General features: G+C 69.0%; 115 protein-coding genes, 1 tRNA gene, 1 pseudogene and 1 riboswitch (2 of these 118 only partly in view). Of the genes and pseudogenes, 74 read left to right on the top strand and 43 right to left on the bottom strand.

Features of this window, described 5'->3' with window-relative positions; all coding sequences use genetic code 11:
* Positions 1–1268 carry the beginning of a cyanophycin synthetase gene (gene cphA, locus ncot_RS09230; protein WP_168617348.1) on the bottom strand. The gene continues 1516 nt to the left of window position 1, outside the view, so only the first 1268 of its 2784 coding nucleotides appear in the window; the start codon lies at positions 1266–1268; the stop codon falls past the left edge of the window.
* Entirely contained in the window at positions 1265–2278 is a 1014-nt protein-coding gene (locus tag ncot_RS09225; protein WP_168617347.1) for a cyanophycinase, read from the bottom strand. Before ncot_RS09225 ends, cphA begins: the two co-directional genes overlap by 4 nt.
* 33 nt (positions 2279–2311) lie before the next feature.
* Between ncot_RS09225 and ncot_RS09220 the strand changes: the two genes are divergently transcribed.
* Positions 2312–2830 carry a histidine phosphatase family protein gene (locus tag ncot_RS09220; protein WP_240938147.1) on the top strand — a complete coding sequence of 173 codons (519 nt, stop codon included), beginning with the start codon at positions 2312–2314 and terminating at the stop codon, positions 2828–2830.
* Between the two features lie 76 nt (positions 2831–2906).
* On the opposite strand, the gene serB is transcribed toward ncot_RS09220, so the two are convergent.
* Positions 2907–4130: a phosphoserine phosphatase SerB gene (gene serB, locus ncot_RS09215; protein WP_168617346.1), complete on the bottom strand. Its 1224-nt coding sequence runs from the start codon at positions 4128–4130 to the stop codon at positions 2907–2909.
* A 61-nt stretch (positions 4131–4191) separates the two neighbouring features.
* Between serB and ncot_RS09210 the strand changes: the two genes are divergently transcribed.
* Complete coding sequence (locus ncot_RS09210; RefSeq protein ID WP_168617345.1) at positions 4192–4545, top strand: VOC family protein; 354 nt, start codon at positions 4192–4194, stop codon at positions 4543–4545.
* Positions 4546–4551: 6 nt separating this feature from the next.
* Here ncot_RS09210 and ncot_RS09205 read toward each other — a convergent pair whose 3' ends face one another.
* Positions 4552–5289, bottom strand: a complete 738-nt coding sequence (locus tag ncot_RS09205) for a hypothetical protein (protein ID WP_168617344.1) — start codon at positions 5287–5289, stop codon at positions 4552–4554.
* Positions 5290–5327: 38 nt separating this feature from the next.
* On the opposite strand from ncot_RS09205, the gene ncot_RS09200 reads away from it, so the two are divergent.
* From ncot_RS09200 to ncot_RS09185, 4 genes are read left to right on the top strand one after another with little or no spacing between them, the layout of a single operon-like run.
* Positions 5328–6125 carry an ABC transporter ATP-binding protein gene (locus tag ncot_RS09200; protein ID WP_168617343.1) on the top strand — a complete coding sequence of 266 codons (798 nt, stop codon included), beginning with the start codon at positions 5328–5330 and terminating at the stop codon, positions 6123–6125.
* A 9-nt stretch (positions 6126–6134) separates the two neighbouring features.
* A complete protein-coding gene (locus ncot_RS09195; RefSeq protein WP_168617342.1) occupies positions 6135–6596 on the top strand; it encodes an NfeD family protein in 462 nt (153 codons plus the stop codon).
* A 48-nt stretch (positions 6597–6644) separates the two neighbouring features.
* Complete coding sequence (locus ncot_RS09190; RefSeq protein ID WP_168617341.1) at positions 6645–7835, top strand: SPFH domain-containing protein; 1191 nt, start codon at positions 6645–6647, stop codon at positions 7833–7835.
* Positions 7832–8593 (top strand): sulfite exporter TauE/SafE family protein, encoded by a 762-nt coding sequence (locus ncot_RS09185; protein WP_168617340.1) that lies wholly within the window; start codon positions 7832–7834, stop codon positions 8591–8593. Before ncot_RS09190 ends, ncot_RS09185 begins: the two co-directional genes overlap by 4 nt.
* 30 nt (positions 8594–8623) lie before the next feature.
* On the opposite strand, the gene ncot_RS09180 is transcribed toward ncot_RS09185, so the two are convergent.
* Both ncot_RS09180 and ncot_RS09175 read right to left on the bottom strand, forming a co-directional pair.
* Complete coding sequence (locus ncot_RS09180; RefSeq protein ID WP_168617339.1) at positions 8624–8980, bottom strand: DUF4267 domain-containing protein; 357 nt, start codon at positions 8978–8980, stop codon at positions 8624–8626.
* Between the two features lie 53 nt (positions 8981–9033).
* A complete protein-coding gene (locus ncot_RS09175; protein ID WP_168617338.1) occupies positions 9034–9996 on the bottom strand; it encodes an alpha/beta hydrolase in 963 nt (320 codons plus the stop codon).
* Positions 9997–10085: 89 nt separating this feature from the next.
* Between ncot_RS09175 and ncot_RS09170 the strand changes: the two genes are divergently transcribed.
* Positions 10086–10505 carry a Fur family transcriptional regulator gene (locus tag ncot_RS09170; protein ID WP_168617337.1) on the top strand — a complete coding sequence of 140 codons (420 nt, stop codon included), beginning with the start codon at positions 10086–10088 and terminating at the stop codon, positions 10503–10505.
* A 26-nt stretch (positions 10506–10531) separates the two neighbouring features.
* Entirely contained in the window at positions 10532–12043 is a 1512-nt protein-coding gene (locus tag ncot_RS09165) for a catalase (protein WP_277345800.1), read from the top strand.
* Between the two features lie 93 nt (positions 12044–12136).
* Here ncot_RS09165 and ncot_RS09160 read toward each other — a convergent pair whose 3' ends face one another.
* Positions 12137–12520, bottom strand: a complete 384-nt coding sequence (locus ncot_RS09160; RefSeq protein ID WP_168617335.1) for an ankyrin repeat domain-containing protein — start codon at positions 12518–12520, stop codon at positions 12137–12139.
* Positions 12521–12616: 96 nt separating this feature from the next.
* Here ncot_RS09160 and ncot_RS09155 point away from each other — a divergent pair, with 96 nt between their 5' ends.
* Together ncot_RS09155 and ncot_RS09150 are read left to right on the top strand one after the other, a co-directional pair.
* On the top strand, positions 12617–13765 hold the full coding sequence (locus tag ncot_RS09155; RefSeq protein ID WP_168617334.1) for an LLM class flavin-dependent oxidoreductase: 1149 nt from the start codon (positions 12617–12619) through the stop codon (positions 13763–13765).
* Complete coding sequence (locus ncot_RS09150) at positions 13762–14394, top strand: FMN reductase (RefSeq protein WP_168617333.1); 633 nt, start codon at positions 13762–13764, stop codon at positions 14392–14394. The genes ncot_RS09155 and ncot_RS09150 overlap by 4 nt, the downstream gene beginning before the upstream one ends.
* On the opposite strand, the gene ncot_RS09145 is transcribed toward ncot_RS09150, so the two are convergent.
* Positions 14395–15318: an alpha/beta hydrolase fold domain-containing protein gene (locus ncot_RS09145; RefSeq protein WP_168617332.1), complete on the bottom strand. Its 924-nt coding sequence runs from the start codon at positions 15316–15318 to the stop codon at positions 14395–14397.
* Between the two features lie 31 nt (positions 15319–15349).
* The gene (locus ncot_RS09140) at positions 15350–15871 is read right to left on the bottom strand and encodes a YbhB/YbcL family Raf kinase inhibitor-like protein (RefSeq protein WP_168617331.1); all 522 of its coding nucleotides are present in this window, start codon (positions 15869–15871) and stop codon (positions 15350–15352) included.
* Positions 15872–15964: 93 nt separating this feature from the next.
* Here ncot_RS09140 and cobT point away from each other — a divergent pair, with 93 nt between their 5' ends.
* The 4 genes from cobT (at position 15965) to ncot_RS09120 (ending at position 19828) form a co-directional block, all read left to right on the top strand.
* Entirely contained in the window at positions 15965–17035 is a 1071-nt protein-coding gene (gene cobT / locus ncot_RS09135) for a nicotinate-nucleotide--dimethylbenzimidazole phosphoribosyltransferase (RefSeq protein ID WP_240938146.1), read from the top strand.
* Positions 17035–18252: a uroporphyrinogen-III C-methyltransferase gene (gene cobA, locus ncot_RS09130; protein WP_168617330.1), complete on the top strand. Its 1218-nt coding sequence runs from the start codon at positions 17035–17037 to the stop codon at positions 18250–18252. The genes cobT and cobA overlap by 1 nt, the downstream gene beginning before the upstream one ends.
* Positions 18245–19048, top strand: coding sequence for an RNA methyltransferase (locus ncot_RS09125; protein ID WP_168617329.1), 804 nt, complete (start codon positions 18245–18247; stop codon positions 19046–19048). Before cobA ends, ncot_RS09125 begins: the two co-directional genes overlap by 8 nt.
* A 69-nt stretch (positions 19049–19117) precedes the next feature.
* On the top strand, positions 19118–19828 hold the full coding sequence (locus tag ncot_RS09120; protein WP_168617328.1) for a GNAT family protein: 711 nt from the start codon (positions 19118–19120) through the stop codon (positions 19826–19828).
* A 34-nt stretch (positions 19829–19862) separates the two neighbouring features.
* Here ncot_RS09120 and def read toward each other — a convergent pair whose 3' ends face one another.
* Positions 19863–20459 carry a peptide deformylase gene (gene def / locus ncot_RS09115; protein ID WP_168617327.1) on the bottom strand — a complete coding sequence of 199 codons (597 nt, stop codon included), beginning with the start codon at positions 20457–20459 and terminating at the stop codon, positions 19863–19865.
* 8 nt (positions 20460–20467) lie between these two features.
* Entirely contained in the window at positions 20468–21292 is an 825-nt protein-coding gene (locus ncot_RS09110; protein WP_168617326.1) for a hypothetical protein, read from the bottom strand.
* Positions 21293–21439: 147 nt separating this feature from the next.
* Here ncot_RS09110 and ncot_RS09105 point away from each other — a divergent pair, with 147 nt between their 5' ends.
* Positions 21440–22816: an acyl-CoA dehydrogenase family protein gene (locus ncot_RS09105; protein ID WP_206065258.1), complete on the top strand. Its 1377-nt coding sequence runs from the start codon at positions 21440–21442 to the stop codon at positions 22814–22816.
* 68 nt (positions 22817–22884) lie between these two features.
* Complete coding sequence (locus ncot_RS09100) at positions 22885–24096, top strand: acyl-CoA dehydrogenase family protein (RefSeq protein ID WP_168617325.1); 1212 nt, start codon at positions 22885–22887, stop codon at positions 24094–24096.
* A 157-nt stretch (positions 24097–24253) separates the two neighbouring features.
* On the opposite strand, the gene ncot_RS09095 is transcribed toward ncot_RS09100, so the two are convergent.
* Positions 24254–24541 carry a YiaA/YiaB family inner membrane protein gene (locus tag ncot_RS09095; RefSeq protein ID WP_168617324.1) on the bottom strand — a complete coding sequence of 96 codons (288 nt, stop codon included), beginning with the start codon at positions 24539–24541 and terminating at the stop codon, positions 24254–24256.
* 92 nt (positions 24542–24633) lie between these two features.
* Here ncot_RS09095 and ncot_RS09090 point away from each other — a divergent pair, with 92 nt between their 5' ends.
* On the top strand, positions 24634–25245 hold the full coding sequence (locus tag ncot_RS09090) for a hypothetical protein (RefSeq protein ID WP_168617323.1): 612 nt from the start codon (positions 24634–24636) through the stop codon (positions 25243–25245).
* A gap of 105 nt (positions 25246–25350) precedes the next feature.
* Here the strand turns inward: ncot_RS09090 and galK are convergent, their stop codons facing one another.
* Positions 25351–26550 carry a galactokinase gene (galK, locus tag ncot_RS09085; RefSeq protein WP_240938145.1) on the bottom strand — a complete coding sequence of 400 codons (1200 nt, stop codon included), beginning with the start codon at positions 26548–26550 and terminating at the stop codon, positions 25351–25353.
* A gap of 38 nt (positions 26551–26588) precedes the next feature.
* Between galK and ncot_RS09080 the strand changes: the two genes are divergently transcribed.
* The 3 genes from ncot_RS09080 to ncot_RS09070 all read left to right on the top strand — a co-directional run bounded on the left by ncot_RS09080 (position 26589) and on the right by ncot_RS09070 (position 30241).
* Positions 26589–28025, top strand: coding sequence for a GuaB1 family IMP dehydrogenase-related protein (locus tag ncot_RS09080; RefSeq protein WP_168617322.1), 1437 nt, complete (start codon positions 26589–26591; stop codon positions 28023–28025).
* A gap of 197 nt (positions 28026–28222) precedes the next feature.
* On the top strand, positions 28223–29623 hold the full coding sequence (locus ncot_RS09075) for a lytic transglycosylase domain-containing protein (RefSeq protein WP_168617321.1): 1401 nt from the start codon (positions 28223–28225) through the stop codon (positions 29621–29623).
* A gap of 69 nt (positions 29624–29692) precedes the next feature.
* Positions 29693–30241, top strand: coding sequence for a nucleosidase (locus ncot_RS09070; RefSeq protein ID WP_168617320.1), 549 nt, complete (start codon positions 29693–29695; stop codon positions 30239–30241).
* Positions 30242–30306: 65 nt separating this feature from the next.
* Here ncot_RS09070 and ncot_RS09065 read toward each other — a convergent pair whose 3' ends face one another.
* Positions 30307–31092 (bottom strand): LysR family substrate-binding domain-containing protein, encoded by a 786-nt coding sequence (locus ncot_RS09065; RefSeq protein ID WP_168617319.1) that lies wholly within the window; start codon positions 31090–31092, stop codon positions 30307–30309.
* A gap of 310 nt (positions 31093–31402) precedes the next feature.
* On the opposite strand from ncot_RS09065, the gene ncot_RS09060 reads away from it, so the two are divergent.
* A complete protein-coding gene (locus tag ncot_RS09060; RefSeq protein WP_168617318.1) occupies positions 31403–31969 on the top strand; it encodes a M23 family metallopeptidase in 567 nt (188 codons plus the stop codon).
* 290 nt (positions 31970–32259) lie between these two features.
* Positions 32260–32661 carry a TIGR03618 family F420-dependent PPOX class oxidoreductase gene (locus tag ncot_RS09055; protein WP_168617317.1) on the top strand — a complete coding sequence of 134 codons (402 nt, stop codon included), beginning with the start codon at positions 32260–32262 and terminating at the stop codon, positions 32659–32661.
* Between the two features lie 48 nt (positions 32662–32709).
* On the opposite strand, the gene ncot_RS09050 is transcribed toward ncot_RS09055, so the two are convergent.
* Genes ncot_RS09050 through ncot_RS09040 form a run of 3 tightly spaced genes read right to left on the bottom strand, consistent with a single transcriptional unit; the run spans position 32710 to position 34971 of the window.
* Entirely contained in the window at positions 32710–33222 is a 513-nt protein-coding gene (locus ncot_RS09050) for a ferritin (RefSeq protein ID WP_168617316.1), read from the bottom strand.
* A 55-nt stretch (positions 33223–33277) separates the two neighbouring features.
* Positions 33278–33898, bottom strand: a complete 621-nt coding sequence (locus ncot_RS09045) for a response regulator transcription factor (RefSeq protein ID WP_168617315.1) — start codon at positions 33896–33898, stop codon at positions 33278–33280.
* Entirely contained in the window at positions 33895–34971 is a 1077-nt protein-coding gene (locus tag ncot_RS09040) for a sensor histidine kinase (protein ID WP_206065256.1), read from the bottom strand. Before ncot_RS09040 ends, ncot_RS09045 begins: the two co-directional genes overlap by 4 nt.
* 199 nt (positions 34972–35170) lie before the next feature.
* On the opposite strand from ncot_RS09040, the gene ncot_RS09035 reads away from it, so the two are divergent.
* The 4 genes from ncot_RS09035 to ncot_RS09020 all read left to right on the top strand — a co-directional run bounded on the left by ncot_RS09035 (position 35171) and on the right by ncot_RS09020 (position 39123).
* On the top strand, positions 35171–36127 hold the full coding sequence (locus tag ncot_RS09035; RefSeq protein WP_240938144.1) for an FtsX-like permease family protein: 957 nt from the start codon (positions 35171–35173) through the stop codon (positions 36125–36127).
* Positions 36124–36822 (top strand): ABC transporter ATP-binding protein, encoded by a 699-nt coding sequence (locus tag ncot_RS09030; protein WP_168617313.1) that lies wholly within the window; start codon positions 36124–36126, stop codon positions 36820–36822. Before ncot_RS09035 ends, ncot_RS09030 begins: the two co-directional genes overlap by 4 nt.
* A gap of 245 nt (positions 36823–37067) precedes the next feature.
* On the top strand, positions 37068–38564 hold the full coding sequence (locus ncot_RS09025; RefSeq protein WP_168617312.1) for a hypothetical protein: 1497 nt from the start codon (positions 37068–37070) through the stop codon (positions 38562–38564).
* A 145-nt stretch (positions 38565–38709) separates the two neighbouring features.
* A complete protein-coding gene (locus ncot_RS09020; protein ID WP_168617311.1) occupies positions 38710–39123 on the top strand; it encodes a pyridoxamine 5'-phosphate oxidase family protein in 414 nt (137 codons plus the stop codon).
* Between the two features lie 104 nt (positions 39124–39227).
* Here the strand turns inward: ncot_RS09020 and ncot_RS09015 are convergent, their stop codons facing one another.
* The 3 genes from ncot_RS09015 to ncot_RS09005 all read right to left on the bottom strand — a co-directional run bounded on the left by ncot_RS09015 (position 39228) and on the right by ncot_RS09005 (position 41635).
* On the bottom strand, positions 39228–39644 hold the full coding sequence (locus tag ncot_RS09015) for a pyridoxamine 5'-phosphate oxidase family protein (protein ID WP_168617310.1): 417 nt from the start codon (positions 39642–39644) through the stop codon (positions 39228–39230).
* Positions 39641–40528, bottom strand: a complete 888-nt coding sequence (locus ncot_RS09010; RefSeq protein WP_168617309.1) for a universal stress protein — start codon at positions 40526–40528, stop codon at positions 39641–39643. Before ncot_RS09010 ends, ncot_RS09015 begins: the two co-directional genes overlap by 4 nt.
* 105 nt (positions 40529–40633) lie before the next feature.
* A complete protein-coding gene (locus tag ncot_RS09005; protein WP_168617308.1) occupies positions 40634–41635 on the bottom strand; it encodes a magnesium transporter in 1002 nt (333 codons plus the stop codon).
* Positions 41636–41821: 186 nt separating this feature from the next.
* Between ncot_RS09005 and ncot_RS09000 the strand changes: the two genes are divergently transcribed.
* Both ncot_RS09000 and ncot_RS08995 read left to right on the top strand, forming a co-directional pair.
* Entirely contained in the window at positions 41822–42259 is a 438-nt protein-coding gene (locus ncot_RS09000; RefSeq protein ID WP_168617307.1) for a pyridoxamine 5'-phosphate oxidase family protein, read from the top strand.
* On the top strand, positions 42256–43134 hold the full coding sequence (locus ncot_RS08995; protein ID WP_168617306.1) for a hypothetical protein: 879 nt from the start codon (positions 42256–42258) through the stop codon (positions 43132–43134). The genes ncot_RS09000 and ncot_RS08995 overlap by 4 nt, the downstream gene beginning before the upstream one ends.
* A gap of 66 nt (positions 43135–43200) precedes the next feature.
* Here ncot_RS08995 and ncot_RS08990 read toward each other — a convergent pair whose 3' ends face one another.
* Positions 43201–44190 (bottom strand): NAD(P)H nitroreductase, encoded by a 990-nt coding sequence (locus tag ncot_RS08990; protein ID WP_168617305.1) that lies wholly within the window; start codon positions 44188–44190, stop codon positions 43201–43203.
* 206 nt (positions 44191–44396) lie between these two features.
* On the bottom strand, positions 44397–44975 hold the full coding sequence (locus ncot_RS08985) for a hypothetical protein (RefSeq protein ID WP_240938143.1): 579 nt from the start codon (positions 44973–44975) through the stop codon (positions 44397–44399).
* 222 nt (positions 44976–45197) lie between these two features.
* On the opposite strand from ncot_RS08985, the gene ncot_RS08980 reads away from it, so the two are divergent.
* From ncot_RS08980 to ncot_RS08960, 5 genes are all read left to right on the top strand, one after another.
* Positions 45198–47921, top strand: coding sequence for an acetate--CoA ligase (locus ncot_RS08980; RefSeq protein WP_168617304.1), 2724 nt, complete (start codon positions 45198–45200; stop codon positions 47919–47921).
* Between the two features lie 78 nt (positions 47922–47999).
* Entirely contained in the window at positions 48000–48665 is a 666-nt protein-coding gene (locus ncot_RS08975) for a response regulator transcription factor (protein ID WP_277345799.1), read from the top strand.
* A 59-nt stretch (positions 48666–48724) separates the two neighbouring features.
* Entirely contained in the window at positions 48725–50461 is a 1737-nt protein-coding gene (locus ncot_RS08970; RefSeq protein WP_168617303.1) for a GAF domain-containing protein, read from the top strand.
* Positions 50462–50708: 247 nt separating this feature from the next.
* On the top strand, positions 50709–51887 hold the full coding sequence (locus ncot_RS08965; protein WP_168617302.1) for an MFS transporter: 1179 nt from the start codon (positions 50709–50711) through the stop codon (positions 51885–51887).
* Positions 51794–52375 carry a hemerythrin domain-containing protein gene (locus tag ncot_RS08960; protein ID WP_346766638.1) on the top strand — a complete coding sequence of 194 codons (582 nt, stop codon included), beginning with the start codon at positions 51794–51796 and terminating at the stop codon, positions 52373–52375. The genes ncot_RS08965 and ncot_RS08960 overlap by 94 nt, the downstream gene beginning before the upstream one ends.
* Positions 52376–52485: 110 nt before the next feature.
* Here ncot_RS08960 and ncot_RS08955 read toward each other — a convergent pair.
* Positions 52486–52571, bottom strand: a tRNA-Leu gene (locus tag ncot_RS08955).
* 78 nt (positions 52572–52649) lie between these two features.
* On the opposite strand from ncot_RS08955, the gene ncot_RS08950 reads away from it, so the two are divergent.
* Positions 52650–53978, top strand: coding sequence for a M20/M25/M40 family metallo-hydrolase (locus tag ncot_RS08950; protein WP_168617300.1), 1329 nt, complete (start codon positions 52650–52652; stop codon positions 53976–53978).
* 98 nt (positions 53979–54076) lie between these two features.
* Here the strand turns inward: ncot_RS08950 and ncot_RS08945 are convergent, their stop codons facing one another.
* Together ncot_RS08945 and ncot_RS08940 are read right to left on the bottom strand one after the other, a co-directional pair.
* A complete protein-coding gene (locus ncot_RS08945; RefSeq protein WP_168617299.1) occupies positions 54077–54304 on the bottom strand; it encodes a DUF5703 family protein in 228 nt (75 codons plus the stop codon).
* Between the two features lie 2 nt (positions 54305–54306).
* The gene (locus tag ncot_RS08940) at positions 54307–55257 is read right to left on the bottom strand and encodes an aldo/keto reductase (RefSeq protein ID WP_168617298.1); all 951 of its coding nucleotides are present in this window, start codon (positions 55255–55257) and stop codon (positions 54307–54309) included.
* Between the two features lie 100 nt (positions 55258–55357).
* Between ncot_RS08940 and ncot_RS08935 the strand changes: the two genes are divergently transcribed.
* Entirely contained in the window at positions 55358–56182 is an 825-nt protein-coding gene (locus ncot_RS08935) for an undecaprenyl-diphosphate phosphatase (protein WP_240938142.1), read from the top strand.
* Between the two features lie 178 nt (positions 56183–56360).
* Here the strand turns inward: ncot_RS08935 and corA are convergent, their stop codons facing one another.
* Entirely contained in the window at positions 56361–57341 is a 981-nt protein-coding gene (gene corA, locus ncot_RS08930) for a magnesium/cobalt transporter CorA (protein WP_168617297.1), read from the bottom strand.
* Positions 57342–57374: 33 nt separating this feature from the next.
* Between corA and ncot_RS08925 the strand changes: the two genes are divergently transcribed.
* From ncot_RS08925 to mshC, 4 genes are read left to right on the top strand one after another with little or no spacing between them, the layout of a single operon-like run.
* Positions 57375–58076, top strand: a complete 702-nt coding sequence (locus tag ncot_RS08925) for a histidine phosphatase family protein (RefSeq protein WP_168617296.1) — start codon at positions 57375–57377, stop codon at positions 58074–58076.
* 10 nt (positions 58077–58086) lie between these two features.
* A complete protein-coding gene (locus ncot_RS08920; RefSeq protein ID WP_168617295.1) occupies positions 58087–58665 on the top strand; it encodes a DUF3090 domain-containing protein in 579 nt (192 codons plus the stop codon).
* Positions 58662–59462 carry an SCO1664 family protein gene (locus tag ncot_RS08915; RefSeq protein WP_240938141.1) on the top strand — a complete coding sequence of 267 codons (801 nt, stop codon included), beginning with the start codon at positions 58662–58664 and terminating at the stop codon, positions 59460–59462. Before ncot_RS08920 ends, ncot_RS08915 begins: the two co-directional genes overlap by 4 nt.
* A 24-nt stretch (positions 59463–59486) precedes the next feature.
* Entirely contained in the window at positions 59487–60713 is a 1227-nt protein-coding gene (gene mshC / locus ncot_RS08910; RefSeq protein ID WP_168617294.1) for a cysteine--1-D-myo-inosityl 2-amino-2-deoxy-alpha-D-glucopyranoside ligase, read from the top strand.
* A gap of 173 nt (positions 60714–60886) precedes the next feature.
* Here mshC and ncot_RS08905 read toward each other — a convergent pair whose 3' ends face one another.
* Positions 60887–61732, bottom strand: a complete 846-nt coding sequence (locus ncot_RS08905) for a PAC2 family protein (protein WP_168617293.1) — start codon at positions 61730–61732, stop codon at positions 60887–60889.
* Positions 61733–61885: 153 nt separating this feature from the next.
* Here ncot_RS08905 and metH point away from each other — a divergent pair, with 153 nt between their 5' ends.
* Both metH and ncot_RS08895 read left to right on the top strand, forming a co-directional pair.
* Positions 61886–65617 carry a methionine synthase gene (metH, locus tag ncot_RS08900; RefSeq protein ID WP_277345797.1) on the top strand — a complete coding sequence of 1244 codons (3732 nt, stop codon included), beginning with the start codon at positions 61886–61888 and terminating at the stop codon, positions 65615–65617.
* Between the two features lie 154 nt (positions 65618–65771).
* Positions 65772–66488 carry an HAD family phosphatase gene (locus ncot_RS08895; RefSeq protein WP_240938140.1) on the top strand — a complete coding sequence of 239 codons (717 nt, stop codon included), beginning with the start codon at positions 65772–65774 and terminating at the stop codon, positions 66486–66488.
* A 51-nt stretch (positions 66489–66539) separates the two neighbouring features.
* On the opposite strand, the gene ncot_RS08890 is transcribed toward ncot_RS08895, so the two are convergent.
* Positions 66540–67457 (bottom strand): RecB family exonuclease, encoded by a 918-nt coding sequence (locus tag ncot_RS08890; protein WP_168617291.1) that lies wholly within the window; start codon positions 67455–67457, stop codon positions 66540–66542.
* Between the two features lie 124 nt (positions 67458–67581).
* Here ncot_RS08890 and ncot_RS08885 point away from each other — a divergent pair, with 124 nt between their 5' ends.
* The 3 genes from ncot_RS08885 (at position 67582) to arc (ending at position 71754) form a co-directional block, all read left to right on the top strand.
* Complete coding sequence (locus tag ncot_RS08885; RefSeq protein ID WP_240938139.1) at positions 67582–68742, top strand: site-2 protease family protein; 1161 nt, start codon at positions 67582–67584, stop codon at positions 68740–68742.
* A gap of 10 nt (positions 68743–68752) precedes the next feature.
* Positions 68753–69739, top strand: coding sequence for a tRNA (adenine-N1)-methyltransferase (locus tag ncot_RS08880; RefSeq protein ID WP_168617290.1), 987 nt, complete (start codon positions 68753–68755; stop codon positions 69737–69739).
* 275 nt (positions 69740–70014) lie between these two features.
* Positions 70015–71754 (top strand): proteasome ATPase, encoded by a 1740-nt coding sequence (arc, locus tag ncot_RS08875; RefSeq protein ID WP_168617289.1) that lies wholly within the window; start codon positions 70015–70017, stop codon positions 71752–71754.
* A gap of 126 nt (positions 71755–71880) precedes the next feature.
* Here the strand turns inward: arc and ncot_RS08870 are convergent, their stop codons facing one another.
* Entirely contained in the window at positions 71881–72510 is a 630-nt protein-coding gene (locus ncot_RS08870) for a methyltransferase domain-containing protein (protein ID WP_168617288.1), read from the bottom strand.
* 63 nt (positions 72511–72573) lie between these two features.
* Between ncot_RS08870 and dop the strand changes: the two genes are divergently transcribed.
* From dop to ncot_RS08805, 13 genes and pseudogenes are all read left to right on the top strand, one after another.
* A complete protein-coding gene (gene dop / locus ncot_RS08865; protein ID WP_168617287.1) occupies positions 72574–74082 on the top strand; it encodes a depupylase/deamidase Dop in 1509 nt (502 codons plus the stop codon).
* An 89-nt stretch (positions 74083–74171) separates the two neighbouring features.
* The gene (locus tag ncot_RS08860; protein ID WP_168617286.1) at positions 74172–74375 is read left to right on the top strand and encodes a ubiquitin-like protein Pup; all 204 of its coding nucleotides are present in this window, start codon (positions 74172–74174) and stop codon (positions 74373–74375) included.
* A 4-nt stretch (positions 74376–74379) separates the two neighbouring features.
* On the top strand, positions 74380–75222 hold the full coding sequence (gene prcB / locus ncot_RS08855; protein ID WP_168617285.1) for a proteasome subunit beta: 843 nt from the start codon (positions 74380–74382) through the stop codon (positions 75220–75222).
* Positions 75223–75271: 49 nt separating this feature from the next.
* Positions 75272–75961 (top strand): annotated as a pseudogene (prcA, locus tag ncot_RS08850) (proteasome subunit alpha); the annotation flags it as partial.
* A 389-nt stretch (positions 75962–76350) separates the two neighbouring features.
* Positions 76351–77712 (top strand): Pup--protein ligase, encoded by a 1362-nt coding sequence (gene pafA, locus ncot_RS08845; RefSeq protein WP_168617283.1) that lies wholly within the window; start codon positions 76351–76353, stop codon positions 77710–77712.
* A gap of 65 nt (positions 77713–77777) precedes the next feature.
* The gene (locus ncot_RS08840) at positions 77778–78719 is read left to right on the top strand and encodes an FKBP-type peptidyl-prolyl cis-trans isomerase (protein WP_168617282.1); all 942 of its coding nucleotides are present in this window, start codon (positions 77778–77780) and stop codon (positions 78717–78719) included.
* A 45-nt stretch (positions 78720–78764) separates the two neighbouring features.
* Positions 78765–79736, top strand: a complete 972-nt coding sequence (locus tag ncot_RS08835; protein ID WP_168617281.1) for a WYL domain-containing protein — start codon at positions 78765–78767, stop codon at positions 79734–79736.
* The gene (locus ncot_RS08830; protein WP_168617280.1) at positions 79733–80716 is read left to right on the top strand and encodes a WYL domain-containing protein; all 984 of its coding nucleotides are present in this window, start codon (positions 79733–79735) and stop codon (positions 80714–80716) included. The genes ncot_RS08835 and ncot_RS08830 overlap by 4 nt, the downstream gene beginning before the upstream one ends.
* Before the next feature lie 36 nt (positions 80717–80752).
* Positions 80753–81019, top strand: coding sequence for a Sec-independent protein translocase subunit TatA (tatA, locus tag ncot_RS08825; protein ID WP_168617279.1), 267 nt, complete (start codon positions 80753–80755; stop codon positions 81017–81019).
* 49 nt (positions 81020–81068) lie between these two features.
* Complete coding sequence (gene tatC / locus ncot_RS08820; protein ID WP_168617278.1) at positions 81069–81908, top strand: twin-arginine translocase subunit TatC; 840 nt, start codon at positions 81069–81071, stop codon at positions 81906–81908.
* A complete protein-coding gene (locus ncot_RS08815) occupies positions 81905–82315 on the top strand; it encodes a hypothetical protein (protein WP_168617277.1) in 411 nt (136 codons plus the stop codon). Before tatC ends, ncot_RS08815 begins: the two co-directional genes overlap by 4 nt.
* A 9-nt stretch (positions 82316–82324) precedes the next feature.
* Entirely contained in the window at positions 82325–83206 is an 882-nt protein-coding gene (locus tag ncot_RS08810; RefSeq protein ID WP_168617276.1) for a YegS/Rv2252/BmrU family lipid kinase, read from the top strand.
* Positions 83203–85944 carry a DEAD/DEAH box helicase gene (locus ncot_RS08805; protein WP_240938138.1) on the top strand — a complete coding sequence of 914 codons (2742 nt, stop codon included), beginning with the start codon at positions 83203–83205 and terminating at the stop codon, positions 85942–85944. The genes ncot_RS08810 and ncot_RS08805 overlap by 4 nt, the downstream gene beginning before the upstream one ends.
* On the opposite strand, the gene ncot_RS08800 is transcribed toward ncot_RS08805, so the two are convergent.
* A complete protein-coding gene (locus ncot_RS08800) occupies positions 85917–86339 on the bottom strand; it encodes a DUF3054 domain-containing protein (protein ID WP_168617274.1) in 423 nt (140 codons plus the stop codon). The two genes, ncot_RS08805 and ncot_RS08800, sit on opposite strands and share 28 nt — an antisense overlap.
* 9 nt (positions 86340–86348) lie before the next feature.
* Positions 86349–87275, bottom strand: a complete 927-nt coding sequence (locus ncot_RS08795; protein WP_346766637.1) for a 5'-3' exonuclease — start codon at positions 87273–87275, stop codon at positions 86349–86351.
* 48 nt (positions 87276–87323) lie between these two features.
* Between ncot_RS08795 and ncot_RS08790 the strand changes: the two genes are divergently transcribed.
* Positions 87324–87764 (top strand): Lrp/AsnC family transcriptional regulator, encoded by a 441-nt coding sequence (locus tag ncot_RS08790; protein ID WP_168617273.1) that lies wholly within the window; start codon positions 87324–87326, stop codon positions 87762–87764.
* An 18-nt stretch (positions 87765–87782) separates the two neighbouring features.
* On the opposite strand, the gene ncot_RS08785 is transcribed toward ncot_RS08790, so the two are convergent.
* Both ncot_RS08785 and ncot_RS08780 read right to left on the bottom strand, forming a co-directional pair.
* Positions 87783–88265, bottom strand: a complete 483-nt coding sequence (locus ncot_RS08785) for a VOC family protein (protein ID WP_168617272.1) — start codon at positions 88263–88265, stop codon at positions 87783–87785.
* 130 nt (positions 88266–88395) lie between these two features.
* Positions 88396–89862 (bottom strand): lysine 2,3-aminomutase, encoded by a 1467-nt coding sequence (locus ncot_RS08780; protein ID WP_168617271.1) that lies wholly within the window; start codon positions 89860–89862, stop codon positions 88396–88398.
* Positions 89863–90019: 157 nt separating this feature from the next.
* On the opposite strand from ncot_RS08780, the gene ncot_RS08775 reads away from it, so the two are divergent.
* The 7 genes from ncot_RS08775 (at position 90020) to ncot_RS08745 (ending at position 97051) form a co-directional block, all read left to right on the top strand.
* Positions 90020–91066: an L-erythro-3,5-diaminohexanoate dehydrogenase gene (locus ncot_RS08775; protein WP_168617270.1), complete on the top strand. Its 1047-nt coding sequence runs from the start codon at positions 90020–90022 to the stop codon at positions 91064–91066.
* Positions 91066–92643 (top strand): lysine 5,6-aminomutase subunit alpha, encoded by a 1578-nt coding sequence (locus ncot_RS08770; protein WP_168617269.1) that lies wholly within the window; start codon positions 91066–91068, stop codon positions 92641–92643. Before ncot_RS08775 ends, ncot_RS08770 begins: the two co-directional genes overlap by 1 nt.
* The gene (locus ncot_RS08765) at positions 92640–93434 is read left to right on the top strand and encodes an OAM dimerization domain-containing protein (protein WP_168617268.1); all 795 of its coding nucleotides are present in this window, start codon (positions 92640–92642) and stop codon (positions 93432–93434) included. Before ncot_RS08770 ends, ncot_RS08765 begins: the two co-directional genes overlap by 4 nt.
* Entirely contained in the window at positions 93431–93829 is a 399-nt protein-coding gene (locus ncot_RS08760) for a hotdog fold domain-containing protein (RefSeq protein ID WP_168617267.1), read from the top strand. The genes ncot_RS08765 and ncot_RS08760 overlap by 4 nt, the downstream gene beginning before the upstream one ends.
* 417 nt (positions 93830–94246) lie before the next feature.
* On the top strand, positions 94247–95794 hold the full coding sequence (gene lnt, locus ncot_RS08755) for an apolipoprotein N-acyltransferase (RefSeq protein ID WP_168617266.1): 1548 nt from the start codon (positions 94247–94249) through the stop codon (positions 95792–95794).
* 26 nt (positions 95795–95820) lie between these two features.
* Entirely contained in the window at positions 95821–96543 is a 723-nt protein-coding gene (locus ncot_RS08750; protein WP_168619252.1) for a polyprenol monophosphomannose synthase, read from the top strand.
* 7 nt (positions 96544–96550) lie between these two features.
* Complete coding sequence (locus tag ncot_RS08745; protein WP_168617265.1) at positions 96551–97051, top strand: FxsA family protein; 501 nt, start codon at positions 96551–96553, stop codon at positions 97049–97051.
* 8 nt (positions 97052–97059) lie between these two features.
* Here ncot_RS08745 and ncot_RS08740 read toward each other — a convergent pair whose 3' ends face one another.
* The 3 genes from ncot_RS08740 to ncot_RS08730 all read right to left on the bottom strand — a co-directional run bounded on the left by ncot_RS08740 (position 97060) and on the right by ncot_RS08730 (position 99812).
* A complete protein-coding gene (locus ncot_RS08740; RefSeq protein ID WP_168617264.1) occupies positions 97060–97449 on the bottom strand; it encodes an RNA polymerase-binding protein RbpA in 390 nt (129 codons plus the stop codon).
* 184 nt (positions 97450–97633) lie between these two features.
* Entirely contained in the window at positions 97634–98992 is a 1359-nt protein-coding gene (locus ncot_RS08735; RefSeq protein WP_168617263.1) for an MFS transporter, read from the bottom strand.
* A 4-nt stretch (positions 98993–98996) separates the two neighbouring features.
* The gene (locus ncot_RS08730; RefSeq protein WP_168617262.1) at positions 98997–99812 is read right to left on the bottom strand and encodes a glycerophosphodiester phosphodiesterase; all 816 of its coding nucleotides are present in this window, start codon (positions 99810–99812) and stop codon (positions 98997–98999) included.
* 84 nt (positions 99813–99896) lie between these two features.
* Here ncot_RS08730 and ncot_RS08725 point away from each other — a divergent pair, with 84 nt between their 5' ends.
* Complete coding sequence (locus ncot_RS08725; protein ID WP_168617261.1) at positions 99897–100160, top strand: zf-TFIIB domain-containing protein; 264 nt, start codon at positions 99897–99899, stop codon at positions 100158–100160.
* 71 nt (positions 100161–100231) lie between these two features.
* On the opposite strand, the gene ncot_RS08720 is transcribed toward ncot_RS08725, so the two are convergent.
* Both ncot_RS08720 and ncot_RS08715 read right to left on the bottom strand, forming a co-directional pair.
* Entirely contained in the window at positions 100232–101158 is a 927-nt protein-coding gene (locus ncot_RS08720; RefSeq protein WP_168617260.1) for a 2-hydroxyacid dehydrogenase, read from the bottom strand.
* A gap of 11 nt (positions 101159–101169) precedes the next feature.
* Positions 101170–102699: a UDP-N-acetylglucosamine 1-carboxyvinyltransferase gene (locus tag ncot_RS08715; RefSeq protein WP_168617259.1), complete on the bottom strand. Its 1530-nt coding sequence runs from the start codon at positions 102697–102699 to the stop codon at positions 101170–101172.
* A gap of 66 nt (positions 102700–102765) precedes the next feature.
* On the opposite strand from ncot_RS08715, the gene ncot_RS08710 reads away from it, so the two are divergent.
* Both ncot_RS08710 and ncot_RS08705 read left to right on the top strand, forming a co-directional pair.
* Positions 102766–102975, top strand: coding sequence for a hypothetical protein (locus ncot_RS08710; RefSeq protein WP_168617258.1), 210 nt, complete (start codon positions 102766–102768; stop codon positions 102973–102975).
* Positions 102972–103139, top strand: a complete 168-nt coding sequence (locus tag ncot_RS08705; protein WP_168617257.1) for a hypothetical protein — start codon at positions 102972–102974, stop codon at positions 103137–103139. Before ncot_RS08710 ends, ncot_RS08705 begins: the two co-directional genes overlap by 4 nt.
* A 64-nt stretch (positions 103140–103203) precedes the next feature.
* On the opposite strand, the gene ncot_RS08700 is transcribed toward ncot_RS08705, so the two are convergent.
* Both ncot_RS08700 and ncot_RS08695 read right to left on the bottom strand, forming a co-directional pair.
* Positions 103204–103521, bottom strand: coding sequence for a hypothetical protein (locus tag ncot_RS08700; protein WP_168617256.1), 318 nt, complete (start codon positions 103519–103521; stop codon positions 103204–103206).
* Positions 103522–103624: 103 nt separating this feature from the next.
* Positions 103625–103951, bottom strand: a complete 327-nt coding sequence (locus tag ncot_RS08695; RefSeq protein WP_206065254.1) for an HU family DNA-binding protein — start codon at positions 103949–103951, stop codon at positions 103625–103627.
* A gap of 286 nt (positions 103952–104237) precedes the next feature.
* On the opposite strand from ncot_RS08695, the gene ncot_RS08690 reads away from it, so the two are divergent.
* Entirely contained in the window at positions 104238–104816 is a 579-nt protein-coding gene (locus ncot_RS08690) for a TMEM165/GDT1 family protein (protein ID WP_168617255.1), read from the top strand.
* A 29-nt stretch (positions 104817–104845) separates the two neighbouring features.
* Positions 104846–105181 carry a YnfA family protein gene (locus tag ncot_RS08685; protein WP_168617254.1) on the top strand — a complete coding sequence of 112 codons (336 nt, stop codon included), beginning with the start codon at positions 104846–104848 and terminating at the stop codon, positions 105179–105181.
* A 25-nt stretch (positions 105182–105206) separates the two neighbouring features.
* Here the strand turns inward: ncot_RS08685 and ncot_RS08680 are convergent, their stop codons facing one another.
* Positions 105207–105521, bottom strand: coding sequence for an SMR family transporter (locus ncot_RS08680; protein ID WP_168617253.1), 315 nt, complete (start codon positions 105519–105521; stop codon positions 105207–105209).
* A 12-nt stretch (positions 105522–105533) separates the two neighbouring features.
* Positions 105534–105602: riboswitch (guanidine-III (ykkC-III) riboswitch) on the bottom strand.
* Positions 105603–105652: 50 nt separating this feature from the next.
* Here ncot_RS08680 and ncot_RS08675 point away from each other — a divergent pair.
* From ncot_RS08675 to ncot_RS08660, 4 genes are all read left to right on the top strand, one after another.
* Positions 105653–106192 carry an MOSC domain-containing protein gene (locus ncot_RS08675; protein ID WP_168617252.1) on the top strand — a complete coding sequence of 180 codons (540 nt, stop codon included), beginning with the start codon at positions 105653–105655 and terminating at the stop codon, positions 106190–106192.
* A gap of 442 nt (positions 106193–106634) precedes the next feature.
* Complete coding sequence (locus ncot_RS08670) at positions 106635–107111, top strand: GNAT family N-acetyltransferase (RefSeq protein ID WP_168617251.1); 477 nt, start codon at positions 106635–106637, stop codon at positions 107109–107111.
* A gap of 58 nt (positions 107112–107169) precedes the next feature.
* Positions 107170–107526 carry a VOC family protein gene (locus tag ncot_RS08665; RefSeq protein ID WP_168617250.1) on the top strand — a complete coding sequence of 119 codons (357 nt, stop codon included), beginning with the start codon at positions 107170–107172 and terminating at the stop codon, positions 107524–107526.
* Positions 107527–107643: 117 nt separating this feature from the next.
* Positions 107644–110001 carry an excinuclease ABC subunit UvrA gene (locus ncot_RS08660; protein ID WP_206065252.1) on the top strand — a complete coding sequence of 786 codons (2358 nt, stop codon included), beginning with the start codon at positions 107644–107646 and terminating at the stop codon, positions 109999–110001.
* 139 nt (positions 110002–110140) lie between these two features.
* Here the strand turns inward: ncot_RS08660 and helR are convergent, their stop codons facing one another.
* Together helR and ncot_RS08650 are read right to left on the bottom strand one after the other, a co-directional pair.
* Entirely contained in the window at positions 110141–112291 is a 2151-nt protein-coding gene (helR, locus tag ncot_RS08655; RefSeq protein ID WP_277345796.1) for an RNA polymerase recycling motor ATPase HelR, read from the bottom strand.
* Positions 112292–112490: 199 nt separating this feature from the next.
* Positions 112491–113061 carry the 3' portion of an SDR family NAD(P)-dependent oxidoreductase gene (locus ncot_RS08650; RefSeq protein ID WP_168617248.1) on the bottom strand. 386 nt of this gene lie beyond the right edge of the window, so the window shows 571 of its 957 coding nt (coding positions 387–957); its start codon lies beyond the right edge, outside the window; its stop codon occupies positions 112491–112493.

The raw sequence follows: 113061 nt of genomic DNA, 5'->3' as shown, positions 1-113061 counted from the left end.
ACGTTCTCGGGGTGAGCCTCGAAGGTGCGGTCGATCGAGATGCCACCTGTGGACATGTTGCCGGTGAGGGCGAGCTTCACCTGCGTGCCCGCCTCGAGCACGTCCGTCATCTCGTGGCCCTGGTCGCGGACCCGCTCGATGGCGGCCGCATCGATCTTGATGCGGGTGAGCACCTTCTCGTGGCCCACACCTCGGCGGGGATCGGCGTTCGCCATCTCCACCAGGTCTTCGATGGTGCTGGTGCCATCGCCGGTGACGCTGGCCGGAACCCTCTCCGCCACGGCGGCCAGCCGGCCGTCGATGATCAGGCAGCGATAGTCCTTGCCGGTCACGAACGACTCGACGATCACCCAGCCGCGTCGCGACTGCTCGGCCGCGATGGGGAAGGCCTCGCGCACGTCGTCCTCGTCCTGGAGGTCGAGGCACACACCGCGTCCGTGGTTGCCGTCCAGCGGCTTCACCACGACCGGGAACCCGATGCGCTTGGCGACCGTCACGGCCTGGTCGGCCGTGCGGACCGACTCCTGCTTCGGCACCGGCAGCCCGGCTGCACCCAGGAGCCGGGTGGTCAGGTCCTTGTCGCTGGCGATGTCGACCGCGATCGAGCTGGTCTCTGACGTCATCGTGGCGCGGATCCGCTTGGCGTGCACGCCTTGACCGAGCTGCACCAGCGAGTGCTGGTTCAATCGGATCCAAGGGATGTCACGGGAGACCGCCTCGTCGACGATGGCCTGGGTGGACGGGCCGAACGCGGTCCGTGACGCACGCTTGATGAAGGCCTCGAGCTCGTCCTCCCACTCGAACTCGGGATCGGCCTCGACCAGGTGGTTGACCAGTCGTACGGCGAGCCGCGCGGCCGCGAGGCCCACCTGCTCGTCGACATACCCGAAGATCACGTTGTAGCGACCCGGCTCGCCCTTCACCTGCCGGGTCTTGCCCCGGCGGATGTCGTGACCGACGACCTGTTGCAGGGCCAGGGCGGCATGCTCGGCGACGTGGCCCAACCAGGTCCCCTCGTTCAGGCGCTCGACGAAGCCCCCGCGTCGTCCGCGCGAGCACGAGTGCTCGCGCAGGCCGGGCAACATCTGGAGGATGTTGTCGGTGAAGCTGGGAATCATGTTGGTCGGGAACTGCTCGAGCGATCCCAGGTCGACGACGAGATGGATCGATCGGTCGTAGGACCAGACGTTTGCGCCTCGGTACACCCGGGTCTCGATGATGGCCAGGTCGGCGGTCGCACGACCACCCGTCAGGGGAGTTTCAGTCATGAGCTCGCTTCCGTGTCGTCATGGGCGGGGGAACTGTTCCTGCGACGTCCTCGGCTCTTGCGCCGTCGCAACGCTGTCGGCGAGACGTCGCCGGCAGCGATGTCGCGAGCCAGCTTGCGCAGGTCGCGGCCGGCCGAGCTGATCTCGGCAGCCTCCGCGGCGTCGGCCACGGCCGGAGCCGGGACCAGGGTCCGCGTGGTCAGGTCGAACGTGGCACCTTCGGGCAGGGCGTGCAGGATCACACCGGAGGTGAGCAGGGGGGAGGACCGCGGTGCCTCGTGCGCGTTGGTGACGATGTTGGTGGGATCGAACAGTGTCACCGCGCCCTTTCCGATCACCCGCAGGATCTCGTGGTCGTCCTCGATCGTGACCACGGCAGCGGTGTCCTCGTCGACGCCCATCCCGATCAGCTGCGGTGACTGGGCGACGATCATCAGCAGGCGTCCATAGCGGTTGCGCTGCTCGAAGTGCTGGTCGATGACGCAGTTCTCGACCAGGCCCAGACCCGCGGCGACCTGGGTCATCCGCTGCTTGGAGGTGGCCCCTCCGACGCCGAACGCGACCATGTGGGACGACTGGATGCTGGCCCCCGCAGACGTCCCGGCGATCACTGCGCCGCGGGCACGAGCAGCGTGGATGGCCTCGCCGAAGGGCGTGCCGCAGATGGCACCGGAGAGCTTGAGCTGGTTGCCACCGGTCATGAAGATGCCCGTCACGTCGTCGAGCGCCGCGACGAAGTCCTCCTCGCGGGACTGCTCCCGGGTCACCGGCCGGACCGACACGACGTCGGCGGCACCGAGCTTTCGGAAGAGGGCGTCGTAGACCTCGACGATCTCGGGGCCGAGTGACGACGCCGTGGCAATGACCGCGATCCTGGCGTTCTCCCCACCACTGCGACGGACGAACTCGGTGAGCACCGAACGCTTGCGCAGCTTGTCCTCGGCGCCCCCGATGATCATCAGCGGCCCCGGGGGACTGGGCTCGGTGTCTGGCTGCAGGTCACTCGGCATGACAGGCAGGCTAGCCGGTGTCACCATTGCTCCGTGAACACGACTAATCGGACGCTCGTCCTGATGCGCCACGCCAAGGCCGTGGGCTTCGCCCCATCCGATCGGGAACGTGATCTCGAGCCCTCCGGGCGCCGCGACGCAGCAGCGGCCGGCGCCTGGCTCCACGCGAACGACATCCATCCCGGGATGGCGCTGGTCTCCACCGCGCTGCGTACGACGACCACGTGGCAGGAGGTGAGCCGTTCGCTGGACGACGACGTGCACCTGGAGCCGAGCTCCGCGTTGTACGCCGCCGAGCCGGACTCGGCGCTCGACCTGGTGCGGGCCACACCTGCCGACGTGGACACCCTCCTCGTCATCGGCCACAACCCGACCATGGGCGTGCTGGCACAGCTGCTCGACGACGGTGAGGGAGATCCGGAGGCGATGGTCGGGATGCTCACCGGCTTCCCGACCTGTTCGCTGGCCGTCTTCGACGTCTCGGGCGACTGGACCGGGGTCGGCGAGGGCACCCTCCGGCTCACGCACTTCCACGTGTCCCGCGCCGACTGACCTGCGCCGCGAGGACGCGCGGGACGTCTGCAGGGCGGGTCGGGCGGATCCACCGCCGCAACGATCCCGCTGACGCTCAGACGGGTGGGGCGGGAGTGATGATGCCGGCCTCGGCATCGGCGGCTTCGATCTCCTCGCGCGAGATGCCGAGGAGATACATGATCGCGTCGAGATAGGGGACGTTCACCGCCGTGTCAGCGGCTTCCTGGACCATCGGCTTGGCGTTGTAGGCGATGCCCAGACCGGCCGCGTTGAGCATGTCGAGGTCGTTGGCCCCGTCACCGATGGCGATCACCGAGGCCTCGGTGACACCCACCGAGGTGGCGAACCTTCGCAGGGCCTCGGCCTTCCCGGCCCGGTCCACCACGTCACCCACGATGCGACCGGTCAGGCGCCCGTCGACGATCTCGAGCTCGTTGGCGTGGGCGAAGTCGAAACCGAGGTCCTGGGCGATCCGGTCGGTGATCTGGCTGAAGCCGCCCGAGACCATGGCGAACCGGTAGCCCAGCCGCTTGAGGGTGCGGATCATGGTGCGGGCTCCAGGGGCGAACACGATGCCTTCGTAGACCCGGTCGAGCGCTTCGGCGGGAATCCCCTCGAGGAGGGCCACCCGGCTGCGCAGGGACGCCTCGAAGTCGAGCTCCCCGCGCATGGCCTGCTCAGTGACCCGGGCGACCTCGGGCTCGCACCCGGCGTGGGCGGCCAGCATCTCGATCACCTCGCCCTGCACCAAGGTGGAGTCGACGTCCATCACGATCAGGCGCATGCCGCGACGCAGGAGGTTGGCGGGCTGCACCGCGACATCGACACCCTGTCGAGTCGCCTCCTTGACCAGTCGGGTCCGCAGCTTGTCCGTCTCCACGCCCGAGACGTGCAGCTCGATGGCGGTCACCGGATAACGAGCCATCCGCTCCATGCGGTCGATGTTGGCTCCGGCATCCGCGATGCGCCCAGTCATGGCTGCCATCGCCCGGGCCCGCAGAGGGGCACCGATGATCGTCACGTGACTGCGGCCGTCGCGGCGCGACTTGTTGTCGCCGACGCCCCGATCCACCTCGACCTGCATGCCAAGCTCGGCCCCGACGACCTGGACTGACTGCCGAAGCTTCTTCCAGTCGCGCGGGGCGGTGACCAGCACGCCAAGCACGAGACGGCGGCGCAACAGGATCTGCTCGATGTCGATGACCTCGACACCGGCGGTGGCCAGGGTGGCGAAGACGGCGGAGGTGACGCCGGGGCGGTCCTTGCCGGTCAGCGTGATCAGCAGGGTCTTCGGCGGGGCTTCTTCGAAGTCAGTCATGTCGTGGACGAGGCTACTGCGACCACAGCGGGTTGTCGGCGCCCATTCGTAGGGTGGGCCCATGTCGGACACACATCACACCATCACCTACATCGAGCTCGGCTCCACTGACCTGGCTGGCTCCAAGGCGTTCTATGCCGAAGCCTTCGGGTGGGAGTTCAACGACTACGGCCCCGAATACGCCGGCATCAGGCTGCCGGGGCGCGACACGGAGTTCGGCGGCCTGAACCCGGCGACGACGCCCACGACCGGTGGCCCACTGGTCCTGATCCAGTCCGATGACCTCGACGCCACCCTGTCCGCCGTACGTGCTGCCGGCGGTGCCATCACGGCAGAGCCCTACGACTACCCGGGCGGTCGGCGGTTCCACTTCACCGATCCGTCGGGAAACGGGCTCGGCGTCTTCGCACAGTGACCCGGGTCAGCCCGGCGGCCAGACCTCGGGTGAGCAGGCGGCCACGAGCGCCCGTCTGGCGGCGTACTCGAGCGGGCGCAGGGCGTCCGCCCGGCTCGCGATCTCCCAGGAGGACAACGCGCCGCCGTCGTCCTGGGTGGCCAGCTCCACGATGCCTTCTGCCTGCAGGGCACGCGCAGCCAGGGAGACCGCCTGGCTCGGCGTGCCCGGCGGAGAGTCGTACGTCGGGAGGTGACGCAGGTTCATCAGCTCGTCGGCGACCTCCGGACGCCACTTGGCCACCTCGAGGTCGACCAACGTCGTGGCGGTCGTGGTGATGGCGTGGCGCAGCCCACGGTCGGCCTCCTGGAGGTCGACCAGGGGACGCCGTTCGGCCGGCATCACCCGCCACACGACGCCGGCGCCGGCCCGGTGCGGCACCAACCCCTGGCCGGCTCCCTCGAGCACCACGGCCTCACCGGCCTCGAGCGCCGCGGCATTGAAGTCAGCGGGGCCACCCAGGCCGACCGGGTCCCCCGGGGCCGGCAGCGCCAGGCCCGCGGATCCGGGCCCGAGCCGGCGCACCGATCCCAGGGCGAGCAGGAGGGGTTGGGGCTCCGGGTCGCCCGGCAGGCCCACGACGTGGTGGGCCGCATCGCCGGCCAGCACACCGTCGAGGACGTCGTCAGGACTGGCGGCGCCGCGCAACCACGCGGTGAGCCACCACGCCATGCGCGCGGAGTCGTGGGGGAGTGACCGAGCCATGGCGCGGCAGCCTACGCCGGGTGGATAGGGTGACCCGCATGACCGCCGTACTCGAGTTCGCCGGGGTGACTGTGCGCCGTGGCGCCTCCATCCTTCTGGACTCCGTCGACTGGACGGTCGAAGAGGACGAACGCTGGGTCATCCTCGGACCGAACGGCGCCGGCAAGACCACCCTGATGCAGGTCGCCGGGGCCCAGATCCACCCGACCTCGGGCGTCGCCGGCATCCTCGACGAGGTGCTCGGCACCGTCGACGTGTTCGAGCTGCGCCCCCGCATCGGCCTGACCAGCGCCGCGATCGCCGAGCGGATCCCGCGCGAGGAGAAGGTCCGCGACGTCGTGGTCACCGCGTCGTACGGCGTGGTGGGTCGTTGGCGCGAGCACTACGACTCCCTCGACCACGGTCGGGCTGAGCAGCTCCTCGTCGAGCTCGGCGCCCAGTCCCTGCTCGACCGCACCTTCGGCACGCTGAGCGAGGGAGAGCGCAAGCGGGTCCAGATCGCCCGCGCGCTGATGACCGACCCTGAGCTGCTGCTCCTCGACGAGCCGGCAGCCGGTCTCGACCTCGGTGGCCGTGAAGACCTCGTGTCGACGCTCTCCGTCTTGGCCCAGGACGAGTTCGCCCCCGCCACGGTGCTGGTCTCGCACCACGTCGAGGAGATCCCGCCCGGGTTCACCCACGCCCTGCTGCTCCGCGAGGGCAAGGTCGTCGCGGCCGGCCCGATGGAACGAGTGATCACCGAGGACACGCTGAGCACGACCTTCGGCATGCGTCTGGTGCTGAACCACGAGGACGGCCGCTACTCCGCCCGGCGGCGTTCTCGCCACGCGGGCTAGGGTTCCGTCATGGACTGGTTGCGCGATCACGCATGGGAGACGTGGCTCGGCCTGACGATCGTGCTGGGCGTCGCCGAGCTCTTCAGCATGGACCTGATCCTGCTGATGCTTGCGGCCGGTGCCGGGGTCGGCATGATCTCCGCGCTCCTCGGCGCGCCGCTGGTGCTCCAGGTGATCCTGGCCGCGATCGCGGCCGTCGCCTCGCTCGCGGTCGTGCGCCCCACGGCTCTCAAGCGCCTGCACTCCGGGCCGGAGCTGTCACTGGGCCACGCAAAGCTGGTCGGCGAACGCGCCGTCGCCCTGACCGAGATCAGTGACCAGCAGGCCGGTCGGATCCGGCTGGACGGCCAGGAGTGGACGGCGAAGCCCTACGACGAGACGTTGGTGATCGCCCCGGGAGACCCGGTCGAGGTGCTCCAGATCAAGGGAGCCACGGCCATGGTCCACCCCGTCCCGCGCCTCGAGTCCTGAACGTTCAAGATTGTGGACGGATCTTCCGTCCGGGGAAAGGAAGAGCACATGCCCGCAGTCCTCATCCTGCTGCTGCTGTTGCTGGTCTTCGTCGTCGTCGTGCTCGCCAAGACCGTGCGGATCGTTCCGCAGGCGCGCGCCGGCATCGTTGAACGGTTCGGCAAGTACAAGGGCTCACTGCCCGCAGGCCTCAACATCGTCGTGCCGTTCATCGACAAGGTGCGCTACATGATCGACCTGCGTGAGCAGGTCGTGTCGTTCCCGCCCCAGCCGGTGATCACCGAGGACAACCTCGTGGTCTCGATCGACACGGTGATCTACTTCCAGGTCACCGACCCGGTGTCGGCGACCTATGAGATCGCCAACTACATCCAGGCAGTCGAGCAGCTCACCATGACCACCCTGCGCAACATCGTGGGTGGGATGGACCTCGAGGAGACCCTGACCAGCCGCGACGCCATCAACAGCCGCCTGCGCGGCGTGCTCGACGAGGCGACCGGCCGCTGGGGGATCCGGGTCAACCGGGTCGAGCTCAAGGGCATCGACCCGCCGCCCTCCATCAAGGACTCGATGGAGAAGCAGATGCGTGCCGACCGCGACAAGCGTGCGGCCATCCTCACCGCCGAGGGCCAACGGCAGTCCGCGATCCTCACCGCCGAGGGTGCCAAGCAGTCGGCCATCCTCAACGCCGAAGGTGACCGCGAGTCGCAGATCCTGCGGGCCCAGGCCGACCGGGAGTCGAAGATCCTCGTCGCCCAGGGTGAGGGACAGGCCATCCAGACCGTCTTCCAGGCGATCCACGACGGCCAGCCCGACCAGTCGCTGCTGGCCTACCAGTACCTCCAGATGATGCCGAAGATCGCCGAGGGTGACGCCAACAAGGTCTGGATCGTGCCGTCCGAGATCGGCAAGGCGCTGGAGGGCCTCGGCTCGACGATGACCGAGCTCAGCGGCATCCCCAAGGACGCCGAGCCCCGGGTCCGCGTCGACATGGGTTCCAGTGAGCCGAACGTCCCGGACCCGGCCGACCCGACTCTGTCGAGCACCCACGCAGCCGTGCAGGAGGCCATCGCCGAGGCGAAGGGCGCCGCCGTCGGGCGGGACGAGCCGAAGGCACCACCGGAGGCTCCGGCGGGGCACCAGCCGCCGCCACCTCCGGCACCGGGCGATCACGCACCTCCGGCACCCGGTGCAGGGGCGCCTCCGGCACCCGGTGAAGGGGCACCTCCGGCACCGTGAGCCTGTTCGAAGCCGCAGCCATCCTCCTGGCGGGACTGGCGGCCGGCACCATCAACACCGTGGTGGGGTCGGGAACGTTGATCACGTTCCCGACCCTCCTCGCGTTCGGTGTCCCACCGGTCACCGCCAACGTTTCCAACACTGTCGGCCTGGTCCCGGGATCGATCTCCGGGGCCATCGGCTACCGGCGTGAGCTGACCGGGCAGCGACGCCGCATCCTGAAGCTCTCGTTGGCCTCGCTCATCGGTGGTGTGGTCGGCGCCGTGCTGCTGCTGGTGCTGCCGGCGGGCGCGTTCGAGGCGGTCGTACCCGCCCTGATCCTGATCGGCTGCGTGCTGGTCCTGTTCCAGCCGCGGATCTCGGCGTGGGTCGCACGCCGCCACGAGGCGGCGGGGGGTCTGCCGGAGGACGGCGCCTGGTGGGTCTGGCCGCTGGTGCTCCTGGCCGGCGTGTACGGCGGCTACTTCGGCGCAGCGCAGGGCGTCCTGCTGATGGCCGTCATGGGCATCGGGATCGACGAGACGCTGCAACGCCTCAATGGCACGAAGAACGTGCTGGCCGCCCTGGTCAACGGGGTCTCCGCCCTGATCTTCATCGTGGTGGCCGACGTCGACTGGGCGGTGGCTGGGCTGATCGCGGCCGGCGCCATCATCGGCGGCCAGGTCGGCGCGACCTGGGGCCGCAAGCTCCCTGCGGTGGGCCTTCGGGCGTTCATCGTGCTCGTCGGCGTGGTGGCCCTGGTGTTCTTCCTGTTCTGACAGCCCGGCGGGCGGTCCGGGCCATCAGGATCAGCCCTGCGAGATCGCCCTCACACCCACCACGACGGCGACGGCTGCGGGCAGCACAAGCAGGGCGGCCCTGGTCCTCCCGACCGAACCGTTCGCTCCAGCGGCCACACCGGCCACGACGTCAGCCGCGTCGACTGCGATGCCCGTCAGCACGAGGTCGCGTCGGCGCTGCCCCGAGGCAGCCAGGGTGAGCCCGCCGAGGGCAACCTCGCGGGAACCGAACATCCGGTTCATGTAGCCGAGCTGCGGGTTCTCCTGGGCATCGAGGCCGAAGACCTTCGAAGCGAGGCGCGGAGCAAGCAGTGCGAGGGCGCCGAGAACCAGGCGCCCGATGTTGAGTCCGGTGACGGGGTTCATGACCGGGAGACTAGTCAGGACCTTGCCGGGACGTCGCGAAACGCGCCGAAGGCTCAGTCGACGTACGCCGTGAGCCAGCGATCCATCTCGGCGTACACCTGCTCACGGACCTCCGGCAGCGAGAGGACCACGTCATGGCGGGCGTCCTCGATCGCGATGCTGGTGACGTGGCGGCCGAGGTTGGGCGCCCATCGTCGGATCTGGTTGACGTCGAGCACGATGTCGGAGCGGTGCACGTCGTCACTCATCTCCAGTGGCATCGCGCTGCGACTGGAGCTGAGCACCAGCGAGGGGCAGCCCACCTCCAGCCCGCCGTGGAGCCGGGCGTGGCCGTTGCGCACGGCGCGTAACCACCCGGCGTACACGGGTTGCGACTCCATGGGCTTCCACGCGAGGTCGAAGTCGAACTCACCGTCGTGGTCGCGGTGCAGGCTGCGGGCATAGAGGCCGTTCACCGTGCGCGGAATGACGCGCTTCGGGTTGCGAGCCCCGACCTGCTTGAGCACGCTGGTGCCGATCGTGCGCATCCACCATGCGCCCTGCATGTCGAACCACGGTGAGTTCAGCACGATGCCCACGAGGGTTCCCGATCGGTGCTGATCACGCCGTTGGTCGGCCCACAACGGCACCGTCAACCCGCCGGTCGAGTGCGCCGTGATCACCACCCGGTCGTGTTCGTCGCGCTCGGTGATCCGTAGCCAGGCCGCGTCGATCTCTGGGAAGTAGTCGCGGAGGTCCTCCACGTAGTTGGCCGTCTGGTGGGGGAGCAACGAGCGCCCGTACTTGCGCAGGTCGAGGGCGTAGAAGTCGTAGCCGCGCGCGGCCCACCACTCGGCGTACTCGGTCTGGAAGAAGTAGTCGGCGAACCCGTGCACGTGGAGGACCGCCCGGCGGCTCTGCCCGACGGATGGGAGGTGCACCAGGGTCGCGACGACAGGTCCCTCGTCGTCATCGGGCAGGATGATCGTCTCCGCGGTGTACGGCGCCCCCAGGACGTCGGCCTCGACCTCGCTCATGCGGGAATTCTTGCAGTGTGCACGACACGCCGCCGAAGTTGCCCCACCCTCTCTTGAATCATTCCAGAAAAGGTGATTGAGTCGGGGTCATGCAGAAGCCCGATCCCTCCACGTTGCTGCGGGAGAAGTCGCTCCGGGTGACCAGGCCGCGAGTCGCGGTCCTGAACGCCCTGGCCGACCACCCGCACGCCGATGCCGACTCGGTTGCCCGAGCGGCTCGCGCGGAGCTCGGGTCGGTGTCCACCCAAGCCGTCTACGACGTGTTGCGGGCGCTCACCGAGGCCGGACTCGTCAGGCGGATCGAGCCAGCCGGTTCGCCCGCACGCTTCGAGGTCCGAGTCGGCGACAACCACCACCACATCGTGTGTCGCACCTGCGGCAACATCTCGGACGTGGCGTGTGCCGTCGGCTCGGCGCCCTGCTTGGACGCTTCCGAGAACCTCGGCTTCGTCATCGACGAAGCCGAAGTGACCTACTGGGGCACCTGCCCCCGTTGCCAGTCAGCCTGATCCCACCCATGAAGAGGAGCAAGACAGTGCCCATTGACGTTCCCGACAACACCAATCCGGCCACCACCGCGGCCGGGGCGCCGGTCGTCGACAACCAGAACAGCGTCACCGCCGGACCACGGGGTCCGATGCTGCTGCAGGACGTGTGGTTCCTGGAGAAGCTTGCCCACTTCGACCGCGAGGTCATTCCCGAGCGCCGCATGCACGCGAAGGGCTCGGGTGCCTTCGGCACGCTCACGATCACCAGCACCGAGATCACCAAGTACTCCAACGCCAAGGTGTTCTCCGAGGTCGGCAAGCAGACCGAGATGTTCGCGCGGTTCTCGACCGTCGCGGGAGAGCGCGGCGCGGCCGACGCCGAGCGCGACATCCGCGGCTTCGCCGTGAAGTTCTACACGGAGGACGGGAACTGGGACATCGTCGGCAACAACACGCCGGTGTTCTTCTTCCGCGACCCGCTCCTGTTCCCCGACCTGAACCACGCGGTCAAGCGTGACCCGCGCACCAACCTGCGCAACGCCGAGAACAACTGGGACTTCTGGACCAACCTGCCCGAGGCACTGCACCAGGTGACCTACGTGATGGGTGACCGGGGGATCCCCAAGACCTACCGGCACATGCACGGCTTCGGGTCCCACACCTACTCCGTCTACAACGACGCCGGCGAGCGATTCTGGGTCAAGTTCCACCACGTCAACCAGCAGGGCCTCGAGCACCTCACCGACGCCGAGGCCGCGAAGATCGTCGGCGACGACCGCGAGTCGCACCAGCGCGACCTCTACGAGGCCATCGAGAACGGTGACTTCCCCAAGTGGAAGCTCTGCGTCCAGGTGATGCCCGAGGCAGACGCCGCGACCTACAAGTTCCACCCGTTCGACCTCACCAAGGTCTGGTCGCACAAGGACTACCCGCTGATCGAGGTCGGCGAGTGGGAACTGAACCGCAACCCCGAGAACTACTTCGCCGACGTCGAGCAGGCCGCGTTCTCCCCGGCCAACGTGGTCCCCGGCATCTCGTTCTCGCCGGACCGGATGCTGCAGGGTCGCCTGTTCTCCTACGGCGACGCGCAGCGCTACCGCCTGGGCGTGAACCACCACCAGATCCCGGTCAACGCGCCCAAGGGAGCTCCCCACGCGAACAACCCCCACCGGGACGGCCAGATGCGCGTCGACGGCAACCAGGGGGCAGTGCCCTCGATCGTGCCGAACTCCTACGGCCACTTCGGCGACCAGATCGGCTACAAGGAGCCGGCCCTGGGCATCGACGGCGCCGCAGACCGGTGGAACTACCGCGAGGACGACGACAACTACTTCGAGCAGCCCGGCAACCTGTTCCGGCTGATGGACGCCGAAGCCCAGCAGCGACTGTTCGAGAACACGGCCCGCGGCATCGACGGCGCCTCCGACGCGACGGTCGAGCGCCACATCGCCAACTGCACCAAGGCAGACCCGGCGTACGGCGAGGGAGTCCGCAAGGCGATCGACGCCCTCAAGGCGGGGCAGATCAACCCGACGGACGTGAACTCCGACACCGTCTGAGCCGGGGAGCACCCCACTCGCGAAGCCGCCGAGTCGGCACGCGTTGACGCACGACCTGGTCAACACGTGCCGACTCGGCGCATTTCCAGCGAATCAGGGACCCGGGAGGAGATGGGACCTGCCGAACATCTCGGCCGCGGCCCGCGCCGTCGGCGTCCCGGCATCGAGGTCGGCACCCGACTCGACCAGGACCGTGACCACGTCGTCGGCCCCCTTGAAGAGGGCACCGGCCACTGGGGACTGGTCGCGCACGTTGCGCAGGTCGACGTTCGCGCCACGGTCGACCAGGGCCCGCACCGTCTCCGCGTGCGCGTGGTAGGCGGCCAGCATCAGCAGCGAGTTCTGGTCCTTGTCGACGGAATCGACCGGGAGGCCGTGGTCGAGGAACTCCAGCAGCTCGACCGTGCGACCCTCACGGGCGAGGTCCATGGCGAGGGCGATGACGCGTTCGGTCTGCTCGGGGCTCAATTCACTCATGGGCCCATTGTGACCGGTGGGCGGGCCGCGGGAATAGTTGGAGGGACGTCTCGGTTCCACATGTAGTTCACGATTCAACTACTTCAGGAGTGCGCGATGCAGTTCGGAATCTTCACCGTCGGCGACGTCACCACCGACCCGGCCACCGGCCGGACGCCCAGCGAGCACGAGCGGATCAAGGCCACCGTCGAGATCGCCAAGAAGGCTGAAGAGGTCGGCCTCGACGTCTTCGCCACGGGGGAGCACCACAACCCGCCGTTCGCCGCACCGGCCAACCCGACCGTGCTGCTGGCCAACATCGCCGCGCAGACCGAGCGGATCATCCTCTCGACCTCCACCACCCTGATCACCACCAACGACCCGGTGCGACTGGCCGAGGACTACGCCTACGCACAGCACCTCGCCGACGGCCGGATCGACCTGATGATGGGCCGGGGCAACACCGGCCCGGTCTATCCGTGGTTCGGCAAGGACATCCGCGACGGCATCTCGCTCGCCGTCGAGAACTACGCGCTGCTGCACAAGCTGTGGCGTGAGGAGAACGTCGACTGGGAGGGCAAGTCCCGCACCCCGTTGCAGGGCTTCACCTCGACCCCACGCCCGCTCGACGGGGTGGCGCCGTTCGTGTGGCACGGGTCGATCCGCTCTCCCGAGATCGCCGAGCAGGCGGCCTACTACGGCGACGGCTACTTCCACAACCACATCTTCTGGCCGTCGTCGCACGCCGCGAAGATGGTCCGCTACTACCGCCAGCGCTTCGAGCACTACGGCCACGGCACCGCCGACCAGGCCATCGTCGGGCTCGGCGGCCAGGTCTTCATGCACAAGAACTCGCAGGAGGCCATCAAGCAGTTCCGGCCCTACTTCGACAACGCCCCCGTCTACGGCCACGGCCCGTCCCTCGAGGACTTCATGGAGATGACGCCGCTCCTGGTCGGTTCCCCGCAACAGGTGATCGAGCAGACGCTCGGCTTCCGCGAGTACGTCGGCGACTACCAGCGCCAGCTGTGGCTGATGGACCACGCCGGACTCCCGCTCAAGACAGTCCTCGAGCAGCTCGACATCCTCGGCGAGGAGGTCGTCCCGGTGTTGCGCAAGGAGTTCGCAGCACTCAAGCCCTCCCACGTCCCTGACGGCCCGACGCACGCTGCGCTGGTGCAGGCCGCCGGAGGACCCCAGCAGTCCCAGACCGTCCACGCCGGCGACGACGTCACCGGCACGTCCCCCGAAGAGGTGTTGTCATGACCATTCGCATCGCCGTCGTGACCGCGGGTCTCAGCGACCCGTCGTCCACCCGACTGCTCGCCGACCAGCTCTCCGCCGCGAGCGTGCGTGCCCTGGAGTCTCGGGGCCACGAGGTCCACGTCGACGTGATCGAGCTGCGTCCGCTCGCCCACAACCTGGCCGACTTCATGCTCACCGGATTCGCGTCGGGTGACCTCGAGGGCGCACTCGCATCGGTCACGCGTGCCGACGCGGTCATTGCGGTCACACCCGTGTTCACCGCGTCCTACAGCGGACTGTTCAAGATGTTCTTCGACGCTGTCGACAAGGACTCTCTTGACGGCACGCCGGTGCTGATCGGCGCCACCGCCGGAACCGCTCGGCACTCCCTCGTCCTGGAGCACGCACTTCGCCCGTTGTTCGGCTACCTGAAGGCAGTCGTCATCCCCACCGGAGTGTTCGCGGCCAGTGAGGACTTCGGCAGCACGGCCTCGGGCAGCCTGAAGTCGCGGGTCGAGCGGGCGGCCGGCCAACTGGCCGCCCTGGTCGCTGACGACCACTCGCGCTCCGCCCGACCGGTGAAGGTGACCATCGACAACCCGGAGGACACTCCGGACTTCGAGGACATGCTCGCGTCGTTGTCCCGCTGATCACTTCGGCCGGCGGGGCGACAGCTCGATCAGCCGGGCAATCAGGGCGCGCCTGGTGCGTTGCGCCTCCGGGAACCAGTGCGTCATCCACACGTGGAACATCGCCGGAACCTCATGGATGGCCAGGCGCAGGTCTGCACCGGAGGCACGTCTTTCCAGCTCGTCGACAGCTGGCCGCAGGATGTCGCGGTCCCCGATCCAGACATCGAGCGGAGCAAGTCCGTTGAGAACCCCGAAGAGGGGGCTCACCAAGGGGTCGTCGGGCTGCCGTTGCCCGGCCCACCACCGGCCGGCCGCTCGGAGACCGGACTCGGCCAGCATGGGGTCTGATGACTCCAGGCTGCTGACCTCGTCCTCGTCCAGGGTCGCGTCGAGCCAGGGGCACAGCGCGATCAGACCCGCCGGCTGCTCATCACCGGCATCACGCAGCTGCTGGGCCAGGACGATCACCAGGGCACCGCCTGCCGAGTCGCCCATCACCACGGTGGGCAGGTCACTCGGGGTGCGCACCAGCTCCAGCAGACGAGGCACCACGTCGTCAGCGGTGGCCGCCGGTGCCAGCGGGTAGGCCGGCATCACGACCTCGGCCGGCGTGGTGGCAAGGGCACGGACCAGGCGCCAGTAGTCGGGCGTCAGCGGATGGATGTAGCCCCCTCCGTGGAGATAGACCACCCGGACCCGTGGTGCGTCGCGACGGGGTCGCACGATCCACGTGGTCAGGCCATGCTCGCGAGTCGTCTCCACTGCTCGCACCAGCCGGGTCAGCCGAGTGGGTGGACGATCTCCCTCGGCCTGGCTCCTCAAGGCACGGAGACGGGTGTTCCGGGCTCCCTCGAAGGCGCGCTTGTCCCGGGCCACGCGCATGGCCCGGGAATGGATCCGGGAGCGCACGGTCGCCGGGCGATCGTCCACCTCATGGGTCACGCCATCATCAGCGGGCCGCGAACCCACGGGCTCAGTGCTGGTAGGTGCCGTGGATGATGGCGCGGCCCAGGGTCTTGAAGGCCAGGTTGAACGACACCACCGCGGGAGACGCGGAGGAGTCGACCCCGAGCGACTCCTCACCGACAGCGTGCACCACGAAGAAGTAGCGGTGCACCTGGTCGTTGGGCGGGGGAGCAGCCCCCATGAAGCCAGCCTCGCCACCGTCGTTGCGCACATGGAAGGCACGGCCGGGCAGGTCTGCTGCCGCGGCACCCGCATCCAGTGACGTGACGTCGGCCGGCACGTCGACCAGCACCCAGTGCCAGAATCCACTGGGCGTCGGGGCATCCGGATCGAAGCAGGTGACCACGAAGGACTTGGTGCCCTCGGGCGCATCGCTCCACGACAGCTGGGGAGAGGTGTTCCCGAGCTCTGCCACCTGGTCGTCCTTCAGCGGCTGGCCGTCGGTGACGTCGGTGCTGGTCACCGTGAAGGAGGCCGTGGCGGGAAGCAGGTCGTAGGGGTTCGGGCTGACAGGTCGTTCGATGCTCATGCATGCGAACCTAGCCCGTGGGCGAAGCGTCCGCCACGTGGAAGCCATGAGGGCGTGTTTCCGCAGCGTCCTCGGATCCGGAACAATGTCGGGGTGACTTCACCTCGGAACCTCATCGATGCCACCCTCGCCCGCGTCCGCCCGCTCTCGGACGACGCCATGCGCCGGGCCCGGGAGCGCCAGGCGCTCCTGACCAAGCCGGCCGGCGCACTCGGGGTCCTCGAGGAAGTCTCGATCCAGCTGGCCGGCATCATGGACGTGTGTCCGCCGCCGGCCCCCGCCTCACCGGCGGTGGCCGTGTTCGCCGGTGACCACGGCGTCCTGGCCCAAGGTGTCTCGCCGTGGCCCCAGGAAGTCACCTTCGCGATGGTCGAGAACATTCGCGCGGGAGGCGCCGCGGTCAACGTGCTGGCCCGCTCCTGTGGCGCCGTCGTTCGGGTCGTCGACGTCGGTGTCGCGGCCGAGGTCGTCGGCGACGAGACCGTGCTGGCCCGCAACGTGCGCCGTGGCACCGCCGACCTGTCCGTAGGACCCGCGATGACCCGTGACGAGGCCGAGCAGGCCATCGCCGTCGGCATCGAGGTCGCCGACCAGCTCGTCGACGCCGGGCACGACGTGCTCCTCACCGGTGACATGGGCATCGGCAACACCACGCCGTCCGCCTGCCTGCTGGCCGCCCTGACCGGTACGCCGGCCGAGGTGGTCACCGGCCGCGGTACCGGTATCGACGACGAGACACTGGCCCTGAAGACCCGGATCGTTGCCGATGCGGTCGCCCGCCTCGAGGCCGACGCCGACCCGATCGACGTGCTTGCCGAAGTGGGCGGCCTCGAGCACGCCGGGGTCGTCGGGTTGGTCCTCGGAGCTGCAGCGCGTCGGGTGCCGGTGATCCTCGACGGAGTGATCGCCGGGTCGTCGGCGCTGGTCGCGCAGGCCCTCAGCCGCGACGCCATCGCCTACTGCCTGGCCGGGCACCGCAGCGTCGAGCCCGGCCACCGCACTGCCCTCGCCCAGCTGGAGCTGCGTCCGCTGGTCGACCTCGACCTGCGCCTCGGAGAGGGGAGCGGCGCCGCCCTCGCCTTCCCGCTGGTGCGGGCCGCGGCCCTGGTCCTCGACGAGATGGCCACCTTCGACTCCGCCGGTGTGACGAAGAAGGATGACTGATGAGTGACTTCGTCCCCTATCCCTCCGGCCTGCGACTGGCCGGGCGCAAGGTGGTGGTGGTCGGTGGCGGCCACGTCGCCCAGCGCCGGGTGCCGCCGCTGATCGCGAGCGGCGCCGACGTGCACGTCATCGCTCCCGAGGTGACCCCCGCCCTCGAGGGACTCGGCCACGAGATCACCATCGAGCTGCGCGGCTTCGTGGAGAGCGATCTGGACGAGGCGTGGTATGCGATCGCGGCCACCGATGACACCGAGACCAACGCGGCCGTGGCGGAGGCCGCCGAGCAGCGTCGCATCTTCTGCGTCCGCAGCGACGATGCCCGTGAGGCCACGGCCTGGACACCGGCCACCGGGCACCACGGCACCGTCACGGTCGCGGTGCTCGGCAACCGTGAACCGCGCCAGTCCGCACAGGTGCGGGACGAGATCATGCATGCCCTGCGCGAGGGGCTCCTCACCGCCAACCACGACCGCACTCCCGGCGTCGTCCTGGTCGGCGGTGGGCCCGGCGACCCGGAGCTGGTCACCCTGGCCGCTCGCAATGCCCTGGCCTCGGCTGACGTGGTGGTCGCCGACCGGCTCGCTCCGCGCGAGCTGCTCGACGAGCTCTCGTCCGAGACCGAGCTGATCGACGTGGCCAAGCTCCCGCGCGGGCGCTCGGCCAGCCAGGACTTCATCAACGAGGTCATCGTCGAGCGGGCCAAGGCCGGCAAGCGCGTCGTCCGGTTCAAGGGCGGGGACAACTTCGTCTTCGGCCGCGGCTTCGAGGAAGTCATCGCCTGCAGGGCGGCCGGGGTTCCCGTCGAGGTGGTTCCCGGCCTGTCCTCGTCGATCGCGGTCCCGGCACGTGCTGGCATCCCGGTGACCCACCGGGGGGTCACCCATGAGTTCACCGTGATCTCAGGTCACCTCCCACCGGGCCACTCCGAGTCGCTGGTGAACTGGTCGGCCGTGGCGCAGATGCAGGGCACAGTCGTCCTGTTGATGGCCGTGCTGAACGCGCCGGCGATTGCCGAGGCACTCATGGCCGAGGGGCGCTCGCCCGACACACCGGTGGGGGTGGTGATGGACGGCACCATGCCGGCCGAGCGCACCGTGCTCTCCACACTGGGCACGCTCGGTGCAGACATCGCCGAGCAGGGCGTCAAGCCACCGGCGATCATCGTGATCGGTGAGGTGGTCGCGGTGGCCCGTCCGGAGCACTTCGGGCGTGGCTGACCTCCTGCCCGTCGACGACCCGGGCGACGCTCGCCTGGCGGACTACCGCGACCTACGCGACGTCCAGCTGCGCAAGAGCCTCGAGGTCGAGAACGGTCTGTTCCTCGCCGAGGGCGCCAAGGTCGTTCGCCGGGCAGTCGAGGCCGGCTTCACACCTCGGTCATTCCTGATGGCTCCACGGTGGGTCGAGGACCTGTCCGACGTCCTCGACACCACCGACGCCCCGTGCTTCGTGATGGACGAGAAGCAGGTCGAGCGGGTCACCGGCTTCCACGTCCACCGCGGCGCACTCGCATCGCTCCGTCGAACCCCACTGCCGAGCGTCCCCGACGTGCTCAAGGGCGCTCGGTCCGTCCTGGTGCTCGAGGACCTCGTCGACCACACCAACGTCGGTGCCGTCTTCCGCTCGGGGGCTGCGCTCGGCTTCGACGCGGTGCTGCTGGCCCCACGGTGTGCGGATCCGCTCTACCGACGAGCGATCAAGGTCGGCATGGGCGCAGTCTTCAGCACGCCCTGGACACGACTCGACGACTGGCACGGCGCGCTGCCGATGCTCTCCGGACTCGGCTTCACGACCATCGCGTTGACCCTCGCCGACGATGCCACTCCGCTCGAGCAGGCCGTCGCGGGCCAGGACAAGGTGGTGCTGGTGCTCGGCTCCGAGGGCCACGGGCTGTCCCCGCGCTGGGAGAAGTCCGCCGACCGACGCGCCATCATCCCCATGCGCGAGGGCATCGACTCCCTCAACGTCGCCGCCGCGTCGGCGGTCGCCAGCTACATCACCATGCGACGCTGAGCCGGCCATCGGGCTGAGCACATGGTTGCCGTGTCGGAGGGCACCTTCGGGCGTGACACGATGGTGGTGATGAAGCCCCCCTTGACTGATGCCACCCTCAGCAGGATTCGCGACGGCTGGGCCGACGAGCTGGAAGTCCCGAGTCACGCGTTCGAGCAGCCCGGAGCCCACGTGTTCGTCCACGACGACTCGCGATCCCTGGTGATGATCGAGCTGGGTGACTCCCAAGTCATCGTCGGGCCGTCCAACGCAGTCGACCGCATCGAGGGTCTCACCCCCGATCGGCGCCACGACCTCGCCGCCGTCGTGCACAGGCTCGAGGGCATGGACCCGGACCCGATCGGAGTCGCCAGTCTCGCGTACGTCGACCGCGTGATCACACCGAAGGGCGTCCAGGTGGCTGTGGGGCCGGTGCAGAACATCGACCTGCTGCGTGACCGCTGCACGCCCGAGGAATGGGAGGAGAGCGGCCTGATCCACATGCCCGCACGGATCGCTGCCCGCCGCCCCGACGGCAAGGTGGCCGCAGTGGCCGGCTACGAGCGGTGGGGCCGTCACCTGGCCCAGCTCGGCGTGCTCACCGATCCGGAGCTCCGGGGACAGGGGTATGCCGCGTCCGCTGCGGCGCGCGCCGCCCAGGTGGCCCAGAACGAGAACCTGATCCCGCAGTGGCGGTGCCGAGTCGGCAACGTCGCCTCACTGGAAGTGGCCGACCGCCTCGGCTTCCACGAGGTGGGCCGCCAATTGATCGTGCTGCTGCCCGACCCGGCGCAGTCCTGACGGATCTGCTGCCCGGTCGACCAGCTGTCAGCGCTCAGGCGTCGACGGGCCAACCCTCGGGGTAGTCCTCGGCAAGCTTGTCGTGCTGCTTCTTCAGCTTCTTGCGGTTCTTGTCGCTGACCCTGTCACCGAAGACCGTGCCCAGGGTGTGGTCGGTCTCGTGCTGCAGGCACCGCGCCAGCAGGCCGTCGCCGGAGAACTCGACGGGTTCCCCGTCGAGGCCGAGTCCCGTCGCGGTCGCGAAGTCGGGCCGCCCGCACTCGACGAACGCCCCCGGGAACGACAGGCAGCCCTCGTCGGCGACGTCGAGGATCCGGTCCTTGCCGTCGGGCAGGGTGACCTCGGGATTGCAGATCACGCCGACGGTGCGCTGACCCGTCGCGTCAGGACAGTCGAAGACCACCACGGCCAGGTCCACGCCGATCTGGCAGGCAGCCAGCCCGACACCCTCGGCGGCGTACATCGTGGCGACCATGTCAGCCACCAGGTCGAGCAGCTCCCGGTCGAAGGACGTCACCTTCTGCTGCGGCGCGTGCATGACCGGCGTGCCCCACCTGGTGATGGGACGGACCCGGCCACCCTCGGGCAGCGGGCCGTGGGGGGAGAGCACTTCAGGTTCGGTCGCCGACATGGCCCAGATCATAGGTCGTCGAGCGGGTCGTCCAGCAGCCGGCGGTACGCCGTACGCCGCGACTGCCGTTCGTGCTCGTCGACGCGGAGCACGAGGTGCTGGAGCTCGAGGAGCGACTGGACCAGCTCGGCACGCTGCAGCAGCACCTCGTCGACCAGTGCACGGTGTGCGGGCGGCACCTGCGACGGACCGGACAGGTTGCGCTGCTCGTCAAGGAGGCCGACAGCCATGGCCGCGTCCTCGGCGGCTCGGACGTCCTCGGCCCCACCGGCCACCAGGGCGTGCAGGCGGAGCGTGGCCCGCTGCGTCTCCGGATCGGTGGAGGGCTGCTGCCCCACCAAGGCCTGGCCACGGGCCGCAATCGCCTGTGCACCTGAGACCGTGAAGCGTCGGTCCTTGCGCGAGACCCGCGGGCGCCAGCCCCAGCCCGCCGCCACGGCAGTGACCACCGCGACGGCGCCGACCCCGATCACCTCCACTGCTGCAGGCGCCGCTCCGGCCACGACCGCACCGCTGCCTGCCGCCGCGACTCCAGCAGTGAGCCACGGTGCGGCCGGATGCACCCGCACCCGGCTGCGGTGCTCGACCACCGCCGGCAAGGTGTCCGGCTGCGCCAGCACGCTGACCGTCGACTGCCAACCGGCACCGAGGTGCGCCATCGCATCACGATGGCCCTCGGCCGTTCCGAGGACCTGAGCCGCATCTGTCGTGTCGAGCGCCACCAGGAACGCGGCCAGGTCGGCCGGCCGTCGCCGAACCCATCGACTGCCTCCGTCGATGAGGGCGCTGACAAGGTCCAGTGCGCGCTGTTGCTGCTGCCGCCACACCGGCATGGAACCCTCCCGGAGACCTCGAACCCGAAGCACGTGCTCCCAGCCTATCCGCTGCGCAGGAGTGGAAAGAGGATGGCGGAGGCGCTGTGACCCGCGACATACCGAAGAGGTGTGGCGCAGTGTGTAACTCAGAGTTACATTTCAGGTATGTCCCTGATCAGAGCAACCAAGAACGCGGTGACGCCGGGCGGCAAGCACGGCCTCTCCAACCGCGAGACCCGCGATCCGATCGGCTACGCCGTCCTCGCTTTGAACAAGCTGGCCCAGAGCGAGCTGATCGACCGGATGGGCCTGCGCAAGCAGACCGAGCAGACGGTCTTCACCGTGACCCGCAGTGGTTTCAAGGTCGCCGGTCAGGCTGGTCGCGCCTTCGCGAAGAAGGGCAAGAAGGGCGCCCCCGGCGTCCGTGTGCCCGCCGCCAACCCGAAGGGCGTCTTCGACCTCACTCCGACCGAGGACGAGCAGATGCTCGTCGACGTGGTGTCGGAGTTCGCCGAGGAGATGCTGCGTCCGGCGGCCGCCGAGGCCAACGAGTCCTGCACCGCGCCTGACGAGCTGCTCAAGGCGTCCCTCGAGATCGGTCTCCCGATCCTCGGCGTCCCCGAGAAGCTCGGCGGCATCTCCGAGGAGCGCTCGGCGATGGCCGGCACGCTCGTGGCCGAGGCCCTGGCCAAGGGCGACATGGGTCTCGCTGTCGCTGCCCTGGCCCCCGGAGCGGTGGCCACCGCGATCTCGCTGTGGGGCACCGACGAGCAGCAGGCCACCTACCTTCCTGAGTTCACCGGCGAGGACGTGCCGGCTGCCGCACTGGCGCTCAACGAGTCCCGGGTGCTCTTCGACGTGCTGAAGCCGGCCACGAAGGCCACCAAGACCGACGGCGGCTACGTGCTCAACGGCGTGAAGACGCTGGTGCCCCGGGGCGCCGACGCCGAGCTCTTCGTGGTCGGTGCCGAGCTCGACGGCAAGAACGTGCTCTTCCTCGTCGAGTCCGGGTCCGAGGGCCTGCTGGTCGAGGGCGACCCCGCCATGGGGGTCCGGGCGGCAGGTCTGGCCAAGATCACCCTCGAGGACGTCAAGGTCGAGTCGGGTGCCGTGCTCGGCGAGACCGACGGAACGACGTACGTCGAGGCTGTGCGGCTCTCGCGGCTCGCTTGGTGTGCACTGGCGATCGGCACCGGTCAGGCCGTTCTCGACTATGTCAGCGCCTACGTCAACGAGCGCCAGGCCTTCGGTGAACCGATCAGCCACCGCCAGAGCGTCGCCTTCATGGTCGCCAACATCGCCATCGAGCTCCAGTCGATGCGACTGGTGACCTACAAGGCCGCCTCACGTGCTGCCCAGGGCAAGGACTTCAGCCGTGAGGTCGCCCTGGCACGCAAGATCTGTGCCGACAAGGGCATGCAGATCGGCCTCGACGGAGTGCAGCTCCTCGGTGGCCACGGCTTCGTCAAGGAACACCCCGTTGAGCGCTGGTACCGCGACCTGCGGGCCATCGGCCTCGTGGAAGGAGGCGTCCTGGTCTGACTTCCCGGTGGTTGAGGAAGTCGCGCAGCGACCGTCTCGACACCAGGAAGCCGACAGGCGAGAACACCATGATCAATCTCGAAACCCCCAAGAAGCACCGCGCACTCATCGAGCAGGCCCACCAGGTCGCGATGAACATGCTGCGCCCCATCTCCCGCAAGTACGACCTGGCCGAGCACGAGTACCCCAAGGAACTCGACATGCTGGCCGCGATGATCGACGGGCTCTCCGAGTCCGGGGCCTCGGAAGGTGCCGGCGCGACCGGTGTACGCCGCGACGAGGCCGAGACCGACAACACCATCAAGAACGGGGCGAACCTCGCATCGGTGATGTCCGTCGCCGAGATGTGCTGGGGCGACACCGGACTGTTGCTCTCCATGCCCCGCCAGGGTCTGGGCAACTCCGCCATCGCCTCCGTCGCCAACGACGAGCAGCTCAAGCGCTTCGAGGGCACCTGGGCCGCGATGGCCATCACCGAGCCCTCGTTCGGTTCCGACTCCGCACAGGTCTCCACCACCGCTCGCAAGGACGGCGACGAATACGTCCTCAACGGCGAGAAGATCTTCGTCACCTCGGGCGAGCGCGCCGACAGCGTGGTCGTCTGGGCGACGCTCGACAAGTCGCTCGGCCGTGCCGCGATCAAGTCGTTCGTGGTCACCAAGGGCACGCCCGGCATGAACGTCGAGCGGCTCGAGCACAAGCTCGGCATCCGAGCCTCCGACACTGCGGTGATCACGTTCACCGACTGCCGGGTGCCGGCGGAGAACCTGCTCGGCTCTCCGGAGATCGACGTGAAGCAGGGCTTCGCCGGCGCGATGGCGACCTTCGACAACACCCGCCCCCTGGTCGCCGCGATGGCCATCGGGTGCGCTCGGGCCTCGCTCGACCTGACCCGGTCGCTGCTCGAGGACGCCGGAGTCGAGATCGACTACGACCGTCCGGCCCAGACCCAGTCCGCGGCCGCCGCGAAGTTCCTCCAGATGGAGGCCGACCTCGAGGCAGCCACCCTGCTCACCATGCAGGCCGCCTGGATGGCCGACAACCGCAAGCCGAACTCGCTGGAGGCCTCCATGGCCAAGGCGAAGGCCGGTCGTGTTGGTTCCGACATCACCCTGAGCTGTGTCGAGCTCGCGGCCGGTGTCGGCTACAGCGAGACCGAGCTGCTCGAGAAGTGGTCGCGCGACTCGAAGATCCTCGACATCTTCGAAGGCACCCAGCAGATCCAGCAGCTGATCGTGGCCCGTCGCATCCTGGGTCTCTCGAGCGCCGAGCTCAAGTGATGCACAGGTCCCGGCCCTGCCCCTGACAGGACTGGACCGACAACAGGGACAGCGAGGCGCCCCGTCCACCACATGGCGGACGGGGCGCCTTCCTGCGTCCCGAACCCCCGCACCGGGACAGCTCAGGTGGGCGCACCCCGAGGAGCCCAAGGCCGCCTCAGAGGGCGGGACGGAAGGGATCGTGCTCGGCGAGGATCTTGTCGACCCGCGCCTGGTCGAGCCGGGCGTGCACCGCTTGGTTCTCCTGCGCGTCACGCACGCACTTGGCGAGGGTGAAGGACGAGGTGGTCAGGAAGAGGGTGCCCAGGGCCAGGAAGGCCCTGATCCACGGATCGACCGGCAGGTAGCACACCGCCAGGATCATGGTGATCAGCGCGACACCGAAGGAGATGCCGGCCTGCAGGAAGAACGCGTTCGTGGTCTTCGACGGGAGTTCGTTGCTCATGTCCCCAAGACTCCCGGAGGCACGCCGTCGACGTACCCGCCGAACTACCTGTCTTCCCCTGAGTACGCGCACCCATGTGGTCGGATGTGCCCATGAAGCTGTACGCCGATCAACGGCCGCGCCGGACCCGCCAGATCGCCGCCGACATCTTCTTCGTGGCCTGGATGGGGTTCTGGATCTGGCAGGGCATCGGGACCTTCCAGTCGACGATGGACCTCACCACGCCGACCGACCGCACCCGAGTCGCGGCCACGTCGCTGGCTGAGAACATGGGAGAAGCAGCCGACTCCCTCGGTGCGATCCCACTGATCGGCGAGACAGCCGCTTCGCCCTTCCTCCGGGCGCAGGAGTCCGCCCAGGAACTGGCGGACGCCGGCGAGCGCACCGAGCACTCCCTCCGAGTGCTGGCGTGGAAGCTCGGACTCTCCCTCGCTCTTGGCCCCACGGCGCTCTACGGCGCGTTCCACCTGCCACTTCGACTGCGCTTCGTTCGTCGCGCCACGGACGCCGAAGCATGGGTCAGGTCACGGCACGACATCGACCTGCTCGCCCTCCGAGCGCTGTCCCACCGCCCGCTCCACGAGCTGGCCACCGTGAGCACGGATCCCGCAGGCGCCTGGCGGAACGGCGATCCCGCGGTGATCCGTGCCCTCGCCCTGATGGAGCTCGAACACTGCGGCGTCACACCCAGGTCCGACGCCTGACGCACCGACCGCCGCCGGGGAACCACGACGCCCGTGATCCTGCCCGGGGTGGTCGAGCAGGCAGGGGCCAAGCCAGCGGGCGACGCGGTCACGGTCAGGGCACGGTCAGGGCACGGTGTCGGCGGCAGGGCTCGGCCCCACCCTGAGGAATGTTGGAGCCGACCAGCCACGTGAGGCGTACTCCGCCAGCACGGAGGCGGCCACCACTCCCACGTCGTCGGTCTCGACGAGGGCAATCGCCGAGCCGCCGAAGCCACCCCCGGTCATCCGCGCACCCAACGCCCCCGCTGCCCGAGAGCTCTCGACCGCGGCGTCCAGCTCCTCGCAGCTGACTTCGAAGTCGTGGGCCAAGGAGGCGTGCGACGCATCCAGCACCGCCCCGAGCTCCGCCCACTCACCCTCGACGATGGCCTGGTCGGCCGTGTCGACGCGCTCGCCCTCACTGAGCACGTGTCGTGCCCGTCGCATCAGCACGTCATCCTCGAGGCGCGACCAGCTGTCCTGCGCGGCCCGGGCCAGCAACGGCACACCCAGCAGGTGAGCAGCAGCCGCACACTCACGCCGCCTGGCGGCGTACGCGCCGTCTGCGAGGGCATGGCGCACGCCGGTGTCGATCACGAGGAGCTCCAGCCCCACCTCGGCCAAGGGGACGGGGACAGCCCGGACCGAGTCGTCGTGGAAGTCGATGAGGAGTGCATCGCCCTCGGGTGCCAGCATCGCGACCAGCTGGTCCATGCCACCGGTCGGTGCACCGGCCACCTCGGTCTCGGCGCGCCTGCACGCCGTCGCGAGCTCGCGTCGACGGGCCTCGTCGAGGTGCCGGCCGCTCAGCCCGTCCGTGGCCACCGCGACGGCACACTCCAGCGCCGCTGAGCTCGACAGGCCACTACCCACCGGGACGCTGCTGTCGATCAGCAGGTCGACACCGTGGTCGACCTCCATCGCCCACAGCGTGCCCGCGGCGTACGCCGCCCAACCACCCGCCGCGGCGAGGTCCGCGAGGCTCCCGGACCAGGTCTCGTCGACGGTGCGCGAGTGGATGGTGACCACGTCATCATCGCGACGCCGCACCGCGGCGTAGGTCGCGTGGGGGAGTGCCAGCGGCAGGCAACGTCCCCCGTTGTAGTCGGTGTGCTCACCGATCAGGTTGATCCGGCCCGGGGCCCGGCCCACCACCTCGGGCGCCGTGCCGAAGCGAGCGGCAAACGCGTCCGACACCATGCGTCGCCTGCCGGCCGGTTGACCGGGATCCAGGAACTGGCCCGCAGTCGAGGCGGCAGCGGGACCACCAGCGCGATCGGTCATGTCGAACAGGTTAGTCCTGAGCGGTAGATTCATCCGTTGTGCGCTTCCTTCACGACACCACCCCGCCGAACGACCTGACCTACGACGACGTCTTCATGGTGCCGCGCCACTCCGCCGTTGCCAGCCGCTACGACGTGGACCTGTCCACGTCTGACGGCACCGGAGCCACGCTGCCCCTCGTGGTGGCGAACATGACGGCCATCGCCGGCAAGCGGATGGCCGAGACGATCGCCCGTCGCGGTGGGCTCACCGTGATCCCGCAGGACATCCCGATCCCCGTGGTCGCCGAGGTGATCCGGTTCGTGAAGTCACGACACCTGGTCTTCGACACCCCCATCGAGCTGCGCCCGGACCAGACCGTCTCGGAGGCGTTGGCCCTGATGCCCAAGCGCAGCCACCGAGCAGCCGTCGTGGTGGATGGTGGCCGTCCTGTCGGCGTGGTCGGCGAGGCCGACTGCACCGAGGTCGACCGGTTCGCCCAGGTGCGCGACGTGATGAACGCGGGCTTCGTCAAGCTGAGCGCTGATGCCGATCCGCGCATGGCGTTCGACGCCATCGACGCGGCGAGGACTCCGATCGCCGTGGCCGTCGACGACGACGGCGCGCTGGTCGGCGTGCTCACCCGCACCGGTGCGCTGCGCGCCACCCTCTACACCCCGGCGGTCGACGCCAACGGTGGCCTGCGCATCGCCGCGGCGATCGGGGTCAACGGCGACGTGGCCGCCAAGGCCACCGAGCTGGTCGAGGCAGGGGTGGACTGCCTCGTCGTCGACACCGCGCACGGCCACCAGGATCGGATGATCGAGGCCCTCAGGGCAGTCCGGGCGATCAACCCGCGGGTCCCGGTCGCGGCAGGCAACGTCGTCGACGCGGACGGCACCCGCGCCCTGATCGACGCCGGTGCCGACATCGTCAAGGTCGGGGTCGGCCCCGGCGCGATGTGCACCACCCGGATGATGACCGGCGTCGGACGTCCGCAGTTCTCCGCTGTCCTCGAGTGCGCGACCACGGCCCGCGAGCTCGGCAAGCACGTCTGGGCCGACGGGGGAGTGCGTCACCCCCGTGACGTCGCCCTGGCCCTGGCTGCCGGCGCGTCCTCCGTGATGATCGGCTCCTGGTTCGCCGGCACCCACGAGTCGCCGGGCGACCTGCTCACCGACTCCGACGGTCGTGCCTTCAAGGTGTCCTTCGGGATGGCCTCGGCTCGCGCCGTCGCGAACCGTACGTCGACGGAGTCGGCCTACGACCGTGCCCGCAAGGGCCTCTACGAGGAGGGCATCAGCTCGTCGCGGATGTACCTCGACCCACAGCGTCCCGGCGTCGAGGACCTGGTCGACCAGATCTGCTCGGGCGTGCGCTCGTCGTGCACCTATGCCGGTGCGACGTCGCTCGCCGAGTTCCACGACCGAGCAGTCGTCGGCATCCAGTCAGCCGCCGGGTTCCACGAAGGTCGCCCCCTGGCGACCAGCTGGTGAACCATTCCCGGGCCGTTGTCTTGACCAGAACAGGGGATAACACGGTGCCCCCGTGACACTTCTTGTTGCCACTGGATGACTGGGCGGGAAATTTGTGGCATTCCGGTACCCAAGGCCGACGGTCGGTGCAAAGATCGATCAACGGCAGCCTCGTTCGAGGTGTACGGGGGCCACAGACACAGACGAGACGAACAGCCATGAAAGCTTCGGAATCCGGCATCACCCGGCTCCTGCCGGCCACCATCCTCGCAGTCGCCGCAGTGGCGGGTCTGGCAGGTTCCCTGCACTCGCTCGATGCATCCGGCCCGACCGCACGAACCTCCCCTGAGCCACGGGTCGCAACACCGGCGGAGGTCACCGATGCGGCGATCGAGCTCCCCGCGAGCATGACTCGGATCACGTCGAGCGACCCCGAGACCAGTGCCCGACTCCGGGTGGTCGCGGCCTCCACCACCAGGGCGATCCCGCCGGAGGCGCTCGCCGGCTACCAGCGCGCAGCCTCCGTGATCAACGCCTCCGACCCGTCCTGCCACATCGACTGGGAGCTGATCGCGGCCATCGGCCGGGTCGAGTCCGACCACGGACAGCACGGCAGCAGCAGCCTGGACGACAACGGCGTCGCCCGCCCCGCGATCATCGGCGTGGCCCTGAACGGTCGCCGGACCGCACGCATCCCTGACACAGATGCCGGTCAGTACGACCACGACACCGTGCACGACCGCGCCGTCGGTCCGATGCAGTTCATCCCGTCCACATGGTCCATCGTCGGAGTCGACGCCGACGCCGACGGCATCCGCAACCCCCAGGACATCGACGACGCGTCCTTGGCCGCGGCCGTCTACCTGTGCTCCGGCAAGGACGACCTGTCGACCGCCGCAGGACGCAGCTCCGCGGTGTACCGCTACAACCACTCCAAGTCCTACGTCAACGTCGTCCTCGAACTGATGGAGAAGTACGTCGACGGCAACTTCGCAGCGACTCCCACCGCGACGCCGATCTCAGCGTCGATGACAGTCAACAGCTTCCTGGTCGGGTCCTTCCCGGAGTCGGCTGCACGCTCCGCAGTCTGGGTCCCTGACCGCGACGCTCCCTCGACCGCAGCCGTGCACGACAAGGTGCACCGAGCGTCGGGGGGACTCTCGGCGTCGAGCGACTCGACCTTCACCGAGGCCGGTCCCACGACGGAGCCGACCACACCGACGCAGCCGCCCACGGCGGAGCAGCCCACCGAACCCACACCGGCCGATTCCACACCGGCCGAGCCGACAGCTCCCGACGAGCCGACCGGGTCGGAGCAGCCCACCGAGCCGGCACCGGCCGAGCCGACCGCACCGCCCCAGGCGGAGCCGCCCGCTGACCCTGCGCCGACCGAGCCGACGGCACCGCCTGCCGCCGAACCGGCCGAGGAGTCGACCCCTCCCGAAGCCCCGCCGGCGCCCCAGCCTGCCGAGACCGAGGAGAAGCCCAAGCCGGAGCCAGAGGCCCCCAAGGACCAGGCAGGGTCCGACGACCCGTCGACCGGTCCCGACGGCGTCCTGGTCGACGACCCCAGCACTCCCGACGTGGACGAGAGCATCCCGCCGGCCGACGCCCCCTAGCAGGGGCCCGGCGCCCAGCAGCAGGGCCCGGCCCGCACGGAGCGCCGACCTGTCCCATAGCCTCAGCGCGTGAGTTCCTACCTGATCGTGGCTGCGACGGCGGCGGAGGCGGCCTACGTCCCGAGCCATCTGACCAAGGTGATCACCGGCATCGGCAAGACCGCCGCCGCGACTGCCGTGGCGCGTGCGCTGGCCACGGCAGACACCGACGACCTCGAGGTGATCAACATCGGCACCGCGGGGGCACTGCGTGACGGCCTGACTGGTCTCTTCGAACCGGGACAGGTGCTGAACCACGACATCAGCGCAGACGCCCTGCGCTCGCTCGGCTACGACCCCCAGGACCACCTCGTCGTCGGGGACTCCGAGTGCGTGCTGGCCAGCGGCGACGTGTTCGTCACCGATCCCCTCGTGCGGGCGAGGTTGGCGGAGCGGGCCCACCTCGTCGACATGGAGGGCTACGCGGTGGCCTGGGCCGCCCGGCAGGACGCCGTCCCCGTGCGCTTCGTGAAGCATGTCTCGGACAACGCCGACGAGGGCGCCTTCGACTGGACCACGGTGGTCGATGCGAGTGCCCGGGTGCTGGGCGAGTGGCTCGGGGACTCCCTGCTCGGCTGATCAGTTCGGCTGACCTGGTCGGCAGATCAGGTCGGCTGACCTGCCCGGCTGAGCCACGGGCTCGGTCAGCGGCGCCGCTTGCCTGCTGCCGGACCGCGTCGCCCGCCGCTTCGACCCTTGCCACCTTGTGCCGTCCCGGACCCGGGCTTGCCGGACGAGGCCGTCTTCCTGCTCGAGACCGACTTCTTGCTCGATCCCCGCCGTTGCGAGGTGTCCTTCTCGGGCACCGCCTTCCTGCCCCCAGCCTCCGATGCACCGGGGGTGCCGCGCGAGCTCGTGGCCCGGCGGCCCCGGACGATGCCGATGAAGGTCTCCACCCGGTCGTCGTCATGGTCGACTGGCCAGGCCAGCCCGACCTGTGTGGTCGGCACGTCGAGGACCGGTCGGTGCACGAGGTCCTTGCGGTGGTGCAGCCGGGCAACGGACATCGGCACGATGGCCATCCCGGTTCCCGACGCGACCACCTCGAAGGCCTCCTTGAGGCTCATCTCGGGAAACGGCAACCGCTCCACGGTGGCGACCTCGTCCCAGCTCGCAACGTCGCCGGCCACCAGCTGCTCCCCAGCCAGCTCGGCGAGGGGGATCTCGTCGTACGCCGCGACGGGGTGCTCCTTGCCGACCACCACCACGGGCTGTTCCTCGTAGAGCGGGATGAGGTGCAGGCTCTCGCGATCGATCGGCAGCCGGACCAGGGCCATGTCGGCCTCGCCGGCCACCAGCACGGCGCGCTGCTGCGCCTCCTCGACCAGCGCCAGCTCGAGCGGCAGGTCGCTGTGACGCTCGCGCCAGATGCGGGCCCACTTGTCGGGGGTCACCCCGGCGACGAAGGCGATCCGGAAGGGTTCAGTCACTCGCACAGGCTAGCCCCCGACTCCGTGTGATCTCGCTCGCGCTCGGTGCACGACTCAGGCGGGAACGACAACATGTTCCTGTGATGGCGGTTACCTGCCGGTATGTCCGGATTTGAACCCGCTTTGCGCGGCGTGGCCCACTGGATGGACGCCGCTGGCCCTCAGTCAGCAGGCAGCACGTCAACTGAACACCGGACGCGGGACCGCCGTCCACTGCCCACTCCCGCTCCGTCTTCGTCATCGACAACCTCTCACCGGGCAGGCCTGCGCGTCCGTGCACAGCCCAGCAGCAGCCGGCAGGTGAGCACACATGCGCATGCCCCTGCACTCACACCTGCGCCGATCCCTTGTCGGAAGCGCCGCGCTCGGCATCATCCTGTCCACCTCATCCCTCTCCGTCACCGCTCAGGCAGCGTCCGACGGCAAGGCACCGGCGCGGCCGAAGACCGTCGCGTCGGCGGTCACCATCGAACCCCTGCCGCAGTGGGTGCTCCCCGTCTCCGGCTACCACCTCACCGGCACCTTCGGCGCGAGCAGCTCACTGTGGTCCACGACCCACACAGGCCTCGACTTCGCCGCGCCCCTCGGGACGCCGATCGTCTCCGTCACCGACGGTGTGGTCACCGAGGCCGCCTATGACGGTGCGTACGGCTACAGGACCGTGATCCGGATGGCCGACGGCACCGAGCTCTGGTACTGCCACCAGAACAGTCTCCAGACCGCCGTCGGCGAGACGGTCGGCGCTGGAGAGGTCATCGGCGAGGTCGGCGCCACGGGGAACGTGACCGGGCCCCACCTGCACCTCGAAGTGCGTCCGACCCCTGATGTCCCGGTGGATCCCTACGCCACGTTGGTCGAGCACGGGTTGCAGCCCTGACCACCCTGACGTGAACGACGAGGCCCCCGCTCGGCGGGGGCCCTCGACCATCGGGTCAGTGGGTGTCAGTCGCGCACGCGGACCCGGATCGGTTCCGGCTCCGGCTCCTGGGGAATCAGGAGACCGATGGCGTGGAGCACGGCGATCCCGCCGCAGATGCTGGCCCAGACGAGCATGGTGTCCTCCTGTCACAGTCGTGGGAGGCCTGCGTGGCCCCGCCAAGGACAGTCCTGCCCACTTTCCGGGGGATCCACACCTGTGAGCCGCCACACGTCGGGGAGACTTGGTCCATGGCCAGACTCGATCTTCTCCACGACCCCGCCTACCTGGACTTCTGGCGGGCCCGTCATCTCTGCACCGTGACCACACAGCGCTCCGACGGGAGCCTGCACGTGACCCCGATGGGCATCGTGCTCGATCCGGAGCGCGAGGAGGCGTGGGGCATCACCTCTGCCTCGTCGGTGAAGGCTCGCAACCTGGCCGCCTCGGGTGGCGCACCGGTCGCGGTCTGCCAGGTGGCCGGCGCCCACTGGGCCTCCCTGGAGGGGATCGCGCGCATTACCTCCGACCCGGACTCCGTGCGAGAAGCGGAGGAGCGGTACGCCGCGCGCTACAAGGTGCCCCGCCCGAACCCGAACCGGGTGGCACTTCGCATCGGCCTGACCCGCGCCCTGGGTCGCGCTCCCCAATGACGACGACGCCGGCCCCGTCCGGGGCCGGCGTCGTTCATGGGCCAGGTGTCAGTTGGACTCCGTGGTGCGCGTCGGACGAGCACCCAGCTCCTCGTCGAGGCGCAGCAGGCCCGGACCGTCCTCGTTGATCAGCTCGACGCGACCGACGATCTCGCTGACCGTGGCCTCCTCCTCGAGCTGTTCCTCGATGAACCAGTTGAGCAGGGGACGCGAGTCGAGGTCACCGGCCTTCTCCGCAGCACGGTAGAGGTCGCGGATGCTCTCGGACACCCGCTGCTCGTGGCCGAGGGCCGCCTTGAACACGTCGAGCACCGAGGTGCTGGAGACCTTGGGTGCCTTCAGGGCACCGATGCGCGGGTGGTTGTCACGGTCGGCCATGTGATCGATGAACTTGTTGGCGTGCACGATCTCCTCGTCGGCCTGGTGGCGCAACCAGGCGGCCATGCCGGGCAGGTCCTTCAGCTCCAGCTCGATCGCCAGCTGGCGGTAGACCAATGATGCCTCGAACTCGAGGGTGATCTGTTCGTTGAACTTGGTCTCAAGGGTCTTGTTGAGTTTCATGCCGTCACCCTAGGCAGTATCCCGATCCAAATCATCGAAGGTTCGGCTCACCTCATCAACGAATCAGTCCCGTGCTCCTGGCGACCGCCACCGCCGCCGTGCGGGAGTCGACCCTGAGCTTGCCGAACACGTGGACCAGGTGGGACTTCACCGTGGCCTGGCTGAGGAACAGTCGCTCCCCGATCAGCTGGTTGGACAACCCGTCGGCGACGAGCCCCAGCACCTCCAGCTCCCGCGGCGACAGGGACGTGTCGGGTCGCAACGTGCGCCGGACCAGGCGTTGCGCGATCGACGGGGCGAGCACCGTCTCACCCCGTGCGGCCTCCCGGATGCCCGTGGCCAGGGCCGCCGGATCGGCGTCCTTGAGCAGGTAGCCAGCAGCCCCGGCGTCGACCGCTGCGAGCACATCACTCTCCACGTCGTACGTCGTCAGCACCAGGACCTGGGGAGGTGCCGGGAGTGCTCGAATGCGGCGAGTGGCCTCGATGCCGTCCAGCTGCTGACCGAACTGCAGGTCCATCAGGACCACGTCGAAGGACTCGCTCGCGCAGAACGCGACGGCCTCGTCCGCGACAGCAAGCTGGCGCACCACCTCGAGGTCATCCTCGAGGTCGAGCACGGCGGCGAGGCCGGCTCGTACGACGGGGTGGTCGTCACACAGCAGGACACGGATCACTGGAGGTCTCCGGCCGGGAGTCGTGCGGCCAGGGCCGTGCCGTGGCCGGGAGTGGACTCGAGCGCGAAGGAGCCACCGAGCTCGGTGATGCGGTTGCGCATCGAGTCGAGCCCGAAGCCACCGTTCTCGGTGGCCAGTCCGTTGCCGTCGTCGACCACGTCGAGCGCCACCTCGTGGTCGAGGTAGGTCAGCGTCACCGCCAACCGTGCGGCACCGGAGTGCCGCACCGCGTTGCCGACCGCCTCCTGGGCCACCCGCAGCAGGGCGACGTCGTGGCCACCGGGTAGGGCTCGCGGCTCACCGTCGACGCGGAACTCGGTGGCGGGGGAGTCGACCCGCTCGGCGAGCCGGGTCAACGCCTCCGGCAGGGACCGCTCGGCGAGGTCGGCCGGGCCCTGGGAGCGGACCAGCCGGCGAGCCTCGACCAGGTTGGCGGCAGCGACCTCACGGGCCTGGGCGATGAGACTGTCAGCCTGTTCGGGACGCGTGCGCACGTGGCCCTGGGCCGCGCCGAGCAGGAGGTGGATGCTGCTCAGCCCTTGGGCCAGGGTGTCGTGCACCTCGCGGGAGAAGCGCTCACGTTCCTCGAGCTTCCCGCGTCGTTCGCTCTCCTCGTCGGCCGCGCGCAGGCCCAGCACCACCGCGATGGCCACGCCCGCACCGATGACGGGTCCCAGCACCGCCCCGAACTCCCAGGCGCCCCTGTGGTGCGCAAAACCCACGACGGCGACCACGGTGAGTCCGCCGACGACCGGGATCGCGATGCGCCGGGGGAGCACGTCGAGGGCCAGGAAGAAGAGCGGGAAGGCCAGCCAGACGCCCATGGGGGTCAGTGCGACCAGACCCACCCACACCAGGGAGAGCAGGGCACCCCAGGCATGCACCAGCCTCGGCCGGTCACCCAGGCGCAGACCCACGGCGTACACGACAGCGAGCGCCAGGGTGACCACGAGCACCGCGACGTCAGGGCCTGGGTCGATCGCCGAGATCGCGGTGACCAGCAGGAGTGCCGCGACCAACAGGTGGGTGACCAGCTGCACCAGTGGCAGTGCACGGCGCAGCGGAGAGGTCACCGGGCAAGCATAGGCAGGCCGAGGGGCTGGGCCATCAACCAAAAGGTTGATCGAGGTCCCTCCTCACGAGCGACGTGCCCGCGTCCCTTCCCGACCAGACTGGAGCTGTGGCCGTCGGAGAGACGGCCCGAGAGGCTGGAGGAACGAGTTGTACGTCGGATGGCGGGACCTGGTCCATGCACGGGGCCGATTCACCCTGATGGCGGGAGTGGTGATGCTGATCGCCGTCCTCGTCGGGCTCCTGAGCGGGTTGACCCGGGGACTGGCCGACGAGAGCACGTCGGCGATCACCGGGCTGAACGCCGACCGCCTCATCTTCTCCGGCTCGTCCCCGGACTTCACCTCGTCACGGATCAGGCTCGACGCGGGACTCGACGGGGAACCGCTCGGGGTCGCCACCAGCCGGGCCAGCACCGACCTGCACACGGAGCCGGTCACCGTGATGGGCGTGCGCGTCGGATCCTCGATCGCCCCCGACGCCGTCGGAGTCGCGCCCGGAGCTGTCGTGCTCAGTGAGCCGCTGGCCGCCGAGCTGGAGCTCACCGACGGTGACGAGCTGCGGATCGGCAGCAAGACCGTCCTGGTCAGCGCCGTGCGCGGCGACGCCTCCTACTCGCACGTCCCCGTGGCCTGGCTCTCCCTGGGCGACTGGCAGGCGGTGACCGGAGCAGAGGGGTCCGCGACCGTGCTCGCGACCTCCCACTCCGAAGCGCCCTCGGGCCACACGAACGTCTCGCTCGACGACGCGCTCGCCGGCATCGGAGCCTTCACCTCCGAGAACGGCTCGCTCCAGCTGATCCGCGGGTTCCTGTTCGCGATCTCCGCGCTCGTGGTCGGCGCCTTCTTCACCGTCTGGACCATCCAGCGCTCCCGCGACATCGCCGTGCTCAAGGCGCTGGGGGCCTCCACAGGGTTCCTCGTGAGCGATGCCCTGGGCCAGGCACTGCTGCTCCTGGTGGCCGGGATCGGACTGGGCGCCGCGATCGTCTGGCTGCTGGGCGGAGTCGCGCGTGATGCCGTTCCCTTCGTCCTCGACCCGGGCACGATCGGCCTGCCGCTGCTGGCCCTGGTCCTCCTCGGCCTCGTCGGCGCCGCCCTTGCCGTCCGCCGCGTCACCTCTGTCGACCCCCTCACCGCACTCGGGAGTGCCCGATGAACGCCCTGCAGCTGACCGACGTCACCCTGACCTACCCGGACGGCACCTCACGACTGACCGCCGTCGACCACGCCTCACTCACGGTCGCGCGCGGTGAGCTGGTGGCGCTGGTCGGGCCGTCCGGCTCCGGCAAGTCGTCCCTGCTGGCCGTGGCGGCCACCCTGATCACCCCCGACTCAGGGCAGGTGCTGGTCGACGGGATCGACACCGGTCCGCTCTCACGCCGTGCCCGTACGGCGTTGCGCCGTGAGCACATCGGGTTGGTCTTCCAGCAGCCCAACCTGATCGACTCGCTCAGTGCCCTGGACCAGCTGACGGTGACCGCGACGCTTGCCGGTCGGCCACGCCGTGGCGCGGAGGCCGAGGCCAGGGAGCTCCTCGCCCGCGTCGGCCTGGCGGGCCAGGAGGGTCGACTGCCCGCGCAGCTGTCCGGCGGACAACGCCAGCGCATCAACATCGCACGAGCACTGATGGGCTCACCCGCGCTGCTGCTGGTCGACGAACCGACCTCGGCGCTCGACCACGAGCGTGGGGCGGCCGTCATGCAGCTGATCCGGGAGATCACCACGTCGTTGGGAGTCGGCACGGTCCTGGTCACGCACGACATCGGCCACCTGACCGACGGGGACCGGATCGTCGAGTGCCACGACGGCAGGTTGGGCGCACCTGCGGTGGGAGCAGGTGCATTCATCTGACCGGCGTCCCGGGAAGATCGTCCCGGAGGGCGTGTCGAAGGTCTTTCAGCAGCCGACGCCCGTCCAGTCGAGGTCTACCTCGCGATGCCGCCCGGACCCCACGTCGTACGCCGAGCAGTAGCGCGTGCTCGAGAGCACCTGGCGGTTCTCGTGACCACTATGAACGAAACGTTGATGACGACCGTGATGCGGGTCACGGTGCTCGGGTCCGGACCGGCCGGGCGAAGGAGAGCAGAGGAGCACCTATGCGCAACGCACGTTCATTGACACCCCACCGGGGACCACGGATCCGGGCCAGGAACTGGATGGCCGGGGCGGTGGCCCTGGGCGTGGGGCTGACCGGTCTGGCCGCCCTGGGCACGACGCCGGTGGCGGCCGTGCCCTCCGACCCCGACCTGCCCGGCGTGGACTGTCCGGAGTCGTTGCCGGCCGGGACTGACTGCTACTCGGGGATCCAGCCGTCCGGTGCCTACTACTCGATCGCCGTGCCGGACGACTGGAACGGCGGACTGGTGGTGCACGCCCACGGCGGCCCCGGGCTCGGTGATGCCGATCCCGACAGGACGGGTGACGACCTCGATCGCTGGTCGGTGATGGTCTCCGAGGGGTATGCCTGGGTCGCGTCCTCCTACCGTCGCGGTGGTTACGGTGCGCAGATGGCGGCGGCCGACACCGAGCAGGCGCGCCAGCTCTTCGTGGACGCGTTCGGAGAGCCGGCCACCACGATCCTGCACGGCCAGTCCTGGGGCGGTGACGTCGCGGCGAAGACCATCGAGCTCTACGGGCAGCCCGGCGCCGGTCGCTACGACGGTGCGCTCATGACCAACGGCGTCCTGGGTGGCGGCACGCGCGGCTACGACTACCGCTTGGACCTGCGGGTCGTCTACCAGCACTACTGCGGCAACCACCCACGGCCCAGCGAGCCGCAGTACGAGCTCTGGCGCGGGCTGCCCGCCGACTCGTCGATGACGAACGCGGACCTGCGTCGGCGCGTGCAGGAGTGCACCGGCTACGAGTCGGCGCCAGCGGATCGCACACCACAGCAGCGTCAGAACCTCGCCAACATCCTCTCGGTCGTGCAGATCCCCGAGCGCACGCTCTTCTCCCACCTCAAGTTCGCGACCTTCACGTTCCGCGACATCGTCCACGAGCGCCTCGACGACCGGAACCCGTTCACCAACCGCGGCGTGCGCTACAGCGGCTCGGACGACGACCGGGCCCTCAACCGCGCCGTCGCACGGTACGACGCCGACCGGGCGGCTCGGCGGGACCTGTCCTTCGACAGCGACCTCACCGGTGAGATCTCGATCCCGGTGCTGACGATGCACGCGATCGACGACCCGACCGCGTTCGTCGAGCACGAGTCCGCCTACCGTGCCTCCGTCACCAACGCCGGCAACGCCGACCACCTCGTGCAGGCGTTCACCCGGGAGCGTGAGCACAGCACGCTCAGCGCCTCCGGCTACGCCACCGCGGTCAACGCGCTGCAGGGGTGGATCACCGCCGGCGAGCGCCCGTCGCCCCGGACCCTCGCGGACGCCTGCCCGTCGTACGACGAGACCTATGGTCAGGGCTGCTTCTTCGATCCGTCGTTCCGTCCGGACTCGTACTTCTCGAGAGTGTCACCGAGGCCCGGGCACACCCGCTGGCCGGCGATCACCCAGCGGCAGTTCGAGGCGTGGCAGGCGGTCGGCGGCATCGGCATCGACTTCCAGGACGATCGCAACGCCGGTGAGGGCTGAGGCTCGACCTGCCGCAGGACCCGGAGTCAGGAGGTCCAAGGTCCTCGCCAGGACGTGACGGCAGACCCTGCAGTCCGGGCTCCTCGTCGGCGAGCCTCGAAGCCGGGCCCCGTTCCGAGGCGGGCCGCCGGTCGACAAGGAGAGCATGATGGTCAACGAACGCTGGTACGCCACCCACTTCAAGGAGCTGGCGTTCACGGAGTGCCTGCAGCTGCTGGGCTCCAGCCCCGGTGGTCGCGTGGCCTACTCCTCCGACGAGGGGCCGGTGGTCCTCCCCGTGAACCACGTGATGGACGGCGAGGACATCCTCTTCCGGACGTCCCCCCACACCGAGCTCGGACGGGCGATGCGGTCGGGGCACGTCGCCTTCGAGGTCGACGAGTTCGACGAGGTGAGCCGGACCGGTTGGAGCGTCCTCGTGCGCGGCGATGCCGAGTACGACGACTCCGACGTGCTCCTCCCGGAGGACCGACCGGGGCCCTGGGCCGCCGGGACACGCAACCTGGTCGTGCGGATCAGGCCGCGACTCGTGACCGGACGGCGACTGCTCGCGCGCTGAGGTCACCCAGGCAGGTCCACGTCCGCGCCGGGGGTCCGACCTGCTCCTTCGGCACCACCGTTGTCGAGGTGTCGCGGCGCGACGTGCTCATCGGTGGCCTTCCCTCAGACCGGGAGCAGCCTCCGACCCGAGATGGCGCGCCCGCTGATCCGGATGAGGAGCGGCCGGGACCCACCGGCCCAGGAGCGCGGCGCGTCGAGGAAGGCGGGCAGGTCGTAGGGGTCGACCCGCACGGCGGGCCCGCGCACGAGGACACTCCAGCCGCTCTCGTTGAAGGCATCGAACTCGTCGACCTGCAGGGCGAGCTCGCTCGAGCCGAGGTGGTGTGCGAGCTCCGTGGTGGGGGCGGTCCGCAGCAACACGTCCGTTCCGTCCAGGTGATAGTTCACCGGGACGACCACCGGCCCGGTCCGGGTCGAGTAGGCAACCCGTCCCACGCGGGAACCGCCGAGCAGCTCGAGGCACTCGTGTTGTGTGAGCTCGAGCAGGCGTCCCGGGAACCACGCCTCCTCCGGGTTCATCGGAGTCCTCCGCGCTCGAGGTCGACGCCGTGGTCCGGGACCACGACGACGGGACACTCCGAGTGGCACATGATCGCCCGAGAGGTCGACCCCAGCCGACGCCGACTGCGCGCGACCACGATCAGCTGGGCGTGACGCGCAGCCTGGAGCAGAGCGTCCGCCGCGGTCGTGCCACCGGAGCACAGGCTGGCCGTCACCCACGGATAGCGCTCCGTCCACGATGCCAACCTGCCCTCGACGGATTCCTTGGTCGCTTGCTCGTACAGCACTGTCGCCTCGGCGTCACAGGTCGTGACAGGGGGCACCTGCCACGCACACACGACGGTCAACGGCACCCCGAGCGCGTCGGCTCGGGCGAAGGCGAACTCCGTGGCAGCCGCTTCCGGACCATCCCCGTGACTCGCAGCGTCGGGGGAGAGTCCCAGCACCAGCGGGGCTGCCGCGAAGCGCGCCTGCATCCACGCCTCGGGAACCACCACGACCGGCACCGTTGACTGCTCGGCCAGCTGGGCGGAGACGCCACCGGCCAACGCTCGCGCCATCCGCCCCATGCCCCGGTGCCCGACCACCAACAGCTCCGCGTCCGCCGCGGCCGACAGCAGGGCGGGCACGACAGGTCCGAGCGTGGTCAGTGACATCACCTGCTGCAGGGTCAGCTGCCGGGCCAGGACGGAGAGGTCATGGGCGGGCCGGGCCGGGGACGGGGTCCTCTCCTCGTGCGCCGTCACCAGCTTCACCAGTCGACCGGTGGACTCCGCCTCCTGGACCGCCCAGACGACAGCTGAGGCCGATCGTCCGTCCGGACTGGCACCCACCACGACGCTGCCGTTCCTGCGTGGTTCCGCGTTGAGTTGCCGCGCGGTCAGTGCTTGTCGAACGTCCATGGTGGGCTCCTGGCTCGGTGCGCTTGGTCAGCTCCGACGATTCCGCAGGACCGTCCGGGCCGGGAGGGCCCGTGGTCCCGGGCCGAACGGTCCAAGGGCCCGGCGTCAGCCCATCACCGCCGTGGCGACCGCGAAGTAGATGAGCAGGGTCAGCAGGTCCTGGACCACGGTCGCAAGCGGTCCGCTGCCGAAGGCAGGGTCCACCCCGGATCGCGTCATCGACCAGGGCAGCGCGGCTGCGACCACGGTGGAGACGCCGCACGCGGCGAACAGGGCCACCGCAACCGCGATCGCAACCTCCGCATCTCCCATGGCGAGCCAGATGGCCGGCAGGCTCACCACGGCGAGCAGACCGCCGAGAACCGGGCCGGTCCGCGCCTCGAGCAGCACCGCGCGGCCCAGCGGGGCACCGACGGAGAAGCCACGCACCAGGAGCGCCTCGGTCTGGGTGCCCACCGCGTCCGCCAGGTAGACCACGCCAGGGATGAAGAACGCGAGCCGGACGTCCGCTGCGATCGGGCCCTCGAACAGACCAACCACCCACGCCGACACGGCCGCACCGAGCAGACCGAGCGACAACCAGGGAAGACGGTGCCAGAGACGGCGGGCGACCGGCTCCTCGATGGCCGAGCGGGCGGACTCCGTGGTGGCGAGATAGCCACCGAGCCGGGCGAAGTCGGTGTCGTGCGCATGCAGCAACGCCTCCACGAGGTGCGCCGGGGTAACCAGTCCGCGGAAGCGGCCGTCGTCGTCGACGACCGCCACACTCGTCTCGCCGTGGCGCACTGCCTTCCACGCGGCGTGCTCCGGGAGCACCTCTCCACCGATGACTGGGGGGTCGGCGTCCATCAGGGAACGGACGGGCGTGGTGCTCGCCTCCCGGACGAGGGTGCGCAGCGGAACCAGACCAACCAGGCGACGGGCTGACTGTGGCCCCTCGCACACGGCGATGTCGTCAACTGCTTCGAAGGAACTGCCCCGAAGACCGGTCAGGACATCATCGACGAGGTCGTCCGGGTGGCACACCGGCACCTCCCGGGCGATGAACGGCTCGAGCGGACCGTCAGTCAGGCCCTCCTCGGCGATCTCGGTGCGCAGGGCCTCCATGGCGCCTCCCTCCTGCCCGCCATCCTGGAGGTGGAGACCGGCTCTGCCTCAGGGCTTGACGAACCTGCCGCGGGGGTCCAAGGGATGTGGGGGAGCGGGACCTTGGTCACTGCCCGGGGCGTCAGGGCGCTCCTAGCCTGATCACATGGGCCGAACCGTGTCCGGACGTCCAGCAAGGAGCGACCGATGAACGAACCACGCGAGCTGTCACCCGAGAAGTGCCGTGAGCTCCTCGCTGCCGGCGTGGTCGGGCGAGTCGCCGTCTGCGCACCGGACGGGCCCCACATCGTGCCGGTCAACTACGTCCTGATCGACGACTCGATCATCTTCAGGACCGAGCCCTACACGCTCCTGGGCAGGTTGGCGGACGACGCCCGGCTCGGCTTCGAGGTCGACAACCTCGACCACGAGCGTCACCGCGGATGGAGTGTCCTGGCCATCGGTCCGGCCGAGTCGGTCGTGGACCCCGACGAGATCGCCTCGATGACCGCGATCCGTGATCCGCGCCCCTGGGCGGCAGGAGACCGTCGGCTGCACATCCGTCTGACGTGGACGTCCCTGACCGGACGACGACTGGGCCATTGGTCGCCGGACGACGAGACGCCGGTCCGCCGGGCACTGTGAGCGCCAGCGACAACACGGGTGCGCCACCGCGGGCGTACGGTGTGCTCCTCCTCGTGCTCGCAACCGGCCTCTTCGCCAATGCGGTGCTGGGCCCGCTCGCTCTACGCGTGTTGACCTACCCGGTCACCGAGACCGTGACGAACCAGCTGATCGGGATGGAGCTGGTCACGATCCTGCTGGTCGTTCCATGGACGGTCTGGGCGGCGGTGGGTGCCCTGCGAGGATCCCGTCTCTCCCCACTCCTCGGGTTCGCTCCGTCGGCGTACGCGGCGTACATGCTGGTCCAGTACGTGCTCGGGCCGGAGTACGCGCACTACTCCGTCGCCGTCCTGGCGCACCTGGCTGGGTTCGTCCTCGCCGCCGCCTTGGCCTGGTGGTCCTGGCACCTGTCCGTCCACGCGGTCCTCCCGCAGCGCACCGCTGCGCGGGACAGGTTGGCCGGAGTGCTGCTCCTGTGCGTGGCAGCGATGGTGGCGCTGCGCTACACCGGAGCCTTGGCGGGCTCGGTCACCGAGGCCTCGCTCCCAGCGGAATTCATGGAGGAGCGCACCTTCTTCTGGTCGATCCTCCTGCTCGACCTCGGCGTCGTCGTCCCGCTCACGGTCGCTTCAGCGATCGCCCTGCTCAGGGGAGCAGCGGTCGGCTCGCGCGCGCTCCACGCAGTGGTCGGCTGGTTCGCGCTGGTGCCGCCGTCGGTGGCAGCGATGGCCCTGGTCATGGTGCTGAAGGGTGACGAGAACGCCTCGCTGCCGACAACCCTGTTGCTGGGTGTCGTGTCGGTCGCCCTCGGCGCTGTTGCCTGGCGCATGTTCCTGGCCGCTCGCCACCTGCCGGCCTCGCAGCCCGAGGCTGACGACCTGACGACAGCGGCCTGAGGACGACACCGCGAGCGACCGTCACCAACTCAACCGTCACCAGCTCAACCGTCACCAGGTCAACCGTCACCAGGTGAGCACGTCCTCCAAGGGACGTCGCGGTGTGCGGGGGAGCAGCCCCCTGCCGATGGCCTGCCAGCCGACACGCACCAGCATGTGGGGGGCGCCGAGACCATGCAGCACGTCGGAACGCAGGCGCTCACGCGTCTCCTCCACCTCGATGGCTTGGCTGAGCGGAACCACGGAGAGTCCACCGGCGGTGGCCTGCAGCCACAGGGCACTCAGTCCCTCGCCGGTGCGCAGCCACGCGAGCACGTCGTCGGAGCCGCCTCGCAGGAGCAGGAGGCCGTCAGTGGCCTCGAGCTCTCGGTCGGGCTCGGTGAGGAGACCACCACCGAAGCGGGTGCGCCGGTGGGTCTCGGTGGGAAGATCCGCGGGGATGACCACGTCGGGCACACCGTCGCGGGCGCTCCGGTTCACCCAACCCTTCTGCTCCTCGGCCACCCCGGGATCAGCCGCCTGACGGTCGAACGCACGGCCCACCAGGAGCTCGGTCCGCACCCGCTTGCCCGGCTCGTGGACGACGACCGCATCGGCGCCCCACTCCGCAGCAACCTCGGCGAGATGGTCGAGTCTCTCCTTGGGTACCGGCCACGACGTGAACCTGCGCCGATCGGTGTGACGGTCCCGGATCGATTGCAGCAGGTCGATCGCATCCGGTGCCGGAGCCGCGGCGGTGAGCCCGATGACGGCCAGCAGCGTCGAGTCCTCACCTTCGGGGAGGCGGTCGACCGTGGCCGTCCAACCGAGGGCACCGGCCGCGACCTGTGCATGGTGCAGGGCAGCACCACAGCTGATCGCCAAGTCCCTCCCGCTCGGGTCTGCATGGGCCAGCTGGCGCCGGGTGTCACTGTGCAGCGCAATCGAATCACCGTCGACGTGCCACGACCAGGGCTGGGTGTTGTGCACGCTGGGAGCCATGCAGGCGTAGGTGACGATCTCCTGCAGTGCGCGTCTCGGACGGCTCATCGTGCGGACGGTTGGATCGGCAGTCATGTCAGTGCTCCTTCGGGTCTGGCACCCACCATCCGTCGAGGTGCGCGCCGGCCACAGGGCCGTAGGTCCCGCCGTTGGTCCCGGTTGCCGTGGGGCGGTACGAGCCTTGAGTGGCGGGCTCGGAGTGGCGGGGTGTGTGGTGGGCGAGGTCGACACGCCGGAGCCACCCGGGGCTGCGGGGCTCCGGGTGGCTTCGGACGCGCTGGCTAACGCAGGGCTGGGTTCTCCTCCACGACGCGGAGTCGTGCCCATGCCTTGCCGAGACCCCACGTGTCGCCGGCGTGCAGAGCAGCCAGCACCACGAGGGTCGCCGCGCCGAGCAGGTGGTCGTCGAGCACGGGGTTGTTCTCCGGCGGGAGGTAGACAGACCACATGAGGATGTAGAGCACCGCACCGGTCGCCGCGGCCAAGCGCATCCCGATGCCGAGGGTCAGTGCTGCGCCGATGCCGAGCAGGCCGAGCATGAAGAGCCAGTCGGCCCATGCGGCGCCGGCGATGTCGTTGTAGAAGCCCTGCAGGGGACCGTCAGCGCCGAACTTGAGGAACCCCTCCGTGGGACTCCCACCATGGATCCAGGCGGCGTCGCCGAAGCGGTCCAGGGTGCCGGCCTGGTCGTAGCCGGTGTGGAACCCAAGGGCCAGCAGCTTGTCGAAGAACGCCCAGAGGAACGTCAGCCCGAAGCCGATCCGGAGGACCGCCAGAGCGCGTCGTGCGAACACGTTCTTCTCACTGGGCACCGGGGCCGCTTCTGTCCGATCCTGGTCGTGACGGTGCAGCGTTGTCATGACTGACCCTCCCTCTCCTTGTCGATGGGTCTGGTTGTTGCCTCCAGCCTCCCGACGACACGCTCACGGGTGTAGGGCCCAGGGTCAGCAGGGCTCGGGCCGATGGTCCCGGACCTGACGCTCCTTGGGCCCTGTGTCCGACCGCCCACTCGACATACGTTCGACGCGCCCGTACCGATCGGTGGGGCACGCGCCGGGGCTGCGGCCCCCGAGGAGGATGCAGTGCGACTGGACATGCGACCACCCACCCCCGAGAGCTCGGCCCGTGCACGGGTGGTGCCGGGGCCGGCCCCGGCAGACGTGCTGCTGACCGACGGCTCGGTGGCCACGATCCGCGTCGCGACGCCCGACGACCTGGAGCCGCTCCACGCCCTCCACGCCGGTGTCAGCGATGACAACCTCCGTCTGCGGTTCTTCAGCTCCAGTCGTGCTGGGGCCAAGGCCTATGTGGAGCACCTCGGCACCTGCACCGACACCTTGACCCTGGTCGTCGAGCGTGCGGGGTCTTTGGTAGCGGTCGGCACCGCGGAGCCCACGGGTCCGGAGGTCGCCGAGGTGGCCTTCCTCGTCGACGATGCCCAGCACGGACTCGGCCTGGGCAGCCTCCTGCTCGAGCACCTCGCTGCGGCCGGCCGAGCGCTGGGGATCCGCCGGTTCGTTGCCGAGGTCCTCGTGGAGAACCACGGCATGCTGCGGGTCTTCACCGACGCCGGGTTCGCCGTCGAACGACAGGTCTCCCATGGTGAGGTCCACGTCGAGATGGACACCGTGAACTCCGCGGGCGCCCTGGCTGCCGCCGACGAGAGGGAGCGACAGTCCGAGGTGTGTTCGCTGCGGCCCCTGCTCCACCCCCGCAGTGTCGCGGTGGCGGGAGTCCGGCGGGACGGCACCGGAATCGGAGCGACCATCCTGCACTCGGTGATCGAGGGAGGATTCACGGGTGAGGTCTACGCCGTCCACCCCACCGCCACCCAGATCGGCGGGGTGACGGCCCGTCCCCTGCTGACGGCGCTCCCCGAGGTGGTGGACCTCGTCGTCGTGGCGGTCCCTGCCGAGCGGGTGCTGGCGACCCTCGAGGATGCCACTGAGGCCGGGGTGCGCGCGGCCGTCATCGTGTCCTCCGGCTTCCAGGAGCTCGGCGCGGACGGCACCAGGATGCAGCGCGAGATCCTGGCCCTGGCCAGGGCGCGGAACATCCGCGTCGTGGGCCCCAACTGCCTCGGCCTGATGATCAACGACCCCGACATCTCCCTCGATGCGACGTTCAGCGGCTCGGTGCCTCCGCCCGGAGGCCTTGCCGTGGCCTCACAGTCAGGTGGCGTGGGCATCGTGCTCAGTGACCTGGCCAGGGAGCTCGGGCTCGGAGTGGGGGTCTTCGTCTCCCTCGGCAACAAGGCCGACGTGTCCAGCAACGACCTGCTCGCCGCCTGGCAGGAGGACCCACGGGTGACCGGGGCCGCGCTCTACCTGGAGTCGTTCGGCAATGCTCCCAAGTTCGCGCGGTTCGCGCGCCGCTTCGCCGAGCGCAAGCCCCTGCTCGCGGTCGTCGGCGGCCGGTCCGTCGGTGGCCAGCGGGCCGGCGCATCCCACACGGCCGCCGCCGCCTCGTCGTCCGTCGGCGTGGACGCGTTGTTCGCCCAAGCAGGCGTGATCGCATGCAACGACGCCGAGGAGCTGGCCGAGACCGCGCTGCTCCTCGGCGAACAGCCGCTCCCGGCCGGCAACCGCATCGCGATCCTCAGCAATGCCGGTGGGATGGGCGTGCTTGCCGCGGACGGCGCCGACAGCTGTGGGCTGCACGTGCCCGAGCTCTCGGACTCGCTGCGCGAGCGCATCGCCGACCTTGTCCCAGGAACCACCGGAACGGGCAACCCGATCGACGCCGGGGCGGGAGCCGGCCCCGCGCGACTCGCAGCCATCTGCTCGCTGCTGATGGCGTCCGACGAGGTGGACGCCGTGGTCGTGGTCATCGTCGCCACCGGTGTCAGCGATCCAACGGACACGCTCGACAGCCTCGCCGGGGCCGTCCACGAGGGCAAACCGCTGGTGCTGGTCCCGATGGGTGGACTCGAGGTCGCCCATGGCGACCTCCCCGGGGTGACCACGTTCCGCAGCGTGCGCGCCGCCGTGCGGTCGCTGGGCCGGGCAGCTCGCTACGCCGCGTGGCGCGCCCAGCCGGTCGACGCCCCCGCCCCGGTGTTGCGGGACCGGGCGGAGCGCGCCCGCCGAGGTGCCAGCACCCTGCTCGAGACCCGAGGTCAGGAGACCGGCTGGCTCGATGTCGAGGACGTGGTGGCACTGCTGGGCGACTACGGCCTCGCTCCCACCGGAGAAGTCGTCACCGGCCCCGATGCCGCTGTCGCTGTCGCGGAGGCACTCGGGTGTCCCGTGGCGGTGAAGGTCGCCGATCGAGGCGTCGTGCACAAGACCGATCGCGGCTTGGTACGCGTCGGGCTGACATCGGCACACGAGGTGCGAGAGGCTGCGCGGGGGTTCGCGACAGAGCTCGGTCGTCGGGACGCGTCCGTGCTCGTCCAGCCCATGGAGAGCGGGGTGGAGATGGCGCTGGGCGTGATCCACGACCCGGTGTTCGGGGCGTTGGTCATGGTCGGTGCCGGCGGCGTGGCCACTGACCTGTGGGACGACCGCGTGTTCCTGCTGCCGCCGGTCACGGCCGGAGATGCCGCTCGCGCGCTGCGCACGCTGCGCGTCTGGCCACTGCTCGAGGGCTTCCGTGGCGCGCCCCGGGCCGACGTACCTGCCCTCGAGGCGGCGCTCGTGCGACTCGGACAGCTGGCCGAAGACGTGCCGCAGCTGGCCGAGATCGACCTCAACCCGGTGCTGGCCGGTCCGCGGGGTTGCGCGTTCGTCGACGTGAAGGTCCGCCTGGACGAGCCAGTCGCCCTCGATGCCGGCGTGCCGCGGCGGCTGCGACGCGGCCTGTGACCGGGCGGGACCAAGGTCCCCGTGCGTCGGGGTCCGAAGGCACCCGCACGGTCCCTGGGTCCGTCGTACAGTGGCGGAGTGACCGAACAGAACGTGCCCACCACGCCAGACCCGATCAAGGTCTACCTGCTCGACGACCACGAGATCGTGCGTCGTGGGATCCGTGAGCTACTGGAGAGCGAGGGCGACATCGTGGTCGTCGGCGAGTCCGGTCTCGCCCAAGAGGCCTCTCGCCGGATCCCCGCGCTGCGGCCGGACGTCGCCATCCTCGACGGTCGACTTCCCGACGGGTCCGGCATCGACGTCTGCCGCGAGGTCCGTTCGCGTGACTCGAGCATCGCAGCACTGATCCTGACGTCGTACGACGACGATGACGCGCTCTTCTCGGCGATCATGGCGGGAGCGGCCGGCTACGTCCTCAAGCAGGTGCACGGAAACGACCTGGTCGACACGGTGCGTCGGGTGGCCGCGGGCCAGTCGATGCTCGACCCGGCCGTGACGGCGCAGGTGCTGGAGAGGCTGCGCACCGGCCCGCGCACCGACCCCTCACTCGAGCACCTGACCCAGCAGGAACAGAAGATCCTGGGGCTGATCGGTGAGGGGATGACCAACCGGCAGATCGCCGGCGCCATGTTCCTCGCCGAGAAGACGGTCAAGAACTACGTGTCCTCACTCCTGGCGAAGCTGTCGCTCCAGAGCCGCACCCAAGCAGCGATCTTCGCGACAAAGCACCTGAAGTCCTGACAGACTGGAGCACGCGCTGACCGCGTTCACGTCGGAGGGCAATCTTGCACGGAGACAGCTTGGGTGACCAGCCATCGCCCGACCGGCAGTCGCACCACGGTGGAAGCACCGGGAGATCGCCGCTGGCGGAGACCAGCTTCGACGACCTGCTGCGCGAGGTGGTCGAGCGCGCGCACAGTGCGCTCGACGAGCAGTCGCGCTGGAAGCTGCTCCTCGACGCCGTCGTCACGATGGGTGCTGACCTGGACCTCGACACCCTCCTCGGGCGGATCGTCGAGATCGCCAGCGACCTCGCGGGCGCCCGCTTCGCGGCACTGGGGGTGCTCGACACGGGCCCGGGGCGCAGGCTCCGCACGTTCATCACGCACGGTCTCACCCCTGAGCAGCACGAACGCATCGGAGACCTGCCCACCGGTCACGGCATCCTCGGGCTGATCATCGACCGGCCCGAGCCCCTGCGGCTGCACGACCTGACCCAGCACCCGGAGTCCTACGGGTTCCCGGCCGACCACCCTCCGATGAAGTCCTTTCTCGGGGTCCCGGTGCGCACCCGCGGCAAGGTCTTCGGCAATCTCTACCTCAGTGAGAAGCGGAGCGACGAAGACTTCACGGAGCAGGACGAGGCGATCGTCGTGGCCCTGGCAGCGGCGGCCGGCGTGGCGATCGAGAACGCCCGACTGCACGAGGAGGCCGCCCGCCGCGAGCGTTGGTTGGCGGCCACGGCCGAGATCGCGTCGTTGCTCTCCGGAGCTGGCGCCGATGCTCTCCAGTCGGTGGCCGACCGAGCCCGAGAGGTGGCCGAGGCAGACGTCGCGTGGGTGGTCGTCGGCGACCGCGCCGAGCGCCTCACTCTCGAGGTCGTCTCCGGTGTGCCCCATGACCCGCAGGCGGGGGAGTCCGTGTCGTTCGACAACTCGCTGGCCAGCGCCGTGGTGCGTAGCGGCACACCGCTCTCCACCGAGGACCTGGCCAGCGATGACCGGGCGGTGAACGTGGGCGCACAGCTCGGCTGGCCGCAGCTGGGGCCGGTGGTCGTCGTGCCGATGAGCACCTCGCAGGGCATCATCGGGACCCTGGCCTTGGGCTGGTTCCCCGCCAACGTGCAGGGCTACCACGAGCTCAACACCGCGCTCCCGGCGAGCTTTGCCGAGCAGGCCGCCCTCGCGATCGCGATCACCCGGGCACGGGAGGACCAGCAGAGACTGACCCTGTTCGAGGACCGTGACCGCATCGCACGCGACCTCCACGACCTCGTGATCCAACGTCTCTTCGCGGTCGGGTTGGGCCTGCAGAGCCTGAGCCGCCTCATCGACAGCGACGACGTCGCCACCAGGCTCAGCACCGCGGTCGACGATCTGGACGGCACGATCAAGGACATCAGACGGACCATCTTCGCCCTCGGCGCGATGGACGAGTCCACCGACATCCAGGCGGAGGTGGTGCGCATGGTGGAGCGCTCGAGCGACACCCTCGGGTTCCGCCCGTCCCTGGTCCTCGAGGGTCCCGTCCGGACCCGGATCGGGGCCCGTGTGGCACCGGACCTCCTGGCCGTGCTCGGCGAGGCGCTGTCCAACGCCGCGCGCCACGCCGCGGCGAGTGCGGTCGAGGTGCGACTGGCGGTCGGTGACGAGATCAGGCTCCGGGTGGCTGACAACGGTCGCGGGCTACCAGAGGGCGTCGCGGAGAGCGGACTGCTGAACATGAGGCAGCGCGCGGAGCGCCTGGGCGGGCGGTGTGTGGTGACCGCCCCGCCCGAGGGAGGAACCGTCCTGGAGTGGACCGTCCCCCCCGACTGATCGGCGTGAGTCGCCTGGGGGTCAGCCGGTGGCCGCGATCACCGGGGTGAGCGCCTCTCGCCTGGTGGCGTCGACCGTGCACGAGAAGTGGACCCTTGACCCGGACAGCTCGGGACCTTCGACACGGTCGCGTCCGCCCGGTGCTTGAGAGCGTGGAACCGTGCAGACAACAACGAGACCTCCAACCGATCCGGGCGCCGTCACGCACGACGCCCCACGTAGCGACGTCACCAGGTCGCCCGGACTGATGCTGGCCGTCGCCACCCTCGGCTTCGCGGTCAACTTCTGGGCCTGGGCGCTGCTCAGCCCCCTCGGCCCGCTCTTCCGGCAGCAGGGAGTGCTCGGCACACTCAGCGAAGCCGACGTCGCCCTGCTGGTCGCGGTGCCGGTGGTCGTCGGATCACTGGGGCGCATCGTCGTGGGTGCACTCACCGACCGCTTCGGCGGGCGACTGATGTTCCCCCTGGTCTCGGCGGCGACCATCCTTCCGGTGCTCTTCATCGGATTCTTAGCCCAGACCTCCTACGCCGCACTCCTCGTCGGGGGCTTCTTCCTCGGTGTCGGAGGCACCGCCTTCGCCGTGGGGGTGCCCTTCGTGAACGCGTGGTTCCCTCCGGAGCGACGGGGCCTGGCCGTGGGTGTCTTCGGCGCGGGAATGGGCGGCACCGCGATCAGCGCGCTGACCACCGTGAAGCTCTACACGCACGTGGGCGACCGTGCACCGTTCCTGATCACGGCCGCCGTGCTGGCGGTGTACGCCGTGGTGGCTTGGCTGGTGCTGCGTGACGCGCCCGGTCGCACCGTGCCGTCCACGCCGCTCGTGCAACGCCTCTCGGCGAACGCGCGACTTCCCATCACCTGGCAGGCCAGCGTCCTCTACGCCGTGGCGTTCGGCGGCTACGTCGCCTTCTCGGTCTACCTGCCCTCCTACCTCAAGGTCGCCTACGAGCTGACGCCCGCGGACGCCGCGAACAGGATGGCCGGTTTCGTCGTCGTCGCAGTCCTCATGCGGCCGATCGGTGGCTGGCTCTCGGACAGGTTCGGCGCGATCCCGGTGCTCGCCGCCGGGTTCGGCGTGGTCGTGGTGGGCGCCGGCATCACCGCCACCCAACCGATCCTGGAACACGTCGGAACGGTCTCCTTCCTGACCATGGCGGCCGCTCTCGGGGCCGGCAGCGGCGCAACGTTCGCCCTGGTCGCACGAGTCACCGAGTCGTCCCGGGTCGGTGGCGTGACGGGCCTGGTGGGCGCCGCCGGCGGGCTCGGCGGATTCCTCCCGCCGCTGATCATGGGCTACATCTATGGACGCACCGACTCCTACGCGATCGGCCTGTGGATGTTGTCCGCGACCGCTGCCGTGACCCTCCTGCTGACGATCACCGTGGTGGCGCGCACGGCACGCCTGCACGACACCAGCGCCGCCTGAAGGAGCCTGCTCACGTGTGTGAACACTGCGGATGCCGAGGCGTGGAGCCGATCGCGAAGCTCATGGACGAACACTTCGAGATGCTCGACCTGTCGGGGGACATCAGGCACTGCTTGGTCTCGGGGGACCACAGGCGCGCGGCACGTCTGCTCGACGTGCTCGGCGATCGGCTCGCCCCGCACGCGCGCCGCGAGGAGCGCGGCATCTTCGCTGCGCTGAGGGAGAAGGACGAGTTCGTCGAGGAGCTGCGTGGGTTGGAGGAGGAGCACGCGGCCTTCGACGAGATCCTCGCCGGCCTCGACCCGGGCACCACCGACTTTCCCGGCCGGGTGCTCGCGTTGCTGGACGACCTCTCGCTGCACATCGACCGCGAGAACTTGGGGATCTTCCCGATCGCGGTGGTCACGCTCGGCGCCTCGGGGTGGGACCTGGTGGCCGAGGCCGGCGAAGAAGGGGCAGTAGGTGTGTCCCAGGCACACCGTGGGTGATCTCGTGAGGCGAACCTCCACGGAGCGCAACCGCGTCGTGGACCTCGTGCTGCTGCTCAGCCGGGGCCGTGAAATGAAGAAAAGGCCCCGTGGAGCCGGGGCCTTTCCAGTGTCCGAGGGGGGACTTGAACCCCCACGCCCTAATACGGGCACTAGCACCTCAAGCTAGCGCGTCTGCCAATTCCGCCACCCGGACGAGTGCTGGAGAACTGTAGCAAGAGACCCCGGAAAAACTCACATCGGCCCCATTGGCAACTGGTGCAAGGATGGGGGCATGTCTGAAGTCGCTGGTCAGCGGACCAACAGCAAGGGCTATGACCCCTCCACCGAAGTCGTCGAGCTGTGTCGAGACCTGATCCGGATCGACACCTCGAACTACGGCGACGAAGAGGGTCCGGGGGAGCGCAAGGCCGCCGAGCTCGTCGCCGGGCTGCTCGACGAGGTGGGCATCTCGAGCAACCTCTACGAGTCCGAGCCGGGGCGCACGTCGCTCATCGCCCGCTGGGGGGACGGCCCCGGTGAGCCGCTGTTGCTGCACGGACACCTGGACGTCGTACCAGCCGCCGCCGAGGACTGGCAGGTGGACCCGTTCGCCGGTGAGATCAAGGACGGTTACCTCTGGGGGCGCGGCACCGTCGACATGAAGGACTTCGACGCGATGGTGCTGTCCACCATCCGGGCGCGGGCGCGCGCGGGTGCAGAGCCGAACCGTCCCTTGGTGCTGTGCTTCACCGCCGACGAGGAGGCCGGTGGGCACAAGGGAGCGGAATTCCTGATCGACCGTCACGCCGACGAGCTGGCCGACTGCACCGAGGCGATCGGCGAGGTCGGCGGCTTCACCACGACCGTGCGCGGCAAGCGCATCTATCTCGTCGAGGCCGCCGAGAAGGGGATGGCCTGGATGAAGCTGACCGCCCGTGGCTCGGCCGGCCACGGCTCGATGATCAACCACGACAACGCCGTCACCGAGCTGGCCGGTGCAGTGGCTCGCATCGGCTCCCACGACTGGCCGGTGCGACTCACCCCCTCGATGGAGGTCCTGCTGGCTTCCGTGGCCCAGATCGCGGGCACCGAGGCGACGCCCGAGAACGCCGGCGCCCTGGTCGAGGAGTTCGAGAGCTCGGCGCGGATGTTGGGCGCCGTCATCCGCAACACGACCAACCCCACCATGTTGCAGGCCGGCTACAAGGTGAACGTGATCCCGACGGAGGCGGCCGCCTACGTCGACGGTCGGTTCCTTCCCGGCTACGAGGACGAGTTCTTCGCCACCCTGGCCGAGCTGTGCGGCGAGAACGTCACCTGGGAGTTCGTCTCCAAGCAGCAGCCGTGGGACTCGCCCTACGAGGGAAGGATCGTGGACGCGATGAACCAGTCGATCCTGGCCGAGGACCCGGACGGCATCGTGGCGCCGTACCTCATGTCGGGTGGCACCGACGCCAAGCACTTCCGCAAGCTCGGCATGCAGTCCTACGGCTTCGCGCCGCTGAAGCTCCCCCCGGACCTCGACTTCGGCTCGCTGTTCCACGGCGTGGACGAGCGCGTGCCCGTCGACGCGCTCGAGTTCGGCGCCCGGGTCTTCGACCGGTTCCTCGACCTCGCCTAGCGTCGAACGGGCAACTCTTGCTGCGCGAACGGGCAATTCTTGCTGCGCGAACGGGCGATTCTTGACGGCCGAGCAGACAGTTCTTGACGGCCCGGACCTCAGACGTAGTAGAAATCCGGCCGCGGCTGGCGGATGATCTTGCGGCGCAGTCGGATCCGGCGTACGCCGTCAGCGTGGATGCGGACGCTGCGCAGCTCCCACCCGCCGACCTCGGCCCGCTCGACGAGAAGTCGGGTGACGGCGCTGCGGCTCAAGTCGCGCGGCAGGGTGAACTGGTCGTACTCCCACTCGACGTTCTTCCTGAACGCCTGCCGCGCGACAGCCATGGTCAGTCTCCTCCGGACACGTCGTCGAGGGCCTCGACGATCTCGGTGGGCAGGGTGAGCTCGTCGATCCCGAGCGCGGCCTTCAGCTGTGCCGAGGTACGCGCACCGACGATGGGCGCGGTGACTCCGGGCCGGTCCCGGACCCAGACCAGGGCCACCTCGAGGGGCGACCAGTCCAAGCCCTCCGCGGCTCGTACGACGGCCTCGACCACGCGCGTGGACGGCTCCCCGAGGTAGTTGCCCACGAAGTTCGCGAAGTGCGGCGAGGCCGCCCGCGAGTCCGCCGGAGTGCCGTGCCGGTACTTCCCGGTGAGCACGCCGCGGCCCAGCGGCGACCAGGGAAGGACACCGAGACCCATGGCCTGGGCAGCTTCGATGACCTCGTGCTCCGCGCTGCGGTTGAGCAGGGAGTACTCGACCTGGGTGGAGGCCAGGGTGGCGCGGCCCGGGACCGCGCGCTGCCAGGTGGCGGCCTGGGCGGTCTGCCAGCCGCTGTAGTTGGAGACCCCGACGTAGGCCGCCCGGCCGGTGCTCACCGCGTAGTCCAGGGCGCCGAGCGTCTCCTCGAGGGGTGTCCCGTCGACCCAGGTGTGCACCTGCCAGAGGTCGACGTGGTCGACACCGAGGCGCCGCAGGGACTGGTCGAGGGTGGTGATCAGGTGGCCGCGGGAGACGTTGGTCTCCCGTTCCCCGCGGCGGCGTGAGATGCCGGCCTTGGTGGCCAGCACGACGTCGTCACGCGGAACGATGTCTCCGAGCAGACGCCCGATCAGCTCCTCGGAGGCACCGTCGCCGTAGCCCGCCGCGGTGTCCAGGAAGGTCCCGCCGGCGTCCGTGAAGGCGATGAACTGGTCTCGCGCCTCGTGCTCATCGGTGTCGCGCCCCCAGGTGAGAGTGCCCAGCCCGAGCCGCGAGACCTTGAGGCCGGTCGATCCCAGGGTGCGTTGCTGCATGGGCGCAACGGTAGCCAGTCAGGCGCGCAGCGACCCTCAGGCTCGCCGAATGCGGACGTCGTTCGCCGCGTCCTCAGGTGCGAACCGTAGGCTGCGCGACGTGCTGGACTTCTTCAAAGCCATCGTTCTCGGCCTCATCCAGGGCCTGACCGAGTTCCTGCCGATCTCGAGCAGCGCCCACCTGCGGATCTTCCCCGAGTTCTTCGGGTGGTCCGACCCGGGTGCGGCGTTCACTGCGGTGATCCAGATCGGCACCGAGCTGGCCGTGCTGATCTACTTCCGCAAGGACATCTGGCGAATCGCCTCGATGTGGCTCAAGTCCCTCGTCAAGCCGGAGTTCCGTGGCCACGTCGACGCCCGCATGGGGTGGTACGTGATCATCGGCTCCGTCCCGATCGTGATCCTCGGCATCCTCCTCAAGGACCTGATCGAGCGCGACTTCCGCAACCTGTGGGTCGTCGGCACCACGTTGATCGTCCTCGGTGTCGTGCTCGGGATCGCCGACCGGGTCAGCTCCGGGGACCGGGCCATCAAGCAGATGAACCTGAAGCACGCCGGGCTGCTGGGTGTCGCCCAGGCCTGTGCACTGATCCCGGGCGTCTCCCGCTCGGGCGCGACCATCTCGATGGGGCGATTCCTCGGCTACGACCGCGAGGCGGCCACCAGGTTCGCCTTCCTGCTGGCAATTCCCGCGGTCGTCGGCGCCGGGTTGTTCGAGCTGAAGGAGATCCCGCACGGGGAGAACTCCTACGGCTGGGGTCCCACGATCACCGCGACCGTGGTGTCGTTCGTCGTCGGCTACGCGGCCATCGCCTGGTTGTTGCGCTACGTCTCCACGAAGTCCTACCTGCCGTTCGTGATCTACCGCATCGGTCTCGGCGCGCTGGTGCTCGGCCTGCTCGCCGGCGGCGTCATCGCCGCCTGAGGTGCGGCAGACCCGACGCGTTCGGCCTGCGCAGCTGAGCGTGGCTTCCCGACCGAGGCGAGTCCAGGAGCAGCGCGTTCATTTCGGCAGGAAGTTCATTGCCTGGCGTCTGTCGTCCAGCCTGCGGCCTGCGCAGCTGAGTCCGAACTTCCTGTTCAAATGAACGGTCGGCTTCCCTTCAGAGCCAGCCGGACCGCTTGAAGAACACGAAGACCAGCAACGAGCTCAGCGCCATCAGCACCAGGGCGAAGGGATACCCGAACGCCCAGTGCAGCTCCGGCATGTGGTCGAAGTTCATGCCGTAGATGGCCGCCACCAGCGTGGGTGCAGCCACCAGCCCGACACCGGCCGAGATCTTGCGCATGTCCTCGTTCTGCTGGACGGAGATGCGTGCCTGCTGCGCCTCGAACGCCGAAGACAGCAACGAGTCGAGGTTGTCCACGGTCTCCGCGACCCGGCTGAGGTGGTCACCCACGTCCCGGAAGTAGGGCGCCGCCTCGGGCGACATGCCCGGCACGGTGCCGGCGGCCGCCCGCCGGATCGGGTCACGCAGTGGCAGGACGGCCCGGCGCACCTCGGCCAGCTCACGCTTGAGCACGTAGATGCGCGGCGAGTCGTCGGTGCGCTCGGGAGCGAACACCGAGGCCTCCACCTCGTCCACGTCCTCCTCGAGGCTGGCCCCGACACTCTCGTAGGCGTCGACGACCCGGTCGCACACCGCGTAGACCACCGCGGTCGGGCCGTGCACCAGCAGTTCCTTCCTGCCCTCGAGGTATCCCCGGGACGAGTGCAGCTCCGACCCCGCACCGTGGCGGACGGTGACCACGAAGTCGGGCCCCACGAAGATGTTGATCTCCCCGGTCTCGACCGCGTCCTCCTCGTCGACGTACCAGAGTGTCTTGAGCACCAGGAACAGCGAGTCGTCGTACTTCTCCAGCTTGGGACGCTGGTGGGCGTTGACCGCGTCCTCCACGGCCAGCGGGTGCAGGCCGAACACGTCGGCGACCGCGGTCAGCTCCGCCTCGCTCGGTTCCACCAGACCCACCCACACGAAGCTGTCGGGCGTGTCGCAGCGGGACCGCACGGTCTTGAGGTCGGCGATGTCCGCCTCGAGGGGGACGCGTACGCCGTTGCGGTAGAGCGCGTTGTCGACGATCACGGGTGTGAGGCTACGCCCGATACGCTCGCAGGCATGGCAACGGTGATCCTTGTCCGACACGGGCGCAGCTCGGCGAACACCAGCGGTGTGCTGGCGGGCCGCACGGGCGGCGTACGCCTCGACGAGACCGGTGCCGAGCAGGCCCTGCGCGCCGCGACCAGGCTGGCGCACGTCCCGCTCGCGGCCGTGGTCTCCAGTCCGTTGGAGCGTTGTCGCCAGACCGCTCGACGCATCACCGACGCGCAGCCCTCGGGTCTCCGGCTCCGCACCGATCGCGGGATCGTCGAGTGCGACTACGGCGAGTGGACCGGGCGACCGATCAAGGAGCTGGCCAAGGAGAAGCTGTGGGGAGCCGTGCAGCAGCAGCCCTCCGCCGCGGCGTTCCCCGGGGGCGAGTCGCTGCTGGCGATGCAGGCGCGCTCGGTGGCCGCCGTACGACGCCTCGATGCCGAGGTCGCTTCCGAGCACGGTGACGACGCGGTGTGGGCCGCGGTCAGCCACGGCGACATCATCAAGTCGGTCCTGGCCGATGCACTGGGCATGCACCTCGACCTGTTCCAACGCATCCACGTCGACCCCGCGTCGATCTCGATCGTGCGCTTCACCTCGACCCGGCCGTTCGTGCTCGGCACCAACACCCATGACGGAGACCTGGCCTGGCTGGCGCCGACCAGGAAGAAGCGATCCCGTCGCAGGACCGACGCGGTCGTCGGCGGCGGCGCCGGGCCGGAATAGGGTTGCTGCCATGGCACCCGTGATCCACGAGTTCGACCCGCCCGACCGCTTCGTTGCCGGGACCGTCGGCGAGCCCGGCGACCGAACGTTCTTCCTGCAGGCCCGCCAGGGAGGGCGCCTGGTCAGCGTGTCGCTGGAGAAGCAACAGGTGGCGGTGCTGGCCGAGCGCATCGACGACTTGCTCGACGAGCTGATGAACAACGCCGAGACCGAGAGCGTCATCCCTGCGGTGGCTCCCCTGGACCTCGATGACGCCGGCCCCCTCGAGCAACCGATCGAGGAGGAGTTCCGGGCGGGCACCATGACGCTGTCATGGGAGAGCGACGTCGAACGCATCGTGATCGAGGTGTTCCCGTTCAACGAGGCCGCGGTGGTCACCCCGGACCAGGTCGACGAGGACTTCACCGAGCCGGAGCCCGACGAGGTCTTCCTGGTCCGCATCAGCGCCGGTGCGGCGCGAGCGTTCGTGAAGCGCTCGGCGCAGGTCATCGATGCCGGCCGCCCCTCCTGCCCGTTCTGCGGTGGGCCGATCGACCCCGACGGCCACCTCTGCGTGCGCGCCAACGGCTTCCGGCGACGGAACCCGTGACCCAGTCCACGGCGGAGCCGTCCAGCACCAGCGAGCCGGTGCCGGCCAGTGCCATCTCCACGGGCGACATCGAGCTCCTCGGCCGGGTCATGCCCGCCTCCAACGCCACGTTCGTCGGACTGGTCAACGGCATCCAGGTCGTCTACAAGCCGGTCGCCGGAGAGCGCCCGCTGTGGGACTTCCCCGAGGGGAACCTCGCCCAGCGTGAGGTGGCGGCGTACGCCGTCTCCGAGGCCCTGGGCTGGAACGTCGTGCCCACCACCGTCCTGCGCGACGGGCCGCACGGACCCGGCATGGTGCAGGCCTGGGCCGAGCCCGACGTCGACGTGGCACCGGTCGACATCGTGCCCGAGGGCACCCTGCCTCCCGGCTACCTGCACGTCTTCGACGCCGTCGGCCCGGACGACGAACCCGTCGCCCTCGTCCACGAGGACTCACTGCCACTGCGCCGGATGGCGGTGTTCGATGTGATCGTCAACAACGGCGACCGCAAGGGCGGCCACGTGCTCGCGATCTCCGACGGGCACCGCTTCGGCGTCGACCACGGGGTCTCCTTCCACGTCGACAACAAGCTGCGCAGCGTCCTGTGGGGCTGGCTCGGCGAGCCGCTCACCGACGACGAGACCGACGCCGTACGCCGGGTGCGCGACGACCCCGCACTGCGCCGCCGGCTCACCCACCTGGTCACTCCGGATGAGCTCGACGCCTTCGTCGGTCGGTGTGACGACCTGCTCGACGCGGGGGTGCTTCCGGCACCGTCGGGGGAGTGGCCCGCCATCCCGTGGCCCGCCTTCTGAGGCTCGTTGGTTAGGCTGCCCAGCATGCGCACGTGGTCAGCCCCGCAGGTTCCGTCCCTGCCCGTCCGGGGCCCTCAGGTCTCCATGCACGACACGTCCCGGAACGCCGTCGTGCCGACGACTCCCGGCGACGAGGCCCGTCTCTACGTCTGCGGCATCACGCCGTACGACGCGACGCACATGGGCCATGCGGCGACCTACGTCGCCTTCGACCTGCTGAACCGGGCCTGGAGCATCGCCGGCCACGAGGTGCACTACGTGCAGAACGTCACCGACGTCGACGACCCGCTGCTCGAGCGGGCCACCAAGGTCGGCGTGCTCTGGGAGGAGCTCGCGCTGCGCGAGACCCAGCTCTTCCGTGACGACATGGAGGCGCTCCGTGTCCTCCCACCGCGCGACTACATCGGTGCGGTCGAGTCGATCCCGCTCGTCATCGACCTGATCGAGAAGCTCCGGGCCGCTGGTTCGATCTACACGGTCGACACCGACCTCTACTTCTCGGTGACCGCCGACCCGGCCTTCGGCGACGTCTCGGGCTGGACCCGCGAGGAGATGCTCGAGATCTTCGGTGAGCGCGGGGGAGACCCCGAGCGTCCGGGCAAGAAGGACCCGCTCGACTGCGTCGTGTGGCGTGGAGAGCGCGAGGGTGAGCCGGCGTGGGACAGCCCGTTCGGCCCCGGTCGTCCCGGGTGGCACATCGAATGTGCCGCGATCGCGCTGCAGCACCTCGGCACCACCTTCGACGTCCAGGGTGGCGGCAGCGACCTCATCTTCCCGCACCACGAGATGTCGGCCGGCGAGGTGCAGGTGGCCGAGCGCGGCGAGGCCTTCGCCCGCACCTATGCCCACGCTGGAATGGTGGCCTACGACGGCGAGAAGATGTCGAAGTCGAAGGGCAACCTGGTCTTCGTCTCCGCGCTGCGGATGAGCGACGTCGACCCGATGGCGATCCGGTTGACCCTCCTGCGCCACCACTACCGCTCCGACTGGGAGTGGACCGACGACCAGCTGTGGACCTCGGTGGACACCCTCGCCTCCTGGCGCGAGACGTTGGCCCTCGGGGCCGGTGCTCCCGCGGCGCCGGTCGTGGACGCCGTACTCGCGGCTGTGGCCGACGACCTCAACGCCCCGGCCGCCCTGGCGGCGATCGACGCGTGGTTCGCGGCCACCCAGGCGGGCGAGACCAGCGACCCGACCGCGGCCGGCTCGATCCGCGCCGTGCTCGACGCCTCCTTGGGCCTCGCGCTCTGACTCTCCCCGGCCCGTTCCCCGGCCCGTTCCCCGGCCCGTTCCCCGGCATAGTCCCCAACGTCTCGCAGGCCGAACCACTGATTTCGCCTGCCGGGAGTTAGGGACTATCCCGAGAGGCGGACGGTCAAGGGGCCGGGGGGGGTCGCCGGGGGGGGGCGGGGGGCTCGGGGGGCTCAGTCGGTGTTGCGGCGCTTGAGGTAGCGCTCGAACTCTCGGGCGATCGCCTCCCCGGATGCCTCGGGAAGATCCGTCGTGTCCCTGGTCTCCTCGAGCGCCCGGACATAGTCGCCGATCTCTTCCTCCTCCTCCGCGAGCTCGTCCACACCGCGCTCCCAGGCCCGCGCCTCGTCGGGCAGGTCGAGCAGCGGAATGCCGGCGTCGAGCAGGTCCTCCAGCTGCCCGATCAGGGCCAAGGTGGCCTTCGGGCACGGCGGCTGGGCGACGTAGTGGGGGACCGCGGCCCAGTAGGAGACGGCCGGGATGTCGAGGAGCACGCACGCGTCCTGGAACACTCCGACGATCCCGGTCGGCCCTTCGTACGTCGACTGCTCGAGGTTGAGCCGATCGACCAGGTCGGGCTCGGTGGCGGTGCCGGTGACCGGGACCGGGCGGGTGTGCGGTGTGTCGGCCAGCAGCGCCCCGAGCGTGATCACCATCGCACCCCCGAGGTCGTCGCAGGCGGCGAGCAGCTCGGCGCAGAACTGGCGCCACCGCAGGTTCGGCTCGAGGCCGCGCACCAAGATCACGTCGCGGTCCATGCCCGGGGGCGAGGCCACCGCGATCTCCGTGGTCGGCCAGGTCAGGGACCGGTGACCGCGAGCATCGGTTCCGACGATCGGACGGTTCATCTGGAAGTCATAGAAGTCCTCCGGGTCGACCTTCGCCACGACCCGGGCGTCCCACACGTCGATCAGGTGGTCGACGACCGCGGACGCGGCGTCGGCGGCGTCGTTCCACCCCTCGAACGCCGCGATGACAACGGGATCCACCAGCTCTGGGACGTCCTCCATCTCAATCATCACTTCAGCCTAGACGGGCGAGCGGAATGGGCCGCGTAGCCCCGGCAGGGATTCGTTCGTTGTCAGGCTTTGGTGTCAGCATGCGGGAACCACGTCCAACACATGGACGGCCTGCCTACGCTGAATGTGTCCGCAACCTCGGAGAGGAACCACGTGCCCGAGCCCCAGAACCTCCGCCCCGATGCCACTGCCGCCCTGACGCGGCTGATGGCCGAGCGCATCGTCGTGCTCGACGGGGCGATGGGCACCGCGATCCAGCGGGACCGCCCGAGCGAGGAGGGCTATCGCGGCGAGCGGTTCAAGGAGTGGACCCAGGACCTGCAGGGAAACAACGACCTGCTGTCGTTGACCCAGCCTGACATCATCCGGTCCATCCACGAGGAGTACCTCGAGGCGGGCGCCGACCTGATCGAGACGAACACCTTCAACGCGAACGCCATCTCCCTGGGCGACTACGGCATGGCCGACCTCGCCTACGAGATCAACTTCGAGAGCGCCAGGCTCGCTCGCGCGGCGTGCGACGCCGTCGAGACACCCGACCACCCCCGCTACGTCGCTGGCGCCCTCGGCCCCACCACCCGAACGGCGTCGATCTCGCCCGACGTGAACGACCCCGGCGCCCGCAACATCACCTACGACCAGCTCGTCGATGCCTATGCGACCGCAGCCGCTGGGCTGGTCGACGGCGGCGCCGACCTGCTGATCGTCGAGACGATCTTCGACACCCTCAACGCCAAGGCCGCGATCTTCGCGATCGAGACGCTCTTCGAGGAGCGCGGTCGACGCTGGCCGGTGATCATCTCCGGCACCATCACCGACGCATCGGGCCGCACCCTGTCCGGCCAGGTCACCGAGGCCTTCTGGAACTCGGTGCGCCACTCCCACCCCCTGGCCATCGGCCTCAACTGCGCGCTGGGTGCTGCCGAGATGCGCCCGTACGTCGCCGAGCTCAGCCGCATCGCTGACTGTCACGTTGCCTGCTACCCGAACGCTGGTCTGCCGAACGCCTTCGGTGAGTACGACGAGACGCCCGACCACATGGCCGGCGTGATCCGCGAGTTCGCCGAGAGCGGGCTGGTCAACGTGCTCGGCGGTTGCTGCGGGACGACTCCGGAGCACATCCGGGCCATCGCCGAGGCAGCCGAGGGCCTTCCGCCCCGCGAGCTCGCCCAGGTGCCGGGCGCCATGCGCCTCTCCGGCCTCGAGCCGGTCACGATCGACGAGGACTCGCTCTTCGTGAACGTCGGTGAGCGCACCAACATCACCGGATCAGCGCGTTTCCGGAACCTGATCAAGGACGGCAACTACGACGCCGCCCTCGCAGTGGCCGCACAGCAGGTCGAGAACGGCGCCCAGATCATCGACGTCAACATGGACGAAGGAATGATCGACGGCGTCGCCGCGATGGATCGCTTCCTCAAGCTGATCGCGGGAGAACCCGACATCAGCCGGGTGCCGATCATGATCGACTCCTCGAAGTGGGAGGTCCTCGAGGCTGGCCTCAAGTGCGTGCAGGGCAAGCCGATCGTCAACTCGATCTCCATGAAGGAGGGCGAGGAGAAGTTCCGTCACGAGGCTCGCCTGTGCCGCAAGTACGGCGCGGCAGTGGTCGTGATGGCCTTCGACGAGGAGGGCCAGGCCGACAACCTCGAGCGGCGCATCGAGATCTGCCAGCGTGCCTACACGATCCTGGTCGACGAGGTCGGCTTCCCGGCCGAGGACATCATCTTCGACCCGAACTGCTTCGCCCTGGCCACCGGCATCGAGGAGCACGCCAACTACGGTGTCGACTTCATCGAGGCCACGAGGTGGATCAAGCAGAACCTGCCCGGAGCCCAGATCTCCGGCGGCATCTCGAACGCCTCGTTCTCGTTCCGTGGCAACAACCCGGTGCGCGAGGCGATCCACGCCGTCTTCCTGTTCCACGCGATCCGGGCCGGGCTGTCGATGGGCATCGTCAACGCCGGGGCCCTGGTGGTCTACGACGAGATCGACCCCGAGCTGCGGGAGCGGATCGAGGACGTGGTCCTCAACCGCCGAGATGACGCTGCCGAGCGACTGCTCGAGATCGCCGAGAAGTTCAACAACAAGGGCCAGGAGCAGGATCCCACCAAGGTCGACGAGTGGCGCTCCCTGCCGATCCGTGAACGCATCACGCACGCCCTGGTCAAGGGCCTCGACGCATGGGTGGAGGAGGACACCGAGGAGCTGCGTGCCGAGATCAAGGCCGGCGGCGGGCGTCCCATCGAGGTCATCGAGGGCCCGCTGATGGACGGCATGAACGTTGTCGGGGACCTGTTCGGTGCCGGCAAGATGTTCCTCCCGCAGGTGGTCAAGAGCGCCCGGGTGATGAAGAAGGCAGTGGCCTACCTGCTGCCCTTCATCGAGGCCGAGAAGCAGCCGGGTGACGCCGAGACCAACAACGGCACCATCGTGATGGCGACGGTCAAGGGCGACGTCCACGACATCGGCAAGAACATCGTCGGCGTGGTGCTCCAGTGCAACAACTACGAGGTCATCGACCTCGGTGTGATGGTGCCCGCCCAGAAGATCCTCGACACCGCCCGCGAGGTCGGCGCCGACATGATCGGCCTCTCGGGCCTGATCACACCGTCGCTGGACGAGATGGTCAACGTGGCCGCTGAGATGAAGCGCCAGGAGTTCTCCATCCCGCTGCTGATCGGCGGTGCGACGACCTCCCGGGCACACACGGCCGTCAAGGTCGACAAGCAGTACGACGGCCCGGTGGTGTGGGTCAAGGACGCCTCACGCTCGGTGCCCGTCGCCGCAGCCCTGCTCAGTGATGCCCAGAGGCCGAAGCTGATGGCTGACATCAAGGATGACTACGACGCGCTGCGCGAGCGCCACGCCAACAAGCAGGAACGCCCGATGGTCACCCTCGAGAAGGCGCGCGAGAACCGCACGCCGATCGAGTGGGAGGGCTACGTCCCACCGCTGCCCCGGGAACCCGGCATCCACGTGCTCTCCGAGTACGACCTCGGCGAGCTGCGCGACTTCATCGACTGGCAGCCGTTCTTCAACGCGTGGGAGATGAAGGGCAAGTTCCCCGACATCCTCAACCAGCCGGGCACCGGCGAGGAAGCACGCAAGCTCTACGACGACGCCCAGAACATGCTCGACCTGGTGATCAAGGAGCGCTGGCTCACCGCCAACGCGGTCTTCGGCCTGTTCCCTGCGAATGCGGTCGGTGACGACATCGAGGTGTACGCCGACGACGCGCGCGCCGACGTACGCGCCGTGCTGCACAACCTGCGCCAGCAGGGCGACCACCGTCAGGGCATTCCGAACCGGTCGCTCGGCGACTTCGTGGCGCCGAAGGAGACCGGCCTGCCCGACCACGTCGGTGCCTTCGCCGTCACCGCGGGCCTCGGCTCGATCGAGCGGATCATGAAGTTCAAGGAAGACCTCGACGACTACTCCGCGATCATGCTCGAGGCGATCGCCGACCGGCTCGCGGAGGCCTTCGCCGAGCGGCTGCACCAGCGCGTGCGCACGGAGTTCTGGGCCTACGCGGGCACTGACGGGGGTGAGGCTCTCTCGAATGAGGACCTGATCGCCGAGAAGTACCGCGGCATCCGTCCGGCCCCGGGCTATCCCGCGTGCCCGGAGCACACGGAGAAGAAGACGCTGTGGGAACTCCTCGACGTCACGGCCAACACCGGCATCGAGCTCACCGAGGGGATGGCGATGTGGCCGGGTGCTGCGGTGTCGGGCTGGTACTTCTCGCACCCTGATTCGCAGTACTTCGTGGTCGGTCGGCTCCAGCGCGACCAGGTCACCGACTACGCCAAGCGCAAGGGGTGGACCCAGGCAGAGGCCGAGCGTTGGCTCTCCTCGAACCTGGCCTACGAGCCCGAGGACTGACCGTTCTCGGGGCGTCGAGTCGTCCCGGTCGTGCGATGAGCGTCGGCGCACGGTGGGCGCGAGCGTCCGAGAGCCCAGGCGTGGGTGACCGCACGGATCGGGCGATCGCCGGCCTGCTCGGTGCCTGCACTCCCATTAGGCTGAGCACTCGTTCGTGCTCGCATCCATGGAGGACATCCTGAACACCGAAGCCGGTGGACCGGCAGGTCAGAACCCAGATGTTCCGGCCCCGCTCCCGAAGGCCGTCCTGTTCGACATGGACGGCACCCTGGTCGACACCGAGCCCTACTGGATCGCCACCGAATACGCCCTCGCCGAGAAGTACGGCGGCACGTGGAGCAACGAGCACGCCCTCAACCTGGTCGGCAACGACCTCCTCGAGTCCGGTCGCTACATCCGCGAGCACATGGGCATCGACGTCGAGCCGGCCCGGATCGTGGAGGAGCTGCTCGACGGCGTGGTCGCCCAGGTCGAGCAGCAGGTGCCGTGGTGCCCCGGCGCCGTCGAGCTGCTGGCCTCGCTCCGCGACGCGGGAGTTCCGTGCGGGCTGGTCACGATGAGCTATCGCCGCTTCGTCGCGCCGATCCTGGCCGGGCTCCCGGAGGGCACGTTCGACGCGATCGTCACGGGGGACACCGTCAGCCAGGGCAAGCCGCACCCGGAGCCCTACCTGAAGGGCGCCGCCCTGCTCGGCGTACCTCCCGAGCAGTGCTTGGCCGTCGAGGACTCCAACACCGGTGTGCGTTCCGCCGTCGCGGCCGGGTGCACGGTGCTCGTGGTGCCCAACCACGTGCCGGTGCTCGAGGGGGAGCGGCGGATCTTCCGCGACACGCTCCAGGGTCTCGACGCTCAGGCGCTGGCCCAGATCTGAGTGGCCCAGATCTGGGACGACCAGATCTGGAACGACCAGATCTGGAACGACTCAGGGACCTGAGATGGTCTCGTCGGTGTTGATGTCACCGGAGGGAGCCTGCGCGGGTGACTCGATCTGGAAGATCGGCAGCGGTGGGATCTCCCCACCGAACTCGGGGCACTTGTCCTGGTAGCTGCACCAGTCGCAGAGCCTGCTGCGACGCGGACGCCAGTCGCCGGTCATCTCGGCCTGACGGATCGCCCTCCAGATGGCCTCGATCTTGCGCTCGACCGAGCGCAGGTCGGCCTCGTCGGGCGAATAGCGGAGGATCTCCCCGTTGCCGAGATAGATCAGCTGGAGCATGGCCGGCAGGACGCCGCGGGTGCGCCAGACGACGAGGGCGTAGAACTTCATCTGGAACAGCGCCTTGGCCTCGAACATCTCGCCGGGGGCCCGGCCCGTCTTGTAGTCCACCACCCTGATGGCGCCGTCCGGGGCCACGTCGATGCGATCGATGAAGCCCCGCAGCAACAGCCTCGAGTCGAGGATCGTCTCGACGTAGAGCTCGCGCTCCGCCGGCTCGAGCCGGGTCGGGTCCTCGAGGTCGAAGTACTTGTCGAGCACCGTGCGGCAGGAGGCCAGCCACGTCTCGAAGTCTCGCGGATCCTCGCCCTCCGGAGCCTCGAACAGCTCCGCGACCGACGGCTCGGTCTCGACCAACGCCTCCCACGCCGGTGCGAGCATCTGCTGCGCGTTCGGTGGCGTGCGCTCCGGGGCCGGCAGGTCGAAGAGGTCCTCGAGCACCTTGTGCACCAGGGTGCCGCGCACGGCGTCGGCCGACGGCTCCTCGGGGAACTTGTCGATCGTGCGGTAGCGGTAGAGCAGGGGACAGGTCATGAAGTCACCAGCACGGCTGGGGGAGAGCGCACCCAACACGTCGACACCGTCGACGGGTGTGGAGACCTTCTCGGCCGGTGACGGGGTCATCCTTGTCCCTTCCTGTTCGTGACCCGGCCACAGTAGGACACCCCACCGACAACCCGTTCCCCGGTGGAGGCACGGCGGCCCGGTGGGGGCCTCGACCTCAGGCGGCTTCCGATAGCGTGGAGTCGTGCCAGACCACGATCCGCGCCTCTCCGACGAGCCCACCAGGCCCGCCCGTCCCCCGGGCACGCTGCGCGTGGGCCAGATCGCCGGCGTGGACGTGCTGATCACCATGTCCTGGTTCTTCATCGCGGCACTGATCGCGGTGATGCTCTCGCCGAAGGTCGAGGAGGTGCAGCCGGGCCTAGGTGGCTGGAAGTACGTCGCCGGCTTCGCGTTCGCGGTGGTGCTCTACCTGTCCGTGCTGCTGCACGAGGCCTCCCATGCGCTGATGGCCCAGCACTACGGACACAAGGTCACCTCGATCACCCTGCACTTCCTCGGCGGCGCGACCATGATCGAGGGCGAGGCCCGCCGCCCCCGTGAAGAATTCTGGATCGCGGTGGTCGGACCGCTCACCTCCATCGTGGTGGGCCTGCTCGCGATCCCCCTGGTCTTCGTCATCCCTGACGGACTGCTGGAGTTCGCCGTCCAGGGACTGGCTGCGGCCAACCTGATCGTGGGCGTGATGAACCTGATCCCCGGACTGCCCCTCGACGGGGGCCGGGTCCTGAAGTCCGTGGTGTGGGGGGCCAGCGGCAACGTCCACCGGGGCACCCTGGCCGCCGGGTGGGGCGGGCGGATCACGGCTGTGGCCGTGCTGTTCTGGCCGTTGGCCGTGGAGAGCATCCCGGGGCAGCAGCCACACCTGGTCGACTACCTGTTGTCGTTCGTGGTCGCCCTGTTCCTGTGGACGGGCGCAACCGCCTCGATGCAGAGTGCCCGCCTTCGCCGTCGGCTGCCGTCCATCGTGGCGCGCAACCTGGCCCGACGTACGCTCACCGTTCCCGAGGACCTCCCGGTCGCCGAGGCGGTACGCCGTGCGCAGGAGGCCAGCGCCGGAAGCATGGTGACCGTCTCCAGCTCGGACCACCCGATCGGCATCGTGAACGAGGCTGCACTGCTGGCCGTCCCGGAGGAACGACGCCCCTGGGTCGCGGTCTCGTCCGTGGCACGCAGTCTCGAGGAGGGCCTGAGCCTGCCGGCGTCGATCGCGGGCGAAGACCTGATCAAGGCGATCACCCGCAAGCCGGCCCACGAGTACCTCCTCACGGAGGAGGACGGTTCGATCTACGGCGTGCTGGCCACGGCAGACGTCGATCGCGCCTTCAGCGAGCGACACCAGTAGGGTTCGCGCCATGCCTGACCGCGAGACCATCGACGCTGCCGCCCTTCCCGACGTCCCCACCGAGGCCTGGTCCGGTGTCCACCGTGGACCGCTGAGGGAGGGCGAGTGGGTGCGCCTGACCGACCAGAAGGGTCGGCGCCACAACTTCGCACTCGCAGCCGGAAAGCGCTTCTTCAGCAACCGCGGACACATCGAGCACGATGAGCTGATCGGGCGCGAGGAGGGCTTCACGGTCCCGTCGTCCGCCGGCGGGGAGTACCTCGTGTTCCGCCCGCTGTTGTCGGAGTTCGTGGTCTCCATGCCCAGGGGCGCCGCGGTCGTCTATCCCAAGGACGCTGCCCAGATCGTGGCGATGGCCGACATCTTCCCCGGTGCTCGGGTGGTCGAGGCAGGGGTCGGCTCCGGTGCCCTGACCTGCTCGTTGCTGCGTGCGGTCGGCCCTTGGGGCCGCGTGACGTCCTTCGAGCGGCGCGAGGAGTTCGCCGACGTCGCCCGCAAGAACGTCAACCAGTTCTTCTCCGCCCCCGACGGCCAGACCCACCCCGCGTGGGACCTCCGCCTGGGCGACCTCCAGGAAGAGCTGCCGGGGCTGGGGGAGAAGGTCGACCGGATCATCCTCGACATGCTCGCGCCGTGGGAGTGCGTCGACGCGGTCGCGGACGCCCTGACCCCCGGCGGCATCGTGGTCGCCTACGTCGCGACCACCACGCAGCTCTCCCGCTACGTCGAGACGGTGCGTGCCCACGGAGGCTTCACCGACCCGCAACCGTGGGAGTCACTGGTCCGTGACTGGCACGTCGAGGGACTGGCGGTTCGTCCGGGCCACAAGATGATCGGGCACACGGCGTTCCTGGTGACGGCACGCCGGATGGCACCGGGGGAGACCGCTCCCCGCAAGAAGCGCCGGCCTGCCCCGGGCGCGTACGGCGTCGACTACACCGGCCCGCGCCCGGCCGACCTGCCGCCGCAGGTGCTCGAGGAGCGCCTCGACGACTGAGGAGTGATCCGGAGGTACGCCGAGCGCCAGCGAGGTGTGCCGGAGGAGAGCCCCGCAACGTCGGCGAGCAACAGCACCGACGACTGAGGAGTGCCCTTCGAGACGCTCGCTGCGCTCGCTCCTCAGGAACCGCTCGACCTGAAGCGCCAGCGAGGTGTGCCGGAGGTGAGCCCCACGACGTCGATGGGCAAAAACTTATCGACCTGTGACGGGCAAGTCGCTCGCATCCCTTCCTGTATTGGGTAATGTCACAAGTGACGCAGGAGGTGGTGCACATGTCGGCATCGGACAACTCGAGCAGTCGCGAGGAGCTCATCAGTCAGGTGAGGTTCCTCGAGGCCGAAGTCACCGATCTGCGCCGGAAGCTGGTCGATGGACCGGTCCAGTCCGGCGCACTCGAGCAGCGGCTCATCGACACGCAGCGTTCGCTGGCCGCGGTGACGTCCCAGAACGAGCGCCTCGGGCAGACGTTGCGTGAGGCGCGCGACCAGATCCTCACCCTCAAGGAGGAGGTCGACCGACTGGCCCAGCCGCCGGCCGGCTTCGGCACCTTCCTTGCCCGCAACGAGGATGACTCCATCGACGTCTTCACCGGGGGCCGCAAGCTGCGGGTCACGGTCAGTCCCAACGTCGATCTCGACGAGCTGCGCCGTGGCCAGGAGGTCATGCTCAACGAGGCCCTCAACGTGGTGGCCGCGCTCGACTTCGAGCAGGTCGGCGAGGTCGTCATGCTCAAGGAGCTGATGGCCGATGGCGATCGGATCCTGGTGATCGCGAACGCCGACGAGGAGCGCGTCGTCCGCCTGGCCGCGCCCCTGCGTGAGCAGAAGCTGCGCGCCGGCGACTCCCTGCTGCTCGACTCACGGTCGGGCTACGTCTACGAGAAGGTGCCGAAGTCCGAGGTCGAGGAGCTTGTCCTCGAAGAGGTTCCCGACATCGACTACTCGGTGATCGGAGGACTGGTCGGCCAGATCGACCAGATCCGCGACGCCGTGGAGCTGCCCTACCTGCACCCCGAGCTCTTCAAGGAGCACCAGCTCAAGCCCCCGAAGGGCGTGCTGCTCTACGGTCCGCCCGGTTGCGGCAAGACGTTGATCGCCAAGGCGGTCGCGAACTCGCTGGCCAAGAAGGTGGCCGCCCGGACCGGGCAGGAGGGGAAGTCCTACTTCCTCAACATCAAGGGCCCCGAGCTGCTCAACAAGTACGTCGGCGAGACCGAGCGCCACATCCGCCTGGTCTTCCAGAGGGCACGTGAGAAGGCCAGTGAGGGGACGCCGGTCATCGTCTTCTTCGACGAGATGGACTCGTTGTTCCGGACCCGTGGCTCGGGGGTCTCCTCCGACGTCGAGAACACCATCGTTCCCCAGCTGCTCAGCGAGATCGACGGCGTCGAGCTGCTCGAGAACGTGCTGGTCATCGGCGCCTCCAACCGCGAGGACATGATCGACCCTGCCATCCTGCGACCCGGGCGCCTCGACGTGAAGATCAAGATCGAGCGTCCCGACGCCGAGTCGGCGCGCGACATCTTCAGCAAGTACCTCACCAGCGCGCTGCCGCTGCACGCGGACGACCTGGCCGAGTTCGGTGGCGATCGCGACAGCTGCGTGGCCGGCATGATCCGGGCCACCGTCGAGCGGATGTACACCGAGACCGAGGAGAACCGCTTCCTCGAGGTGACCTACGCCAACGGCGACAAGGAAGTCCTCTACTTCAAGGACTTCAACTCCGGCGCGATGATCCAGAACATCGTCGACCGGGCGAAGAAGATGGCGATCAAGGACCTGCTCGACCACGACCAGAAGGGGCTGCGCGTCCAGCACATGCTCCAGGCCTGTGTCGACGAGTTCAAGGAGAACGAGGACCTCCCCAACACCACGAACCCGGACGACTGGGCCCGCATCTCCGGCAAGAAGGGCGAGCGGATCGTCTTCATCCGCACCCTGATCACCGGAAAGCAGGGCACCGAGCCGGGTCGCTCGATCGACACCGTCTCCAACACCGGCCAGTACCTGTGAGCCAGTACCTGTGAGCCCGTTCCCCTGAGCCCCACAACGCCTGGACCCGTCGTACGGCGGGTCCAGTGCGCCCACAGATCGGCGCCACCACGGATTCCCGAGGTGCACCAACCCTGAGGCTCAACCTCAGGTTGAGAGTCTGCCGCGGCCGAGGAAGCCGTATGCCCAGGGCTTGCCGACAGCGGGCACCCGGATCAGGTGGCGCTCCTCGACCTCCTCCATCGTGAAGCCCGCTCCCTGCACCAGCGCTGGGATGTCGCGGGTGAGGTGGCAGCCGCCGCAGACCAGGCCCTGCAGGGGATCGAGCCGGCGCTGCCACCGGGCCACGCCGACGTCGGGGGAACGACCGTGCTCCAAGAAGTGCAGGGTTCCTCCCGGCCGCAGCACCCGGCGCACCTCGGAGAGGGCCCGCTCGACGTCCGGGATGGTGCACAGCGAGAAGGTCACCAGCGCCGCGTCGTACGACGCATCAGCAGCGTCGATCACCTGACCGTCGAGCCCGATCCGCTCCACCGGCACCTCGGAGCCGGCACGTCGGTCGCACGATCGGGACCACCCGAGGTCGGAGGGCTCCACGGCATCGAGCGAGTCCACGGTGCCTGGCAGGTGGGGCAGGTTCAGCCCGGACCCGAAGCCGATCTCCAGCACGCGACCCGAGAGCCCGGCGCAGACGCGCACTCTCAGCTCACTGATCTCCGGCGCCGAGAGCGAGACGTCGGTCAGGCGAGGCACCAGGTGATCCGTCCACCAACCCATGCATCTGACCGTAGCGCGGCCGCGTCCCGGGACTGTGGCGTGCGTCCCGAGTAGGCTCGAATCATGAGCGTCAGACGGGTGATGGGGACCGAGGTCGAATACGGCATCTCGGTCCAGGGCCAGCCGAACGCCAATCCGATGGTGGCGTCCTCCCAGGTCGTCAACGCCTATGCCTCGGCGACGGCGAAGGCCCGGCGCGCGAGATGGGACTTCGAGGAGGAGTCGCCGCTGCGTGACGCGCGCGGCTTCGACATGTCGCGACAGATCGCCGACCCGACGCAGCTGACCGACGAGGACCTCGGCCTGGCCAACGTGATCCTCACCAACGGTGCGCGGTTGTACGTCGACCACGCCCACCCGGAGTACGCCACCCCCGAGTGCACGAACCCGCTCGACATCGTCAGGTGGGACAAGGCAGGCGAGCAGGTGATGCTCGACGCGGCCCGTCGCGCCTCGAGCATCCCCGGGGCCGCGCAGATCCTGCTCTACAAGAACAACACCGACAACAAGGGCGCCTCCTACGGGACCCACGAGAACTACCTGATGCGGCGCTCGACCGCGTTCGCCGACATCGTCCGCCACCTGACACCCTTCTTCGTGTCCCGCCAGGTGGTCGCCGGCGCAGGACGCGTCGGCATCGGCCAGGACGGGCGCGACCACGGGTTCCAGATCAGCCAGCGCGCCGACTTCTTCGAGGTCGAGGTCGGCCTCGAGACCACCCTGAAGCGACCGATCATCAACACCCGCGACGAGCCCCATGCCGATCCGGAGAAGTATCGCCGACTGCACGTGATCATCGGTGACGCGAACCTGGCCGAGGTGTCGACGTACCTCAAGGTCGGCACCACCGCCCTGGTGCTGGCGATGATCGAGGACAAGTTCATCACCGTGCCGCTCGCCGTCGACTCTCCGGTCGCGTCGCTGCGAGCGATCTCGCACGACCCCACGTGCCGCCACCTGGTCACGCTCGAGGACGGTCGCAAGCTCACCGGTGTGCAGCTGCAGATGGAGTACCTCGACCTGGCCCGCAAGTATGTCGAGGAGACCCTCGGCGACGACGCCGATCCCCAGACCCGCGACGTGCTGGCCCGGTGGGAGTCGGTGCTGACGCGCCTCGAGCGCAACCCGATGGAGTGCGCCGGCGAGCTCGACTGGGTGGCCAAGCTGAAGCTGCTCGAGCAGTACCGCCAGCGTGACGGCCTCGAGTGGAGCGACGCCAAGCTGCACCTGATCGACCTGCAGTACTCCGACATCCGTCCTGAGAAGGGGCTCTACCACCGGTTGGCCCGGCTGGGCCGGGTCGAGCGGCTGCTCGAGGACGCACCCGTCGAGGCCGCCATGCACGACCCGCCGACCGACACCCGTGCCTACTTCCGGGGGCGCTGCCTCGAGCAGTACGCCGACTCGGTCGCCGCCGCGTCCTGGGACTCGGTCATCTTCGACCTGCCCGGTCGCGAGTCGCTGCAGCGGATCCCCACCATCGACCCGTTGCGCGGGAGCAAGGCCCACGTGGGTGAGCTCCTCGACCGTTGTGAGACCGCGGAACAGCTGTTCGACGCCCTCACGCACTGACGTCCCGGGTCACGCCGGGCGCCCGTCGGGTTGAGACAGTGCGGCCCGTTGGTCACCATTTGTTCGCATGAGTGGATAGGGTCGATGACATGGCACAGGAGCAGAAGCAGCCGAAGAAGTCGACCGAGGACACGCCGGTCGAAGAAGAGACCGTTGCGCCCGAGGGTGCAGTCGCCGAGCGCAAGGAACAGCTCGACGAAGATGTCGACGCGATCCTTGACGAGATCGACGACGTGCTCGAGACCAACGCCGAGGACTTCGTGAAGTCCTTCATCCAGAAGGGCGGTCAGTGAGCAGGTGAGCACCCCCAGCTACGGATCCCGCCTGCCCGCATCCTTCCTGACGCCCGGCACGTCGTCGTTCTCCGACTTCCTCGCCGAGCAGTCACCCGCGCTGCTGCCCACGAGCCGTTCGGTGCCCCAGGGCAACGCCGGCGACCTCTCACCGCACGGCACCACCATCGTGTCGGCCACCTTCCCCGGCGGCGTGATCATGGCGGGTGACCGCCGGGCCACGATGGGCAACATCATCGCGCAGCGCGACATCCAGAAGGTCTTCCCGGCCGACGAGTTCAGCTGCGTCGGCATCGCCGGCGCCGCCGGCCTCGCCGTGGAGATGGTGCGGTTGTTCCAGACCGAGCTCGAGCACTACGAGAAGATCGAGGGCGTGACGCTCTCCATGGACGGCAAGGCGAACCGTCTCGCCGCCCTGATCCGGGCCAACCTCGGTCTGGCCATGCAGGGTCTCTCGGTCGTGCCGCTGTTCTCCGGCTATGACCTCTCGGCCGAGCAGGGGCGGATCTTCTCCTACGACGTGACCGGGGGCCGATACGAGGAGACCGCCTTCCACTCGGTCGGCTCCGGCTCGATGTTCGCCCGAGGCGCGCTGAAGAAGCTCTACCGCGAGGACCTCAGCGAGGCCGAGTGCGTCACCGCCGTGGTCCAGGCGCTCTACGACGCCGCGGACGACGACTCGGCGACCGGCGGACCTGACGTGAGTCGACGCATCTTCCCGATCGTGCAGGTGATCACCGGCAACGGCGGCCGCAGGATGCCCGACGATGAAGTGGCGGCGATCGCCGACCAGGTCATCGCCGGTCGCCTGCGTCGCCCCGACGGCCCTGCGGCTGACCTGATCTGATCGTCCGGTGATCGAGCTTGTCGCGATCAAGACTTCCTGAGGAACTCACATGAGCATGCCGTACTACGTCTCTCCCGAGCAGCTGATGAAGGACCGCGCCGACTTCGCGCGCAAGGGCATCGCCCGGGGCAGGTCCGTGGTCGCCGTCCAGTTCGCCGACGGTGTCCTGTTCGTCTCGGAGAACCCATCCCAGGCGCTGCACAAGGTCTCGGAGATCTACGACCGGATCGCCTTCGCGGCGGTCGGTCGCTACAACGAGTTCGAGAACCTGCGCATCGCCGGCGTCCGGTTGGCCGACATGCGCGGCTACGCCTACGACCGGCGCGACGTCACCGGTCGCGGCCTGGCCAACGCCTATGCCCAGACACTCGGCACGATCTTCTCGAGTGGGGGCGAGAAGCCCTACGAGGTCGAGATCTTCGTGGCCGAGATCGGTGACGAAGCCGCTGCCGACCAGATCTATCGACTGACCTACGACGGCCAGGTGGCCGACGAGCACGGGTACGCCGTGATGGGTGGCGCCGCCGACCAGGTCGCCGCACACCTCGAGGAGCACTACACCGAGGGCGCCTCGCTCGACGACGCGATCAAGCTCGCCGTGGCCGCGCTCGGTCACTCCGACAGCGCTGATCGGGTGATCCCGGCCGATGACCTCGAGGTCGCCGTCCTGGACCGCACCCGCACCCAGCCACGCAAGTTCCGCCGGATCCGTCCGGCCGACCTCGACGGCATCCTCGGCGAGCGGGGTCCGGAGACCCCGGCCGATCCCAACCAGGAGGACTCCGAGACCGCTGCGGCCCCCACGGTGCCCAGCGGCCCTGACAATCCGCTCGACCCCACCGACACGATCAGCGGCACCACTCCGCCGCTCGAGGACCCGGTGACCGGCGAGCCCTCCTCGGGAGCACCTCGCCCGAGCGAGTCGACCTCCGACGAGCCGCCGACGGCACCTCCGGTCGCACCGCCGCCGCCCGGGCCCCAGCCCGGAGGTGAGCCCGGTGGGGAGCCCGGCGGGGAGCCGCCGATCGCTCCCTGAGCCGGCCTCGCCCTGGCTCTCACCCGGCGGTGGTGGGAACGCGATCCTCCAACGTCCCACCCGTTTGCCCATGCTGTGACTAGTGTTGGGCCATGGACCGCCGAATCTTCGGGATCGAGAACGAGTACGGCGTCACGTGCACGTTCCAGGGACAGCGCCGCCTGAGCCCCGACGAAGTTGCTCGCTACCTCTTCCGCAAGGTGGTGTCCTGGGGCCGCAGCAGCAACGTCTTCCTGCGCAACGGCGCACGGCTCTACCTCGACGTCGGCAGCCACCCGGAGTACGCCACCCCCGAGTGCGACGACATCGTCGAGCTGGTCACCCACGACAAGGCGGGGGAGCGGGTCCTCGAAGGGCTGCTCGTCGACGCGGAGCGCCGTCTGCACGACGAAGGCATCGCCGGTGACATCTACCTCTTCAAGAACAACACCGACTCGGCCGGCAACTCCTACGGCTGCCACGAGAACTACCTGGTCGGCAGGGCTGGCGAGTTCAGCCGGCTGGCCGACATCCTGATCCCGTTCCTGGTCACCCGGCAGATCGTGGTCGGCGCCGGGAAGGTGATCCAGACACCCCGCGGTGCGTCGTACTCCGTCAGTCAGCGTGCCGAGCACATCTGGGAGGGAGTCTCGAGCGCCACCACGCGCAGCCGGCCGATCATCAACACCCGCGACGAGCCCCACGCAGACGCCGAGAAGTACCGCCGACTGCACGTCATCGTGGGCGACTCCAACATGAGCGAGACCACCACCCTGCTCAAGGTGGCCAGCTGCGACCTGGTCCTGCGGATGATCGAGGAGGGCGTGGTCATGCGCGACCTCACGATGGAGAACCCGATCCGAGCCATCCGGGAGATCTCCCACGACATGACGGGCCGCAAGAAGGTCCGGCTGGCCAACGGCCGAGAGGCGAGCGCGTTGGAGATCCAGCTGGAGTACCTCACCCGGGCGCGTGACTTCGTCGACCGCAGGGAGATCCGGACACCGGTGATCGACCAGGCGCTGGACCTGTGGGAGCGCGGCCTCAAGGCGATCGAGTCCGGCGACCTCGGGCTCGTCGACCGCGAGATCGACTGGGTGATCAAGTGGAAGCTGATCGAGCGCTACCGGGCCAAGCACGACCTCCCACTCGGCTCCGCACGAGTCGCCCAGCTCGACCTCGCCTATCACGACATCCACCGGGGCCGCGGGCTCTACTACCTCCTCGAGAAGCGCGGCGCGGTTGCCCGGGTGACCGACGACCTGCCGATCTTCCGGGCGAAGTCGGTGCCACCGCAGAACACCCGCGCCCGTCTGCGGGGTGACTTCATCCGGAAGGCCCAGGAGCGCCGGCGCGACTTCACCGTCGACTGGGTGCACCTCAAGCTCAACGACCAGGCCCAACGCACGGTCCTGTGCAAGGACCCCTTCAAGTCCGTCGACGAACGCGTGCAGCGACTCATCGACGGCATGTGAGCCGGCGTTGCCAACTGCGGCTAGGCTGTCCCGCGCTTGCCGAACTCGAACCTGAGGTGAATCCGTTGCGTCGCGTCCCCCTGCTCCTGGGCACCCTGCTCCTCATCATGGCCGGTCTCTCCGCTTGCGGCGACGACACCGGCGCCGGCACGTCCTTCGACGGAGACACCGGCAAGGTGTCCGTCGCCGGCGACTTCGGCAAGGAGCCCAAGCTGACCTTCGACGGTTCCCTGTCGGTGTCGCAGACCAAGGTCGACGTGATGTCCGAGGGTGACGGCCCGACCCTCGAGGACGGCGACGCGGTCTTCGCGAACCTCTACATCGCCAACGGCTATACCGGTGAGCAGGCCGCCAGCACCTGGGACGACGGCGGACGCACGACGATGATCGAGGTCGCCGACAATCCCTTCCCCGCGTTCAAGGAGGCGCTCGCCGGCCAGCACGTCGGGTCCCGCATCGCGGTGCAGGCACCGCCCGAGGACGCGTTCGGCGAAGCCGGCAACGACAACCTCGCGATCGCCGGCAGCGACACGGTCGTGTTCGTGATCGACCTGGTCAAGAAGCTGCCCGACAGCATCGAGGCCGGCAAGGCACGCTCCCCGGAGGGCGGTCCCCGGATCGTGGAGAAGGACGGCACGATCACCGGTCTGAAGTTCACCGGCAAGACCGCCGCGATCAATAAGCTCACAACCGAGACGCTGGTCGACGGCAAGGGCCCCAAGGCGAAGGACGGCGACACGCTCGTCGTCAAGTACCTCGGCCAGGTCAACGGCAAGAACGAGGTCTTCGACGAGAACTTCAGCGACTCCAGCCGCTTCCCGGTCACGTTGGGCGCCGGTGGTTCGATCAAGGGCTGGCAGGACGGCCTGACCGGGGTGAAGGCCGGCAGCCGGGTGCTGCTCCGGATCCCCGCGAAGCTCGGGTACGGCAAGCAGGGCAGCGGGGAGAAGATCCCACCGAACTCCGACCTGGTGTTCGTGCTCGACGTCCTCGCCATCAACAACTGACGCTGGCTGACAGGCCAGGTCCACCAGCAGTCAAGGAGGCAGCAGGTGACCAAGAGCGAACGACTGCTCAATCTGCTGATCCTGCTCCTGGTCCAACGCCACCCGATCACGAAGGCGAAGATCCGGGCCACCGTTCCGCCGTACACGGAGGCGAGTGACGAGGCCTTCGACCGGATGTTCGAGCGGGACAAGGACGAGCTGCGTGCCCTCGGCGTCCCGGTGGAGCTGGCGGCGGTCGACAAGTTCTTCGACGACGAGACCGGCTACCGCGTCAACCCCGCGACCTTTGCGCTGCCCGGCATCAACCTGACCGCGGACGAGGCGGCCGTGATCGGCCTGGCCACCCGGGTCTGGCAGCACGCCGGCCTGGCTGCTGCCACCAGCGACGCCCTCGCCAAGCTCAGCGCTGCCGGGGTGGAGGTCGACCGGAGCCGGCTCGACATCGCCGCCCCCGTGGTGGGCGTGTCCGATGCGAACTTCGACATCTTCTGGCAGTCCTCCCTCGACCGCACCCGCGTCTCGTTCGACTACCAGCGCGCGGGCAGCGCCACCCCGGCCAAGCGCCGACTCGAGCCGTGGGGCGTGGTCTCCTCGTCCGGCCGGTGGTACGTCGTGGGGCGCGACGTCGATCGTGGGGAACCGCGCCTGTTCCGGCTGTCCCGGGTGCACGGCCCGGCCAGGCGCACCGGGCGCGGAGATGCCTACCAGGTGCCCGAGGGGGTCAACCTGCGCGACCTGACGGCGAGCCTGAGCCCGGGCCCGGCCACCGAGACCGGCACCGTGCTGGTGCGCCCCGACACCGCACACTCGCTGCGCCGCAACGCCGTCGAGGTCGAGACCGACGTGGCTGGACCGGGTGACGCGTCGTGGGACCGGATCACGCTCACCTATTCCTCCACCGACACGTTCGTCGACGAGGTGCTGGCCTTCGGCCCGGACGCCGTCGTCGAGACACCTCCCGAGGCCCGCGACCTCGCCGTCAGGCGACTGACCAAGGTCAAGGGGGTCACCGCATGAGCACCGGAGCCAAGGAACAGGTGGGCCGACTCCTCGCCCTGGTCCCGTTAATCCGCCGCGAGGGCGACATGCGGGTCGACGCTGCTGCCAAGCGCCTGGGCGTGCCCGCCCAGCAGCTGGTCGACGACCTGCGCGTGCTCATCTACTGCGGATGGCCGGGCTGGCTGCCCGGTGACCTCATCGAGGTCGACCTCGACGCCCTCGACGGCGAGAGCGTGATCCGCATCCACAACGCTGACTACCTCAGTGCTCCGCTGCGCCTCTCCGCGGCGGAGGCCTCCGCGATCACCGTCGCCCTGCGCACCCTGCGGGAGTCCGCCGACGGTGACACCCTCGACAGCCTCGATCGGGCCCTGGCCAAGATCGAGGCCGTCGCCGAGGACGGCCGCACCACGCCGAGGGTCGACGTGCACGTCCCTGCGCAGCAGCGCGAGACCACCGCGCTCAGGGCCAGGCTGGCCCGGGCCGTTGCCGACCAGCGACAGGTCTCGCTCACCTACTACGTCCCGGCCCGCGACGAGAACACCGAGCGCACCGTCGACCCACTCGGCCTGGTCGACTCGCAGGGCATGGCCTACCTGCAGGCCTGGTGCCACACCGCCCACAACCGACGCCTGTTCCGGCTCGACCGGGTGGTGGCCGCCGTGGTCCTCGACACACCGGCCGACGCGCACCCCGATGTCGAACCCCTCGACCTCGCCGAAGGCCTCTTCCGCCCCGCCACCGACAGCCCCGAGGTCACCCTGCGCCTCGCGCCGCAGGCCCGCTGGGTCGCGGAGTACTACCCGGTGGAGTCGGTCAAGGAGCGCCGCGGTGACAAGCTCGACGTCCGGATGCGGGTCGCCGACCCACGCTGGCTCACCAGGCTGCTCCTGCGCCTGGCCCCGCACGCGGAGGTGCTAGCCCCCCAGGAGTACGCCGATGCCTTCACCGCCACCGCACAGGACGCCCTGAGCCTCTACCGTGGAGGTGGCGAGTAGGATGAGGAACGACCCGCCCACCAGGTAAGGACATCCATGTTCAGCCGCATCGGCCCACTCGAGATCACGCTGATCCTGCTCCTCGTCGTGCTGCTCTTCGGCGCCAAGAAGCTTCCCGAGCTCGCTCGGGGAACCGGCCGCGCACTGCGCATCTTCAAGGCGGAGACCAAGGGCCTCATCGACGACGACGATGACGACCAGACCAAGCCCGCCCCCAAGCCGACCGGCGAGCTGAACGCGCCCGACCGCTCCACCGACTCCGAGGCCCTCAAGTCGGAGCAGCGCCCCGACTCGGCCAGCTGAGCCACGCGTCGACGTCAACCCAGAGAATCACTCCAGAGAACCCGCTGCTGTGTCCCTGGTCGGTCTCCTCGCGCTCTTCAGCACCAAGCCCCGCAACGGGCTCTCCGACGACGGCAGGATGGCCCTGGGCGACCACCTGCGTGAGCTGCGTGCACGCCTCCTGCGCGTCACCGTGGTCCTGGTCGTCGCGATCAGCATCTCGCTCTTCTTCTTCGACGCGATCTTCCAGCTGATCCTCGCCCCCTACGACGACGCCCGTCGGTCCCTCGGCTCCGACGTCTCCACCGCGGCCACCATCAACGGTGCCGGCGGACCCCTCATGCTGCACCTGAAGCTCTGCGGGGTGACTGCACTGGTGGTGACGAGTCCCTACTGGCTCTACCAGATCTGGGCCTTCATCCTCCCGGGCCTGCACGCCAACGAGCGCAAGTGGTCGCGGGTCTTCGCCGCCATTGCCGGGCCGCTGTTCCTGGTCGGTTCGTGGATCGGCTACCTCACCCTGCCCAAGGGCCTCGAGGTGCTCATCTCCTTCACGCCCGCCGACCTGACCAACCTGATCGAGTTCAGCGACTACCTCACCTTCCTGACCCGGACCCTGCTGGTCTTCGGCATCGCGTTCGAGATCCCCGTCTTCGTGATCCTGCTCAACCTCGCCGGCATCGTGAAGGGCAAGACACTGGGGGAGCACCGCCCGTGGATCATCATCGGCGTCTTCGTCTTCGCCGCCGTGGCCACGCCGTCGACCGACCCCTTCTCGATGCTCTTCCTGGCCGTCCCGATGGTCCTGCTCTTCGCCATCTCCGAGGTGATCTGCCGCGTCATGGACTCACGCCGCCTCAAGGCCGACCCGTCGTACGGGCTCAGCGACGACGAGAGGTCCGCGCTGTGAGCTTCCCACCACTGACCCACGTCGACCCGTTCGACCTGCCCGAGTGGCTCGGCACGACAGAAGTCACCTGGCAGCTGGACAGCCAGTCGGAGTCCCCGGCTCACCACCTCGCCGGGCGCCTCGTCTCGAGCGAGGGCGGCCTCGACTGCGACCTGCTGGCGGTCGACCAGGCGTTCCCGACACCGGTGGCCGGCTCCGCGGACCGCACCCTGGTCCACCAGGCCTGGCGCAACGGCCAGGTCGTGCTCGCGGAGTACGACGACCGGCTGGCGCTGGTCGTGCCGGGCACCGGCTTCACCGCCGACCGCATCCTGGCCACCCTCGGGCGTCTCGCGAAGGCCGTCGGCGCGCGACCGGAGCAGTTCGTCGCCGCGCTGCGTGTCGGGGCCATCGCCGACCACGGCTAGTGTCGGGACGTGGCCACTCGACCCGGTGAGATCGCCCTCCTCGTGAACCCGTCCTCCGGCAAGGGCAAGGGGGCACGGTTCGCTGCCGTCGCCTCGCCACGGCTCCGCGAGGCCGGCTTCGGGGTCCAGGTGCTGACCGGCAGGAACGGCGCCGAGGCGGAGGACCTGGCCCGCACGGCCGTGGCCGGCGGCTGCGGTGCCCTCGTGGTGTGCGGGGGAGACGGGCTGGTGCACCTCGCCGTCCAAGCCCTCGCCGGCACCGACACCCCGCTGGGCATCATCCCCGCGGGAACCGGCAACGACGTGGCGCGCTACCTCGGCATCTCGCGCAGCGACCCCAGGGCCGCCGTGGACACCGTCGTGGCGTCCCGTCGTCGCCGGCTCGACCTGGCCCGTTCCGGGGAGAGGCACTTCGTCACGGTGCTCGCGGCCGGCTTCGACGCGCTGGTCAACGAGCGGGCCAACGAGATGACCTGGCCGCGCGGGCAGATGCGCTACAACCTCGCCACCCTGGCCGAGCTGCGCACCTTCACCCCGATCCACTACACGTTGGAGCTCGACGGGGCGAGCCACCAGCTCGACGCCATGCTGGTGGCCGTGGGCAACGGCCCCTCGTTCGGCGGCGGGCTCCGGATCACCGAAGGAGCACTCCTCGACGACGGCTTGATCGACGTGGTGGTCATCAGGCCGATGTCGCGTCCGCAGCTGGTGCGGACCTACCCACGCCTGTTCAACGGCACGCACACCGGGCACCCGTCCTACGAGCACCACCGCGTACGTCGGGTGACGGTGGCAGCACCGAACATCGTGGCGTATGCGGATGGCGAGCGCTTCGGCGCGCTGCCCCTGACCATCGAATGTGCACCCCTTGCGCTTACGGTGATCGCATGAAGCACCCACTGCTGCGGGAGTTCGCCGACCTCTACGACTTCCCGCTCGATGACTTCCAGCTCCGCGCGTGCCGCGAGGTCGAGGACGGCAAGGGGGTCCTGGTCGCGGCGCCCACGGGTTCCGGCAAGACCATCGTGGGGGAGTTCGCCGTGCACCTCGCGGTGCAGTCCGGCCGCAAGTGCTTCTACACCACCCCGATCAAGGCGCTGAGCAACCAGAAGTACGCCGACCTCGTCGCCCGCTACGGACCCGACAAGGTCGGGCTGCTCACCGGCGACAACACCATCAACGGTGAGGCGCCGATCGTGGTGATGACGACCGAGGTGCTGCGCAACATGCTGTACGCCGGCTCACGCACCCTGGTCGGGCTGGGCTACGTCGTGATGGACGAGGTGCACTACCTGGCCGACCGCTCGCGCGGTGCCGTGTGGGAAGAGGTGATCATCCACCTGCCCGAGAGCGTCTCGGTCATCTCGCTGAGCGCGACCGTCTCGAACGCCGAGGAGTTCGGCGAGTGGCTGGCCACCGTTCGGGGTGACACGACCACCATCGTCGAGGAGAAGCGGCCGGTGCCGTTGTTCCAGCACGTGATGGTCGGCAAGAAGCTGCACGACCTCTTCGCCGACGAGGAGGAGCTGGCCCAGGCCGGCTTCGCCCAGGAGGGAGCGGAGGTCAACCGCGAGCTGCTCAAGGTGGCCCGTGACGACTGGGCGGCGACCCGGTTCAAGGACCGCCGCGACAAGAAGGGAAACCGCGGCCGGGGGTCCCGCCCCCAGGGACGGCGGCTCTACCAGCCCACGCGCTTCGACGTGGTTGCCGAGCTCGACGCCGAGGGCCTGCTGCCCGCGATCGTGTTCATCTTCAGTCGGGTCGGCTGCGACGCAGCGGTCCAGCAGTGCCTGAACGCCAACCTGCGTCTGACCACTCCCGACGAGCGTGACGAGATCTTCGCCTTCGTGGAGGAGCAGTGCTCCGACCTGCCTCCTGACGACCTCGAGGTCCTCGGCTACCACCAGTTCCTCGACGGGCTGACCCGCGGCGTGGCCGCCCACCACGCCGGCATGCTGCCCCGCTTCAAGCAGTGCGTCGAAGAGCTCTACCTGCGGGGGCTCTGCCGCGTCGTGTTCGCCACCGAGACGCTCGCGCTCGGCATCAACATGCCGGCGCGCACCGTCGTGCTCGAGAAGCTGTCGAAGTGGAACGGCGAGGCCCACGTCGACCTGACCCCGGGGGAGTACACCCAGCTGACCGGCCGCGCGGGGCGCCGGGGGCTCGACGTCGAGGGCCACGGCGTCGTGCTGTGGCAGCAGGGGATGAATCCACGTGAGGTGGCCGGTCTGGCCTCCACGCGCACCTATCCGTTGCGCTCGTCGTTCCGGCCGTCGTACAACATGGCCGTCAACCTCGTGCACCAGTTCGGCCGGGAGCGGTCGCGCCAGCTGCTCGAGTCCTCGTTCGCCCAGTTCCAGGCCGACAAGGCCGTGGTCGGTCTGGCCCGCAAGCTGCGCAAGAGCGAGGACGCACTCGACGGCTACGCCGAGGCGGCGCAGTGCGACCGCGGTGACTTCATGGAGTACGCCGCCCTGCGCCGCAAGCTCTCCGACGTCGAGAAGGGCGCAGCCAAGGCCCGTCGCCGCGACCAGCGCGACGCCGCGCTCATCTCGCTGGCCGCGCTCAGGCCCGGCGACGTGATCGTGGTGCCCAACGGCAAGTTCGCCGGCCACGCGGTCGTGATCGACCCGGGGCTGTCGCGCGACGAGCCCCGCCCCTACGTCGTCACCGCGGGGGGCCAGGCCCGGCGACTGCAGATGATGGACTTCGCCACGCCGGTCGAGGCCATCGACCACATCCGGGTGCCGCGCAACTTCAACGCGCGCAACCCGCAACAGCGGGGCGACCTGACCTCGACCCTGCGCAACAGGACGCGTGGCTTCCAACCACCGCCCCCCTCACGGCGGAGCAGGTCGCCCCACAGGGATGGCTCGGCGGAGTCGAGCGTCGAGGCCGAGATCGCGTCCCTGCGTCAACGGATGCGCGAGCACCCGTGCCACGACTGCCCCGATCGTGAGGAGCACGCACGCTGGGGCGAGCGGTGGTTCAAGCTGCACCAGGAGTCCAACACGCTCAAGCGTCGGGTGGAGAACCGCACCAACACGATCGCCCGGCAGTTCGACCGGGTCTGCGACGTCCTCACCGCCATGGAGTACCTCGACGGCGACGAGGTCACCGAGCGTGGCGTCCACCTGCAGCGCATCTACTCCGACATGGACCTGGTCGCCGCCGAGGCGATCCGCACCGGGCTGTGGAACGAGCTCGACGCGTCGGAGCTCGCCTCCGTGCTGTCGGCCCTGGTCTTCGAGGCACGGCGCCCCGACGACGCCCGTTCGCCGAAGATGCCGGTCGGCCGGATCCGCGACTCGTTGCGCGACCTCGTCCACCTGTGGAGCGACCTCGACGAGCTCGAGCGCAGCAACAGGCTCGACTACCTGCGCGAGCCCGACGTCGGGTTCGCCTGGGCCGCTTGGCGCTGGGCCGAGGGTGATGCGCTCGACGACGTGATCAGTGGCATCGACCTGGCCGCCGGCGACTTCGTGCGGGTGATGAAGCAGCTGCTCGACCTGGCCATCCAGGTCGCCCACGCCTCGGCCGGCACACCCCTGCGTGCCGTGGCCCTCGAGACCGCCGACCGGCTGCGGCGCGGTGTGGTGTCCTACTCGTCGGTGGCCGGCACCGACTGACCCGCGCCACCCCGGGTTGCTGAGGCCCGGGCGACCTTCCGGTTCGCGATCAACGCGACCACGGCCCGCGACCCGACCAGGAACACCCCGAGCACCACGGTGGCGACGACGATGAACGAGAACGCGGTGCCGGCGCCGCTGAGCTGGCGCAGGACCATGCCGAGCAGGACCGTCGAGATCCACACGGTGATGCCGGGGCCGATGGCGACCGCTTCTCGCCGCCCGAGCTGCCTGACCAGGATCCACCCGAGAAGTGCTCCGACCAGGAACGGCCACGCGGTACCGAGCACCCCCAGGACGACGTTGCCCCTGTCGTGCTCGGCACGACCGAGCGCGGCGAAGAGCAGGATCAGGACGAGGTCGGCAACCAGTGCCTTCAGGGCGCGTGGAGACATGGCTCCAACCTATCCCTGGAGCGCCTCGACCAGTCGGACCGCCGAGCTCCCGAGCCCCCACCGCTGGTCGAGCTCGATGACGCGCTCGGGGTGCGCGGGAGTTCGCGGCAGGGTCAGGTCGACGTCGCCGATGTCGAGATCACGGCGTACGGCGACCACGGTCGGTGCCACCTCGAGGTAGTCGAGGGACGCCTTGATCTTGCCGCGCGGACCGGGCCCCATGTCGGACTCGGGATCCTGGGCCGCCGCGGCAATCGTCTTGATGTCGACAAACCGACCGAGGAGCGTGGCAGCGGTCTTGTCGCCCACGCCCTTCACTCCCGGCAGACCGTCGGAGGTGTCACCGCGCAGGGTCGCGAAGTCGGCGTACTGGCTCGCCTCGACGTCGTACTTCGTGCGCACCCAGGCGTTGTCGACACGCTCGTGCCTGCCGACGCCGCGTGCCGTGTAGAGGACGCGCACCTCGGCCTCGTCGTCGACGAGCTGGAACAGGTCACGGTCCCCGGTGACGATGTCCACGGGCATCCCGGCCTCGGTGGCCAGCGTGCCGATCACGTCGTCGGCCTCCATCTCGTCGGCACCGACGATCGCGATCCCGAAGGCCTCCAGCATGTCGACGATGATGGGGATCTGCGCCTCCAGCGGGTCCGGCACCTCCTCCACGTCCGGAGCCGGTCCCGGCACCACCTCGACCACCCGGTGCGCCTTGTAGGTCGGGATGAGGTCGACCCGCCACTGCGGTCGCCAGTCGTTGTCCCAGCAGCAGGCCAGGTGCGTCGGCTGGTACTCACCGACCAACCTGCTGATGAAGTCCATCAGGCCGCGCACGGCATTGATCGGGGTGCCGTCGGGGGCCCTCATCGAGTCCGGAACGCCGAAGAACGCCCGGAAATAGAGGCTGGCGGTGTCGAGGAGCATCAATCGCTGCGTGGTCACGTGGTGAAGTCTCTCAGGAGGGGCCGCGGTTTTCGCTACGCTGCCCCGGTGGAAGAAACCGATCGCCTCATCCTGACCCTGCTGGCGGCCGACGGGCGGATGTCCTACACCGACCTCGGCAAGGCGACTGGGTTGTCGACCTCGGCCGTGCACCAACGGGTCAAGCGGCTGGAGCAGCGCGGTCTGATCAAGGGCTACGGCGCCACGATCGACCACGACCAGACCGGCCTTCCCCTGACGGCGTTCATCTCGATCACACCGATCGATCCTTCGCAGCCTGACGACTACCCGGACCGGCTGGCCGACATCAGCCAGATCGAGTCCTGCTGGTCGGTCGCGGGCGAGGAGTCCTACATCCTCAAGGTGCGGGTACCCACGCCTGCCGACCTGGAAGACCTCCTGGCAAGGATCCGTGGGGTCGCGAACGTCTCCACACGCACCACGATCGTGCTCTCCACGCCCTACGAGAACCGCCCGGTCTCCGGCTGAGGCCGCAGCCGGTCAGCGTCAGCTCACGTCGGTGCCGTCGTACGCCGCTTGGAGCTCGGCCAGGTTGAACTTGCCGTTGGTGGACAGCATCTTGGCCATGAAACGGGCGACCGCTGCGGGATCACCGGTCGTGTAGTCGGACAGGTTCTCGGGCCCGACCTGCCAGGAGAGGCCGTACTTGTCCTTGAGCCAGCCGCACGGCTGCTCCAGCCCACCTTCGACCAGCCCGTCCCAGACCCTGTCGATCTCCGCCTGGTCAGCGCAGCGGACCTCGAGCGAGATCGCCTCGCTGAAGGTGAACATGGGGCCGCCGTTGATGCCGACGAAGCGCTGGCCCATCAGCTCGAACTCAACGGCCATGGCGGTGCCCTCCTCACCCATCTGGTCAGCGCCGTAGGTCACGACGTTGAGCACCTTGCCGTCTCCGAGCACCGAGATGTAGTGCTCGATGGCTTCCTCGGCATTGTTGTCGAACCAGAGGTTCGTGACGATCTTCTGCATGACGATGTCCTCTCGCGGGGTTGGTGGGAGGGTTGACCCGCGCAGCGCCACGAACTCATCGGGACCTCGCGGATCACACCACTCTTCCCGGCACCCGGGCCTGAGGACAAGCGGACCCGGGTGCCGAGCCTCAGTGGGCCTGGAGGGCCGCCGTGCGCCGGGACGCCTCCGCCACCTCAGCCGCCTTCAGCGCGGACTCGTCGAGGTTGCCGTGCTCGGCCCACCACTCCTGGCCCTCGAGCGGCAGGGTGTGGATCGGGTCGTAGTAGTGGTACTCCCGGGACAAGGCGTCTGCATCCGTGGCCTCGATCGAGGTGCGGTAGTTCTTCGTCCATCCGGAGATGCCGCGCACCTCGTCGTACGACGCGAGCTGGTGCACCCAGCGCTTGCCGACGAACGGGACGTCGCAGACGATGCGCGGCGTCGCGAAGCCGGGGAGGTAGCCCATGATGTGGTGCTGCAGGTGCTGGGCGTCCTTGACCGAGACCCGCCAGTGCTCGGAGTAGGGGATCATGTCGCACATGTAGAAGTAGTAGGGCATGATCTGCGCACCGTCGAGCAGCGTGAAGCACAGGTCGAGCAGCGCGTGGGGGTCGGCGTTGACGCCGTTGAGCAGCACCCCCTGGTTGCGCACGTCGCGGATGCCGGTCTCGAGCATCGCCTTCGACGCCTTGGCGACCAGGGGGGTCACCGAGTTGGCGTGGTTGACGTGGGTGTGGATGGCGATCGAGACGCCGCGCTTACGGGCGATGGTGGCGACGCGCTCCATGCCGGCGCGCACCTCGTCCTGCAACCAGTGCTGGGGGAGACCCATCAGCGCCTTGGTGGCCAGGCGGATGTCGCGGATGTTCTCGATCTCGAGGACACGGGTGAGGAAGTCCTCCAGTCGCGGCCAGGGCATGTTGGCCACGTCACCGCCGGAGACGACGACGTCGCGGACCTGCGGGGTGTTGCGGAGGTACTCCATCATCGAGTCGAGCCGGTCGACGGGCTTGGCGGAGAACTTGAGCTTCTCGATCACCGGCGTCGAGTTGCCGACCAGGTCCATGCGCGTGCAGTGCCCGCAGTACTGCGGGCAGGTCGGCAGCAGCTCGGCCAGCACCTTGGTGGGGTAGCGGTGGGTCAGCCCCTCGGCCACCCACATGTCGTGCTCGTGCAGCGAGTCGCGCGTGGCGTGGGGGTGGGAGGGCCAGTCGGTACGCCGGTCGGAGAAGACCGGGAGCATGTAGTGGCGCACCGGGTCGGCGTAGAAGGCATCGGTCAGCGAGCCCGGCCCGGCAGGCTGGACGTGCGGCGCCATGGTGTTCATCATCTGCGGCGGGACCAGCATCGACATGGTGGCGCGCTCGGCCTGGTCGCGCTCGAGGTCGGCGTAGAAGCGATCGTCAACGAGGTCTCCGAGCAGCTCGCGCAGCTGCTTGAGGTTCTTCACGCAGTGCGAGCGCTGCCACTGCACCGACTCCCACTCATCGCGGGTGACGTCCTTCCACCCGGGAAGACGCGTCCAGTCGGGCTCCACGAGCTCGGTCCTGCGGTAGGGGTACGGCTGACCGGTCTGTCCCTCGATGAGGGATGCGATCGAGGTCTCGATGCTCATCGGCTTGCTCCTGTCGGGTGCGACGTCGTGGTGCGCGGCGGGTCGTTTGTGTGACACGCGCCTCTTCTGTCAGAGTAGGTGGAGATCGTACGGCGAATCAAATGCCACGCCGCAAGATTTACGGCGCAGGGCAAAGAGTGAGGGAGGACACCCCGTCATGTCGGGCACGAACAGCGATCCCAACGGCCTCCACCGGGTCCTGGACGAACGGGTGGTGCTGCCCCAGGCAGCCCAACGCCTCGAGACCCGGCGCGAGCTGTGGCCCGACGAGGTGCGGATCCGTGTCGAGAAGCTGAACCTCGACGCCGCCTCCTACCGCCAGCTGGAGCGCACCCACACCGGCCCCGGCGGCGAGCCCGACGGCGACGCGATCCGTGCCGCGGTCCTCGACATCGTCGCCACCCGCGGCAAGATGCAGAATCCCGAGACCGGCTCGGGCGGCATGCTCATCGGTGTCGTCGAGGAGGTCGGACCCACGTCCGCACTCGGTCTGTCGGTCGGCGACCGCGTGGCCACCCTGGTGTCGCTGACCCTGACCCCGCTGGTCATCGAGGACCGGCTCGCCGCCTGGGACGGGCTCGGCGAACAGGTCCCCTGCGACGGGTACGCCATCCTCTTCGGTCGCTCGATCGCGGCCGTCCTGCCCGACGACCTCGACCACGACCTCGCGTTGTCCGTCATGGACGTGTGCGGTGCGCCGGCGCTGACCAGCCGCGTCGTCAAGCAGTACGACGCCCCGACCGTCGCGGTGATCGGCGGGGGCGGCAAGAGCGGCTCCCTGTCCTTGGCGGCAGCCCGCCACGCCGGTGCCGCACGCACGATCGGCGTCGTCCCCACCGAGACGGAGGCGGCCCGTCTCAAGGCGGCCGGCCTGGCCGACGAGGTCGTGCTCGCCGACGCCCGCGACCCACTGGCCCTGCGCACCGCCGTCACCGCCGCCGGAGGACCAGCCGACGTGACCGTGGTCTGTGTCGACGTGCCCGGCTGCGAGGGTGGCGCGATCCTCTCCACCGCCGACCAGGGCACGGTGATCTTCTTCAGCATGGCCACCTCGTTCTCCGCCGCGGCGCTGGGCGCCGAGGGGCTGGCCGCCGACGTGACCATGCTGGTCGGCAACGGTTACGTGCCCGGCCACGCGGCGTACGCCCTGGACCTGCTGCGTGCCAACGCCGGGGTCCGCGAGCTCTTCGAAGGAAGGCACTGATGACCGCCAATCGACCCGGCATGCTCGACCTGGACCCCGCCGTGATCGCCAGGGCTCGCGCCCTGGCCGCCACGGTCGGGGCGCCGATCGTCGAGATGACCAAGCGCCACACCACCGTCTCGGTGGAGCGGGCCATGCTTCGCCTCGGCGGGCTCGAGGGCGCCGACGCCGACGGCACACCGTGGGTGAACCTCCTGCTCGACAGCGTCCGGGGTGACGTGGGCCTCGAGCACGGCGTCGCCCTGCCGGTGTGGGACGCCCTGCTCCGTGGCGAGGCCGAGGACCTCGCCACGCTGGCCCAGAAGGCCTCCGCCGGTTCGGTCCGCTTCCGGCTGCCCGAGGGCGCCGAGGCCACGTCGGCGGCGCAGGCGTCGCGCCAGCAGGTCGCCCACGGCGTACGCCGCATGGACCAGCGCCGCGTCGAGCGGGAGCAGCTGATCCGCGACGTCGGTGACGCACCCCGCAAGCCGTGGATCTACCTGATCGTGGCCACCGGCGACATCTACGAGGACGTCCCGCAGGCCCAGGCAGCCGCCCGTGAGGGCGCCGACGTGATCGCGGTGATCCGCTCCACCGGCCAGTCACTGCTCGACTACGTCCCCGAGGGCGCGACCCGGGAGGGCTTCGCCGGAACCTACGCCACCCAGGAGAACTTCCGCCTGATGCGGGCGGCGCTCGACGAGTCCAGCCGGGAGCTCGGCCGATACATCCGGCTGACGAACTACGCGTCCGGGCTGTGCATGCCCGAGATCGCAGCGCTGGCCGGCATGGAGCGCCTCGACATGATGCTGAACGACTCGATGTACGGCATCCTCTTCCGCGACATCAACCCGGTCCGCACCTTCGTCGACCAGCGGTTGAGCCGCCAGATCCACGCCCGCGCCGGCATCATCATCAACACCGGCGAGGACAACTACCTCACCACTGCCGACGCGGTCGAGGCTGCGAACACCGTCACCACCAGCCAGCTGCTCAACGAGTACTTCGCCCGGGAGGCCGGGCTCGACGACTGGCAGCTCGGCCTGGGACACGCGTTCGAGATCGACCCCGAGGTCCCGGACTCCTTCCGGCTCGAGCTGGCCCACGCGATGCTGGCCCGCACCCTGTTCCCGGATGCTCCGCTGAAGTGGATGCCGCCGACACGGCACATGACCGGCGACGTGTTCCGGGGCTACCTGCTCGACGGCTTCTTCAACCTCGTCGGCGCGATGACCGGCCAGGGCATCCTGCTGGTCGGCATGATGACCGAGGCCGTGGTCACCCCGTGGCTCTCCGACCGCGACCTGGCGCTGCAGAACGTGCGCTACGTGATGAACGCGGCCGGCAACCTCCACGAGGACTTCCGGCCCGCGCCCGACGGCTTCATCGCGAACCGCGCCAAGCAGGTGCTGGGGGAGTCGATCGACCTGATGGAGAAGATCGTCGCCCACGAGGACGGCCTGCTCGACGCGATCGCGGACGGCACGTTCGGGCTGATGAAGCGGCCCTCCGACGCCGGCCGCGGGCTCGACGGGGTCGCCGAGAAGTCCGACGCCTACTACAACCCGGCCACCGACCTGCTGGAGGAGAACTCATGAGCCCGACCACCACCGGGTCGACGGAGCCCGGCAAGCTGATCCGCCCCTACGGCGACACCACGGGCGACGGCATGGTGCAGATCTCGTTCACCCTGCCGATGCCTCACTCCAAGGTCGCCGAGGGGGCCGCCGAGCAGCTGGCCAACAAGATGGGCATGGAGCCGGCCCTGGTCGCGCACGCCAAGCCGATGGGACCCGACTTCACCTTCTTCGTCGTCTACGGCCGGGTCAACCACCTGGTCGACCCGAGCAAGGTCGAGGTGGTCGAGCGTGACTACCCGCTGCTGACCCCCAAGGAGGTCAACGCGACGGTGAAGGAGTCCCTGCGCCGCCGGATGGTGGTGGTCGGCGGTTGCATCGGCACCGACGCGCACACGGTCGGCATCGACGCGATCATGAACATCAAGGGCTTCGCGGGGGAGAAGGGGCTGGAGTACTACCGCGAGCTGAAGGTCGTCAACCTCGGCGCCCAGGTCTCGGTGCCCCAGCTCGTCGACCGGGCCCGGGCCGAGAACGCGGACGCGGTGCTGGTCTCCCAGGTGGTCACCCAGCGCGATGCGCACATCCTCAACACCCGGGAGATGTCGGCCGCCTTCCGCGAGTCCTACCCGGCCGCCAAGCGGCCCGTGCTGGTGGTGGGCGGTCCGCGCTTCGACGAGAAGATGGCCGGTGACCTCGGGGTCGACCGGGTCTTCTCCCGCGGCACCACTCCCGGCGAGGTGGCCAGCTTCCTCGTCCACCGCATCCTCAACCGTCCGGAGAACCGGACCCGACCGAAGCAGGCCTCATGAGCATCGAGCCCGGGCTGAAGGTCGTCCACCGCCGCTACGTGCCCTACTCCCACGCGCACTACGCCGGCAACCTCGTCGACGGCGCCTACTCCTTGGCAGCCTTTGGCGACGTGGCGACCGAGATGTGCATCCGCACCGACGGTGACGAGGGCCTGTTCGCCTCCTACTCCGACGTGCAGTTCCGCGAAGCCGTCCGCGCCGGCGACGTCCTGGAGATCACCGCCGAGCTCATCAAGGCCGGCACCCGCTCCAGGGTCATCCACTTCACGGTGCACGTCGTGGCGCGCGGGGCGGCAACCGAGGCGCGACCCGGTGCTGCCGCCGTGCTCGAGCCGCCGCTGCTCGCCACCGAGGCCACCGGCACCGTCGTGGTTCCGCCACGCACCTCGACCTGACCGCCATCGCGCACTAGCCGACCTTCTCGGCGTGTCTGGCACGACACGCCGAAAGTCATCGAAATTGGTGAGACTTTTTTGTCGGCAGGCCACCCCGCGCTGACCTGCGACAACACGCATCCCTGCAGGTCAGCGGCTTGTTGACAGGTGCCCGAGGGATGGGTGAAGGTTCGGGAGTCCGTCCATGCAGATCGTGATGGAGGACCGGCGTCCAGGTGGTCGTCGTGGACGGTGTGAGCACCACGCGCCGGACCCGACGGCTCGCGGAGGTCGGTACCGCCGCTCGAGGGCGGATGCGGGAGGGCCACGCGCTCCGTAGACAACTTCGCATCGTCGGCCGCCAGTCGTCGGTGAGGAGGTCCGAAGGGTTCGTCGGCCCTTCCGCGCCTGCATGATCCTCCCCGGTAGCCTTGCCGCGTGATCCGCATCCTGCTCGCTCTGCTCAGCGGGATCGCGTTGGGACTGGCCTTCGAGCCGGTGGCGGTGGTCGCCCTGCTGCCGATCAGCCTCGCCACCCTGCTGTGGTGTGTCCGTCACCAGCGCCTGCGGTGGAGTGCGTTGCTCGGACTGGTGTTCGGGCTGGGCTTCATGCTCACGCTCCTCTTCTGGCTCCGCGTCATCGGGGTGGATGCCTGGTTGGCGCTCTCCGGCTTCGAGGCCCTCTACTTCGCACTTGCCGGTGCGGGGCTGGCTGCGGTCTCCCGGCTTCCCGGCTGGCCCTTGTGGTCGGCACTGGTCTGGCTCGCGGTCGAGACGCTGCGCGGCGCGTGGCCGATGAGCGGGCTGACCTGGGGGAGGGTCTCCTTCGCGACCATCGACACGCCGTTCGAGCGTTGGTTCCCCTGGATCGGCGCCAACGGCGTGAGCCTCCTCGTCGTCCTCTGCAGCGCGGTCCTGCTGTGGTGCCTCCAGCACCTGAAGGAACGCCAGGTGCTCGCCGGAGGCGTGCTCAGCGGCACCGTGCTGGCCGTCGCCCTCCCGTGGTTCGTCCCGATCCAGTCCACCTCCGACGAGCGCGTCACGGTGGCCGTCGTGCAGGGCAACGTGCCGGGCAGCGGCGACGACCTGCTTGCCCACTACCGCGAGGTCACCACCAGCCACATGACCGCCACCCAGGAGCTGGCCGAGCGGGTGGCGGCCGGCCAGGTGGACCAGCCTGACTTCGTGGTCTGGCCGGAGAACTCGACCGCCGTCGACCCGTTCCGCGACGGCTCCACGGCACAGATGCTCTCGATGACCTCCAGCATGATCGGAGTACCGATCCTGGTCGGTGCCATCGTGGATGCCCCGGACGACCGGAACGTGCTCAACCAAGGCGTGGTCTTCGACCCCGTCACCGGTGCGGGCGATCGCTACACCAAGCACCACCCGGTGCCCTTCGGCGAGTACATCCCCTATCGCCAGCACTTCGGCACCGAGAACTTCGGACGCCTCGCCATGGTGCCACGCGACATGCTCAGCGGCACCGGCGTCAATCCGCTGCGGATCGACGGCACCGAGGTCGCCGACGTGATCTGCTTCGACGTGGCGTACGACGACACGATCACCGCCCAGGTGCGCCATGGGGCCGAGCTGGTCGCCGTGCAGACCTCGAACGCGATGTTCATCCACACGGGGCAGATCGAGCAGCAGTTCGCGATCAGTCGGCTGCGCGCGCTCGAGACGGGACGCACCGTGGTCGTGGCCGCGATCAACGGCCGCAGCGGGGTGATCGGACCCGACGGCACGGTGATCTCCGCCATCGAGCCGCGCACCCGCGACGTGCTCGTCCAGGACGTGCAGCTGGCCGCGGGCGTCCCGCCGTCGATGGTGGTCGGGCCGTGGCTCGGACGCCTGGCCGTGCCGCTCGCCCTCGGTGCCGCCCTGTTCCCACTGCTGTCGTATCGTCTGCGCAAGAAGAAGGCGTCGGGTTCCGCAACCTCGGAAGACCCCGAGTCCGCCGTTGAACAAGGGGAGAACGCGTGACGTACGACGGACTGGGCCGGGTCGTGATGGTGATCCCGACCTACAACGAGTCGCTCAACCTCGAGTGGATCGTGGCCCGCCTGCGCAAGGCACAACCGGGCGTCGACGTGATGATCGTCGACGACAACTCGCCCGACGGCACCGGCGACCTGGCCGACAAGCTGGCCGCCGCCGACCCCCAGGTCTCAGTGGTGCACCGCACCGAGAAGGCCGGCCTCGGAGCGGCCTACCTGAACGGCTTCCGCGTCGCCCTCGACGCCGGCTACGACGTGATCGGCGAGATGGATGCCGACGGGTCGCACCAGCCCGAGCAGCTGCACCGCCTGTTGGACGCACTGCGCGACGCCGACCTGGTGATCGGGGCCCGCTGGATCCCGGGCGGGTCCGTGGTCAACTGGCCGAGGTCACGCGTGCTCCTCTCGCGTGGCGGCAACCTCTACGTCCGGCTGCTGCTCGGCGTGAGGATCAAGGACGCCACCGCCGGATTCCGGGTCTTCAGGCGTGCCACCCTCGAGGCCATCGACATCGACACCGTGGAGTCCACCGGCTACGTGTTCCAGACCGACATGGCCTGGCGCACCCTGCAGGCCGGCCTGACCGTCCGCGAGGTGCCGATCGAGTTCATCGAGCGTGAGCGCGGCGACTCCAAGATGAGCGGTTCCGTGGCCAGCGAGTCTCTCAAGCGGATCACCCGCTGGGGCCTGCACGAACGTCGGAACCGGATCAAGCGCCGGTTCGGCCGCGGGTGAGCGCGCCATGACCAAGCGCCGCCGGTTCCCGACCTGGGTCATCGCCGTGCTGTTCTTCGGGATCCCGCTGCTCGAGCTCTACGTCCTGATCCAGGTCGGCCAGGTGATCGGCGTCGGCTGGACGATCCTGCTGCTCATCGCCGACAGCCTCTTCGGAGGATGGCTGATCAAGCACGAGGGGGCGCGCGCCTTCAGGGCGCTCAACGCGGCGCTCTCGAGCGGCCGGATGCCGGCCAAGGAGCTGGCCGACGGCATCCTGATCCTGACCGGCGGCATCCTGATGCTCTCGCCGGGATTCGTGCTCGACGTGGTGGGGCTGCTGCTGATCCTGCCGCTCACGCGTCCGGTGGCGCGCAGGGCGTTGTCCGCCTTCATCGGGGCACGGATGGTCACCACCCTGCCCTTCGGCCCGGGGCCCTCAGCGCCCAGGAACGACAACCGCCCCCGACCCGGCTCGCAAGGAACCGTGGTCGAGGGCGAGGTCGTCGATGACGACCCACAGGCCTGAAGCCAGTCTCAGGCCGTCGTCTTCTTCTTCCTGCTCTTGCTGGCCCGGTGCAGGTGCGCCGGACCGATCTCGCCACCGCGAAGCAGCTCGAGCCGCTCGCTCAGGATGTCCTCGAGCTCCTTGATGGAGCGACGCTCGAGCAACATGTCCCAATGGGTGCGAGCCGGCTTCTCGGCCTTCGCCTCAGGAAGGATGCCGTCGATGTTCAGGGCCACGGCCCCGCACTTCGGGCATTCCCAGTTGGCCGGGATGTCCGCCTCGACGGACATCGGGACCTCGAACTCGTGACCCTGCGGGCAGGCGTAACCGACCTGCTGACGTGCCGCGAACTCGATGCCGCGCTCGTCCTCGAAGCTCTGGCCTCCGAGCCGGGCTCCACGCAATGTGCGCTCCGCCATGAGCTACCTCCGATTAAGTCGTTTTTCCTTGCTCGTGGATGGGACGGTGTTCCTTCGGGAACATGACGCGGACCAACTAGGTCGTGCGTCACCTTCGCGCGAACGCGTCCACCCCCTCCAACGTACGACGCGGGCCAAGGATTCCGTCAGGCGACGAATGTGGTCGAACCCACGTCATGGAGTTTCAGATGACTGAAGGCTCAACGTTACCGGCTTCACGGATCCCGCGGGCAGTGTCCACCTTCATCAGCAGAAGTCCACCGATCAGGAAGAACGCGATCAACGCGAAGATGGCGGGCCGGTAGGAGTCGGTGAGCTGGTAGACGAGGCCGAAGGTGAGCGTGCCGAACCACGACGTGCCGCGATCCATCGCGTGGTAGAAGCTGAAGAACTCACCCTCGCGCCCCTTGGGGATCAGCAGGGAGAAGTAGGACCGGGCCAGCGCCTGGGTGCCGCCGAGCACCAGGCCGATCGCGAATCCCATCACCAGGAACGGCACGATCTGGTCCTTGGGCAGGACCAGGGCCACCGTCACGATGCCCATCCAGATCCCGAGTCCGGTCAGGATCACCTTCTTGGCGCCGTACTTCTCGGCCGCCTTGCCGAAGACGAGGGCCCCGATGAAGGCCACGAACTGCACCATCAGGATCGTGCCGATCAGCACGGAGGTGCCGAAGCCGAGCTGCTCCTTGCCGTAGATGGACGACGAAGCGATCACGGTCTGGATGCCGTCGTTGAAGAACAGGTAGGCGCCGAGGAAGGTCAGCGCCATCGGATAGTTCTTCATGTCCTTGAGCGTGGCCCACAGCTGGCCGAAGCTCTGCGAGACGATGCCGCCCTCCTCCGCGACCACGTGCATGGGCTGGTGGTTCTTCAGGCGCAGGTAGGGGATGAACGTGAACGCTGCCCACCACACCGCCGCCGAGAGCATCGACAGGCGCACCGAGAAGCTCTCGGACATGCCGAAGGTGTCGTGGAACAGGAACATCACCAGGTTGACCACGAGCAGCAGTCCGCCGCCGAGATATCCCCAGGCCCAGCCCCGGGACGAGACCCGGTCGCGTTCCTCCTCGGTGGAGATGAGCGGCAGGATCGAGTCGTTGAAGACCGTTGAGGCCCCGAGGCAGAGATTCGCCCCGATCACCGCGATGGCACCGATCTGCCAGTTCTCGCCCTTGCAGAAGAACAGGAGGGAGGCGAAGGCCGCTCCGGTCCAGGCGAAGGCGGCCAGCATGCCCTTCTTGTTGGCCGTCCGGTCGGCCACCGCACCGAGCAGGGGGAGGATGATCGCGGACAGGATGGTGGAGAAGGTGACGAGATAGGACGGCAGCGCACCGGGGGCCACCGAGAGGCCGAGCACGTCGACCCGGTTGTCGACCGCGGCGTTCTTCGCGATCTCGATCAGGTAGGGGCCCAGCATGACGGTCGAGACCGTCGTCACATAGGCCGAGTTCGCCCAGTCGTACCAGTACCACGCCTTCTGCTCCCGGGCCCTGGCCAAGGGCCTCAGGTCCGCGATGCCGGTGACTCCCTGGTCAGCCATCTGCTCATCCCTCCCACTGGCCGCGCTCGACGAGCACGTCCTTGAGTATGTCGGTGCGATCGGTCATCAAGCCGTCGACACCACGGTCGATCAGCCCGGCCATCTCCTCCGGCTCATCGATCGTCCACACATGCACCTGTGCACCTGCGGCATGAGCCTTGCGCACCAACCACCCATTCGTCACCGGAATGCCCGACTTGCGGTGCGGGACCTGCAGGGCCTGCACCCGACCGCGCGTGAGCAGGCGGGCGATGCCGCCGGTGGGGGAGAGCAGGAAGATGACCACCTCACCCGGGTGAGCCGAGGTTGGCACCCGCCCCTGGGTGAGCCGTCGGAACTGGCCCAGGTGCCTGCGGGAGAAGGATCCGACCAGGATCCGGTCGTGGGCGTTGCGCGCCTCGATGAAGTCCGCCAGCGGCCGGACCGCGCCCGGCGCCTTGATGTCGATGTTGAACCGGGCATCGGGGAAGGCGTCGAACAGCTCGGCCAGCGTCGGGACGCGCTCCTTGCCGCCGATCAACGCACCTTGCACCTCGGCGTACGTCAGGGAGGCGATCTCACCCTTGAGGTCGGTGACCCGGTCGAGCACGGTGTCGTGGAAGGCCAGGAGTACGCCGTCACGGGTGACGTGGACGTCGGTCTCGAGGTAGCGGTAGCCCAGGTCCACGGCGTGCCGGAAGGCGGCCATCGTGTTCTCCAAGCCCTCGATCTCGGGGTGGAAGGCGCCACCCCGGTGGGCGAAGGCGAGCACGCCGACGGGCTCGTCGAGATAGGGGAATCCGCTTCGGCGTCGGGTCACGACAGCATTCAACACGTCCATGGCTCGATCCTCACCGACACACTCCGGCAGATCATCCGTCCCGATACTCAGATTCCTCGTGCCGAAGGGAGTAGCCTGCGAGTCATGGAGTCGCTGAAGTGCCCCAAGTGCCAGGCCGACATGGTCAGTCGAGACCTCGGCCGGATGAGCGTTGACAAGTGCCCGGAGGGGCACGGAGTGTTCCTCTCCCGCGCCGACCTCGCCGAGATGATCGACGCCGAGAACGACTTCCACCGTGATGGTGGCGGCTTCCACACCGCACCGCTGCCGCGGATCACCGCAGACATGACCACCCCGCCGCCGGCCACCCCGAAGGCGCCGGCCTGGGTCGCCACGCTGTTCAACTGATCCTCGACCCCTCGTCGACCGGACGAGGGGTGCGTGCTGCTCGGGGACGGCGCGCGAGGAGCAGGGTGCGCTCAGTAGGCGCCGCTCATCACGTTCGCCAGCGGTTCCCCGGAGGCAAACCGCTCCAGCTGTTCGCGAATCACCCGGTGGGCCCGGGGCCACATGGCGCTGCTCGCGCCCCCGACGTGCGGCACCACGAGCAGGTTCGGTGCCTCCCAGAGCGGGTGGCCCTCGGGCAACGGCTCGGGGTCGGTGACGTCGAGCGCGGCCGAGAGCCGGCCGGTGTGCAGTGCGGAGAGCAGGGCGTCGGTGTCGACCACCGGCCCTCGGGCCAGATTGACGAGCAGCGCGCCGTCCCTCATCCGCTCGAGGAAGCCCTCGTCGACCAGACCACGTGTCTCATCGGTGAGCGGAACGATGAGGATGACCACGTCGGCCCCGGGCAACAGGTCGTCGATCTCGGACAAGGGGTGCACACCCTGGCGCGCCGTGCGAGCCACCCGGACCACGTCGCACTCGAAGCCCGAGAGTCGTTCCTCGATGGACTTCCCGATCGACCCGTGGCCGACGATCATCACCGTCTTGTCGGCCAGCGACTCCGTCACCGTCGGCTGCCACGCGCCGCGGTCCTGGGCACGGACGAAGTCCGGAACCCCACGCAGGGAGGCGAGCACCAGGGTGACAGCCAGCTCGGCGGTGGACGCGTTGTGGATGCCCCGTCCGTTGCACAGCTGGACGCCCTCGGGGACGTGGTCCTTGATGGCATCGACTCCCGCGGTCAACGTGTTGACCACCTTCAGCGAGGAGAGCGCGGCCAGCACCCGGGGCTGGTCGGCCCACTTCATGTAGGGCGGCACGTAGAACTCGACGTCGCCGGCCCACTCAGGCAGGGGAGCACCGTCCTCCAGCACGAGCGACTCGTAGCGCAGGCCATCGGGGGCCTCGCCCAGGTGCTCAGCGTCGAACGGCAACCAGACCAGGGGGCGTGGGTCAGCCATCGGGCCACTCCTCAGATGTCGCGGAAGGTCACGATGTTGGCACCCAAGGTGTTGAGCCGCTCGGCAAGGTCCTCGTAGCCCCGGTGGATCACGTACGTCGACCGCAGCACCGACGTGCCCTTCGAGGCGAGCATCGCCAGCAGGATCACCACGGCCGGTCGGAGCGCCGGCGGACAGACGATCTCGGTGCCGGACCAACGCGTCGGTCCTTCGACAAGAACCCGGTGGGGGTCGAGGAGCTTGACCTGGCCACCGAGCTTGGTGAGCTCGGTGAGGTAGATCGCCCGATTCTCGTAGACCCAGTCGTGCAGCAGGGTCTGGCCCTCGGCAACCGCGGCGATGACCGCGAAGAACGGCAGGTTGTCGATGTTGAGGCCCGGGAACGGCATCGGGTGGATCTTGTCGAGCGGCGCCCGCAGCTGTGACCTGCGGGTCGCGATGTCGACCAACCGGGTCTTGCCGTTCTCGGCGACGTACTCGTCGGAGCGCTCGTAGTTGAAGCCCATCTCCTCGAGGGTGGCCAGCTCGATCTCGAGGAACTCGATCGGCACCCGGCAGATGGTGATCTCGGAGTTGGTGACGATCGCCGCGGCGAGCAGCGACATGGCCTCGATCGGGTCCTCGCTGGGGGCGTAGTCGACGTCGACGTCGATGTTGGCCAGGCCGGTGACGCTGAGGGTGGTCGAGCCGATGCCCTCGACCCGGACGCCCAAGCGCTGCAGGTAGAAGCACAGGTCCTGGACCATGTAGTTCGACGACGCGTTGCGGATCACCGTGGTGCCGGGGTGCAGGGCCGCCGCCATCAGGGCGTTCTCGGTGACGGTGTCGCCGCGCTCGGTGAGCACGATCGGCCGACCGGGCTCGATGGCCCGGTTGACCTGCGCGTGGTAGCTGCCCTCGGTGGCCTTCACGTCGAGGCCGAAGGGACGCAGGGCGGCCATGTGCGGCTGGACGGTGCGGTCGCCGAGGTTGCAGCCACCTGCGTAGGGCAGGTCGAAGACGTCCTCGCGGTGCAGCAACGGGCCGAGGAACATGATGATCGAGCGGGTACGTCGTGCGGCGTCCTCGTCGATGTTGGCCAGGTCGAGATGAGTCGGAGGAACGATCTCGAGGTCGTTGTTCTCGTTGAGCCACCGGGTCTGGACCCCGATGCTCTCGAGTACCTCGAGCAGTCGGTTGACCTCCTCGATGCGGGCAACCTTGCGCAGCGTCGTGCGTCCCTTGTTGAGCAGTGAGGCACACAGCAGCGCGACGCCCGCGTTCTTCGACGACTTCACGTCGATGCTGCCGGACAGGGTCGTCGGACCGGTCACCCGGAGGTGCGTCGGGCCGCCGGCGCCGAGGGCGACGATCTCCGAGTCGAGGGCGGACCCGATCCGGGCCAGCATCTCCAACGAGAGGTTCTGGTGGCCCTTCTCGATCCGGTTCACCGCGGATTGACTGGTGGCGAGCAGGTCCGCGAGCTGCTGCTGGGTGAGCCCACGGTGCTTGCGGGCGTCGCGGATCAAGTTGCCGATGCGTCCGAGGTAGTCAGTCGTCATGCCACCGACGGTATCTCAGATATGAGATACCTCAAAGATGCCATGCCGCATGCAAGGATTCCCGTCATGCGCGCCACCACTCTGCACGAGGTCCGGGACATCGGTGTCTCCGACGTCCCCGACCCCACGATCGACAAGCCGGTCGAACCCATCGTGAGGGTCACCGCGGGCTGCATCCGTGGCTCGGGCCTGTGGCCCCACCACAGGGAGGCTGACCCCGAGGGCCACCGCGCCAGGGACGAACGCCGCGCCACCAACGCGTGGGTGCAGCCGTGAACCGCGCCGTCCCACTCACGGTCGCTGTCCTGATGCTCCTGGCCGGCATGGCGCTGTGGTTCACCGGAGTCGATCGCGAGGGGCGGGTGTGGGCCTTCATCGGCCCGGTCCTGGCCGGCTTCGGCATCGCGCTGCTGATCGTCACGTTCCAGCGGAAGGACTGACCGCCGGCCAGTGCGCCCGGGTCAGTGCGCCCGGGTCAGTGCTCTCGGGTCGGCGTGCTGACCTTCACCTGGCCCGGGCGATCTCGCGCGCTGCCGCGCGCAAGGCTGCCGCTGATCGTTCCCGGGTGACCTGTCCGGCGATCTCGTCGAGGGTGCTGACCAGCAGCCACTGCAGCTGCTCGGAGTGGTGGGAGGTCCGCCGGAGCACCGGCAGCCGGCCGTGGCACCACCCGCGCACCAGCGGCGCCAACGACCGCAGCGGGTCCTTGCCACTGGCTTCCGCCGCGACGGCCACCCGGACCATCCGATGAGCGGTGCACACCACACTGATCTCCTCACGGGCCAGGGTCGGTGCTGCTCGGTGCCTCTCGATGATGGTCATGCCCACTAGGAGCGCCTCGTGCCCGTGTGGATACCTCGGATCGACACAGACGCACGAACCCCGCTCCGTCGGGAGACGGAGCGGGGTGCGGAATGAGAGTGCGTCAGCCGCGCGACTTGCGGAAGGCAGCCTGGTCCTTCTTGTTCATCGCCACGTAGGACTTGAACCCGGACCCGGCCTTGAAGGCGGGGACGTTGGTCTTCTTGATCTTGATGGTCTCGCCCGTCTGCGGGTTGCGGGCCTCGCGGGCCGCGCGCTCACGCTTCTCGAACGTTCCGAAACCGGGGATCTGGACACGGTCGCCTTCGGCAACGGCGTCGCTCACGGTGTTGACCACAGCGGCCAGGCCCTCTTCAGCCTGCTTCTTGGTCCATCCGGTCTGCTCAACGATCGCGTCGACCAGTTCACGCTTGTTCAATGTGTTCACCATTTCAGTGTCGTAGGCATCCGTACACGGAGAAACTAGCCACCACCGACCATGGATTCCACGCAGGAAACGCCCGACACGCGCACAAAAACGCGGTTCATGTAGGGTTTCGGTCGAAAGGGAGTAGTCCCCAACAGGCACGTCGACATACTGGCCATCGGCCCGGCGTGCAGGGCCAGGCATCTGGCGGACGAGACTTTCGACCAGTTCACGAACCCGCCCACGGACGTGCCTGGTCGAAGGGACGTCCCGATCTCGTCTCCTCGTCCAGGTGCCAAGGAGAAGAAACATGTACGCCTTCCTGCTCAGCACGGTGGTCATCTTCGTCGCAGAGCTCGGTGACAAGAGCCAGCTGATGGCGATGACGTTCGCCACCCGCTACAAGGCCCGCGACGTCATCCTCGCCATCACCGCCGCCACCGCCATCGTGCACCTGGCCTCGGTCGGCCTCGGTGTCGCGATCGGTTCGTCGTTCGCCGACTACCAGGACACCATCTCGATCGTGGCCGGCATCGCGTTCCTCATCTTTGCGGCCTGGACGCTGCGCGGTGACGAGCTCACCGAGGAGGAGGCCCAGAAGGCCAGGAACAGCAGCGGCATGGCACTGCTCGCCGTCGGAACCGCCTTCTTCCTGGCCGAGCTCGGCGACAAGACCATGCTCGCCACCATCACCCTGGCCACCAAGGAGGGCTGGTTCGGCACCTGGTTGGGCAGCACCCTGGGCATGGTCGCCGCGGACGCGCTGGCGATCGGTGTCGGCATCCTACTGGGGCGTCAGCTGCCCGAGAAGGTCATCAAGATCGGTGCCGCGCTCGCCTTCCTCGTCTTCGGCCTCGTGCTGATCGCACAGGGCATCGGCTGGCTCTGACAGCCGGCCGGCTCTGACAGGATGGGCTCGTGGATGTCCTGCGCTCGATCAGCCTCTTCATCGCCGCCGCGATCGCCGAGATCGGCGGCGCGTGGTTGGTCTGGCAGGGCGTGCGCGAGCACCGAGGTTGGATCTGGATCGGCGCCGGAGTGATCGCGCTCGGCATCTACGGCTTCGTGGCAACGCTCCAGTCCGACGCCAACTTCGGCCGCATCCTGGCGGCGTACGGTGGGGTGTTCGTCGCGGGCTCGCTGGCCTGGGGCATGGTGGTCGACGGCTTCAAGCCCGACCGGTACGACGTGGCCGGTGCGTTGATCTGCCTCGTCGGTGTGGCGGTGATCATGTATTCTCCCCGGCCTGCCTGAGCACCGACGGCTCCGGCCGGTCAGGTCAGTGGGCGAACTTGAGGCCGATCACGCAACCGATGATGCCGGCCAGCAGCAGCACCTTCACCAGGGAGAACGACTCGTCCCCGGTCACCATCCCGTACGCCACCGCCAGGCTGGCACCGATGCCGACCCACACGGCGTACGACGTGCCGACCGGCAGCTCACGCATGGCCCAGGCCAGCCCACCCATGCTGAGCACCAGGGCCACCAGGAAGACGACGGTGGGCAACGGCCTGGTGAAGCCTTCGGACCGGCCGAGCGCGACCGCCCACACGGCTTCCAAGACTCCGGAGACGACGAGGACCAACCAGGACATGGGACTTCTCCTCCAGCGCCGTCTTGTCGCATTCCGGGTACGGCACCGCTCGTCCGGGAGCCTGTGGGGCCCTGGCCCGATGTTCTCACCGGGTGGTCGTGGCGGCAACTCGCAGGTGCGAGGATGCACGGGTGCCAGCATCAGTCGCCGCGGTCCACGCCGCAGGGTCCCACACGTTCAGCAAGCAGGCGGTCGCGTGCATCGAGCTCGTCGAGGGCCAGGGGGTCGCCGGTGACGCACACTGCGGCGTGACCGTGCAGCACCGCTCCCGGGTGGCTGCCGATCCCTCGCAGCCGAACCTGCGGCAGGTGCACCTGATCCACGCCGAGCTGCTGGACGACCTGGCGGCAGCCGGATTCGAGGTGGCGCCGGGCGAGCTCGGCGAGAACGTCACCACGGCGGGGCTCGACCTGCTCGCGCTGCCGGTCGGGACCCGCCTGGCCCTCGGCGAGGCTGTGGTGACGGTGACCGGGCTGCGCAACCCGTGCCAGCAGATCAACAACTTCCAGCCGGGCCTGCTCAAGCAGGTGCTGCACACCGACGTGGACGGTCGGGTCGAACGGCTCGCGGGCGTGATGGGCATCGTGTCCCGGGCCGGCCTGATCCGGCCGGGGGACCCGATCGAGGTGTCGCTGCCGCCCGAGCCGCACCATCCGTTGACCCGGGTCTGAGCCAACGGTGGTCGGTCAGCTGACGTATCCCGGTGCAGGAGGCGGGACACACGCACAGCTGTCGGAGCACGACAGGTAGGTGTGCACGGCATGGCCACAACCGGGGCACGGGCGATCGTGCGAGAGATGCGTGGAGTTGATCTCAGCTGTGTCCCACATCGTGTGCCAACTGCTTCCTTCAGTGGTGGATCTACGGGCGCCTCTGTGGCGCTGTGTCCACTGTGGCTCCGCCACCCGCCGGAACTCAGCTGAACTCGCCCGAAGCGACCGACCGGGAGGCAGAACCACCCGATCGGGTGGTGCCGCGTGGTGTCACTGGGTGGTGGGCTGACGCACGGACGGGGTGGGCATTCCGGTCGGAAGTCCGTCGATGCTGAACCCCTTCAACCGTAGGAGGAGCGGTTCCCGGCGGCCCAGCGATTCATCGTGTCAGGATCTGACCATGAGCACGACTTCGATCCGGGCAGCTGTCGTCGACGACGCTGCCGCGCTGGCCGATCTGCACCTCGACGTGTGGGACGACGGCTACACCGGACTGGTGCCCCAGTCGGTGCTCGATGCTCGCCGAGCCACCCCGAAGGCCGAACGCGTGACCATGTGGGAGAAGCGCCTCACGGGCTCGGCCACGACCTGGGTCGCGGAGGACGAGGACGGGCTGGTCGGCTTCGCCAGCGCAGGGAAGGGTCGCGACGGGTCCGGGATGTGGGAGCTGATGGCGCTCTATGTCCGGGCTCGTGTCTACGGCACGGGGGTCGGCCACGCGCTGTTCCGAGCCACGATCGGCGACCGTCCGGCGTTCCTGTGGGTGCTGGTCGGCAACGAACGCGCGACCAGGTTCTACGAACGCCAGGGCTTCCGGGCCGACGGGCAGGAGCAGAGCTGCGACGAGGGCCTCGAACGGCGCATGGTGCGCTCCTGACCTGTCCCCACGCATATTCGGACGACGAATGTCCGCAACGGGGTCTACCGTCGGCAACATGGCCATCGCACGCTTTCCCACGTTCGTCATCGACTGTGCCGACCCGGCAGGGCTGGCCCAGTTCTACGCCCGAATGCTCGAGTGGGAGGTGAAGGAGGCCGAGGACTGGTTCGAGATCCGCGCCGACTACGGCCAGTGCATCTGCTTCCAGAAGGTCGACGACTACACGGCACCCGAGTGGCCGGGCCAGGACAAGCCACAGCAGATGCACATCGATGTCGTGGTCGACGATCTCGACGCTGGTGAGGCCGCCGTGATCGAGCTGGGCGCGACCAAGCACTCCCACCAGCCCGGCACCACATTCAGGGTCTTCCTCGATCCAGCAGGTCATCCGTTCTGTCTCTGCAGCGACTGACGTCCGACCGGGCAGCAACCGACGGGCGCGCCGTCCCGGCGTTTCGCTAGCGTTGTCCCCCTGGCCCGGCACACGCCGATGGGGCCGGGCAGACAGGGACAGCCACAGGGGAGAGACATGAGCGAGCACGTTGCCGACACCCACGACCTGATCCGGGTCGAGGGGGCACGGGAGAACAACCTCAAGGACATCAACCTCGACCTGCCCAAGCGCCGGCTGACCGTCTTCACCGGGGTCTCCGGCTCGGGCAAGAGCTCACTGGTCTTCGCCACGATCGCCGCCGAGTCCCAGCGGATGATCAACGAGACCTACAGCACCTTCGTGCAGGGCTTCATGCCCACGATGGCGCGTCCCGACGTCGACCACCTCGAGGGCCTGACCACGGCGATCATCGTCGACCAGGAGCGGCTCGGCGCCAACCCGCGCTCGACGGTCGGCACGGTCACCGACGCCAACGCGATGCTCCGCATGTTGTTCAGCCGACTCGGTGACCCCCACATCGGACCGCCCAGCGCCTTCGCCTTCAACGTGCCCTCGGTCTCCGCCTCCGGCGCGATCACGGTCGGCAAGGGTGACAAGGCGATGGCGGAGAAGGTCCACTTCAACAGGCTCGGCGGCATGTGCCCACGGTGCGAGGGCAAGGGATCGGTCAGCGACTTCGACAACGCAGCACTGTTCGACGAGGAGAAGTCGCTGAACGAGGGCGCCATCATCGTTCCCGGCTACTCGATGGAGGGCTGGTACGGCCGCATCTTCCGGGGGAGCGGCTTCTTCGACCCCGACAAGCCGATCAAGAAGTACAACAAGCGCGAGATGCACTCGCTGCTCCACAAGGAAGCCACCCGGATCAAGGTCGACGGCATCAACGTGACCTACGAAGGCCTGATCCCGAAGATCCAGAAGTCGATGCTCTCCAAGGATGTCGAGGCGATGCAGCCGCACGTCCGCGCCTTCGTCGAGCGGGCCGTCGTGTTCACCACCTGCCCCGAGTGCGACGGAACGCGATTGGCCGAGGAAGCCCGGTCGTCGAAGATCAAGGGCATCAACATCGCCGACGCGTGCACGATGCAGATCAGCGACCTGGCCGAGTGGGTGCGTGGGCTGGACGAGCCGTCCGTCGCCCCCTTGCTGAAGGGACTGCAGCACCTGCTCGACTCCTTCACCGGGATCGGCCTCGGCTATCTCTCGCTCGACCGTCCCTCCGGCACGCTGTCCGGCGGCGAGGCCCAGCGCACGAAGATGATCCGCCACCTCGGGTCGTCACTGACCGACGTGACCTACGTCTTCGACGAGCCCACGATCGGTCTGCACCCACACGACATCGCCCGGATGAACGACCTGTTGCTCCAGCTGCGCGACAAGGGCAACACCGTGCTGGTGGTGGAGCACAAGCCGGAGGCCATCGCCATCGCCGACCACGTCGTCGACCTCGGACCGTTGGCCGGCCCGGCCGGGGGAGAGGTGGTCTTCGAGGGCGACCTCGCCGGACTGCGCGCCAGCGACACCCTCACCGGCCGCCACCTCGACTACCGGGCTTCGGTGAAGGACGAGGTCCGGACGGCCACCGGCGCCCTCGAGATCCGGGGCGCCTCCACCCACAACCTGAAGGACGTCGACGTCGACGTGCCCCTCGGCGTGCTCACCGTGGTCACCGGTGTCGCAGGCTCGGGCAAGAGCTCGCTGATCCACGGCGCCCTGGGCAAGCGGGACGACGTGGTCTCGATCGACCAGGGCGCGATCAAGGGATCCCGCCGCAGCAACCCCGCGACGTACACCGGCCTGCTCGAGCCGATCCGCAAGGCGTTCGCCAAGGCCAACGGGGTGAAGCCAGCACTCTTCAGCGCCAACTCCGAGGGAGCCTGTCCCACCTGCAAGGGTGCCGGCGTGATCTACACCGAGCTCGGCTTCATGGACACCGTCTCCTCACCCTGTGAGGACTGCGAGGGCAAGCGGTTCCAGGCTGCCGTCCTGGACTACGAGCTCGGTGGCCGCGACATCAGCGAGGTGCTGGCGATGCCGGTCTCCGAGGCCTTGGGCTTCTTCGCCGAGGGGGAGGCGAAGGTCCCCGCTGCCCACAAGATCCTCAAGCGTCTCGACGACGTCGGGCTCGGCTACATCAGCCTCGGTCAGCCGCTGACCACGCTCTCGGGTGGCGAACGGCAGCGGATCAAGCTGGCCACGCACATGGGGGAGAAGGGCGGCATCTACGTCCTCGACGAGCCCACCACCGGGCTCCACCTGGCCGACGTGGAGAACCTGCTCGGCCTGCTCGACCGGCTCGTCGACTCGGGCAAGACCGTCATCGTCATCGAGCACCACCAGGCCGTGATGGCTCACGCCGACTGGATCATCGACCTCGGCCCTGGTGCCGGGCACGACGGCGGCACGGTGGTCTTCGAGGGCAGCCCGGCCGACCTGGTCGCCGGTGCGTCGACGCTCACCGGCGAGCATCTCGCGGCGTACGTCGACGCCTGAGGCCAGCTCAGCGCACCATCGAGCAAGCAGCTGGCCTGCGCCGACACCGCGTGCTGAGCGAGACGGAACCGTCCGCAACTCGTGCTTGCCTGTCGCACGGGGCCCCGGGCCAGCGCGGAGGTTCCCTCGCCCGCGAGCCTCAGTGCGAGCTCAGGATCACCAGCTCACGCGTGGCCCTGGTCATCGCGACGTAGCGGTCGACGGCACCCTCGATGCCCGTGCCGAAGTCGTCGGGATCCACGAGGACGACGAGGTCGAACTCGAGGCCCTTGGCCAGCTCGGGCGTGAGTGAACGAACCCTGGTGGTGTCTTCCCGCGCCGAGTCGCCGATGACGCAGGCCATGCCGTCGTCGTGCTCGCTCAACCAGCCCTGGAGAATGGTGTCCAGCTCGTCCGCCGAACCGTGCCGGACCGGGAGCCCGCTGCTGCGGATGGAGGTCGGGACGTTGGCATCGGGCAGCTCGGCGCGGATCACCGGCTCGGCCTCGGCCATCACCTCGTCGGGGGTGCGGTAGTTGATCCTGAGCCCGGCCATCGTCACCCGGTCCAGCCCGACCCGTGCGAGACGCTCCTGCCACGACTCCACGAACCCGTGTCGTGCCTGCGCCCGGTCGCCGACGATCGTGAAGCTGCGCGAGGGACAGCGCTGCAGGAGCATCTGCCACTCGGCATCCGTGAGCTCCTGTGCCTCGTCGACGACGACGTGCGCGAAGGGCCCGGAGAGCAGGTCCGGGTCGACCCGGGCCAGGGACTCCTCGTCGACGAGACGCGTCTGCATGTCCTCCACCTTCAACATCGAGACCAGCCCCTCGCCGTACTCGTCGCCGCCGGCAGCGACCAGGCTGTCGACGACCAAGTCCATGCCCTGCCGCTCCGCGGCGACCGCGGCCCGGTGCTTCTGCCGGTTGCGTGAGGCCTCCGGATCCCCGAGGCGTCGCAGGGCTGCGTCGAGCAACGGCAGGTCGGCGCTGGTCCAGGCCTGCGGGTCGTCCCGTTGCAACTGCTTCACGTCGTCGGGGGAGAGCCAGGGCGCACACATCCGCAGGTACGCCGGCACCTCCCACAGGTCTCCCACCAGGTCGTGGGCCTCGATCAACGGCCAGGCCTTCGAGAATGCGGTGCGCAGCTCGGCATTGCCCGCGAGGGAGCGGCGCACCATCTCCTCGGTGATGTCGTCATCCGCTTCGTGCTTGTCGACCAAGATCGTGAGCAGCTCGTCCCAGACCTCGTCCCGGGCCTCGTTGTGCGGCACACCTGAGTCGACCGACCCGAAGGCCTCCGACCAGTCGGCGCTGCTCACCCACACGTCGGCCCACGGTGTGTCGACCGCCATGCCCTCCGTGGGCGGCTCCTCATGGAGACGCACGGCGGGCTCGATCGCCCTCACCATGTCGGCAGTGGCCTTCAGACGGGCCACCTCGGGTTCCGATTCCTCGGGAAACTGTGCCGCCGACGGCACCAGGTCGCGCAACGTGCAGGTCTGCACGCCGTCCTCTCCGAGGCTCGGCAAGACGTCGGCAACGTAGCTCAGGTAGGGCTGGTGCGGACCGACGAAGAGGATGCCGCCGCGGCCCCCGCCGAGACGCGGGTCGGCGTGGAGCAGGTACGCCGAGCGGTGCAGCGCGACGACCGTCTTGCCGGTGCCCGGACCACCGTCGACGACCAACGTTCCCCGAGAACCCGCGCGGATGATGGCGTCCTGGTCTGCCTGGATCGTGCCGAGCACGTCGCGCATGCGGGGAGAGCGGCTGCTGCCCAGCGTCGCGATGAAGGCCGACTGGTCGTCGAGGGCCGCGTGGTGGCCCTCGAACTCGTCGGCAGCGAACACCTCGTCCCAGTAGTCACTGACCCGGCCACGGATCCAGCGGTACCTGCGCCGAATTCTCAACCCCATCGGGTTGGCGTGCGTGGCGCCGAAGAACGGTTCGGCAGCGGGGGAGCGCCAGTCGACCAGGAGTCGCTTGCCGTCACGGTCAGTCAGGCCGAGGCGTCCGACATACACGACTTCTCCGTCGTCGCCGTCCATGCGGCCCAGGCAGAGGTCGAGGCTGAAGCGGCGCAACGTGCGCAGGCGGGCGCTGATCCGGCGTACCTCCTGGTCGCGGTCCATCGCTGCCTGGCCGATGCCACCGGGTGCCTTGCGTTCGGTGTCGAGTCGTTCGGAGAGGTCGGCGATCGCGTGGTCGAGGCTGGCGGCGATGGCCGCGAAGTGGATCTCGTCGTCGGCGATCATCCGGGGGTCTGCCTTGGCAGAGAGGGTGTCGGGAAGGGCAAAGGCACTGAGGGTCAAGGAATCTGCTCCAGAGGCGTTTCTGCGCGACAGTCAGAGGTGTCGCGCCGGCGGGGAAGGACTGGTGACGAGGCGGGCGAGAGAGTGATTGTGGAGCATCACCGGGGCCTTGCCGCAAGCCCCCCTGTGCGCTATAAGTTGGAAGTGGCAGGACACCCCGCAGGGTGTCCTTTCGCCATTTCTACTGACGCCCGAGGAGTCAGGAGAGGTCGACGGCGCCCTTCAGCCAGGCCCAGGCGCGCGCGACCTCGTCGGCCCTCGACCGAGTCGTGGGGCTCAGGTGGGTCGGTCGCACCCTCCGGTCGTGCCAGAAGCGGCCAGTGGGCGGGGTCGGCTCTGCCGCAGCCAGCCATGCGCTGGTGTCCGCGCCCTCGGCGTCGTCGCGCAGGATCGAACGGGTGAGCGTGCGGAAGTTCGGCAACGAGCTCCGCACACCCGGGGTGTCGGCCCATCCCGGGTGCATCACGCCCAAGGTGATGGCGTCGAGGGACCAACGATCGGCGAGCAGCGGCGCCAGCTCGACCTGCATCCGCTTGGACCGTGCATAGGAAGCGGCTGGGGAGTAGTCACCACGTCTGAACTCGGGGTCGTCGGACGGGATCCGTTGCGCGTACATGCCACCGCTGCTGACCATCACCACCCGGCCGCTCGAGAGCCGGTCACGCAGCAGCTCCGTCATGAGCACCGGCGCCACGACGTGCACCGCCATGCTCAGCTCGTGGCCCTGGGGAGACTCGGTGCGCTCAGGCGGCATCACACCGGCGTTGTGG

It is taken from the genome of Nocardioides sp. JQ2195 (assembly GCF_012272695.1).
Classification (GTDB): Bacteria; Actinomycetota; Actinomycetes; order Propionibacteriales; family Nocardioidaceae; genus Nocardioides.
The sequence above is the reverse complement of the archived record's forward strand: the minus strand, read 5'-3'. Positions and strand labels throughout refer to the sequence as shown.

Coding starts and splice junctions, on each gene's coding strand:
- ncot_RS09225 (WP_168617347.1), bottom strand. CDS start 2,278: ATGCCGAGTGACCTGCAGCCAGACACCGAGCCCAGTCCCCCGGGGCCG.
- serB (WP_168617346.1), bottom strand. CDS start 4,130: ATGACTGACTTCGAAGAAGCCCCGCCGAAGACCCTGCTGATCACGCTG.
- ncot_RS09210 (WP_168617345.1), top strand. CDS start 4,192: ATGTCGGACACACATCACACCATCACCTACATCGAGCTCGGCTCCACT.
- ncot_RS09205 (WP_168617344.1), bottom strand. CDS start 5,289: ATGGCTCGGTCACTCCCCCACGACTCCGCGCGCATGGCGTGGTGGCTC.
- ncot_RS09200 (WP_168617343.1), top strand. CDS start 5,328: ATGACCGCCGTACTCGAGTTCGCCGGGGTGACTGTGCGCCGTGGCGCC.
- ncot_RS09195 (WP_168617342.1), top strand. CDS start 6,135: ATGGACTGGTTGCGCGATCACGCATGGGAGACGTGGCTCGGCCTGACG.
- ncot_RS09190 (WP_168617341.1), top strand. CDS start 6,645: ATGCCCGCAGTCCTCATCCTGCTGCTGCTGTTGCTGGTCTTCGTCGTC.
- ncot_RS09180 (WP_168617339.1), bottom strand. CDS start 8,980: ATGAACCCCGTCACCGGACTCAACATCGGGCGCCTGGTTCTCGGCGCC.
- ncot_RS09175 (WP_168617338.1), bottom strand. CDS start 9,996: ATGAGCGAGGTCGAGGCCGACGTCCTGGGGGCGCCGTACACCGCGGAG.
- ncot_RS09170 (WP_168617337.1), top strand. CDS start 10,086: ATGCAGAAGCCCGATCCCTCCACGTTGCTGCGGGAGAAGTCGCTCCGG.
- ncot_RS09160 (WP_168617335.1), bottom strand. CDS start 12,520: ATGAGTGAATTGAGCCCCGAGCAGACCGAACGCGTCATCGCCCTCGCC.
- ncot_RS09155 (WP_168617334.1), top strand. CDS start 12,617: ATGCAGTTCGGAATCTTCACCGTCGGCGACGTCACCACCGACCCGGCC.
- ncot_RS09150 (WP_168617333.1), top strand. CDS start 13,762: ATGACCATTCGCATCGCCGTCGTGACCGCGGGTCTCAGCGACCCGTCG.
- ncot_RS09140 (WP_168617331.1), bottom strand. CDS start 15,871: ATGAGCATCGAACGACCTGTCAGCCCGAACCCCTACGACCTGCTTCCC.
- cobA (WP_168617330.1), top strand. CDS start 17,035: ATGAGTGACTTCGTCCCCTATCCCTCCGGCCTGCGACTGGCCGGGCGC.
- ncot_RS09120 (WP_168617328.1), top strand. CDS start 19,118: ATGAAGCCCCCCTTGACTGATGCCACCCTCAGCAGGATTCGCGACGGC.
- def (WP_168617327.1), bottom strand. CDS start 20,459: ATGTCGGCGACCGAACCTGAAGTGCTCTCCCCCCACGGCCCGCTGCCC.
- ncot_RS09110 (WP_168617326.1), bottom strand. CDS start 21,292: ATGCCGGTGTGGCGGCAGCAGCAACAGCGCGCACTGGACCTTGTCAGC.
- ncot_RS09105 (WP_206065258.1), top strand. CDS start 21,440: ATGTCCCTGATCAGAGCAACCAAGAACGCGGTGACGCCGGGCGGCAAG.
- ncot_RS09100 (WP_168617325.1), top strand. CDS start 22,885: ATGATCAATCTCGAAACCCCCAAGAAGCACCGCGCACTCATCGAGCAG.
- ncot_RS09095 (WP_168617324.1), bottom strand. CDS start 24,541: ATGAGCAACGAACTCCCGTCGAAGACCACGAACGCGTTCTTCCTGCAG.
- ncot_RS09090 (WP_168617323.1), top strand. CDS start 24,634: ATGAAGCTGTACGCCGATCAACGGCCGCGCCGGACCCGCCAGATCGCC.
- galK (WP_240938145.1), bottom strand. CDS start 26,550: ATGACCGATCGCGCTGGTGGTCCCGCTGCCGCCTCGACTGCGGGCCAG.
- ncot_RS09075 (WP_168617321.1), top strand. CDS start 28,223: ATGAAAGCTTCGGAATCCGGCATCACCCGGCTCCTGCCGGCCACCATC.
- ncot_RS09060 (WP_168617318.1), top strand. CDS start 31,403: ATGCGCATGCCCCTGCACTCACACCTGCGCCGATCCCTTGTCGGAAGC.
- ncot_RS09055 (WP_168617317.1), top strand. CDS start 32,260: ATGGCCAGACTCGATCTTCTCCACGACCCCGCCTACCTGGACTTCTGG.
- ncot_RS09050 (WP_168617316.1), bottom strand. CDS start 33,222: ATGAAACTCAACAAGACCCTTGAGACCAAGTTCAACGAACAGATCACC.
- ncot_RS09035 (WP_240938144.1), top strand. CDS start 35,171: ATGGCGGGAGTGGTGATGCTGATCGCCGTCCTCGTCGGGCTCCTGAGC.
- ncot_RS09030 (WP_168617313.1), top strand. CDS start 36,124: ATGAACGCCCTGCAGCTGACCGACGTCACCCTGACCTACCCGGACGGC.
- ncot_RS09025 (WP_168617312.1), top strand. CDS start 37,068: ATGCGCAACGCACGTTCATTGACACCCCACCGGGGACCACGGATCCGG.
- ncot_RS09020 (WP_168617311.1), top strand. CDS start 38,710: ATGATGGTCAACGAACGCTGGTACGCCACCCACTTCAAGGAGCTGGCG.
- ncot_RS09015 (WP_168617310.1), bottom strand. CDS start 39,644: ATGAACCCGGAGGAGGCGTGGTTCCCGGGACGCCTGCTCGAGCTCACA.
- ncot_RS09010 (WP_168617309.1), bottom strand. CDS start 40,528: ATGGACGTTCGACAAGCACTGACCGCGCGGCAACTCAACGCGGAACCA.
- ncot_RS09005 (WP_168617308.1), bottom strand. CDS start 41,635: ATGGAGGCCCTGCGCACCGAGATCGCCGAGGAGGGCCTGACTGACGGT.
- ncot_RS09000 (WP_168617307.1), top strand. CDS start 41,822: ATGAACGAACCACGCGAGCTGTCACCCGAGAAGTGCCGTGAGCTCCTC.
- ncot_RS08990 (WP_168617305.1), bottom strand. CDS start 44,190: ATGACTGCCGATCCAACCGTCCGCACGATGAGCCGTCCGAGACGCGCA.
- ncot_RS08985 (WP_240938143.1), bottom strand. CDS start 44,975: ATGACAACGCTGCACCGTCACGACCAGGATCGGACAGAAGCGGCCCCG.
- ncot_RS08965 (WP_168617302.1), top strand. CDS start 50,709: ATGCTGGCCGTCGCCACCCTCGGCTTCGCGGTCAACTTCTGGGCCTGG.
- ncot_RS08950 (WP_168617300.1), top strand. CDS start 52,650: ATGTCTGAAGTCGCTGGTCAGCGGACCAACAGCAAGGGCTATGACCCC.
- ncot_RS08945 (WP_168617299.1), bottom strand. CDS start 54,304: ATGGCTGTCGCGCGGCAGGCGTTCAGGAAGAACGTCGAGTGGGAGTAC.
- ncot_RS08940 (WP_168617298.1), bottom strand. CDS start 55,257: ATGCAGCAACGCACCCTGGGATCGACCGGCCTCAAGGTCTCGCGGCTC.
- ncot_RS08925 (WP_168617296.1), top strand. CDS start 57,375: ATGGCAACGGTGATCCTTGTCCGACACGGGCGCAGCTCGGCGAACACC.
- ncot_RS08920 (WP_168617295.1), top strand. CDS start 58,087: ATGGCACCCGTGATCCACGAGTTCGACCCGCCCGACCGCTTCGTTGCC.
- mshC (WP_168617294.1), top strand. CDS start 59,487: ATGCGCACGTGGTCAGCCCCGCAGGTTCCGTCCCTGCCCGTCCGGGGC.
- ncot_RS08905 (WP_168617293.1), bottom strand. CDS start 61,732: ATGATTGAGATGGAGGACGTCCCAGAGCTGGTGGATCCCGTTGTCATC.
- ncot_RS08890 (WP_168617291.1), bottom strand. CDS start 67,457: ATGACCCCGTCACCGGCCGAGAAGGTCTCCACACCCGTCGACGGTGTC.
- ncot_RS08880 (WP_168617290.1), top strand. CDS start 68,753: ATGCCTGACCGCGAGACCATCGACGCTGCCGCCCTTCCCGACGTCCCC.
- arc (WP_168617289.1), top strand. CDS start 70,015: ATGTCGGCATCGGACAACTCGAGCAGTCGCGAGGAGCTCATCAGTCAG.
- ncot_RS08870 (WP_168617288.1), bottom strand. CDS start 72,510: ATGGGTTGGTGGACGGATCACCTGGTGCCTCGCCTGACCGACGTCTCG.
- dop (WP_168617287.1), top strand. CDS start 72,574: ATGAGCGTCAGACGGGTGATGGGGACCGAGGTCGAATACGGCATCTCG.
- ncot_RS08860 (WP_168617286.1), top strand. CDS start 74,172: ATGGCACAGGAGCAGAAGCAGCCGAAGAAGTCGACCGAGGACACGCCG.
- pafA (WP_168617283.1), top strand. CDS start 76,351: ATGGACCGCCGAATCTTCGGGATCGAGAACGAGTACGGCGTCACGTGC.
- ncot_RS08830 (WP_168617280.1), top strand. CDS start 79,733: ATGAGCACCGGAGCCAAGGAACAGGTGGGCCGACTCCTCGCCCTGGTC.
- tatA (WP_168617279.1), top strand. CDS start 80,753: ATGTTCAGCCGCATCGGCCCACTCGAGATCACGCTGATCCTGCTCCTC.
- ncot_RS08805 (WP_240938138.1), top strand. CDS start 83,203: ATGAAGCACCCACTGCTGCGGGAGTTCGCCGACCTCTACGACTTCCCG.
- ncot_RS08800 (WP_168617274.1), bottom strand. CDS start 86,339: ATGTCTCCACGCGCCCTGAAGGCACTGGTTGCCGACCTCGTCCTGATC.
- ncot_RS08785 (WP_168617272.1), bottom strand. CDS start 88,265: ATGCAGAAGATCGTCACGAACCTCTGGTTCGACAACAATGCCGAGGAA.
- ncot_RS08780 (WP_168617271.1), bottom strand. CDS start 89,862: ATGAGCATCGAGACCTCGATCGCATCCCTCATCGAGGGACAGACCGGT.
- ncot_RS08775 (WP_168617270.1), top strand. CDS start 90,020: ATGTCGGGCACGAACAGCGATCCCAACGGCCTCCACCGGGTCCTGGAC.
- ncot_RS08770 (WP_168617269.1), top strand. CDS start 91,066: ATGACCGCCAATCGACCCGGCATGCTCGACCTGGACCCCGCCGTGATC.
- ncot_RS08765 (WP_168617268.1), top strand. CDS start 92,640: ATGAGCCCGACCACCACCGGGTCGACGGAGCCCGGCAAGCTGATCCGC.
- ncot_RS08760 (WP_168617267.1), top strand. CDS start 93,431: ATGAGCATCGAGCCCGGGCTGAAGGTCGTCCACCGCCGCTACGTGCCC.
- ncot_RS08750 (WP_168619252.1), top strand. CDS start 95,821: ATGGTGATCCCGACCTACAACGAGTCGCTCAACCTCGAGTGGATCGTG.
- ncot_RS08745 (WP_168617265.1), top strand. CDS start 96,551: ATGACCAAGCGCCGCCGGTTCCCGACCTGGGTCATCGCCGTGCTGTTC.
- ncot_RS08740 (WP_168617264.1), bottom strand. CDS start 97,449: ATGGCGGAGCGCACATTGCGTGGAGCCCGGCTCGGAGGCCAGAGCTTC.
- ncot_RS08735 (WP_168617263.1), bottom strand. CDS start 98,992: ATGGCTGACCAGGGAGTCACCGGCATCGCGGACCTGAGGCCCTTGGCC.
- ncot_RS08730 (WP_168617262.1), bottom strand. CDS start 99,812: ATGGACGTGTTGAATGCTGTCGTGACCCGACGCCGAAGCGGATTCCCC.
- ncot_RS08725 (WP_168617261.1), top strand. CDS start 99,897: ATGGAGTCGCTGAAGTGCCCCAAGTGCCAGGCCGACATGGTCAGTCGA.
- ncot_RS08720 (WP_168617260.1), bottom strand. CDS start 101,158: ATGGCTGACCCACGCCCCCTGGTCTGGTTGCCGTTCGACGCTGAGCAC.
- ncot_RS08715 (WP_168617259.1), bottom strand. CDS start 102,699: ATGACGACTGACTACCTCGGACGCATCGGCAACTTGATCCGCGACGCC.
- ncot_RS08710 (WP_168617258.1), top strand. CDS start 102,766: ATGCGCGCCACCACTCTGCACGAGGTCCGGGACATCGGTGTCTCCGAC.
- ncot_RS08700 (WP_168617256.1), bottom strand. CDS start 103,521: ATGACCATCATCGAGAGGCACCGAGCAGCACCGACCCTGGCCCGTGAG.
- ncot_RS08695 (WP_206065254.1), bottom strand. CDS start 103,951: ATGGTGAACACATTGAACAAGCGTGAACTGGTCGACGCGATCGTTGAG.
- ncot_RS08690 (WP_168617255.1), top strand. CDS start 104,238: ATGTACGCCTTCCTGCTCAGCACGGTGGTCATCTTCGTCGCAGAGCTC.
- ncot_RS08680 (WP_168617253.1), bottom strand. CDS start 105,521: ATGTCCTGGTTGGTCCTCGTCGTCTCCGGAGTCTTGGAAGCCGTGTGG.
- ncot_RS08670 (WP_168617251.1), top strand. CDS start 106,635: ATGAGCACGACTTCGATCCGGGCAGCTGTCGTCGACGACGCTGCCGCG.
- ncot_RS08665 (WP_168617250.1), top strand. CDS start 107,170: ATGGCCATCGCACGCTTTCCCACGTTCGTCATCGACTGTGCCGACCCG.
- ncot_RS08660 (WP_206065252.1), top strand. CDS start 107,644: ATGAGCGAGCACGTTGCCGACACCCACGACCTGATCCGGGTCGAGGGG.